This is a genomic window from Jatrophihabitans cynanchi (assembly GCF_027247405.1).
Taxonomy (GTDB): Bacteria; Actinomycetota; Actinomycetes; order Mycobacteriales; family Jatrophihabitantaceae; genus Jatrophihabitans_B; species Jatrophihabitans_B cynanchi.
In genome coordinates, this window is record NZ_CP097463.1 from 2,777,926 (window position 1) to 2,891,921 (window position 113,996).

Sequence of the window (113,996 nt, forward strand, 5' to 3'; positions counted from 1 at the left end):
GTTCCGCGTCTCGGCCGCGGGCTGGTACGGCCTCGATCCGGTCGAGGCGGACCTGTTCACGTTCGGCAAGGTGATGAGCGGCGGGCTGCCCGCGGCGGCGTTCGGGGGGCGCGCCGACGTCATGGGTCAGCTCTCGCCGGCGGGGCCCGTCTACCAGGCCGGGACGCTGTCCGGGAACCCGGTGGCGGTGGCCGCCGGGCTGGCGTCGCTGCGTGCCGCGGACGCGTCGGTGTACGCCGCGCTGGACGCGAACGCGCACACGGTCGGGCGGCTGCTCGGCGCCGCGCTCGACGAGGCGGGTGTCGCGCACCAGGTGCAGTACGCGGGCAGCCTGTTCTCGGTGTTCTTCGCCGACGCGCCGGTGACCGACTTCGCCGGGGCGCAGGCCTGCGCGACATGGCGGTACAAGCCGTTCTTCCACGCGATGCTGGACGCGGGGGTGTACCTGCCGCCGAGCGCGTTCGAGGCGTGGTTCGTGAACGCGGCCATGGACGACGGCGCACTGGCCCGGATCGCCGACGCGCTTCCCGGCGCGGCGCGCGCCGCCGCGGCCGCGACTGCGAGCTGACGCGCCCGCGCTCGCCGCCCAGGTCAGTGCGGTCAACCCCGGCCCGCCTAAGCCCATGGGGAGACTGGTCCGGCGGCCGGCCCGCGGGCGGTTTGGCAGGATGGCGCGGGTGACCACGACCATCCACCTGTTGCGGCACGGCGAGGTGTTCAACCCCGGCCGGGTGCTCTACGGACGGCTGCCCGGCTTCGCGCTGTCTGACCTGGGCATCGCGCAGGCCAAGCTCGCGGCCGAGTACCTGGCGCGCCGGCCGGTCGGCTACCTCGTGTCGTCCCCGCTGGAGCGTGCGCAGCAGACGGCGCAGCCGCTCGCGGAGGCATTGGGGCTGACGATCGACACGGACGAGCGGCTGATCGAGGCGGACAACCACCTGCAGGGCAAACAGGTCGCCGGCGGCAAGGGGCTGTTCCGCGACCCGGCGCTGTTCAAGTACTACCGCAACCCGTTCACGCCCTCGTGGGGCGAGCCGTACGCGCAGATCGCGACCCGCGTGCTCGCCGCCGCCCGCGCTGCCTGCGACGCCGCGCAGCGGATCGGCCAAGACGCGGAGGCGGTCTGCGTCAGCCATCAGTTGCCGATCGTCATCGCCCGCCGTCGCGCCGAGGGCCGCCGGCTCTTCCACGACCCGCGCCGGCGCCGGTGCAGCCTCGCCTCGGTCACCTCGTTCACCTTCGCCGGCGACGCGATCGTGCGCATCGACTACGCCGAACCGGCGGCCACGCTGCCACCCGGTCACGGCGCCGGGGCCTGAGCCGGTTCCGCGTTCGCACCGTGCTCGTTCCATGCTCGTTCCGCGGCGGGTCACAGCAGGCTGAGCCGCTGTCGGCGCGCCGAACGCGGTACCGCACACTGGACGGCGATGAACCGCCGCCTGCTCCCCGTGCTGGTGCTCGCCGCCGCCCTCGCGCTGGCCGGCTGCACCGGCAAGGACGCCGTCGACCAGACCGCCGGCGGGCAGTTCCGCTTCGTCAGCGGCACCCAGCTGGGCAAGACGTACGCCCCTGGCGATCGCAAGAAGCCGGGCGATTTCACCGTCGACAAGCTGGACGGCGGGACGATGACGCTCTCGCAGACAGCGGGCAAGGTCGTCGTGCTGAACTTCTGGGCAACCTGGTGCGGGCCGTGCACGACCGAGACGCCACAGTTCGACAACGTCTACCGGCAGTACAAGGGCAAGGGCGTCGCCTTCGTCGGCATCGACACCAAGGACACCCGCAGCAAGGCGCAGGCCTTCGTGCAGGACAACGACATCAGCTACCCGATGGTGTTCGACGAGCAGGGTGAGGTCGCGGTGCGCCTCGGCAAGATCCCGGCGCTCGGCCTGCCGTTCACCGTGCTGCTCGACAAGAAGGGACGCGTCGCCGCGGTCTACCTCAAGCAACTCGCGCCGAAGGACCTCGAGCCGGTGCTCGACAAACTGCTCGCGGAGTCCTAGTGCTGCTCGCCGACGCCGGGTTCACTCAAGCGGTCACCGATGGCCCTCTGCTGGTGGCTGCCGGCGTCGCCGCGCTCGTCGGGCTGGTCGGCTTCCTCTCACCGTGCGTGCTTCCGCTCGTGCCCGGCTACCTGTCGTACGTCGCCGGCCTGAGCGGGTCGGACGAGCGGCCCAGCCAGCGGCGGATGTTCTCCGGCGCGCTGCTGTTCGTACTCGGCTTCAGCGTGATCTTCGTCCTCGAGGGCGTGCTGTTCGGCAGCCTCGGCTCCGCGATCCGCGATCATGCGCTGACGATCGAACGCCTGTTGGGCGTGGTCACGATCGTCATGGGCGTGGTGTTCCTCGGCGGCATCGGCTTCCTGCAGCGTGAGGTGAAGATCCACAAGCTGCCCGCGCCGGGACTGATCGGCGCGCCGCTGCTCGGTGCCGCGTTCGGGCTGGCCTGGGCGCCGTGCCTGACGCCGACGTTCGGTGCGGTGTACTCGCTCGCCTTCCAGGAGGGCACCGCGGGCCGGGGCGCGTTCCTCATGCTCTGTTACTGCCTGGGCCTGGGCGTCCCGTTCGTCCTGGTCGCGCTCGGGGTGGGCTGGATGTCCGGCGCGCTCGGCTTCGTGCGCCGGCACATGCGCACGGTGAGCCGGGTCGGTGGCGTGCTGCTGATCGTGATCGGTGTGCTGCTGGTGACCGGCGAGTGGAACCACTGGATGGACTCGCTGCGTTCGGGCGTCGGCCCCAACTCGGGCATCGGGTCGAACCTGTGAGTGTCTCGATGCGCACGATCGTGCGGCCGGTGCGGATGGCGTGGCGGCGACTGACCAGCATGCGGACGGCGCTGATCCTGCTGTTCCTGCTCGCCGTTGCCGCGGTGCCCGGCTCGATCCTGCCGCAACGGCCGCTGAACCCGGACAAGACGAACGCCTACATCGCCGCGCACGGCGGTTGGGGCCGGTTCCTCGACCGCATCGGCATGTACGACGTGTTCGGCTCGCCGTGGTTCTCGGCGATCTACGTCCTGCTGTTCGTCTCGCTGGTCGGCTGCCTGATCCCGCGCATCCGGCTGCACGCGCGCGCGGTGGTGCGCAAGCCGCTGCCCGCGCCGCGCAACCTGGATCGGCTGCCCGAGCACGGTGCCTTCGAGACGGCGGACGACGGCGCGGACTACGCCGCAGCCGCGCGCGCGACGCTCGGCCGGCGGTGGCGGGTGACCCGCCGCGTCGAACCCAGTGGCGCGATCACGCTCTCCGCCGAGAAGGGCTACAGCCGCGAGACGGGCAACCTGCTGTTCCACGTCGCCCTGCTCAGCGCGCTGATCCTGATCGCGGTCGGCCGGTTGTACAGCTACCAGGGCACCCGCATCGTGCTGCAGGGCGCCGACCAGGGCTTCTGCAACACGGTCTCGCAGTACGACTCGTGGAAACCGGGCCGGTTCGCCGCGCAGGGCAAGGTGCACCCGGCGCCGTTCTGCATCGACGAGCTGACCAAGTTCACCGCGACCTACACCGCCAGTGGCGAACCGTCCGAGTTCACCGCGCACGTCCGGTACCGACCGACCCTCGACTCGTCCCCGAAGCAGACCGACATCAGCGTCAACCACCCGCTTCGCCTCGAGGGCGATCGCGTCTACCTGATCGGGCACGGGTTCGCGCCGCGCGTCACGATCACCATGCCGGACGGGCGGGTCGTCCAGGACACCCAGGCGTTCGTCCCGACCGACGCCACCACGCTGCTGTCCGAAGGCGCGTTCAAGGAGTCCGGCAAGCCGGGCAAGAACCAGGACGTCGGCATCTCCGGGCTGTTCGCCCCGACCCCGGTCGACAGCGGCAACGGGGTGATCACCTCGGTCTCGCCGCAGGTGAAGAACCCGGTGCTGGCGATCTTCGTCTACGTCGGCGACCTGAACTACAACGGACTGCCCCAGTCGGTGTACTCGCTGGACACGTCCAAGCTCACCAAGATCGGGGCGGTCAACCTCACCGAGGGGCAGTCCAAGAGCTTCAGCAACGGCGTCACCGTGCGCTTCGACGGCTGGGTGCCGTGGGCGAGCATCCAGGTCAGCCACGACCCGACGCAGGGTCTGCTGCTGATCGCCGCGATCGCCATGGTGGTCGGCCTGCTCGGCTCGCTGGGCATCCGGCGGCGTCGGGTGTGGCTGCGGATCACCCCTGCGTCCGAGGCGCCGGACGGGGCGCCTACCGTTGTCAGCGTCGGCGGCCTCGCGCGCAGCGACTCGGGTAACTTCAGCACCGAGTTCGCGGCACTGCTGGGGCGGTTGCGGACAGCGGCGACACCGACGCGCGAGAGCGCCGTCGCAGCAGGAAGGGAGTGACGGTGGCCGGTATCGACGGGTCGATGGCGCACCTGTCCGACGGGTTGTTCACGACCTCGATCGCGGTCTACGCGGTCGCCATGGTCGGGTACACCGCCGAGTACGCGTTCGGCCGCAAGGGCCGGGTCGCGGCGACCATGCCGGTGCGCGAGCGCGAACTGGTCGGCGGAGGAGGTCCCCCCGCGATCGAGACGATTCCCAGCACCGTCTTGCCACCACCGGCCGAGCGCTCCTTCGCCGACCGCGTCGGGCGCTTCTCGTTCGCGATCACCGTGCTCGGTGCGCTGTTCCACACCACGTCCATCGCCGTCCGCGCGATCGCCGTGGACGCGGTGCCGTGGAGCAACATGTACGAGTTCGCCTCGGTGTCCGGTCTCGTCGGGGTGATCGCGTTCATCGCGCTGTTGTGGCGGGCGCCGCAGATCCGGCATCTGGGCGGGCTGATCCTGCTGCCGGTGATCCTGGTGATGTTCCTGGCCGGGACGGTGCTGTATTCCAAGGCGCAGCCCCTGGTGCCCGCGCTGCAGTCGTACTGGCTGGCGATCCACGTGACGCTGGTGGCGATCGCCGAGGGCGCGTTCATGACCAGCGCCGTGCTCAGCCTGCTGTACCTGGCCAAGCAGCGCTACGACCGGGTGAGCGTGCAGCCGGGGTTCCGGCGCGGCGCGTTCGCGAACCTCGCCGCGCGGCTGCCCGACGCCACGTCGATGGACAAGGCGGCGTACCGCATCGTCGCGTTCTCGTTCCCGCTGTACACGGTCGCGATCATCTGCGGCGCGATCTGGGCCGAGGCGGCGTGGGGACGGTACTGGGGCTGGGATCCCAAGGAGACCTGGGCGTTCGTCGTCTGGGTCATCTACGCCTGCTACCTGCACGCGCGCGCGACCGCGGGCTGGAAGGGCCGCGCAGCCGCCTGGGTGAACCTGGCCGCGTTCGGCTCGATCATCTTCAACTTCCTGATCGTCAACATGGTGATCTCCGGGCTGCACTCCTACGCCGGCCTGAGCTGAGCCCTCGAGCAGGCTTTGATCGGGCCTGGCTCAACGGGCGGCGCCGAGGTCCAGGATCACGCGTGCGCCCCCGTGCGGCGAGCTTCCGACGGCCATCTCGCCGCCGCTGAGTTCGGCGCAGCGCCGGGCGATCGACAGGCCCAGGCCGGTCGAGCCGCGATCGCTGCGGCCGCGGACCAGCGCGTGGGCGGGAAGTCCCGGTCCCGCGTCGGACACCTCGAGCCGGGCACCGCGCGCCGTCTCGGCCAGCCGCACGTCGAATGCGGTGCCTTCGGGCGTGTGCGCGATGACGTTCTCCAGCAACGCGTCCACGGCTGCGCCGAGATCCTCGGCTGATGCCCTTACCGGCAAAGGGGAACCGGCCAGCTCGATGGTGGCCGGCCGATTCTGCTCCTCGGTGAGCGCGGACCAGAACGCGACGCGGCCGGCGACTACGGCGGCGGCGTCGCAGGAGGGCATGCGCCCCTCACGCTGGGGGCGGCGCGCGGTGCGGATGACCGCGGTGAGCATCCGCTCCAAGGAGCTGACGTGCGTGCTGACCCGATCGGCCTCGACCGGGTCGCGCAGCGCTTCGGCGTCCAGCCGCAGCGCGGTGAGCGGTGTGCGGAGCCGGTGCGAGAGGTCGGCGACGGTCTCCCGCTCCTCTGCGATCAGCTGGTCGATGCGGTCGCCGAGCTGGTTCAGCGCGGCGCCGACCTCCGCGATCTCGCGCGGCCCGTCGGTCGGGGCCCGCGCGCTGACGTCGCCGGCGCTGATCCGGTGCGCCGTCTCGGCGGTGCGCTCGAGCGGACGGACCAGGCGCCGGGTGAGCAGCTCGGCGGCGACCGCCGCGAGCAACAGCAGGCCCACCGCGCTGCCGGCGAGCAGCAGCCACCACCTCGTCTCGCCCGCGTGCAGCTGCGCGTCGGATGCGAACACCCGCACGATGTCGATGCTCGGCTGCTGCGGGTCGCTCAGGATGGGCAGCTGCGCCAGCTTGCCGCCACGGAAGTCGACCGCGCTTTGCAGCGGGCCGGCGCGTCGCGAGGTCGGGTCGTCGCGGCGGAAGGTGCGGACCTCTGGGAGGTCCGCGGGGTCGCCCGGCGGCTGCCGGCCGACCACGGTGCCGTCGGGAAGCTGGACGCTCGCCGCGCTGTCGCCGCCCAGGTGCCCCAGGAACTCCTCCAGCTGCACGGTCGTCGGTGCCGGGAAGCTGCCGCGCACGTAGTTCGCGATCCGGTTCGCCTTGTCCTGTACGGATTTCGCAGCGTCCTGGTAGACGACGTGACGCACCAGCAAGGCAAGCGGGATGACGAACGCGAGCAGCACGACCGTGGTCACGCCGACCACGAGCAGCATGATGCGCTTTCTCATGGACCGGGTTTCATGTCGGTGGTGTCGCAAGGCGCACGCCGACACCGCGCACGCTGTACAGGTAGTGCGGCGCCGCTGCGGTCTCGCCGAGTTTGCGGCGCAGCCAGGACAGGTGCACATCGACGGTGCGGTCCGATCCGCCCCAGGCCAGTTGCCACACCTCGGCCAGCAGGTCGCGCTTGCTGACCACCTCACCGGCGCGCCGGGCCAGCGCGACGAGCAGCTCGAACTCCTTGCGGGCCAGCTCGACCGGGCGGCCGTCGACCTGCACCTCGTAGCTGCGGGTGTCGATCCGCAGCCCGCCGACGGTGATCACCGGATCTTCCTCGGTGCGGCCGGATCGGCGCAGCACCGCCCTGATTCGCGCGTTCAGCTGCAGCGCGGTGAACGGCTTGATCACGTAGTCGTCAGCGCCCAGTTCGAGCAGGCGCACCATCTCTGACTCCTCGTCACGAGCGGTCGCCACGATCACCGGGATGTCGCTGACGGCGCGCAGCATCGACAGCACATCCGCGCCGTCCACGTCCGGTAGGCCTAGGTCGAGCAGCACCACGTCCGGTCGGTTCTCCACGGCCGCCGACAGCGCCGGCAGCCCGGAACCGACCGACGCGACACCGTGCCCGTGATCGCGGAGCGCACGGGTCAACGCCGAGCGGATCGCGGCGTCGTCTTCGACCAGAAGCACCTGCGCCATGCGCCGCACGGTACGCGGCCTGTGCAGCCGGCGGGGGGCGCACATGTGTTTCTCACGGCGGCTTAGGACGGGCTTATCACTGCACTGAGGCCGGCCTGACGCTCGCGTCCGGACCATCCATATCGGCGCTGCCCTGGCGTTCTCGTCGTACGGCTGCGCAGGGGGTTGTCGCAGACAAGTCCCAGCATTCTCCGGCGAGCTGGTCGAGTGCGGATTCAGGAACTGGAGCGATCGCGGTGAGGCTGATCAGAGCGGCGGGTCGACGAGTGCGGGCTCATCCGTGGTGGTCCACCGCGATCGCGGTGCTGGTGGTGGGCGGTGCCGCAACGGGCACGGTGTTCGGACTCGGCGGCGGCGGCGATCCGGCCGTGGCCGCCGCCACGACGACCCAGACGGTGAGCACCGGGACGATCCGGCAGAGCGTGTCGGCGAGCGGGACGCTGGCTCCCGCTCAGCAGAGCAACCTGAACTTCTCCTCCTCGGGCGTGGTGACCACGGTGCGGGTCAGTGAAGGGCAGACGGTGCGCAAGGGGCAGATCCTGGCCACCATCGATTCGGCGGCACTGGCCGCCACGGTCGCGCAGGCGAAGGCCGGCGTCGCGTCGAACAAGGCGAAGGTCGATGACGACGAGGTCAACGACGTCTCCGACACCCAACTGGCCGCTGACAAGGCGGCGCTGACGGCGTCGCAGAATCAGCTGACCTCGGCGCGCAAGGCGCTCGCCGGCGCGACCATGACCTCGCCGATCGCCGGCGTGGTGGCCGGCGTCAACCTGACCGTCGGCGAGTCGGTGTCCGGATCCGGTTCCGGGACCGGTGGTTCGTCGAGCGGCGGCGGCGGCGCGAACGGTGCCACCAGCAACGCCTCGTCCACGTCGAGTGCGCAGATCCAGGTGATCAGCACGAACGCGTGGGTCGTGAACGCGACGGTGGACGCCAGTTCGGTAGGACTGATCAAGGTCGGCAACCAGGCCCAGCTGCGGGTGACCGGTGCCGGCGACACCGTGTACGGCACGATCTCCTCCATCGCGGTGACGTCCTCGTCCTCGAGCGGCACGGCCAGCTACCCGGTGGTGATCGGGGTGACCGGCTCGCCGTCCGGGATGCACGACGGCGCCGGCGTGACCGCGACGCTGATCTACAAGCAGCTCTCTGACGTCGTGGCGATCTCCTCCATCGCGCTGCACCGAACAGCGGGCGGATCGCAGTACGTCGAGAAGGTGGTCAACGGCAAGACGGTCCGGACGCCCGTTCAGGTCGGCATCAGCTCCGGCCTGCAGACCCAGATCACCTCCGGTCTGTCGGCCGGCGACAAGATCCTGGTGCCGCAACTGCAGCGCAGCGGCACCGGTTCCACCACGCGCAGCGGAACCTCGAACCGCGGCGGTCGCGGCGGCGGATTCGGCGGCGGCACCGGCGGCGGCTTCCCGGGCGGCGGCTTCCCCGGAGGCGGAGGCGCGGGCGGCGGTGGCTTCGGTGGCTAGGCGTCACCAGCCACAGCTCGGATCGGGCCACCGCGCCCCGGGCGGCCCGGCGCCGGTGATCAAGCTGGAGCGGGTCCGCAAGGTGTACGGCACCGGCACGGTCGAGGTGGAGGCCCTGCGCGGCGTCAGTCTGTCGATCGCGCAAGGCGAATACGTGGCGATCATGGGCCCGTCCGGGTCGGGCAAGTCCACGTTGATGCACATTCTGGGCTGCCTGGACGTGCCGACCTCGGGCCGCTACGAGCTGGCCGGCGAGGACGTGTCGACGATGGACGAGCTCGACCTGGCCGTCGCGCGTAACCGGCAGATCGGGTTCGTGTTCCAGCAGTTCAACCTGCTGCCCTCGTTGACCGCGCTGCGCAACGTGGAACTGCCGCTGTCCTACGCCGGGATGAGCCGCGCGGACCGCCTGCAGCGCGCCCAGGATGCCCTGGAGCGGGTGGGGCTCGGCGACCGGCTCGATCACCGGCCGGGCGAGCTGTCCGGCGGGCAGCAGCAGCGGGTCGCGGTCGCGCGTGCGCTGGCCACCGACCCGGCGCTGCTGTTGGCCGACGAGCCGACCGGCAACCTGGACTCGACCGCCAGCGCGGAAGTGCTGAGCCTGTTCGGCGAGCTGCATCGGCAGGGCCGCACGGTCGTGCTGATCACCCATGAGGCGGAGGTCGCCAACGCGGCTGCCCGGGTGATCCGGATCCGCGACGGCCTGATCGCCTCCGACGAGACGGTCGACGTCGCGGGGGCATCGGCATGAACTGGCCGGACACGCTGCGCAACGCCTGGGACGCGATCCGCACCCACAAACTGCGCTCGACGTTGACCTCGCTGGGCATCCTGATCGGCATCGCCGCCGTGGTGCTCACCGTCGGGCTCGGGCAGGGCGCGCAGCAACAGGTGTCCAAGCAGTTGGCCGCGTTGGGCGGGAACCTGCTGATCGTGTCGCCGGGCAGCTCGACCACGAGCGGCGTCCGTGGCGGCTTCGGCTCGGCGTCCTCGCTGACGACCGCCGACGGCACGGCGTTGAGTTCCAAGCAGGCCGCGCCGGACATCGCCGCGGTCGCACCCGTCCTGCAGTCCAGCTCGCGGGAGCTGGACAACGGCTCGACGAACTGGACCACCACCGTCGTCGGCACCACGCCGGACTGGGCGTCGGTTCGCGGCCGCACGCTCTCGTCCGGACGCTTCATCAGCGCCACGGACGAGAAGAACGCTGCGGCGGTCGTGGTGCTCGCGTCCGACACCGCGAGCGAACTGTTCGGGCCGCTGAACCCGGTCGGCCAGAACGTGACCGTCAACAGTGTCCCGTACCAGGTGATCGGGGTGCTGGCCTCGGCCGGTTCGGACTCCACCAGCAACCTGGACGACCAGGCGATCATGCCGATCAGCACGGCCGCGCAGCGCGTCGTCGGCGGCAGGAACCGCACCTCGGTGCAGACCATCTACATCAAGGCGACCAGCGAGGGCCGGTTGTCCGCGGCGTACCAGGAGGCCGATGCGCTGCTGGCCTACCGGCATGCGACCACGTCCGGGTCCAGCACCGATTTCACGATCACCACGCAGCAGTCGGTGCTGTCCACGACGTCCTCGGTCAACAGCACGCTCACCGACCTGCTCATCGGGGTCGCGGCGCTGTCGCTGATCGTGGGCGGTATCGGGGTCATGAACATCATGCTGGTTTCGGTCAAGGAGCGCACCCGTGAGATCGGGCTGCGCAAGGCACTAGGCGGCACCCCGGCGCTGATCCGCAGGCAGTTCCTCTCCGAGGCGTCGATGCTCGGCCTCACCGGCGGTCTGCTCGGGGTCGCGGCCGGTGTCGGTGCGGCGCTGACGTTGCCGCACTTCATCAGCAACCCGGTCGCGATCTCGGTGCCGTGGATCCTGCTCGCCATCGCGGTTGCGATCGCGATCGGCGTCGGCTTCGGCGTCTATCCCGCGTCCCGGGCCGCTCGGTTGTCCCCGATCGACGCGTTGCGTAGCGAATGAAAGGCAGATCGATGCAGATTCGTCCGCCCCGGCGACTGCTCGCCGGCGTGGCGGGACTGGCCGCGGTCGCGACCGTGGCCGCCTGCGGCGGCGGCTCCTCGCCGTCGGACCCGGCCACGCCCACCGGGGGCGCCACCTCGAGTTCGCCGGCCGCTGCCGGGCGGGGCTTCGGACGCGGTGCGCCGCCGGCTGCTTCGGGCACGATCGCCGCGGTCACCGGCACCACGATGCAGGTGCAGAGCCGGCAGAACGGGCAGGTGGCCGTGCACTGGACCGCCACCACGAAGTTCACGCAGCAGGTGAAAGTGGCGGCCAGTTCCATCGAGGCCGGCGACTGTGTCACGGCGACGGCCGGTCCCGGCACCTCGCCCACCGCCACCAGCTTCGCGGCCAGCACGCTCTCGGTGAGCGCGCCGACCGACGGTTCGTGCACTGGGCGGGACGGTCAGTTCGGCGGAGGCGGCGCACGTCCGTCCGGTTTCCCCACCGGCGCGCGTCCATCGGGCTTTCCCACCGGCGGACCTCCCTCCGGCTTCCCCACCGGTGCCGCGCGGAACCGGGGCCGCGCGGGTTTCGGGGCCATCGCCCGCGGCTCGGTGACGTCGGTGTCCGGTAACACCCTGGTGATCGCGGCCCGGGAGTTCGGCTCCGGATCCAGCAGCCCGGCCACGTCCACCACGACGGTGACCCTCAGCTCGGCCACCACGATCACCTCGGAGAAGTCAGCCACCGCGAGCGCGATCAAGGTAGGCCGCTGCGCGACCGCCCGGGGCAGCGCCGACTCCAGCGGCACGGTCACCGCGACCGCCTTGGTCATCACCGATCCGGCAAACGGGCAGTGTGGCGCCTTCGGCAGCTTCGGCAGCTTCGGTGGCGGAGACGGGGGCAACGGTGGCTGAGGTCGCCTCGGCTCGACGGCGGCGCGCTCGACGGCGCCGGGTAAGCGCACTGGGCGTCGGGCTGGTCGTGCTCGTCGGTGGCGGGTCGGCCGCGCTGGCCGCGACCGGCGAGGATCCCGCCCAGCCGGTCACTGCCACCGCGGTGACCGGCTCGGTGACCCAGGTCGTGGAAGCGTCCGGCACCGTCGGCTCGTCCTCGCAAGCCAGCGCGTCGTTCGCAACCAACGGCACGGTCAGCACGGTCAAGGTCAAGGCGGGCCAGCAGGTCAGTAAGGGGCAGGTGCTGGCCAAGCTGGATACCAGTTCGTTGGACAGCGACGTCGACTCCGCCGGCGCCACCGTCGCGACCGCCAAGCAGAAGCTCGCGGCCGACAAGGCCGGCCAGACCAGCGCCGCCGGCTCGGGCATCGGTACTGCGTCCGGTACTGCCTCCGGTACTGCCGACAGCCTGGCGGCAACCGACTCGGCCTTCCAGACGCTGCTGCCCTCGCCGAGTTCTCCCGGCACCGGCACGAACGGCACCGGCACGAGCGGTACCGGCAAGAACGGCACGCCCGGCGGCAGCACCCTCAGCCGGCTGCTGGCGCAGATCGCCGCCGGGCAGCAGCAGGTGCTGGCCGCGCAGCAGGCCGTCGACGCCGGCCAGCAGGACGTGGACGCAACCCAGCAGGTCGTCGACCAGGACGTCGTCCAGAACACGAAACTGCGTGACGCGCAGAAGAGCACCTGCGCCGGCGGCTCGAGCGATCCGGCGTGTACCAGCGCGCAAGCGGACTACGAGGCGTTCGCGGACACCCTCAGCACCGACATGGCCGCCCTGGACAAGGCGGTCACCGCTCAGGACGGCAAGATCAGCAGCCTGGATGGCGCCGTCAAGGCACTGGACGGGCTGCTGAGCATGCTGCCCGCAGCGATCGAAGCGGCCAGCAACGGCACCGGGTTGACCGGCTCGCCCGGCTCGTCCGGCACGGGGTCGTCCGGCACCGGGTCGTCCGGTACCGGGTCGTCCGGCACCGGGTCGTCCGGCACCGGCGGTACCACCCGACAGAGCGGCAGTCCCCAGAACTCGCAGACCGGCGGAAGCGCCCCTCAGCAGAGCAGCAGCGAGCCCGCCAGCGCCAGCCGGCTCGCCGCCGACCAGGCCTCGATCGACGCCGCCGAGGCGCAACTCAAGCTCGCCCGGCAGAACCTCAGGGCCGCGACGCTGACCAGCCCGATCAGCGGCACTGTCGCGACCGTCGGCTTCACGGTGGGATCCGGATCAAACGGGCAGAGCATCACCATCCTCGGCACCGGCAACCAGATCGTGCAGATCAACGTGCCGCTCAGCCAGATCGAGCAGGTGAAGCTCGGCCAGTCGGCGAGCCTGGCGGTGGACGGGCAGACCAGTGCGCTGCACGGGACGGTCACCAAGATCGGCCTGCTGAGCAGCACGTCCGCAGGCACGACGACGTTCCCGGTCACGGTGACCCTGGCCGCGAACTCGCCGAAGCTGTTCGACGGCGTCGGTGCGGACGCCACCGTCACGACCGGGACGGTCAGCAACGCCGTGACCGTCCCCAACTCCGCGATCACCACGGTCGGCAGCCGGCACCTCGTGACCGTCGTCCGTGGCGGCAGGAGCACCACCACGCAGGTGACGCTCGGGCTGGCGGGCGCCGCGACCAGCCAGGTCACGGCCGGCGTCAAAGCCGGGGACAAGGTCCAGCTCGCGCTACCGGGCAAGGCGTTGCCGAGCAGCGCCACCAGCAACTCCACGTCCATCCGGCGCTTCGGCGGTACCTTTCCCGGCGGCTTCACCGGGCGGCTCGCCACCTTCGGCGGCGGGGGTTGACCGGCTGACCACTCGGAGCGGGGACGGGTCGGCGGCCAGGGATACTGTCGGACGTGGCGTTCTCCGATCTGCAGGACTTCGTGGCCGCGCTGGAGCGCGACGGCGACCTGGCCAGGGTGTCCGCGCCCGTCGATCCGCACCTGGAGGTGACCGGGATCGTGCAGCGGGTGCTGCGCGAACACGGCCCGGCGCTGCTGTTCGAGAACCCGACCCGCGGACGGATGCCGTTGCTGATCAACGCGTTCGGCACGCCGCGGCGGATGGCGCGGGCCCTCGGCGTCGACGACCTGGACGAGATCGGCGCGCGCCTCGGCGAGCTGCTCAGGCCGGAACTGCCGCGCGGCGTGGGCGGGTTCAAGGATGCACTGGGCAAGGTGTCCCAGCTGCGCGCCGCGCCGCCGCGGCGGGTGAAGGGCGCGCCGTGCCAGCAGGTCGTGCTCCAGGGTGAGGACATCGACCTGGTCGACCTGCTGCCCGGCGTGCAGTCGTGGCCGGACGACGGCGGGGTGTTCCTGAACCTCGGGCTGACCCACACCAAGCACCCGGACACCGGGGCGCGCAACCTGGGCATGTACCGGCTGCAACTGCAGGACGAGCGCACCGTCAGCCTGCACTGGCAGATCCACAAGGACTCCACCTCGCACGCGGCGATCGCCGAGCGGCGCGGCGAGCGGCTGCCGGTGGCGATCGGGTTCGGCTGCCCGCCGGCGGTGACCTACGCGGCCAGCGCGCCGCTGCCGGCCGACATCGACGAGTACCTGTTCGCCGGGTTCCTGCAGCGCGAGCGCGTCGATCTCGTCGACTGCGTGAGCGTTCCGCTGCAGGTACCGGCGGCGGCGCAGGTCGTCCTGGAGGGCTGGGTCGAGCCGGGCGCACGGCTACCGGAAGGACCGTTCGGCGACCACACCGGCTTCTACACGCCGGTCGAGCCGTTCCCGTACCTGCGCGTCGACACGCTGACGATGCGCACCGACCCGATCTACCAGTCGATCGTCGTCGGACGGCCGCCGCAGGAGGACGGGCCGATGGGCAAGGCCACCGAGCGGATCTTCCTGCCGCTGATCAAGCTGACAGTGCCCGAGATCGTCGACTACGACCTGCCCGAGGCGGGCGTGTTCCACAACTGCTGCATCGTCTCGATCGACAAGCGCTACCCGAAGCACGCGCAGAAGGTGATGAACGCGATCTGGGGAGCCGGGTTGCTGTCGCTGTCGAAGCTGATCGTGGTCGTCGACGCCGACTGCGACGTGCACGATTACGCCGAGGTCGCGTGGCGCGCGTTCGGGAACGTCGACTACGCCCGCGACGTGCTGCACAGCGTGGGGCCGGTCGACCACCTCGATCACGCGTCGTACGAGCAGTTCTACGGCGGCAAGCTCGGGGTCGACGCGACCCGCAAGCTGCCCACCGAGGGGTACCGGCGCGAGGGTGGCTGGCCGGCCGAATGCGTGCTGGACGCATCGACGCTCGAGCTGGTCGGTCGCCGCTGGCGCGAGTACGGGATCGGCCGATGACCGCACTGGCCGAGCGGGGCCGCGTCCGCAAGTTCCTGTCGCTGGTGATGATCGAGCACTCGGTGTTCGCGCTGCCGTTCGCCTACCTCGCCGCGCTCACCGCGATGTGGACGCAGACCCGGTCGGTGCACTGGGTGCAGCTGGCGCTGATCACGGTGGCGATGGTGTCGGCGCGGACCGTCGCGATGTCGGCGAACCGGATCCTGGACCGCGACTTCGACGCGCTGAACCCGCGCACCGCGCGCCGCGAGCTGGTGACCGGAGAGCTGTCGGTGCGCTCGGCCTGGGTGGGCACGCTGATCGCGCTCGCGGTGTTCCTCGCCGCGGCGGCCGCGCTGTCGTGGCTGTGCCTGCTGCTCGCGCCGGTCGCCGTGTTCGCGCTCGTCCTCTACTCGTACGGCAAGCGGTTCACCGACTACCCCCAGGTGCTGCTCGCGCTCGCCCAGTTCGTCGCGCCGGTCGGCGCGTGGCTCGCCGTCACAGACGGCGTGCCCGGCGCGGCCGTGGCGCTGGGCATCGCGGTCGGCACCTGGATCGGCGGCTTCGACCTGATCTACTCGTGCCAGGACGCCGAGGTCGACCGCCGGATCGGCTCGCGCTCCGTCCCGGCCCGCTTCGGCATCGCGACGGCACTGCGGGCCTCGTCGGCGGTGCACGTCGTGACGGTGGCCGCGTTCGCCTGGTTCGGCGCCGCGGCCGGGCTGGGCTGGCTGTGGTGGGCCGGCGTGCTGCTCACCGGTGCGGTGCTGGTGTACGAGCACCTGATCGTCCGCGCGCACGACCTGTCCCGGGTGAACCGCGCCTTCTTCACCGCGAACGGCGTGATCGGCATCGGCCTGTTCGCGTTCGCCCTCGCCGACCTGCTGCGCCTCGGCCTGCGCGCATGACTACCCCCACAACCACACCCCGGGGTGGCTCCGCGGGCAGTCATGCGCGCACCCCGTGGGTCGTCGGCGTCTCGGGGGCGTCCGGCACGCCGTACGCGCGCGCCGTGCTCACCGGCCTGCTGGATGCCGGGCTGCCCGTCGACCTGGTCGTCTCGCGCGCGGCGCGGCTGACGATCCTGGACGAGACCGGCCTGGCCTTCCGCGATGCGCACTGGCGCGCGGACCTCGCCGGCTGGCTGGAACGCGAGGAGCGTGAGCTGGGCGACGTCCGGCACTGGGCGGCCGGCGACCTGGCCGCCGGCCCGTCGTCCGGCTCGTACCCCACGCGCGGCATGCTGGTCGTGCCCGCCTCGACCGCGGCCGTCGCCGGCATCGCCGTCGGGCTGTCCAAGGACCTGTTGCAGCGCGCCGCCGACGTCACGCTCAAGGAGTGCCGCCCGCTCGTCGTGGTGCCGCGCGAGACGCCGTACACCCGGGCGACGCTGCAGCACCTGCTCGCGCTGCACGACGCCGGCGCGGTCGTGCTGCCCGCCAGCCCGGGCTTCTACGCGGCGCCCAAGAGCGTCCAGCAGTTGGTGGACTTCGTCGCGGCGAAGGCCCTGGACGCGATCGGGGTCGAGCACGACCTGATCACCCGCTGGCGCGGCGAGCTGGGCGGCGCGAGGTAGCGTCGGCGCCGTGGACTCCGTCGACCGCCAACTGCTCGACGCCCTGCGCGCCAATGCCCGGGCGACCTACGCCGAGCTGGCCCGCGTCGTCGGGTTGAGCGCGCCGGCCGTTCACGAGCGGGTCGCCAAGCTCGAGGCGAACGGCGTGATCACCGGCTACCACGCGGCCGTCGCCCCGGAGTCGCTCGGCTACGCGATGAACGCCCTCGTCGGGATCTTCATCTCCGACAGCGCGGACACCGACGACGTCGCCGCGCAGCTCGCCGCCGTCCCGGCCGTCGAGCACTGCTGGTTCGTCGCCGGCGAGGAGACGTTCGTGGTGAAGGTGCGGGTGCCGGACGTCAGCGGCATGGAGGCCACGATCCGCAACCTCAACGCCATCCGCGGTGTGGCGCGAACCCGCACCACCGTCGTGCTGTCGACGAAGTTCGAAGACCGCGTGCAGGTGCTGCAGGCACCGGGACAGCGCTGAGCACGCCGGGCTGCCGCCCGGCTCAGTTCAGTTGCGCGGCGACGGCGTAGAGCGACTTCTCGCTCGGCCGGCCACCCGTCGCGTAGCGAGCCACCAGCTCGGCCGCCCCGGCCACGTCGACCGCAGCGAACCCGTGCCGATCGAGGAAGCCGGGTGCGGCGTCCGGGGCGAGGCTGAAGGTGACCGGCTCGCCGAACAGCCGGATGGCCTGCGCGGCCGCGCGGCGAGCCTGGTCGTACCGACCCCGCCCGGTCGGCTCGTGCCAGAAGTCCATCGCCAGCCGGGAGCCCACACCGCAGATCTCGCGGAGCGCGCCGAGCGTCGCACTCACCGCGAGCCGGGTCAGGTACATGCTCACGCCCTCCCAGATCACGACGGTGCGCACGCCCACCGCGAATCCCGAATCGAGCAGCCGGTCGGTGAGCGACTCGGTGCGAAAGTCGATCTCCACCCGCCGGATCGTGTTCGCCGCGAACAGCTCCGGGTGCCCGGCCACGACCTCGGCCTTGCGACGCGACAGCGGGGCGAGGTCGACCTCGTGCAGCGGCCGGCCGCGCAGCTCGTCGGCGAACCGGTAGGCGCGGCTGTCGTAGCCGGCGCCGAGCACGACCACCTGCTCGGCGCCGTCGGCCAGGGCGTCCCGCAGTTGATCGTCGATGAACCGGTGGCGCAGCAGCACGAAGGCCGACACCCCGGCCAGCTCGTGCCGTTCGGCCCGCCGCACGAGCGGCGAGCCCAGCCGCAGCGACTCCAGCACGGCGCGGGACGTGGCGGTCAGGAACACCGGCGCGAACTCGTCGCTGACGATCCGCTCGGGCTCGGGACGGTCCAGCTCCAGGGCGCGCACGACGGCAGTCCACTGGGCGGTGATGCTGGGTCGCTCGGTGGTGTGCAGCTCGCTGGGCAGCAACGGGATCTGCATGGCGTTGTCGAGCGTAGGGGAATCCGCCGCTTTGCGCCTCTTGTCGTTGAGTGGCGGGTTATGGACTCAGTGGCGGCCTATACACCGCCACTCACGACGAAAGCCGCCACTCAACGGGACGAGGACGAGGTCCACAGGACGCTGCTGAGCAGCGCGACCGCGGCCGCGTGCACGGCGGTGCACCACAGGCAGATCGCCTCGACGCGGAACAGCTCCACCCAGATCAGGTACAGCGCCATCAGCACCCCGGCCGCCGCGCCCGAGATCCGCACCGTGTTCAGCCGAGGCAGCCGCCACGCGGGCGGCGCGGTCAGCGCGGTCATCACCAGGAAGTACCCCAGCCCGAGCACCGCGACAGGCAACGGGCCGATCTGCGACCAGGAACTGGTGGTCACCTTGGCGCAGTTGACGACCGCAGACTCCGGACAGGCGAGCAACGCGGGCGCCGCGGCGTAGTGCTCGACGGTGAGATAGCCGGAGACCGCGAGCCCGAAGAGCGCGACGGCGAACGGGGCCAGCCCGCGGCGCGCGAGCTCAGCCGGCATGGGCTGAGTCGGCCAGAGCTGCCGCCCCGGCTCGCACGCCGGCAGAGGTGCACACCGCGGCCGGCTGGCCGCCGGTCAACTCGCACAACGCGGCGCTGATCACGTTCGCGGCGCCGTTCACGCCGCGGGCGATGGCCGAGGCCGGATCGGCGAGCGCCGCGGCGATCTGCGCGTGCGTCTTGCCGGCGAGCACCGCCGGCGAGTAGCTCGCCCCAGTGGTGGCCCGCCGGCCGCCGAGGTCCACGAACGGGATGCCGCCGGACGGATCGTGCGCGCGCAGCACGGCGGCGTCCGCGGCAGAGAGCGTGTCGAGCGGGGCGTACCGCCCGTCGACGACCTGGTTCGACTCGGTCTCGACACCGGTGAACGACAGCAGTTCGCTGCGGTACGTCGCGCCGTGGAAGGTGAGCGTTGCGGTGTCCGGGTACACCTCAGGGGCGCCGGCGGAGGTGGTCTGCCCCAGCCCCTGCCAGGTGCCGAAACGGGACAGCGCCACGATCATCGGCCACCGCTGCGCGGCGCAGAACGGGCAGTACTCGGCGCCGACGTACAGCACCCGCGGCTTGCCGTCCGCGGTCAGCGCCGGTCCGGCGATCGCCGCCGGCAGTTGTGTGCTGGTCCCGACGCCGACCGCGTCCAGAACGCCGGCCGGCACACCCGTCACGGCCTGCACGACGGCGGCGGCAGCCGTCTCGGCGCGGGTGCCCGACTTGGGGCCGGAACCGGTGCCCAGCTTGACCCCGACCAGCACGCTGACCGCGATGATCACGACGCCGATCGGGGCGCCCGCGACCAACCACCGGTTCCGCCGGTGGGGGTGCAGCGGGGGTGCGGGCGGCCGGCGGGCGGACGTCTTCGGGGCAGGCATGATCACCACCGTCCCGGACCGGACTGGGCCCCGCCGCGGGCGATGGTCCCGAAACGGGCCGGACCAAGGGCCCCCCGTACCCTGTGGGCATGGCGTTGACCGAGGCCCGCAAGGCGGAGCTGACCGAGAAGATCCAGGCGCGCGAGCGGCTCAGCCGCCAGGACGGCGAGGACCTGTACGCGGCCGACGACCTCGCCTGGCTGGGCGGCCTGGCCCACGGCGTGCGCACCGAGAAGAACGGCGGCACCGTCTTCTTCAACGTGAACCGGCACCTGAACCTGACCAACGTGTGCACGGCGTCCTGCGCGTACTGCAGCTTCCAGCGCAAACCCGGGCAGAAGGACGCGTACACGATGCGCGTCGAGGAGGCCGTCGCGCTCGCGTCCGCGATGAAGGGCGACGGGCTGACCGAGCTGCACATCGTCAACGGGCTGCACCCCACGCTGCCGTGGAAGTACTACCCGCGGGTGCTGCGGGAGTTGAAGGCCGAACTGCCCGGTGTGGCGCTCAAGGCGTTCACCGCCACCGAGGTGCACTTCTTCGAGGAGATCAGCGGGCTGAGCGCCGACGAGATCCTGGACGAACTGATCGACGCCGGTCTGGAGTCGCTCACCGGCGGCGGCGCGGAGATCTTCGACTGGGACGTGCGCAAGCAGATCGTCGACCACAACACGCACTGGGAGGACTGGTCGCGCATCCACCGGCTCGCGCACCGCAAGGGGCTGCGCACGCCAGCGACCATGCTGTACGGGCACATCGAGGAGCCGCGGCACCGCGTCGACCACGTGCTGCGCCTGCGCGAACTGCAGGATGAGTCACTGGAAGCGGCTTCCGGCAATTTCAGTGTCTTCATCCCGCTGCGGTTCCACAACGACAACAACCGGCTCTCGCACCTGCCGATGGCCCAGCCCGCGGACGTGCTGCGCACCTTCGCCGTCTCGCGGCTGATGCTCGACAACTTCGACCACGTCAAGGTGTTCTGGGTGATGCACGGCCTGTCGACGAGCCAGTTGGCGCTCAACCACGGCGCCGACGACATGGACGGCTCGGTGGTCGAGTACAAGATCACGCACGACGCCGACCACTACGGGACGCCGGACAAGCTCACCCGCGAGGACCTGCTCGAGCTGATCCGCGACGCCGGGTTCCGCCCGGTCGAGCGCAACACGCGGTACGAGATCGTGCGCGAGTACGACGCGCCCGTCCCGCTGGCGGAGCGACGCGCCGAGCCGCAGGCGGTCTGGGCGTAGTGACCGTGGCCGAGAAGCACCCGCAGGGCAGCTCGTCGTTCGGTCGGTGGATGGGGTCGATGTGGCTCTACACGATCTTGCGGTTCGCGCTGTTCTTCGCGCTGTGGGGGCTGATGGTGCTGATCGGGCTGCACGGCCTGGTCGCCGCGTTCGTCGCGCTGTTGCTGTCGGTGCCGCTGTCGTTCGTGCTGCTCGCGGTGCCGCGGGCCAGGTTCGCCGCCAGCGTCGAGGACCGGCTCAACGCGCGCCGCGAGGATCGCCAGCAACTGGACGACAAGCTCGAGCCCGGCGAGGGCGAGCAGAACTGACTGCGCCGAAAGGTGGAGGGCGAGGTTCATCCGCGGGACGGATGTGGCGGTGACGACGTCCGCCTAGCCTGATAGTCGTGATCGAAGCTGTCGGGTTGACCAAGCGCTACGGCGAAACCGTTGCCGTGGACGGGCTGTCGTTCGTGGTGCAGCCGGGGGTGGTCACCGGATTCCTCGGCCCGAACGGTGCCGGTAAGTCCACGACGATGCGCATGTTGCTCGGGCTGGACCGGCCGACCACGGGAACGGCGAGCATCAACGGCAGGCCGTACACCCGGTTGACGGCGCCGCTGTGCGAGGTGGGCGCGCTGCTCGAGGCGCGGGCGATTCACACCGGCCGGTCCGCGCGCAATCATCTGCTCGCCTTGGCCGCGACGCACGGCATCGGTCGGCGCCGGGTGGATCAGGTGCTCGAGCTCGTCGGACTGACCCAGGTCGCCGGCAAGCGGGCGGGCGGGTTCTCACTCGGCATGGGGCAGCGGCTCGGTATCGCGTCGGCGCTGCTCGGCGACCCGCACACGCTGATCCTGGACGAGCCGGTGAACGGGCTGGATCCGGAAGGGATCCTGTGGATCCGTACCCTGCTGCGCTCGCTGGCGGCCGAGGGCCGGACGGTGTTCGTCTCCTCGCACCTGATGAGCGAGATGTCGATGACCGCGACACATCTGATCGTCGTCGGTCAGGGCCGGCTGATCGCCGACTGCAGCGTGGCGGAGCTGACCAACGCCTCGGGCCGCTCGGTGGTCCGGGTGCGGGCGGAGGAGGCACCGCGCCTGCGCGACCTGCTGGCGGCAGACGGCGTCAGCATCACCAGCACCGAGCGCGATCTGCTCACGGTGAGCGGGCTGTCCAGTACCGAGATCGGCAAGGTCGCGGCCGAGGCCCGGGTGGCCCTGATCGAACTGACCCCGCAGCAGGCCTCGCTCGAGGAGGCGTTCATGGAGCTGACTCGCGATGCCGTCGAGTTCGGCACGCCGATGCAGGCGGCCCGCCTGTGACCGCGACGGCGGTGGAGCCCGCGGTGCACCTCGGCGTAACCCAGCGGCGGGCCATGGTGTCCGAATGGATCAAGTTCCGCTCGCTGCGCTCGACCTGGTGGAGCATCGGCGTCGCGCTGCTGATCTCGATCGGACTGGGCGTGCTGTTCTCCGCCCTGCGTGGCAACGACATCGCCACGCACGGCGGCTTCGAACCCGACCCGACCGCGCTGAGCCTGCGCGGCTTCTACCTGGCGCAGCTCGCCGTTGCGGTGCTCGGGGTCCTGTTCGTCACGGGTGAGTACAGCACCGGCATGATCCGCGCGACGCTGTCCGCCGTGCCGCGCCGGGTGCCGGTCTGGGCCGCCAAGATCGCGATCTTCGCGGCCGTGATCTTCGTGATCACCCTGGTGGCCGCCTTCATCGCGTTCCTCGGTGGTCAGGCGGTGCTCGCCGGGTATCACGTCAAGAGCGGGTTCATCGTCGGCCCGCGGGGCGGCATCGCGTTCCGGCCCGGGGCGAGCGCCGGGGCGCTGCACAGCCTCGGGGTGCCGATCACTCACCCGGGGGCGCTGCGTGCGATCTTCGGTGCCGCGCTGTACATGGTCGGCGTGGGGCTGCTCGGGCTGGGTTGCGGGTTCGCCATCCGCAACGCCGGCGGCGCGATCGCGACGCTGTTCGGCCTGCTTCTGGTGCTGCCGCTGCTGGCCCAGGCGCTGCCGAGCTCGCTGCAGCAGCACGTGAGCAAGTACCTGCCGCTGCTCGCCGGCACCGCGGGCATGAACAACGGGAAAGACAAGGACCTGCTGGCTCCGTGGACGGGCCTCGGCGTCTTCGCGATCTACGTCGTGGTCGCCCTCGGCATCGGGTTGTACGTGCTGCGCCGTCGCGATGCGTGAGCGGTTCGCGCGACACTGAGGGCATGTCGTGGGTACATCGACGTCCCGTGTCCCGCCGCCGCCGGCGCGGCGGTGGCAGTGACCCGGCTGCCGAACAGGACCGCGCCCGACTCACCGAGATCGCAGTGTCCGCCGAACGCAACCGCATCGCGCGGGAGATGCACGACATCGTGGCGCACAACCTCTCGGTGATGATCGCGCTCACCGACGGTGCCGCGCTGACCGTGGAGCGTGACCCGGCCCGTGCCCGCGAGGCGATCAACCAGGCCGCTGCCACCGGACGCGCTGCTCTGGCGGAGATGCGCAACACCTTCGCGCTGCTTCGGTCCGGCCCGGAGGACAGCGATCCCGCGCTGCACCCGGAGCCCGGGCTGGCCGACCTGGACCTGCTGCTGGAGACGGCGCGCAGCACCGGTCTGCAGGTCACGTACCAGACCAGCGGGTCGACCGAGAGCCTGCCCATCGGCCTGCAGCTGGCCGTCTTCCGGCTGGTCCAGGAAGGGATCACCAACACCCTCAAGCACGCACCGCGCGCGACCCGGTTGCAGATCTCCATCCGGCGCGGGCAGGAGGATCTGCGGCTCGTCGTCGACGACAACGGCGGCGCCGGGGCGCCCCCGGCGGGGTTGGGGCAGGGGCTGATCGGGATGCGCGAGCGGGCCGCCCTGCACGACGGCCGGCTGTTCGCCGGTCCGACCAGCAGTGGCTGGCGGGTCAGCGTGTGGCTGCCGCTTCACGAACGTGCCGCGCGGGCATGACGGTCCGGGTGGTCCTGGCCGACGACGAACAGCTGCTGCGCGTCGGTTTCCGCATGATCCTCGACGCCCACGCGGACTTCGAGGTGGTCGCCGAGGCGGCCGACGGACGCGCGGCCGTCGCTGCCGCCGCCGCGCACCGGCCCGATGTGGTCGTCATGGACGTGCGCATGCCCGAGCTGGACGGCATCGGGGCAACCGAGATCATCGCCCGCGAGTACCCGGACGTCCGGGTGCTGATCCTCACCACCTTCGACCTGGACGAGTACGCGTTCGCCGGGTTGCGCGCCGGCGCCAGCGGCTTCCTTCTCAAGAACGCGCCGCCGGACGAACTGGTTGCCGCGATCCGCACCGTGGCCGCCGGTGACGCGGTCGTGGCGCCGCGGGTGACCCGCCGGTTGCTGGACACCTTCGCCCGGCGCATGCCGACCGCCACGCCGGCCGCACGAGATCGACGGCTGGCCCAGCTCACCGACCGGGAGCGTGAGGTGCTGCAGGCGCTCGCGGTCGGCCAGAGCAACCAGGAGATCGCGGCCTCGCTGGTGCTGTCCGAAGCGACCGTGAAGAGCCACATCAGCCGGATCCTGGCCAAGCTCGAGCTGCGTGACCGCGTCCAGGCGGTGATCTTCGCCTACGAGACCAAGCTGGTCGAACCGTCGTGACCGCGCGACGTCAGGGGCTCACCCGGATCAGGTGTTCGCGGGTGAGGAATGCCTCGGCCAGTTCGTCCGGCAACCCCGCGTAGGGCGAGGTCTGGGACGCGTGCGCTGCCAGCGCCGCATCAGGTGGTTCGGCAGACACCACTCGTACAGCGGCAGCCCGCTCGCAGCGGTCGCGGCACGGATCGCCGCCGCAAGATGCAGGTGGTCGGGGTGACCGTCGTCGTCGGCAATCGTGAGCACGACATCCGGACGGGTGGCGACGATGAGCTTGCCGATGCGCGCGGCAAGGTCGGGTAGCGGCAGGGCGCACAGCGTGCCCGCCGCGATCGGTCCGTCGAACCCGGAGTCCAGCAGCCCCAGCGGAGGCAGACAGGTGGCACCGAGTGCCGCCGCGGCGGCGTGTAGCTCGGCGTGGCGGACCTCAGCCAGCGTGCGATCGCCGAGGTCGTACCCCGGTGCGAGTTCGCCGGCTTCGCCCAGCGTCGCGCAGCACACGCTCACCCGGCTGCCGGCCGCGACCGCATGCGCGATGGTCGAGCCGCAGCCGAACGACTCGTCGGGATGAGCGACGACAACCAGTAGCTGCCCGACGGGCAGCGAGGTCTCCGGCATCAAGGGACCGTAGCCGATCGGCGCCGATACGACACGGCTGCTTGATCACCTCGCAGGACTCCTCATGTCCAGTCGACGGCGTCGTAGGCGGCGCGCAGCCGCGCGCCGAACGCGGGGTCCAGGCCGCCGGCCCAGCTGATCCGGCCGAGCACGTACTCCGGGAAGTTCTCGCGCCCGCGTGCCTGCGTCCGCCAGCCCCGCACGGCACAGTTGTGCAGCAGCGCGCGCAATGCGTCACGCTCGGGACGCGGCAGCGCCGGGTGATCGTTGACGACCGCGCCGAGCACCTGCTGCCGTCCGGCCGATCCGAGCACGACCGTCTTGCGCTCGTTGGGCCGGAACCCCTCGGCTCGCACGACCTCCGCGACCAGCGCGACGAAGCGGCTGCGTGCCGCGCGCAGCGACGGCCCCCCGCTGAAGGTCAGGTCGTCGACATACCGGGTGTACTGCGCGCCGAACCGCGCGGCCAGACCGGCCAGCCGCCGGTCGAGCGTGAACGCCACCAGGTTCGCGGCGGCCGGTGACGTCGGTGCCCCCTGTGCCAGGTGGGGCGCGGCCAGCCGCTGCCCCAATCGCCAGTGCGCATCGGGGATTCCGCGCATCGGGACCTGCCGCCACACCGGCCGGGGGACGACCGTGGTCAGCAGCCCGGTCAGGGTGTGCGCGACAGCCTCGGGTAGGCCCGCGGCGCGCAGCACGCCCCAGATCCGGGCCGCGGTGATCGAGGCGAAGAACGCCTCCAGGTCCATGCGCACCACCACGTCGGCCCCGGTGTGCGGCCCGACCGCGGTGCGCACCGAGCGTGCACGCACGCAGCCGTGCGCGGCCGGATGCAACGCGATCGGATCCAGGACGTGGTGCAGCAGCCGGCGCTGGATCTCCTTCAACCGCGGCTTGGGTGCCGCGACCAGCCGCACCCCGTCGCGCTTGGGCAGCGTGCGCCACCGGTAGTGCCGCAACGGCTCGCTCACGCGCCGCTCGAGGGACCGGACGTCGGCGAACCAGGCCAGCTCGCCGGCGTCCACAGCGAGCAGCGCGCACAGCGCGGCCAGGTCGGGCAGCGGCGTGATCGGCCACGGTGCCCGCCCCATCGCCGTCGGCGTCGGCTCCCAGTGCACGACGCGCGGCGGCCGGCGATGCTGCCACGCCAGCTGCCAGGCGGGCCGGGTCTGCAGGTAGGCGGCGAGCTCGCGCGGCCGGTCGGCCGGCGGGTCGCGGTACGCGTCGAGCACCTGGTCGACGAGCGCAACCACCCACTTCGGCGGCGTCCGGCGGCCGAGCGCGGCGGTCACCTGGGCGCGCATCGCGGGTGGCTGCCACGCGCCGGCCAGCAGCACCGTCGCCAGGCCCGAGGCGACCTGCTCGCGGCGACTCATCGCGGCGCCGGCGTGCGGGACGGCGGCAGCCAACCTCTGCCGTGCGCGCCGGTTCCTTCGCGCAGTGAAGAGCTCGGCGTGCGACGCGATGGTCTGCGTCGAGTGATGCCCCCGGGGTTGCCCCGGAGCGATCGGGAGGTCCCGACCGTCCTGCCGCCGTCCCGCACGCGCACACCCTAGCCGCGAACGCGGCGCCGCGAAACGATCTAGAGCGGAACCGACCAGGTGAGCCGCGCGCCGAGCGGATCGTTCGGCTCGATGCCGAACGATCCCCCGCGCGCCTCGGCGCGAGCCTGCATGTCGGCCAGGCCGCGGCCGCTGGTCGGCTCGTCGTTCGGACCGACCCCGTCATCGGTGACCCGCAGGGTGAGGACGCCACCGTCGGTCCTCACCGTCACCGCGAGCGTGCCCGCGTACGCGTGCTTGATCACGTTCGCCAGGGCCTCGCCGAGTACCGCCGCGAGATCCTCGGCCAGCAGCTCGGGCAGCTCGTCGAGCTCGTCGCCCGCGTCGAAGCGCGGGCTGCAGCCGAGCCGCTGCCCGGCGTCCAGCACCAGCTCGCGCAGCCGCGAGCGCACCCCCGCGCTGGCGCCGCGCTGCAGCTCGCGCAGCTGGCCGCGCAGCGTCGCCGCGATCCGCTCCAGCTCGGCCGCCGCCTCACCGACGCGCCGTTGTACCTGCGCATCCCGCGTCAATGCCATCACCGAGTCCAGCCGCGCGGCGACCGCCGACAGCGGGGTGAGCACGCCCTCTTGCAGTTGCTGCGCGATCGCTTCGTGCTCGCTCACGACCTCGTTCACAGTGCAGCCGGCTCGTTCACAGTGCAGCCTGCACCAGCTCGGCGAGTTCGGCGACGGCCTGCGCGTTTCCCGCGATGTGCCAGCGGTGCCCGTGCGCCTCGAAGACCGCGGTCGCGCCGCCGGCGGCGTGCACCAGGGCGGCGCCGGGAAACCAGTCCCAGTCCAGCGAGTCCAGTTGCACCGAGGCGCCGAGCCGGCCGCCCGCGATCGAGGCCAGCTCGACCGACCCGGAGCCGAGCATGCGCACCGTGGCGGCCGCCTGCATCGCGCGCAGCAGCGGGATGCGGGCGCCGTCGTCGGGCAACGTGGTCGGGTGCAGGTAGCTCGCCAGCGACAGTTCGGCGACGGGGCGGTCGGCCAGCTTGTCGACCGGACGGCCGTTGCAGGACGTCTGCAGGTCGCGGCCACCGAGCCACAGCTCGTCCGAGGTCGCCTGAAAGACCGCGCCCAGCACCGGCGTCGTGTCCTCGGCGAGGGCCAGGGCCGAGCACCATGTCGGCAGGCCGGACAGGAAGTTGTAGGTGCCGTCCACCGGGTCGATGAACCAGGTTCGGACGCCGGGTTCGTCGGTACCCTCCTCGCCGACGACGCCGTCGCCGGGGCGCGCCGCGCGCAGCCGGTCGACGACCAGCCGTTCGGCCGCGTGGTCGGCCGCGGACACCACGTCCGAGACGGATGTCTTGCGGTGCGTGGTCAGCCCGTCGGCCAGCATCCGTGCGGCCAGCGTGCCCGCCTCGCGCACGAGCGAGGCGGCCAGCTCGAGATCGTCCTGCACACGGCTGACCCTACGTGGTCGACGTGTAGTGGGCGGCGTGCTGCTCGCGCACCACGTTCTTCTGCACCTTGCCGGTCGAGGTCCGCGGCAGCTCGTCGACGACGATCACCGCCTTGGGAGCCTTGAACCCCGCGATGTGCCCCTTGACCGCGTCCAGCAGGCTCGCCTCGTCGACCCGCTCGCCGGGCTTGGCGGTGACCACGGCGGTGATCGCCTCCGTCCACCGAGGGTGCGGCAGGCCGACCACCACCGCCTCGGCGACCCGCGGGTCGGCGGCGTAGATCGCCTTCTCGACCTCGATCGACGCGACGTTCTCACCGCCGGACTTGATCACGTCCTTGTACCGGTCGCTGAACCACAGCATGCCGTCCGGGTCGAGCCGGCCGACGTCGCCGGAGTGGAACCAGCCGTCGGCGAATGCCTCCGCGGTGGCCTGCGGGTTCTTCAGGTACCCGTTGAGCGCTTGCGGTCCGCGATAGACGATCTCGCCCTCCTGCCCGCGTGGCAGCAGCTCGCCGTCCGGCCCCATGATCTCGATCTGCACGTTGACGACCTGCGTGCCGACCGCGCCGGGATGGCTGAGTTGATGTTCGGGACGGAACAGCGTGGTCACCGGGCTCATCTCGGTCTGCCCGAACGCCAGGTAGAACTCGCAGCCGAACGTGTCCAGGCACGCGCGCAGTAGGGCGTCCGGCATGGGCGCCATCGCGTACGCCGCCCGCTTCAGGCTGGACAGGTCGCGCTCACCGATGCCCGGGAACTCCAGCAACGCGCGGTACATCATCGGCAGCGCGAAGATGCGGGTGATGCGCTCGCGCTCGATCAGGTCCAGCAGCGCACCCGGGTCGAAGCCGCGCTGCAGGTACACGGTCGCGCCCATCATCACCGCGGGCGTGCCGAAGCCGTTCAGCTGAGCGGTGTGGAACAGCGGCATCAGCGCGGCGATCCGCTCGTCCTTGTCCAGGCCGCTCTCCGCCGCGACCATCAGCGCCTCGAGGTAGATCGCGGTGTGGCTGCCGACGACGCCCTTCGGGAAGGACGTGGTGCCGCTGGTGTACAGGTAGCTGAGCGCGTCGCGGTCGTCCACGAAGAACTCCGGCTCGCGCGTGTCCCCTGTGTGCAGGTCCGCGAAGGTGCGCCAGTCGCGATCCGGCAGGCCCTGCTCGTACCGGCCGTCGGTTCCGTAGGCGACGATCACGTCGCGTACCGCGGGCACCTTCTCCAGCGCGGGCACCACGAGCGCCACCAGCTGCGCCTCCACGACGAGGCCGCGCGCCTCGGAGTGGTCCAGCACGTAGGCGATCTCGTCGGCCCGCCAGCCCAGGTTCATCGGCACGCACACCACGCCGAGCTTGGCGCAGGCCAAGTAGGTGACCATGAACTCGCAGCTGTTTCCCGACGCCAGCGCCAGCGTGTTACCGCGCGAATACCCTTGCGCGGCAAGGGCATTGGCGACATCGTTGACGCGGGCGTTCAGCTGCGCGTACGTCCAGCGTCGCTCGCCGTCGACGATCGCGAGCTGGTCCGGCATGCGGGCCGCCGTCCGGGTGAGGGCGTCGCCGACATTGACGCGGGTGATCAGGTTGGCGGCGAGTGCGGCGTCCATGACCGGACTCTGCCACCGATGCGCGCCGCGCGTAAGGTCGATCCGGTGACAGCGTTGTCGCGCCCCAGGGTCGGGCACATCCAGTTCCTCAACTGCCTGCCGATCTACTGGGGCCTGGTCCGCACCGGCGCGCTGTTGGACGTCGAGCTGACCAAGGACACCCCGGACCGGCTCAACGAGCTGCTCGTGGCCGGCGAGCTGGACATCGGCCCGATCTCGCTGGTGGAGTACCTGCGGCACGCCGACGAGTTGTTGCTGCTGCCCGGGCTGGCCGTCGGTTCGGACGGCCCGGTGCTGTCGGTGAACCTGGTCGCACAGGCACCGCTGGACACGCTGGACGGCAAACGGGTCGCGCTCGGGTCCACGTCGCGAACCTCGGTGCTGCTGGCCCGGATGTGGCTGGCCCAGGTCCATGGGGTGCACCCGGACTACTTCGTCTGCCCGCCGAACCTCACCGCGATGCTGCTGGAGGCCGACGCCGCTGTGCTGATCGGCGACGCCGCGCTGCGCGCCACCTACGAAGCGCCGGGACTGGGCCTGCAGGTGTTCGACCTGGGCCAGGTGTGGCGCGACTGGACCGGGCTGCCGATGGTGTTCGCGGTGTGGGCGGTACGTCGCGAGTACGCGGCCGCGCACCCGGGGCTGGTGAAGGACGTGCACTCGGCGTTCCTCGGCAGCCGCGACGACGCGCTGGCACACGTCGACGAGGTCGCCGCCCAGGCCGCGCGGTGGGAGCCGTTCGACGCCGCGACGCTCGCCACCTACTTCCGCACGCTCGACTTCAGCCTGGGTGAGCGGCAGGTCGACGGGCTGGTCGAGTTCGCCCGGCGGGCCGCCCTCGCCGGCGCGATCGACGCGCCGGTGGTACCGCGCTTCGCCGAGCTCTGAGCCGAGCTCTGAGCCGAGCTCTGAGCCGAACTCTGAGCCGAACTCTGAGCCGAACTCTGAGCCGAACTCTGAGCCGAACTCTGCGCCGAGGTCGCCGCCGACCGTGACGTCCCGGTGACCGCCGCGTCAGCGCCCGCTCAGCGCAGGCCGGGGTGGCTGCGCGCGACCACCGGCAGCAGCAGCGAACGAGGCGTGAGCTGGGCAAGCACCGATGTGGCGCGGTTGGCCAGGCCGGGAATGGCCACCAGCCGGCCCTTGTCCATGGCGTCGACCGCGGTGCGCGCCACCTCGCGCACGTCCACCCAGAGGAAGCCCGGCAGCGACGACTCCGCCTCACCCGGCTCGAAGCCGGCCGCGGCGCCGAACCCGGTGCGCACCGGGCCCGGGCACAGTGCGGTCGCCGTGACGCCGCTGCCGCGCAACTCCCCGGCGATGCTCTGCGTGTACACCAGCACGAACGCCTTCGCGGCGCTGTAGGCGGCTTGACCCGGCAGCGGCTGGAACGCCGCGGTGGACGCGACGTTGAGCAGTGCGCCGCGGCCGCGCTCGAGCATGCCGGGCAGGAACCGGGTGCACAGGTCGGCCACTGCGGCGACGTCCAGCTCGATCAGCGCGAGCTCCCGATCCACGTCCGCGGCGTGCACCGGTCCCACCGTGGAGAAGCCGGCGTTGTTCACCAGCGCGACCGGTTCCAGGCCTAGCGCGGCGATCCGCCCGGGCAGCGCGGCGCGCTCCGCCGGTGACGTGAGGTCGGCCGGCAGCGCCTCGGCCCGCACGCCGGTCCCGACCAGCTCGGTCGCCAACGCGGCCAGCTTGTCCGCCGACCTGGCCACCAGCGCGACACCGTGGCCGCGACCGGCGAGCTCGCGGGCGATGGCCGCACCGATCCCGGACGACGCGCCGGTGACGACGGCGACCCGGTCCGGTGCAGGTGACGGCAGGCCCATGCCCTCAGCGTAGGTGCGCGCGCTCGAGTGCGCAGGGCGACCAACTAGCCTGTCCGGTATGACGCGCGCGATGGGCCGACTGCTGGACGACGCCGCCGAGGGCGGGCGCATCACCCCGGACGAGGCGCTGCTGCTGTATACCGACGCGCCGCTGCACGCGCTCGGGCAGGCCGCCGACGTCGTCCGGCGGCGCCGCTACCCGGACAACATCGCGACCTACATCATCGACCGCAACATCAACTACACCAACGTGTGCGTGACCGCGTGCAAGTTCTGCGCCTTCTACCGTGCGCCCGGTCACAAGGAGGGTTGGACGCACAGCGACGAGGAGATCCTGCGGCGCTGCGGCGAGGCGGTCGAGCTGGGCGCCACCCAGATCATGTTGCAGGGCGGGCACTCGCCCGAACTCGGCATCGAGTGGTACGAGCGGATCTTCGCGGCGATCAAGGCGTCCTACCCGCAGTTGACGCTGCACAGCCTGGGCGCGTCCGAGGTCGTGCACATCGGCCGCACCTCGAACCTGGACCACGCCACGGTGATCGCGCGGCTGCACGCGGCCGGGCTGGACTCGTTCGCCGGCGCCGGCGCGGAGATCCTCGTCGAGCGGCCGCGTACCGCGATCGCGCCGCTGAAGGAGAAGGGCGAGGTCTGGCTGGACGTCATGGCGACCGCGCACGGCCTCGGCGTCGAGTCGACCGCGACGTTCATGATGGGCACCGGCGAGACGAACGCCGAGCGCATCGAGCACCTGCGGATGATCCGCGACGTGCAGGACCGCACCGGCGGGTTCCGCTCGTTCATCCCGTGGACGTACCAGCCGGAGAACAACCACCTCAAGGGGCGCACCCAGGCGACCAGCCTGGAGTACCTGCGCATGGTGGCCGTGGCCCGGCTGTTCTTCGACAACGTCAACCACCTGCAGGGTTCGTGGCTGACGACGGGCAAGGACATCGGCCAGCTGACCCTGCACTACGGCGCGGACGATCTCGGTTCGGTGATGCTGGAGGAGAACGTGGTGTCCTCGGCGGGCGCCCGGCATCGGTCCAACCGCACCGAGCTGATCGAGCTGATCCGCGGCGCCGGCCGGATCCCGGCCCAGCGCGACACGCTGTACCGGCACCTCGCGGTGCACCGCGACCCGGCCGAGGACCCGGTCGACGATCGCGTTCACTCGCACGTCAGCTCGACGGCGCTCAACCTGGTGCCGGTGGCTGCCGCGGGCTGAGCGCCTCCGGCGGTTACGCTCGCGTTCGTGTCGTCCATCCCGCTCGCCATCGGTCTCGGGGTCGCGTCGGCGGTGGTGTACGGCACGTCCATCGTGGTGCAGCACGGGGCCATGCACGTCGGCGAGGAGGATGCGCGCGGGCTGCTGCGCGCGATGCGCAACCCGCGCTGGCTGATGGCGGTGGGCGGCGACTTGATCGGCTTCCTGCTGCAGATCGGCGCGCTGACGGCGGGACCGGTGGTGCTGGTCCAGCCTCTCGTCGTGCTCATGCTGCCGGTGTCGCTGATCGTCACCTTCCTGATGGGTGGCCCCCGGCCGCGTCCGGGCGACTACCTCGGCAGCGCCGGCGTGGTGGGTGGCCTCGCGGTGTTCCTGATGCTGATCGGGACGCCGGGCGAAGGTCACGTGCCCCGCCCGGAACGGGTGGGCTTCTTCGTCGCCCTCGTGCTGCTCTTCGGCCTGGCCTGCTGCATGTCGGTGCTGGGGAAGCGGGCGATGATCCGTGGCGCGGTCTACGGCGCGATCGCGGGGATGTACTTCGGCACGCTCGGCGTGCTGGTCGACGCCTCGTCGGCCCGGGTCTCGGACGCCGGCTGGCACGGCCTGGTGGCCACGCCACGCGGGCTCGTCCTGCTCATCGGCATCGCGCTGCTCGGCATCGGGGGTATCACGCTGACCCAGGTCTCCTTCCAGGTCGGTGCGCTGTCGGCGACGCTGCCGGCGAACCTGTCCGCGGACCCGCTGACGGCGGTGCTGCTCGGCGCCGTGCTGCTGCGCGAGCACATCCCGATCGGGCCGTGGCACCTGCTCGGCTACTCGCTGTGCCTGGTCGCGGTGGTCGCGGGCGCGATCCGGCTGGCGGAACCGGCGACCGTGGTCGCGCCGGACACCCGGGCGGGCGCGGCACCGGCCTAGCCTTGCGGGCGTCCCGCTTCCCCCCTCCAGTTACCAGAATCCGGCCCCGGATTTCGTAATCCGGTGGGGGAAGCGGGTGCGGTTTCGTCGCCGGGTGGGGGAAGCGGGCGACTGCAGCGAGCAACGCTGGCCGCGGGCAGGCCGGGGGACGTTCCGGATCGACGACCGGGGCGGACCTCGGCAGATCGGCGCGGACGCCGCATCGCGAACCAGTCCGCCCGTCCTGGTCGCCTGCTTCGGTGCCGCGAACGCATTGGCGCACCCGGCGCGTTCCGGGTCCGGCACAATGGCCCACAGAGGACACGGTTACGGAGCGACGAGTTGAGCAGAGCCACCCTGGACAAGGACCCGCACGAGGTCGCGGCCATGTTCGACGGTGTCGCGTGCCGCTATGACCTGGCCAACACGGTCCTCTCGCTGGGGCTGGATCGCCGGTGGCGCAAGCGCACCCGGCAATGCCTGGAACTGCAGCCGGGGCAGCGGGTGCTCGACCTGGCCGCGGGAACCGGCGTGTCGACGGCCGAACTGCAGCGCTCAGGAGCAGACGCCGTCGCCTGTGACTTCTCCCTCGGTATGCTGCGCGCCGGCCGCGTCCACAAGCAGCGGCGTCACGTGCAGTTCGTGGCCGGTGACGCCACGCGGTTGCCGTTCGCCGACGGCGCCTTCGATGCGGCGACGATCAGCTTCGGGCTGCGCAACATCGTCGACGTCGGCTCCGCGCTGCTGGAGATGGCGCGTGTCGTACGCCCCGGCGGGCGGCTGGTGGTGTGCGAGTTCAGCCGGCCGGTGTGGCGCCCGCTGCGTGTGGTGTACCTGAACTACCTGATGCGCCTGCTGCCGTGGATCGCCCGCAAGGTCGCGTCCAATCCCGACGCCTACGTGTACCTGGCCGAGTCGATCCGGGCCTGGCCCGGGCAGGCCGAACTGGCGCGCACGATCGCGGCTGCGGGCTGGACCGACGTCCGGTACCGGAACCTCACCTTCGGCGTCGTCGCGCTACACCTGGCCGAACGTGGCTGACGGGTGTTGCGCGCATCGGACATCTCACTAGCGTGAGAGGTGCGGCCGACCGGACGCGCGAAGGCGATCTCGAGGGAGCAACGATGAGCACGGACGACGAGACGATCACGGGCGACGGCGGTGCGGACGGCGCGGCCGACAGCGGCGCCGACGGCGGTGGCGCCGACAGCGGGGACAGCGGCGCGGACGGCGGCGCCGACAGTGGCGCCGACAGCGGGGACAGCGGCGCGGACGGCGGCGCCGACGGCGGTGCCGACAGTGGCGCCGATAGTGGCGCCGACAGTGGGGACAGCGGCGCGGACGGCGGCGCCGACGGCGGATCGGACTCGAACGCGTAACCCGTGAGCTCAGCTGTGGCCGCGGGCGGTGCGGCGCTGCGGCGCTGCATCGCCTGCGCTCCGGCCGTCTTCGCCGCCGAGCACTGGGGGCGAAACCCGCTGCTCACGCGGGCGGCGGAGCTGAGCGGTCCGTTCACCGACCTGCTCGACGCGGCGGCCGTCGACGAACTGGTGTCGGCACGCGGGTTGCGTACGCCGTTCCTGCGCATGGCGAAGGACGGCACGGTGCTGCCCGGGTCGGCGTTCACCCGCGGCGGCGGCGCCGGTGCCGCGATCGGCGATCAGGCCGCCGACGACCGGGTGCTCGCCGCGATCGACGACGGCGCGACGCTCGTGCTGCAGGCGCTGCACCGCACCTGGCCGCCGCTGGTCGACTTCGGCACGCGGCTGGCTGCCGAGCTGGGCCACCCCGTGCAGATCAACGCCTACATCACCCCGCCGCAGAACACCGGGTTCGCGCCGCACTATGACGTGCACGACGTCTTCGTGCTGCAGGTGTCCGGCGGCAAGCGCTGGGTCATCCACGAACCGGTGATCGTCGACCCGCTGGCCGACCAGCCGTGGGAGAAGCGGCGGCCGGCCGTCGCCGCGCGCGCCGCCGAGCCGCCGCTGATCGACACCGTGCTCGCGCCCGGCGACGCCCTGTACCTGCCGCGCGGCACGGTGCATGCGGCCGCGGCGACCGGGCAGACGTCGATCCATCTGACGGTGGGCATCCACCCGGTCACGCGCTATCACCTCGTTCGCCAGTTGCTCGAGGGCGCGCAGCACGATCCGGCGCTGCGCGCGTCGCTCCCGATCGCGAGCGACCTCGCCGACCCGGCGGTGCTCGCGCCGCACCTCGCCGACACCGTCGCGGCCCTGCACGCGTACCTCGATCGCGCCGATGCGGGCGAGCTCGCCGCGGGGATCGGCCGCTTGCTCATGCGCCAGACCCGTCCGGAGCCGCTCGGCCCGCTCGCCCAGCTCGCAGCCGTGGAAACGCTCACCGCAACGACCTCGCTGCGATTGCGCACCGGGGTCCGCGTCCAGCTGGTCGCGGGTGCCGACGAGCTGGCGCTGCGGCTGCTCGACCGGACGATCGAGCTGGCCGCCACCGACGATCGCGCGGTGAAGACGCTGCTCGCCGGGGCGCCGTTCGTCCCCGCCGACCTGCCCGGGCTCGATGCGGAGGGACAGTTGGCGCTCGCGCGGCAACTGCTGCGTGCCGGGGTCATCGTCCCGGTGTGAGCCAGGGACGCCGGTGTGAGCCAGGGACGCCGGTGTGAGCCAGGGACGCCGTCCCGCGTGAGAAGGTGCTGCGGTGACCGAACCGCAGGCGCCGCACCAGTCCCACCCGCATCCGCGGGAGTCGCTCGCCCGCTGCGCGCTTCGTGCGCAGCTGCGCGGGGACACCATGCTGGGCACCGCGTTCCCGGCGGCGCGGCTGCTGCTCATCGAGCAGCCCGGACCCTGGGGGCGCGACGGGCTGCGCACCTCGCACTTCGACGGGGACACCGCGCTGGCACTGGAGCGGCGCGCGTCGGCCGCGGGGATCCGCGTGCAGGCGATCCGCGGCCCCGGACGCACGGCGCGCGGTGCGCGGCGGCGGTGGGCGCTGGTCGACACCAGGATCGGTCGCGAGTCGTTGCGCTGGGGCAGCTTCGACCGGGACGCTGACCTGCTGGAGCTGCCGCTGGACGGCTCGACCGGCATTGCCGACGAGGCGCCGTTGTACCTGGTGTGCGCGCACAGCAAGCACGACACCTGTTGCGCGCTGCGCGGCCGGCCGGTCGCCGCGGCGATCGAGAGCGTGCGGCCGGGGCGGGTGTTCGAGTGCAGCCACCTGGGCGGGGACCGGTTCGCCGCCAACGTCCTGGTGCTGCCTGCCGGCCTGCTGTACGGCCGGGTGCTGCCCTTCGCGGCGGCCGAGTTCGTCGCGGCGGCCGAGGCGGACGAAGTGGTCGGTGCGCTGCTGCGCGGCCGTGTCGGGCTGCCGTCGGCCGCGCAGGCAGCGCTCGCCTTCGCCTACGAGCACCTCGCGCTGCGCCGGCGTACCGACCTGCAGGTGCGCTCGACGTCCCCGGTGAACGGCGGGGTGTCGGTGGTGCGCATTGCCGGGCCGCACGGCCTGCTGGACGTGTCGGTGCGGGTGGACACGGTCGCCGCGACCGGGCTCACCTGCGCGAACCCGCGACCGAACCAGTACCTCAGCTACCGGCCGCTGTCCGTCGTCCCGGTCGAGGAGTGAACCCGCCGCATCGGGGCGGTGCGGTGTGCACGGCTGCGCGTCAGCGGGCGCGGTCGGTCCGGATCCGCAAGGTGGCGATGAACGTGGCCAGCAGCTCGTAGTGCCCGACCAGGAGCACGAACTCGATCGCCTGTTGCCCGTCGAGGTGCGTCCGCATCGCCTGCCACGACGCGTCGTCCAGATCCTGCCGCGCCGAACTTGCTCGCGCTGCAGGCCGCGTGCCACGGCAGGGCGACGAGCGCCGCGGCGGACGCCACGTTCACCAGGTGACCGCCCCGGCCGGCCGCGATCATCGGCGGCACGAACGCCTCGATCACCTGGATCGGTCCCATCAGGTTGACGTCCACCATCGCCTGCCAGTGCGCGTGCTCCAGGTTCTCGACCGTGCCCCACGCGGACACGCCGGCGATGTTCATGACCACGTCGAGCGCGTCGACCTGCGCGTGTACCGAGGCGCCGAGTGCTCGTACCTGTTCCAGGTCGCTGATGTCGGCGGGCTCGGCCAGCCGCACCGCGCACCCGGCCCGCCGGAGTTCGTTCGCCGCCCGAGCCAGTGCGCCGGAGGCGACGTCGGTGAGGAACAGTTCGGCACCGTGCCAGCCGGCGAGCGCCGCGGTCGCGCGGCCGATCCCGCTCGCCGCGCCGGTGATCAGGGACACTCGAGCCGCGTCCGGCTGCCCAGCCCCGCCGAGTGGCGACCCAGGGCGCCCAGTGGCGAGGAAATGCCCGCCACTGGGCGGTCCAGGTCGCCACTCGGCGCCTTCTCAGTGCGCGATGACGCCCGGGTTGTCGATCAGCCGCTGGCGCGACGCGACGATCTCGGCCTCGGCCTCGGTGCGCCCGACCCAGGCCGCGCCCTCGACGCTCTTGCCCGGCTCGAGGTCCTTGTAGACCTCGAAGAAGTGCTGGATCTCCAGCCGGTCGAACTCGGGCACGTGATGGATGTCGCGCAGGTGCTCCAGCCGCGGGTCGGTCGACGGGACGGCAAGGATCTTGTCGTCGCCGCCCTTCTCGTCCGTCATCCGGAACATGCCGATGGCCCGGCACCGCACCAGCACGCCCGGGTAGAGCGGGTCGCCGTGCAGGATCACCAGCGAGTCCAGCGGGTCCCCGTCCGCTCCGAGGGTCTCCTCGATGTAGCCGTAGTCCGCGGGGTACTGGGTGGACGTGAACAGCGTGCGGTCCAGGCGCATACGACCGGTCGCGTGGTCCACCTCATACTTGTTGCGGCTGCCGCGGGGGATCTCGATGAGGACGTCGAATTCCACTTCGCTCAGGTTCCTCTCGCCGATGACGGGCACGCACGGCGCCGGCCGGACTCGGCCGGCCACGGCGCGCCGAGCATTAGTGTGGCCCATCATGAGCCGTCCGGGTGTGCGCACCGCCTCGCTCGTGGCGCTCGTCATCGTGCTGGCGGCCGGCGCCGGAACCGCGGGGTTCTTCGAGACCCGGGCCCTACGCAGCCATCGGGACCCCGCGCCGAGCGCGTCCGCAGCCCCGACCGCCTGGCCCGCCGCGCTGTCGGCCGCCACCGCGGCGCCGGCTCCGGTCGTGACCGCGGGCGCCGGGCAGGTGCCCGCGGCCGCCGCGGTCGCCCGGGCGCTGGCCGCACCGGTCCGCGACCCGGCGCTGGGCTCGCGTCTGCTCGCGCAGGTGATCGACGTCGACTCGGGCACGTCGCTGTTCGCCGACCGGCCGGGCACTCCCGCGGCGCCCGCCTCGACGGCGAAGCTGCTGACCGCGGCGGCCGTGCTCGCCGCCTACCCCGGCACGCACCGGTTCACCACCTCGGTCGCCACGGGCGCCGGCGGCGCGCTCGTGCTGGTCGGCGGCGGCGACCCGACGCTGACGGCGGCCGCCGCGGGCAAGGCCGCCGACTACCCGGGCGCCGCGCGCATCAGCGATCTCGCGGCGCAACTGCACGGCGTGCCGGTCACCCGCATCGTCGTCGACGACTCGCTGTTCGCCGGGCCGTCGGTCTCGCCGGACTGGGCCGCCGAGGACGTGCCGAGCAGCTACGCGTCGGCGATCACCGCGGTGCTGGCCGACGGGGGCCGGGCCCGGCCCGGGGACGCGATCCGCAGCGCGGCGCCGGATCTGGCCGCCGGCCATGCGCTGGCCGCCGCGCTCGGTCACGCGGACCTGCCGGTGACGCGTGGGGCCGCGCCGTCAGGTGCCCGCACCCTGGCCACGGTGCGCTCGGCGCCGCTGCGCGAACTGGTCGAGCAGATGTTGCAGCAGTCCGACAACGTGATCGCCGAGGTGCTGGCGCGGCAGGTCGCGGTGGCCCGGCACCTGCCCGCCTCGTTCACCGGCGCGGCGGCCGCGGTTCGCGCCGAGCTCGCCGGCCTCGGCGTGCAGGTCGGCGCCGGGCTGCGCGACGGCAGCGGGCTCGCCGCCGCGGACCGGGTCAGCCCGGCCGCGCTGGCCGCGGTGCTGCGGCTGGCCGCGACGGGACCGGCCGGCCCCCGCGCGCTGCTGGCCGGCCTGCCCGTCGCGGCCTGGTCGGGGACGCTGGCCGACCGCTACCTCGGCGGCCGGGCGGTCGCCGCCGGCGCGGGGGCGGTGCGCGCCAAGACCGGCACGCTGACCGGCGTGTCCTCGCTCGCCGGCGTCGTGCACACCCGGGACGGGCGGCTGCTCGCGTTCGCGCTGATCGCCGACCGCGTCGCCCCCGGCGCTGCGGCGACCGACGCCGCCGACGCCGCGCTGGACGCCATCGCGGCCGCGCTGGCGCGGTGCGGCTGTTCCTGAGCGGGCCGGCGAAAACTCCCCCTTGGCGGCAGATGAGTTCCGCGTTAGTATCTTCCTCGGAAGGTATCGCCACGGGACGGTCCCCGCTTGGGGGAGCACGGGCCCGGCCCGTGGCCACCGGGCGCCGCGTCGAGCGGCGCGCTGGGCTCGCGTCGGGGGGCGCGATAAGGGCCGCTCATGCCCGCGGTAGGTACTGTGCGGGCATGAGCGGTCTCATCGACTGGGACGTCGCGGCCCGAGTGGCCAGACGGCTCAGTCCAGCCCCGCCGGCCGTCAGCCGGGACATCGCCGAGGACGCGGTGGGCGAGCTGTACCGCTGCGCCTCGCGCGCTGCCGACCACGTCGCCGAGCTCACCGGGCTGCACGAGCCGCCGGTCACCGCCGCGACCCGGGTGGTCGACCGGCACGCCTGGATCGACGTGAACGCCGGCGGGATGCGTGCCGTGCTCACCCCGCTGATCGACAAGCTCGCCGCTGACAATCCGGTCGGCCGGGTGGGCGAGCGGATCGGCGGCCGGGTCACCGGCGCCCAGGCCGGCGCGGTCCTCGGCTTCCTGTCCGGGAAGGTCCTCGGCCAGTTCGAGTTCTTCGACCGCCCGGGCGGGCAGTTGCTGCTCGTGGCGCCCAACCTGGTCGCGGTCGAACGCCAGCTCAAGGTCGACCCGTCCGACTTCCGGCTCTGGGTCTGCCTGCACGAGGTGACCCACCGGGTCCAGTTCACCGCGGTCCCCTGGCTGCGCCGGCACATGCTGGACGAGGTCAGCGCGCTCACCGAGTCGATGGACACCGATCCGGCCGCGCTCCGCCAGCGGCTCGCCGGCGCGGCGAGCGAGCTGGTCAAGGTGATCCGCGGCAGGGACGACGGCGCGGGGCTGATGGCCGCGCTCGCCACGCCGCAGCAGCGCGAGATCCTCGATCGCGTCGGCGCGTTCATGTCGCTCGTCGAGGGGCACGCCGAGTACGTGATGAACGCCGTCGACCCGGCGGTCATCCCGAGCCAGCCGCAGATCGAGCAGCGGTTCGCGGTGCGCCGGCGGCGCGGCGCGAACCCGCTTGACCGGTTGCTGCGCCGGCTGCTCGGCATGGACGCCAAGACCCGGCAGTACGTCGACGGCGCGACGTTCGTGCGCACCGTGATCGACCGGGTCGGGCTGGCGGACTTCAACGCGGTCTGGGCGTCTCGCCAGACGCTGCCGAGCAAGGCCGAGATCGCGAACCCGGTGCAGTGGATCGCGCGCGTCCACGCCTGATCCGGGGCTGAGGCCGATGGCCCCGCACCCGGCGGTCGCCGAGGTCCGCCGCGCCGTGCGCGAGCACCTGCGGCGGCTCGGCCAGGGGCGCGCCCTGGTCGCCTGTTCCGGCGGCGCCGACTCGCTCGCGCTCGCCGCGGCGACGGCGTTCGTGGCGCCGCGGCTCGGCATCGCGGCCGGGCTCGTCACGGTCGATCACGGGCTGCAGCCGGGCTCGGCCACGCAGGCGCAGCGGGTCGCGGCGGTCGGCGCCGAACTCGGGCTGGACCCGGTCGAGATCGTCCCGGTAGCCGTCGGGACGGCGGGCGGGCCGGAGGCGGCGGCGCGCACCGCGCGGTACGCCGCGCTCGACGCGGTCGCCGCGGCGCTCGACGCACAGGTGCTGCTGGGGCACACGCTGGACGACCAGGCCGAGACGGTGCTCCTCGGGCTGGGTCGCGGCTCGGGCCCGCGTTCGATCGCGGGCATGCGGGCGCGGCAGGGGCGATGGAGCCGGCCGTTGCTCGGGGTGCGGCGCAGCACGACCGCCGCGGCCTGCGCCGCGCTGGGGCTGGAGTCCTGGACGGACCCGCACAACGCCGACCCGGCCTATCAGCGGGTGCGGCTGCGCACCGAGGTGCTGCCACTGCTCGAGGAGGTGTTGCGCGGCGGCGTCGCCGAGGCGCTCGCCCGCACCGCGGCGCTGCTGCAGGACGACCTGGACGCCGTCGACGCCCTCGCCGACGGCTTCGGCATGCCTCAGCGGTGCCCGGACCCCACGATCGCATGCCAGAGCCTGGACGCGGGCGAGCTGGCCGGCACGCCCCGCGCGATCCGCACCAGGCTGCTGCGTGCCTGGGCCCGCTCGAACGGCGCCGGCCCGCTGAGTGCCGAGCGCACCGCCGCGCTGGACGCGCTGATCACCGACTGGCACGGCCAGGGGCCGGTCGACCTGCCGGGCGGCGTCCGGGTGATCCGCGCGTCTGGGAAACTGGTGGTGTCCCCGAGCGTCTTTGACCAGGAGTGATCGCCGTGTCCGAACTCGACGCCGACATCGACGAGGTCGTGATCACGGCCGAGCAGATCAACGGCAAGATCACCGAGCTGGCCAAGGAGATCGACGCCGAGTACGCAGACCGCGAACCGTTGCTGGTCGGTGTGCTCAAGGGCGCCGTCATGTTCATGTCCGACCTGGCGCGCCAGCTGGAGCGCCCGTCGACGATGGAGTTCATGGCGGTCAGCTCCTACGGCAGCGCCACCACGTCGTCCGGAGTGGTGCGCATCCTCAAGGACCTGGACCGCGACATCGCCGGCCAGCACGTGCTGATCGTCGAGGACATCATCGACTCCGGACTGACCCTCTCGTGGTTGCTCAAGAACCTCGCCGCGCGCCACCCGGCGTCCATCGAGATCGTCACCTTGCTGCGCAAACCGGACGCCGTGAAGGTCGAGGTTCCGGTCAAATATGTGGGCTTCGACATCGCGAACGAGTTCGTCGTCGGCTACGGCCTGGACTACGCCGAGCGGTACCGCGACCTGCCGTACATCGGGCGCTTGCGGCCCTCGGTGTACGGGGGCTGACGTGTACCGTCGCTAGTTAATTGCCGCGAAACCGAGCAGGAGGAACGCGGACGGCCCCCCGTTCGTGAATACGCATATGAACCGCAAGCGCATTCTGAGGTCGTGGTGGCTGTGGGCGGCCGTGATCCTGTTCGGCTTGTTCGTCCTGCCGTCCCTGCTCGGCGGTGGCAGCGACTACCACGGTGTGTCCACCCAGCAGGCGCTGGCGCAGATCGAATCGGGCAACGCCAAGAAGGTCACCGTCAAGGACAAGGAGCAGGAGCTCCAGGTCGACCTGAACACCAAGTTCGACGGCAAGTACACCAAGATCAGCACCCAGTACCCGTCCGGCAGCTCGGACGAGATCCTGACGACCTTGGAGAAGGCCAAGAGCGGCGATCAGCCGCTGAACTTCAACACCAAGGTGACGCACGACAACACCTGGCTCTCGCTGCTGGTCAGCCTGTTGCCGATCCTGTTGATCGTCGGCGTGCTGTTCTTCGTGATGAGCCAGGTGCAGGGCGGCGGCAGCCGGGTGATGAGCTTCGGCCGCAGCAAGGCCAAACTGGTGACCAAGGACACCCCGAAGACGACGTTCGCCGACGTCGCGGGCGCGGACGAGGCGATCGAGGAACTCGAGGAGATCAAGGAGTTCCTGGCCAACCCGGCGAAGTTCCAGGCGATCGGCGCCAAGATCCCCAAGGGCGTGTTGCTGTACGGCCCACCGGGCACCGGCAAGACGCTGCTCGCGCGCGCGGTCGCCGGCGAGGCGGGCGTGCCGTTCTACTCGATCTCCGGCTCGGACTTCGTGGAGATGTTCGTCGGTGTCGGTGCCTCCCGCGTTCGTGACCTGTTCACGCAGGCCAAGGAGAACGCGCCGTCGATCATCTTCGTCGACGAGATCGACGCCGTGGGCCGGCACCGTGGCGCCGGCATGGGCGGCGGTCACGACGAACGCGAGCAGACCCTGAACCAGCTGCTGGTCGAGATGGACGGCTTCGACGTCAAGGGCGGCGTGATCCTGATCGCCGCGACCAACCGTCCCGACATCCTGGACCCGGCGCTGCTGCGCCCTGGTCGCTTCGACCGGCAGATCGCGGTCGGGCCGCCGGACGTCCTGGGTCGCGAGGCCGTGCTGCGCGTGCACGCCAAGGGCAAGCCGTTCGCCGCCGACGTCGACCTCGGCGTGATCGCGCGCCGCACGCCCGGCTTCACCGGCGCCGACCTGGCGAACGTGATCAACGAGGCCGCCCTGCTCACCGCGCGCAACAACGGCCGGCTGATCACCACCTCGGCGCTGGAGGAGTCGATCGACCGTGTCCTCGCCGGCCCGGAGCGCAAGACCCGGGCGATGAGCGACAAGGAGAAGCGGGTCACCGCCTATCACGAGGCCGGGCACGCGCTCACGGCGTGGGCGATGCCGAACCTCGACCCGGTGCACAAGGTGACGATCCTGCCGCGCGGCCGGTCACTGGGGCACACCCTGGTGCTGCCGCTGGAGGACCGCTACACGCAGACCCGCTCGGAGATCCTCGACCAGCTCGTGTACGCACTGGGCGGGCGCGCCGCCGAGGAACTCGTCTTCCACGAGCCGACGACCGGCGCGTCCAACGACATCGAGAAGGCCAGCGGCCTGGCCCGCGCGATGATCACCGAGTACGGCATGAGCGCCAAGCTCGGTGCGGTCAAGTACGGCACCGGCGACGCCGAACCGTTCATGGGGCGCGACTACGGCCACCAGCGCGACTACTCCGAGGCCGTCGCCGCGGACATCGACGCCGAGGTGCGCGGCCTGATCGAGGGCGCGCACGACGAGGCCTGGGAGATCCTGGTCCAGTACCGCGACACGCTCGACGCGATGGTGCTGGAGCTGGTCGAGAAGGAGACGCTGGCCAAGGACGATCTGGAGCGGATCCTCGCGCCGGTGCGCAAGCGGCCGCCGCACAACAGCTTCGCCGGGTTCGGCAAGCGCACGCCGAGTGACCGTCCGCCGATCGAGATCCCGCCGTCGCTGCGCAAGGCACCGGCCCCGACGAACGGCGCGCACGCCCAGCCCGGGGTGCAGCCCGATCCGACACCGCCGGCGCCGGCGCCTACGCCCGGCGCCTTCGGTCCGTCCGACCGCCCGGGCACGCCCTACGGCGGATACCCTCCCCCGCCGCCTACGGCCCCACTGGCGGGGGGACCCCCATCGCCGCCTACGGCCCCACTGGCGGGGGGACCTCCCCCGCCGCCTACGGCCCCACTGGCGGGGGGACCCCCATCGCCGCCCTCGGCCCCGGTCCCGGGAGGGCCTCCTCCGCCACCGCCTACGGCGCCGTACCACCAGTGAGCGAGCTTGCGAGCTCACCGTCGGGTGCAGCTGCGTCTTCGCGGCCGACGAAGCAGGCCGAGCCGAGCGAGCTTGCGAGCTCACCGTCGGGTGCAGCTGCGTCTTCGCGGCCGACGAAGGAGGCCGAGCCGAGCGAGCTTGCGAGCTCACCGTCGGGTGCAGCTGCGTCTTCGCGGCCGACGAAGGAGGCCGAGCCGAGCGAGCTTGCGAGCTCACCGTCGGGCAGTGTCGATGTGGCGCGCGCCGAGGCTGCGGTGCGCGAGCTACTGCTGGCGGTCGGCGAGGACCCGGACCGCGAGGGGCTCAAGGCCACCCCGAGTCGGGTGGCGCGCTCCTACGCCGAGATCTTCGGCGGCCTGTTCGTCGATCCGGAGGAGGTGCTGCAGACGACGTTCGACGAGAACCACGACGAACTGGTGCTCGTCAAGGACATCGCGCTGTACTCGACCTGCGAGCATCACCTCGTCCCGTTCCACGGCTCGGCCGCGGTCGGCTACATCCCCGGCGACGACGGCCGGATCACCGGGCTGTCCAAGCTGGCCCGGCTGGTCGACCTGTACGCGCGCCGGCCGCAGGTGCAGGAACGGCTGACCTCGCAGATCGCCGACGCGGTGATGCGCCGGCTCGAGCCACGCGGCGTGATCGTGGTGGTCGAGGCCGAGCACCTGTGCATGGCGATGCGCGGCGTGCGCAAGCCGGGCGCGATGACGATGACCTCCGCGGTGCGCGGCATCTTCAAGGCCGATCCGCGCACCCGAGCCGAAGCCCTGAGCCTGATCCTGGGGAAGTGATGTCGCTTCCGGTGCGTACCGACCGCATCGTCGTCGTCGGGGTACTGAACGTCACGCCGGACTCGTTCTCCGACGGCGGGCGCTACACGACGCTCGACGACGCGATCGCGCACGCGCACGAGATGCGCGCCGAGGGCGCCGACCTGATCGACGTGGGTGGCGAGTCGACCCGGCCCGGCGCGCAGCGGGTGGACGCCGAGGAGGAGACGCGCCGGGTCGTCCCGGTGATCGAAGCGCTGGCCGGCGCCGGTTTCGCGCTGAGCGTGGACACGTACCGCGCCGAGGTCGCCGAGGCCGCCCTGAAGGCCGGCGCGCACGTCGTCAACGACGTGTCCGGCGGGCTGGGCGACCCGGACATGGGCCGGGTGGTGCGGGACGCCCGCTGCCCGTGGATCCTCATGCACTGGCGCGGGCACAGCGCGCGCATGCAGCAACTCGCCGTGTACGACGACGTCGTCGCGGACGTGCGGCGCGAGCTGTCCGAGCGGGTGGACGCCGCGCTCGCGGTCGGGGTGGACCGCACCGCGCTCGTGCTCGATCCGGGGCTGGGCTTCGCCAAGACCGCCGCGCACAACTGGCAGCTGCTCGCCCGGCTCGATGCGCTCACCGAAGTCGGCCTGCCGGTGCTCGTGGGCTCCTCGCGCAAGTCGTTCCTCGGTTCGTTGCTTGCGGACGCCGGCGGTGCGGCGCGTCCGGTCGGCGAGCGCGAGGACGCGACCACCGCGCTGACGGCGTACGCCGCCACGCAGGGCGTCTGGGGGGTGCGGGTGCACGAGGTGCGGCCGTCGGTCGACGCCGCGCTGGCCATGGCCGCCGTCCGGAGCGCACGATGACGCCCGACCTGATCTCGCTGACCGGGCTGCGGGTGCGCGGCAATCACGGCGTGTTCGACTTCGAGCGTGCCGACGGGCAGGACTTCGTCGTCGACGTCGCGCTCGAGACGGACACCCGCGCAGCCGCTACCTCCGACCGGCTCACGGACACGATCGACTACGGCGCGCTCGCCCAGCAACTGGCCGCGGTGATCGGGGGCGAACCGGTCAACCTGCTCGAGACGCTCGCCGCCCGGCTGGCCGACAGCTGCCTCGCGGACGCCCGCGTGCACGCGGCCACGGTGACCGTGCACAAGCCGCAGGCGCCGATCCCGCTCGCCTTCGCCGACGTGGCCGTCACCGTCCGCCGCGACAGGGTTGTCCCCGGGCGTGACCAGCCGTGAGCATCGCGGTGCTGTCGATCGGGTCGAACCTGGGGGACCGGCTCGCGCTGCTGCAGGCGGCGGCCGACGCCTTCCGGCCGTGGTTGCGCGAGCTCTCGCCGGTCTACCGGACGCCGCCGTGGGGGCCGGTGCCGCAGGGTGACTACCTCAACGCGGTGCTGATCGTCGAGGACCGGGCCGCCGGCCCGGCGACCTGGCTGCAGCGCGCGCACGCCTCGGAACAGGCGGCCGGTCGCACCCGCGACGTGCGGTGGGGACCGCGCACGCTGGATGTGGACGTGATCGACGTCGACGGCATCGACAGCGCCGATCCGGTGCTGACCCTGCCGCACCCGCGTGCTGCCGAGCGGGCCTTCGTGCTGGTCCCCTGGCTGGCGGTCCAGCCCGGCGCGGCCCTGTCCGGGCGTGCGGTTGCAGACCTGCTCGCGGCGCTGCCGGCGGACGAGGTCGCCGCCGTGCGTCCGTGCCCGGACCTGGTGCTGCGGTGAGCCGGCCCGGATGAGCACCCCGCCGCGGCTGCGCCGAACCGGTCCGCTCGACCTGGCCATCCCGTTGCTGGTCGTCGGCGTGCTCGCGTATGCGCTGTTGCGCGCGAACTACGACTCGCTGCCACCGCTCGGCTGGCTGGTGCCGGCGCCGATGCTGGCGCTCGCCGTCGCCGAGTTCGTCGCTGCACGCCGGGTGCGTGCGGCGGTGCGGCACGACCCGAACGGCCGGCCGATGGCTGCGCTGGTGATCGCCCGTTGCGTCGCACTGGGCAAGGCCTCCTCGATCGTCGGCGCAGCGGTCGTCGGCGCCGCGATCGCGCTGCTGGCACGCGTGCTGCCCGAGTCGTCCACGGTGACGGCCGCCGATCACGACTCGCGGGTCGGTGCCCTGCTGCTCGCGTCGGCCGTGCTGATGGCGGCAGCGGGGTTGCTGCTGGAGCGCGCCGGCATCGACCCCGGAAGTGATGATCACCGGTCCGCTGACCGGCGCGAGTAGCGCGCCCGCGGCGCGCCGACGGCCCCTCGACTCCTCGCGCCCGTTGACTAAGCTGGTGCGATGCCACGCTCCACCGACGGCGCCGGACTGCGCCGCGACCGCCGGGTCGCGGTGGTCCGGGGCATCGGTTTCGGCATCGCGGTCGCCCTGGGAGCCGTGGCTGTCTGGCTGATCGTCACGAGCAGTTCGCTCAAGAGCATGCGGATCGGCGCGCTCGCCGGATTCTGGGGCCTGCTGCTCGGCGCGTATTCGGTGTTCGGCAGTCGGCACGCGCATCCGGCCGCGGCGGAACAGCAGTCCGGCCAGCAGCTCGCCGTGCGGGAGAACGCCGCGCTGGAGCGCGCCGAGGAGGCCGCTGCGCGCCGTCAGTTCGAGTTGCGGCTCGAGCACATGCTGCGCCGTGAGATCCAGGCGGCGGTGGCCCGCGAGGTGTCCACGGTCCGCGCCGAGCTCGCCTCGCTGCGTGGTGAGCTGCTGGAGAAGGTCGGCGGCCAGTTGCGGCTCGAGCGGATCGAGACGACCCGGGTGATCGGCTCGGACATCGAGGCTCTGCAGCGCGAGGTCAACCAGCTCAAGACGATGCGCCAGCTCAACGAGCGGGCCGCGGCGTCGCTGGCGCGCCTCGGCGGCCCGGGACGTGTCGTGGACGCCGAGATCTCCGCACCTGGTCGCGGCGAGCAGCACGAGCCGGTGGACCAGCGCCAGCCCGCGCAGCAGCCGCACATCCGACTCGCGCCGGCGCCCCCGGCCGATGCCGCTCCGCCGCCCGCCGCAGCGCCCGGCCCGCTGCGCCCGCCCGCGCCCGCCGCGCCACCGCCGACAACACCACCGCCGACAACACCACCGCGGGCGCCGGCCGCGCCCGCAGCGTCGGCCACGCCGGCTGCGTCAGCCACGGCCGCCGCGTCCGTCACGGCGGCCGCAGCAGCTTCGGCGGCCGCACGGCAGGGGATGCCGCAGCAGCACGCGGAAACGCAACAGGCGCAAGCACAGCAGGCGCAAGCACCGCAGCAGGCGGACCCACCGTCAGAGACGGACGCACAGCCGAAGGCGGACACCCAGCAGCCCGCCCAGCAGCCGTTGTCGGGTGTGAGCCTGCCTGCCGACGAGTTCGCCGGGCTGCCGCGGCTGCGCCCGTTCACCGACTTCGAGCTCGACCCGATCGAGCCGCCTGCGCCGTCCTACTCGGGACGCCGCCGGGCCGACGAGCCCGTCGGCCGGCACGGCGCGCGCGACGACGAGCCCGGCGGCAGGCGCCGAGGCGACGCCGGCCACGACGTGTTGGCCCAGATCCTGCAGCGCGAAGCGGCGCGCTGACGCGCATCGGCCCGGGTGCGGCCCCGTTCCAGGCCTGAGCGGGCCTGCCTGAGGGTCAGCGGCGGTCCGGCCGCGGCCGCGACAGGCGCAGCCGGCTGCGCAGCCGGCGGTGCGCGCTGACCGGTTCACCCGGCAGCTCGGCGGCAGCGGCGTCGAGCAGCTCCCGGGCCTCCCGCAGCGCCGCGCGTGCCGTGCTCACGTCGGCGGCGGCCAACCCGGTACCGCCGGAGCCGACGAGTTGCGCCTCCACCAGGCGCATCGCGCAGGACGCCAGGGCCATCGCCTCGCCCGGGCTGGGCGTGGTGCCCCCGCGTGCGCCGCCCGGCTCGGCCGTCGCGGAGCGCAGCAGCCCGCGCAGGTCCGTCCGGTGCTCTACCGGGCCGGTCCACGGTGCCGCGGACCCGCCGGGCACTGTCGGCACTGTCGGCACTGTCGGCACTGTCGGCACCGTCGGCACCGTGGGCACTGCAGCGAAGTCCTCGCTCGTCCCCGATTCGCGTGCAGCGTCGTCCATGCCCCGGCCTTGGTGATCTTCACGGAGATCTCATTCTGACAGACGTGCGCAAGGCCCCGGGGGTCTCAGGTGCGCGCTACCCGCCGCCGCTCGGGTACCGCCGTGCTGGGCGGCGACGCGGCGCCGGCGCGCGCCGGGGTGGTCTCGTGCGGTACGTCGGCGTGCTCGTCCAGGGCGCGCAGCCCGTCGGCGACCGTCCCGAGTTGCGCCGGGGTGAGGGTCTGCAACAGCTGTTCGCGCAGCGCCGCCCGGTAGCGACGTTCGGCGTCGCGGGCGACCTGGACGCCCTCGCTGGTCAGCGAGGCATACACGACCCGGCGGTCACCCTCGGAACCGCGCCGGTCGATCAACCCGGCGCGGCCGAGCCGGTCGGCGAGTTTGGTGAACCCGCCGGAGGTCATCAACAGCTCGCGGGCCAGGTGGCTCATCGGCAGCCGCTTGTCCGGTGCATGCAGCAGCGCGTGCAGCACCCCGAAGGACTGCTCGGGCAGCTCCGGGCCGGCGACCTGGGACAGGATCCGCTGGTCGGCGCGCGCGACCACGCGCCGGATCAGCTCCCAGTCCAGGGCTGCCTGATCGTCGACTGCGTCGCGTGCTGCCACGCGCACACGGTAGCTTCCCGCGAGCAGCGATGTCGGCAGCCACGCTGCCGCCGGCCGTAGCGGTGAGCACGCACCGGGACTTAACATGCGGTAGTGATCCCGCAGGCAAGACAAACCGTCTCGTTCCGGACGGTGTTGCAGGTCCGCGAGTTCCGCTGGGTGTGGCTGGCTGGGCTGCAGTCGCTGCTCGGTGACCAGCTGGCCCGGGTCGCGCTGTCCGTGCTCGTCTTCGACCGGACGCACTCCGGCGCCCTCACCGCCACCGTCTACGCGCTCACCTTCTTGCCGGCGCTGCTGGGCACGCCGCTGGGCGTCCTCGCCGACCGCCTGCCGCGGCGCAGCCTGCTGGTCGGCGGCGACCTGACCCGGGCCGCGCTGCTCGCCGCGATGGCGCTGCCGGGGATGCCGCTGGGCGCGCTGATCTGCCTGCTCGTGGCGGTGGTGCTCGTCGGCTGCCCCTGGAAGGCGGCCGAGTCGGCGCTGGTCGCCGACATGCTGGCCGGCGAGGGCTACGCGCTGGGCACCAGCCTGCGACTCGCGACCGGCCAAGGCGCCCAGCTGATCGGATTCGCGGTCGGCGGCGTGGCCGTCGCCGCGATCGGTGCGCGCAGCGCGCTCGCCGTGAACGCGCTCACCTTCGCGCTGTCGGCGCTCGTGCTGCGGATCGCGCTCAGCTACCGCCCCGCGGTCCAGGGACGCGAGGTCGCCGCGAGCGAGCGGGACGACTGGCGGGCCGGGTTCCGGGTGGTGCTGCACGATCCCCGGCTGCGGCTGATGGTCGGCTACGCGTGGCTGGCCGGGGCGTTCGTCGCGCCGGAGGGCCTTGCCGCGCCGTACGCGCAGGAGCTGGGCGGCGGCGCGCAGGCGGTCGGGCTCCTGCTGGCCGCCGCGCCCACCGGGGCGTTGATCGGGGCGCTTCTTTTCGTCCGCTTGGTGCCGGTCGGCACCCGGATGCGGGTGACCCCGCTGCTCGCGGTGGGCTGCGGGCTACCGCTGATCGCGTGTGCCGCCCACCCCGGCCTGACGGTCAGCCTGGTGCTGTGGGGGCTGTCCGGCCTCGGCATGACCTATCAGGTGCAGGTGATGACCGAGTTCGTGACGGCGGCGCCGGTCCGGCTGCGCGGGCAGGCCATCGCGTTCGCCTCGTCCGGCCTGCTCGCGGCCCAGGGGGTTGGGCTGATCCTTGCCGGCCTGGTGGCCAAGCTCAGCTCGACGACCATCGCGGTGGCCACGGCCGGCCTGTTCGGCTCGGCGTGCGCGCTCGCCCTGGCGGTGTCGTCCGCCCGACGCCGGGGTCCGGTCGAACCGGACACCCGGACGGTCGGGGACGTGGCCGAAGCGGGGATCGGTCGCCGCTGACCGGTTCGCCGCTCGCGGTGCAAGGTCAGCTCCACTCGACGTGCTGCTGCATGACGCGACCTCCTTCGGCGCGATGGTGGCGGGGGGAAACGCTTCGACCGATCAGCTCCACTCGACATGTGCGAACACGGCGGTACTCCTCTCGTTCGTCTTCGGCCGGGCACCGGCTGTCCCGGCTGGAACCAGGCGGACCTAAGAATGCGTGCCGACTGACCGTCGCGGGTCTACCGCGTGTCGGTGACCTCCTGTACGTTCAGCTCACTCGGGGGCAAGTGCTTCGCCATCTTCCAGTCGTGCCTGGCCAGTCGTGCCTGGTGCGACGCTTTCGGTGGCCGGAGCGCTTGTGGGTGATGCGCGCCAGCGGAGGGGTACCCCCATGATGGACCGGGAATCGGGTCTTGACCAGGTTCCGTGGTTTGCGCTGCGTTCGATTCGATCCTGGGCGCTGTGGAAGGTCCGGCCGCTCGGGCTCGTCTTCATCCTCACCGTCGAGCTGTTCGCCCCCGTCCTGACCGCCGTCGCGCTCAGCCGTGACGACCTGTCGGCGACCTACCTGATCCGGGTCGGTGTGCTGCTGGCCGCGGCGATCGCCTACGGCGAGGCGTGCGACCGGATCGAGCGGTTCCGGCGCTTCCTGGGTGACGGCAGCGTGCGCACGAACCACCTGTCGGTGTGGACGGTCGCCGCGATCCTGGTCGTGCCCGCCGGGCTGGCCGCGGCGCTGGTGATGGCGATCTACGCGCACGTCCTGCTGGTCGGCCGGCGCGGCCGCACGCTGCGTCCGCATCGCATGCTGTTCACCGCCGCGGCCGCCACCGTCGCCACCTGGGCGGCGGCCGAGGGCGCCGAATTCGTGGCCGGGCGCGTGGTGCCCGGCGTCGCCGCGCACTCGGCGTTGCCCACCGTCGTGGCGCTGCTGCTGTTCCTGCCGCTCGATGCTCTGATCGTGTCCACCGGCGCGTTCCTGGCGACCCGTCCGGCCAGGTTCCGGGCGGTGCTGCCCAACCGCGAGGCGCTCGGCTTCGAGGGCGCCACCGAGGTGATCGGTGTCGTCACGGCGCAGTTGCTGCTGCGCACACCGTGGCTGTTGCCGGTCAGCTTCGGGTTCATGGTGGTGCTGCATCGCGCCTCGCTGGTCAAGCAGCTGCAACTCGCGGCGTGCACCGATGCGAAGACCGCGCTGCTGAACGCCTCGGCCTGGCGGGAGCGGGCCAGCGCCGCCGTCGCTTCCGCCGCGCGCGAGGGCCGCCGGGTCGCCGTCATGGTCATCGACCTGGACTACTTCAAGCGGGTCAATGACACGCACGGCCACCTGGTCGGTGACCTGGTGCTGCGCGAGGTCGGCCGCACCCTCAAGCGCGAGACGCGGGCGAGCGATCTGGTCGGCCGGTTCGGTGGCGAGGAGTTCGTCGTGCTGGTCGACGGCCGGGCCTCCGTCGCGCACGCCCTGGACATGGCGACCCGGATTCGGGAGCGCATCTCGACGATGGACCTGCCCGCGCAGCTGCGGGTGACCGCGACCATCGGCCTCGCGCACTGCGTGCCCGCGTCGGCCGACGGGCTGGACCAGGTGCTCGAGGTGGCCGACGCGGCGCTGTACGGCGGCAAGCAGGCCGGCCGCGACCGCGTGCACGCCGCCGCCGTCTGAGAGCCGCGCGGCGTCCCTGTTCGCCACCCGGGGCGCAGCGACGGCCCGGCTCAGCCGAGCGTGGTGTCCAGGATCCGCGCCCACTGTCGGGCGATCTGAGCGCGGCGGCGGCTGTCGTCGGTGAGCAGGTTCGCCAGCCCGAGCCCGCGCGCCAGGTCGAGGGTGGCCTGCACGGTCTCGCGCACCCCGGCCGCGGACTCGTCGGCGCCGAGCATCGCGACGACGGCGCGGTGCGTCTCGCGCCCGATGCGAGCTTCGAGGCCGATGATCTGCTCGCGCAGCGCCGGCTCGCCCGCCGCGGCGAGCCAGAGCGCGAGGGCGGCGCGGAACACGATGCCGGTGAACAGGCTGAACACGGCGTCCACGATCGCGGCGGTGTCCGGGCGGCCGCCGGGCAGCGCGGCGAACTGCCGGGTCATCTCGGCGGCGCGCACCGCGGTCATGTGTTCCAGCGCGGCGGTGAACAGCGCCTCGCGGGTCGGGAAGTGGTGCTGCGCGGCGCCCCGCGAGACGCCGGCCCGTTCGGCGACGACGGCGACCGTGCTGGCCTGGTAGCCGAGCTCGGCCAGGCAGGTGATGGCCGCCTCCAGCAACCGGCCGCGGGTCGCACGGCTGCGGTCCTGCTGCGGCTGCCGGGCCGGCGCACCGGTCACAGCGGGCCGATCATGACGTCGTGGGCGGCGCCCAGCTCGGCGGCCGCTTCTGCAGGAACGCCAGGATGCCCTCGCGGGCTTCGTCCGACTCGAAGAGCCGCTGCGAGAGCGCCTGCAGGCCGGCGGCGTCGGCCGCGAACCGCGCGACGGTCGCTGCCGTGGTCAACGGCTTGGTCTCGGCCAGTCCCTGCGGCGAGCAGGCCCGCAGCGCCTCGCACACCGCCGCCAGGCTCGCGTCGAGATCGTCCGCCGCTTCGGTGATCAGGCCGCTGCGGGCGGCGGCGGCCGCGTCGAACGTCTCGCCGGTGAGGTAGTAGCGGCTCGCGGCGCGCTCGTCCATCCGGCCCAGCGTGGTCAGCGAGATGATCGCGGGCGCGAGGCCGAGCCGTACCTCGGTGAACGCGAACGTGGCGTCGGCGCTCGCGAACGCGAGATCGCAGGCGCCGAGGATGCCGAGACCCCCGGCGCGCACGTGCCCGTCGACGCGGGCCAGTACCGGCTTGGGCAGCTCGACGATCGCTCGCAGCAGGGCGAGCATCCGCTTGGTGCCCTGCTCGGGGCCGCCCTCCGCCGCCTGCTCCTTGAGGTCGGCGCCGGCGCAGAACGTCCGGCCGGCGTGCGTGATCACGGCGGCACGCACGTCCGGGTCGGCGGCCGCGCGCTGCAGGCCCTCGCTCAGCTCGCCGACCAGTCGGGCCGACAGCGCGTTGCGGTTCGCCGGGGAATCCAGGGTGAGCGTGGCGATCGCCCGGTCGACGGCGTACGGCACGACTGGCATGGCGCTGCTCCTCAATACGATTTCGGCAGGCCCAGGCTGAACTGGGCGACGAAGTTCAGGATCATCTCGCGGCTGACCGGGGCGATGCGCGCGACCCGCGCGGCGATGAGCAGCGAGCCGACGCCGTACTCGTGGGCCAGCCCGTTGCCGCCCATCGTCTGCACGGCCTGGTCGGCGCACGCGATGCTCGCCTCGGCCGCCGCGTACTTCGCCATGTTCGCGGCCTCGCCGACCGCTGCCCCGTTGGCCTCGTCGCCGCCATCGAGCAGGCTGGCCGCCTTCTGCATCATCAGCTTGGCCAGCTCCAGCTCGACCTTCGCCTTCGCCAGCGGGTGCGCCAGCCCCTGGTGCGTGCCGATCGGCTTGCCCCACACGACGCGCTCGTTCGCGTAGCCGACCGCCCGGTCCAGCGCGTAACGGCCCATGCCCACCGAGTTGGCCGCAGCCATGATCCGCTCCGGGTTCAGCCCGGCGAACAGCTGCGCCAAGGCGGCGTCCTCCTCGCCGATCAGCGCGTCGGCCGGCAGCCGGACGTCGTCCAGGTAGAGCAGGAACTGCTTGTCCGGCATCTGCACGTCCATGTCGATCGGCGTGTACTCGAAGCCGGCGGTGTCGGTCGGGACGACGTAGAGCGCCGGCTTGAGCCGGCCGGTTCGGGCGTCCTCGGTGCGCCCGACGATCAGGACGGCGTCGGCGGAGTCGACCCCGGACACGAAGACCTTGCGGCCGTTGAGCACCCAGTCGGCGCCGTCTCGGCGCGCGGTCGTGGTGATGTTGTGCGAGTTGGAGCCGGCGTCCGGCTCGGTGATGCCGAAGGCCATGATCGCCTCACCCGAAGCCAGGCCGGGCAGCCAGCGCCGCTTCTGCTCGTCGGTGCCGAACCGGCTGATGATCGTGCCGCAGATCGCGGGGGAGACCACCAGCATCAGCAGGCCGCTGCCGGCCGCGCTCAGCTCCTCGCCGACGATCGCCAGCTCGTACATGCCGGCGCCGCCACCGCCGTACTGCTCGGGCAGGTTCACGCCGATGAACCCGCTCTTGCCGGCCTCGGCCCACAGTTCGGACAGCGGCTCGCGGGCGCGTGCCCGCGGTGCGGTGTACGCCTGGCCGTAGCGCTTGCCGAGTTCGGCCACCGCGCTGCGCAGCGCCTGCTGTTCGGGCGATTCGGTGAAGTTCACACCGGCTCCTGTCCGTGACTGGCTGGGTCCTGGTCGGCTGGGTCCACGTCGGCTGCGTCCACGTCGGCTGGGTCCACTACGGCGAGCACTGCGCCGACGTCGACCTGTTGCCCTTGCTGCACCGGCAACTCGGTGACCGTGCCGTCGGCGGGTGCGTTGATCTGGTGCTGCATCTTCATCGCCTCCAGCCACAGGATGGGTTCCCCGGCGCGCACGGTGTCACCGGTCGTGACCGCGACGCGGGTGACGGTGCCCGGCATCGGCGCGAGCAGCGATCCGGCCGCAACCTGTGCTGCGGGATCGGTGAACCGGGCGGGGGCGCCGAAGGTGACGGCGCCGAGCGCCGAGTCGACGTACACCTGCGCGCCGGCGGTGCGCACCGCGAACGCCCGGCGCACCCCGGCGTCGGTGAGCACCACTTCGTCCGCGGCGACGCTGAGCAGCCCCACCGCCTCGAGCTCGCAGGTGAGGCCGTCACGGCCCAGCCGGTACGTCACGTGGTGCGCACCGTGCGGGCCGTCCAGGTCGCGCCACTGTGGCCGGCTGACCACGTTGCGCCATCCGGTGGGGACGGTACGCAGTACGGGTGCGTTCTCGCGCGCCGCGGCGTCCAGGGCGAGAGCGGCGGCGAGCGCGGACAACGCCTCGGCGCGCTCACCGGCCAGCGGCGCCGCGAGCTGCGCCAGCCCGTGCCGCTCGAAGAATGCCGTGTCGGTGTCGCCGTCGAGGAATGCCTTGTGACGTAGGACGTTCACCAGCAGGTCGCGATTGGTACGCACGCCGTGGATCGTGCTGCGCGCGAGCGCGTGGCTCAGGGCGCGCGCCGCCTGGCCGCGGTCGGGCGCCCAGCTGATCACCTTCGCCAGCATCGGGTCGTAATGCACGCCCACGGCCGTCCCGTCCTGCACCCCGCTGTCCAGCCGGATGCCGGCCGGCCGCGTTCCGGCGGCGAACTCGGCGCTGACGCCCGGGACGGCGAAGCGGTTCAGGGTGCCGCTCTGCGGACGCCAACCGGCCTGCGCGTCCTCGGCGTACAGCCGCACCTCGATCGCGTGTCCGCGCGTGGCCGGCGGTTCGGCGCCGAGTCGGTGACCGTCGGCGACCGCGAGCTGCAGCGCGACCAGGTCCAGTCCGGTGGTGCACTCGGTGACCGGGTGCTCGACCTGCAGCCGGGTGTTCATCTCCAGGAAGTAGAAGCGGCCGTGCTCGTCGGCGAGGAACTCGACGGTGCCCGCGCCGGTGTAGGCGATCGCCTCGGTGGCGGCGCGCGCGGCGTCGAACAGCTGCGCCCGCAGGCCGCTGACGCGTTCGGCGAGCGGTGACGGCGCCTCCTCGACGACCTTCTGATGCCGCCGCTGGATCGAGCACTCGCGCTCGCCGATCGTCCAGATCGTGCCGTGCTCGTCGGCCAACACCTGCACCTCGATGTGCCGGCCGGTAGGCAGGTACGGCTCGCAGAACACCGTCGGGTCACCGAACGCGGACGCCGCCTCGGCCCGGGCCGCGTCGAGCTCGCGCGGCAGGTCGGCGAGGCGGTGGACGGCCCGCATGCCGCGCCCGCCGCCGCCGGCCGAAGCCTTGATCAGCACCGGTAGGTCGGCCTCGGTGATCGAGTCCGGGGCGAGCTCGGCCAGCACAGGCACGCCCGCGGCGGACATCAGCGCCTTGGCGGCGACCTTCGAGCCCATTGCCGCGATCGCCTCCACCGGCGGTCCGATCCAGCTCAGCCCGGCGTCCTGCACGGCGCGCGCGAAGGCTGGGTTCTCGGACAGGAAGCCGTACCCGGGGTGGATCGCGTCGGCGCCCGCGCGGATCGCCGCGGCGACCAGCAGGTCCGCGCGCAGGTAGGTGTCGGCCGGGGCGATACCCGGCAGCCGGACCGCGGCGTCCGCCTCGCGCACATGCGGGGACTCGGCGTCGGCGTCGGCGTACACCGCCACGGTCGACAGGCCCAGCTCGCGGCAGGTGCGGAACACCCGGCGGGCGATCTCGCCGCGGTTGGCCACCAGGACCGACGTGATCACAGCCGGAACACCCCGTAGCCGGTGGCGCCCTCGACGGGCGCGGAGTGCGCGGCGGACAGCGCGATGCCGAGGACGGTGCGGGTGTCACGCGGGTCGATCACCCCGTCGTCGTAGAGCATTCCGGACAGGAAGGGCGCGAGTGACTGCTCCTCGATCTGGGCCTCGACGTACGCGCGCAGCTGCGTGTCGCCGGCCTCGTCGTAGGCCTGCCCGCGCGCCTCCGCCGCCTGCCGCGCGACGATCGACAGCACTCCGGCCAGCTGCGCCGGACCCATCACCGCCGACTTCGCGCTCGGCCAGGTGAACAGGAATCGCGGCCCGTACGCGCGCCCGCACATGCCGTAGTTGCCGGCCCCGTACGAGGCGCCCATCGTCACGGTGAAGTGCGGCACCGTCGAGTTCGACACCGCGTTGATCATCAGCGCACCGTGCTTGATGATCCCGGCCCGCTCGTACTGGCTGCCGACCATGTAGCCGGTGGTGTTCTGCAGGAACAGCAAGGGCGTCCGGGCCCGGTTCGCGAGCTGGATGAAGTGTGCCGCCTTCTGGGCCTCCTCGCTGAACAGCACGCCACGCGCATTGGCCAGGATGCCGATCGGGTAGCCGTGCAGCGCCGCCCACCCGGTGACCAGCGACGAGCCGTACAGGGGTTTGAACTCGTCGAACTCGCTGCCGTCGACGATGCGCGCGATCACCTCGTGCGGGTCGAACGGGTTCTTCAGGTCGGTGGGGACGATGCCGAGCAGTTCGTCCTCCTCGAACCGTGGCGGGGCCGGGTCGGCCTGCGGCGCCGGACCCTGCTTGCGCCAGTTGAGGCTTGCGACGATCTGCCGGCCGATGCGGATCGCGTCCTGCTCGTCGAGCGCGAGGTAGTCGGCCAGGCCGGACTGCCGCGCATGCAGCTCGGCGCCGCCGAGTGACTCGTCGTCGGACTCCTCGCCGGTGGCCATCTTCACCAGCGGCGGACCGGCGAGGAACACCTTGGCGCGCTCCTTGACCATCACCACGAAGTCGCTCATGCCCGGGACGTATGCGCCGCCTGCGGTGGAGTTTCCGAAGACCAGCGCGACCGTCGGGATGCCCGCGGCCGACAGCCGGGTGAGGTCGCGGAAGATCTGCCCGCCAGGGATGAAGATCTCCTTCTGGGTGGGCAGGTCGGCGCCGCCGGACTCCACCAGCCCGATGACCGGCAGCCGGTTCTGCAGCGCGATCTCGTGCGCGCGCAACGTCTTCTTCAGCGTCCACGGATTCGACGCTCCGCCGCGCACCGTCGGGTCGCTCGCGCTGATCACGCATTCGACCCCGCTGACCACGCCGATGCCGGTGACCACGCTCGCGCCGACGGCGAAGTCAGTGCCCCAGGCGGCCAGCGGCGACAGTTCGAGAAACGGCGCACCCGGGTCGAGCAGCAGTTCGATGCGTTCGCGAGCGAGCAGCTTGCCGCGCTCGTGGTGCCGGGCGACGTACTTCGCCCCGCCGCCCGCGACCGCCTTCGCGTGCTCGGCATCCAGCTCGGCGATCTTGCCGAGCAGCGCCTCCCGGTTCGCCTGGTACTCCGGCGTGGCCGGGTCGATCGCCGTCTTCAGCACGCTCATGAGCCGTACCCCAGCAACTTGGCGGACAGGCCGGTCAGGATCTCGGTGGCGCCGCCGCCGATGCCGATGATGCGCATGTCCCGGTACTGCCGCTCGACCTCGGACTCGCGCAGGTAGCCGGCGCCGCCGTGCAGTTGGACGGCCTGGCTGACCACCCACTCGCCCGCCTCGACCGCGGTGTTCTTCGCGAAGCAGGCCTCGAGCACGAGGTCCGACTCGCCGCCCGCGGCGCGTTCGGCGACGCCGCGCGTATAGCTGCGGGCGACCTCCACTCGGCGTGCCATCTCGGCGAGGGTGTGCCGCACCGCCTGCCGGCTGATCAGCGGCCGGCCGAACGTCTCGCGCAGCCGGCACCACTCGACGGTGAGATCGAGTGCGCGCTGCGCGCTCGCGTAGGCCTGCGCCGCCAGCCCGATCCGCTCGCTCACGAAGTGCTGCGCCAGCTGGGCGAAACCGCTGTTCTCGGCGCCGACCAGGTTCGTGGCCGGCACCCTCACGTCGACGTACGACAGCTCGGCGGTGTCGGAGCAGAGCCAGCCCATCTTCTCCAGGCGCCGCGTGACCGTGAATCCCGGCGTCCCCTTCTCCACGACGAGCAGTGAGAGCCCTGACCCGCCGGCGTCTCCCCCGGCGGCTACTCCCCCGGCGGCTACGCCTTCGCTTCCGAGGGGACCCCCACCTTCGCTGCCGGGGGGACCCCCACCGGTGCGGACCACGGTCACGACGAAGTCCGCGCGCGCCCCTGAGGTGATGTACGTCTTGGTGCCGTTGACGACGAAGTCCGCGCCGTCCCGCCTGGCGGTGGTGCGCAGTGCGGCCACGTCCGAGCCGGCGTCCGGTTCGGTGACCGCGAGCGAGCCGATCAGCCGGCCCTCGAGCGTCGGTCGTACCCACCGTTCGAGCTGGTCCGGATCGCCGGCCGCGACCAGATGCGGCAGCGCGATCCCGGAGGTGAACAGCGCGGCGAACACGCCACCGGCCGCGCCCGCGTAGTGCAGCTCCTCGGCCAGGATCAGCGCCTCGATCGGGCCGCCCCCGCCACCGCCGACCGCATCCGGGTAGGCGAGCCCGAGCAGCCCCGCTCGCGCGGCGCGGGCGTGCAGGTCGCGCGGCACCTCGCCGGCGCGCTCCCACGCGTCCTGGTGCGGCAACACCTCGGCCTGGACGAAGCGGCGCACCGTCTCGCGCAGCGCGCGCCGTTCCGCCGTCTCGAACGCGCTCACTGTTGGCCTCCCTGCAGGCGGACACGCCGCGCCGGACCCTGCTCCGGGGCCAACAGTGCCTCCGGGACGTCGACGAGGCGCGAGCGCAGCCACTCGCCGAGCGCCTTGGCCTGTGGGTCGTGCCGCGCGTTGAACGCCACCCCGGCACCGAGGATGCCCTCCACCACGAAGTTGACCGCGCGCAGGTTCGGCAACGCGTGTCGCGTCACGGGCAGCGTTGCGGTCTCCGGCAGCAGCCGCTGGAACTCGGCGACCGTGAGCGACGCGGCCAGCCAGCGGTACGCCTCGTCCGTGCGCACCCAGACCCCGACGTTCGCCGAGCCACCCTTGTCGCCGCTGCGCGCGCCCGCGATCGTGCCCAACGGCACGCGGCGGGTCGGGCCGGCGACCGGCGTCCCGGCTGGCGACTCGGGAACGCCCTGCAGTGCAAGGGTGTTCTCGGCAGGAGCGATGTCGATCCGGGTGCCGTCGGCGAGCACCGCGACGTGCGGCACGAGCGCCGCGTCCACGTACGCGGAGGTGAACACCCCGTACGGCGTGGCGTCACCGGGCGGGGCGGTGACGTGGAAGCCCGGGTAGGAGGCGAGCGCGAGCTCGATCGCGGCGCCGGAGAACGCCCGGCCGATCGCCTTCGGGTCCGGACCGCGCACGACGCAGTGCAGCAGCGCGCTCGCGGCCTCCTGGCTGTCAGCGTCGGCGTGGTCGGTGCGGGCCAGCGTCCAGTTCGCGTCCAGCCCGGCGAGCTGGCGCTGCACGAGGGCAGCCTTGGCCTCGATGTCCAGTCCGGTCAGCACGAAGGTGACCTCGTTGCGGAAGCCGCCGAGCGCGTTGAGCCCGACCTTCAGCACCGGTGGTGGTGGCTCGCCGCGCACGCCGTCGATGCGCACGCGATCAGGCCCGTCCTGCGCCAGCTGCACGGTGTCGAAGCGGGCCGTGACGTCCGGCCCGGCGTACCGAGCGCCGCCGATCTCGTACAGCAGTTGCGCGGTGACCGTGCCGATGCTGACTGCGCCACCGGTGCCGGGATGCTTGGTGATCACGGCCGTGCCGTCGGCGTGCACCTCGGCGATGGGGAAGCCCGGACGGGTCAGGTCGGCGATCTCGGTGAAGAACGCGTAGTTGCCGCCGGTTGCCTGCGGGCCGCACTCGATCACGTGCCCGGCGACGACCGCACCGGCGAGCGTGTCCCAGTCGGTGCGCGCCCAGCCGAAGTGCGCCGCCGCCGGGCCGACCACCAGCGAGGCGTCCGTGACGCGGCCGGTCACCACCACGTCCGCGCCCGAGCGCAGGCACTGGGCAATGCCCCAGGCCCCGAGGTACGCGTTCGCCGCGAGAGCGCTGCCGAGGCCGAGTTCGCTCGCCCGCTCGCGCAGGTCGTCGCCCTCGACGTGCGCGACGTTGACCTGCAGCCCCAGCCGGTCGGCCAGCGCGCGCACCGCAGCCGCCAGGCCGGCCGGGTTGAGGCCGCCCGCGTTCGTGACGATGCGTACCCCGTTGTCGAGTGCGGTACCCAGCGACGTCTCCAGCTGGCGCACGAAGGTCTTCGCGTACCCCAGCGACGGGTCCTTGAGCCGGTCGCGGCCGAGGATGAGCATGGTCAGCTCGGCCAGGTAGTCGCCGGTCAGCACGTCCAGTTCGCCGCCGCCCAGCAGCTCGGCCATCGCGTCGAACCGGTCCCCGTAGAAGCCGGACGCGTTGCCGACCCGCAGCGGCTTCATCCGGCGGCACCGTTCATCCGGCGGCACCGTTCATCGGGCGGCACCGTTCATCGGGCGACACCGTTCATCGGGCGACACCGGCGGCGCGCCCGTTTCCGGGCGGCCCGGCGAAGGCCTGCGCGATGGCGAGCCACTCCTCCGCGTCGGCGCCGACGGCGGTGAGGTCGAGCTCGGACCGGGCGCGGCGCTGCGTGACGAGCAGGCAGAAGTCCAGGGCGCTGCCGGTGACCCGTTGTCGCGCGCCGTCCGGTCCCCAGGTCCAGGTCTGCCCGGACGGGCCGGTCAGCTCGACGCGGAACTCCTCACCCGGTGCCGGGCGGTCGTTGACCAGGTAGGCGAAGTCGCGAGTGCGGACGCCCAGGTGCGCGACGTGGCGGATCCGGTCGGTGGGCTCGCGCGTCACGCCGACGGCGTCGTAGACGTCCTGCCCGTGCGCCCAGGTCTCCATCAGCCGTGCGGTCGCCATCGACGGCGCGCTCATCGGGGGGCCGAACCACGGCAGCTTCGCACCGGGCGGCACCGTGGCCAGCGCCTGCTGCAGCCGGGCCCGCCCGGCTCGCCAGCGGGCGAGCAGTGCGCTGGGCTCCGCGGTCGCGCCTTGCGCTGCCGCTGCGTCGACGAACGTGGCGAGGCGGGGCAGCGCGTCCTGCAGGTCGGCAAGGAAGCGCGCCTCGTCGGTGGCGGCCGTCGTCGCCACCTCGTCGGTCCAGGCCAGGTGCGCGATCTGGTGCGCGATCGTCCAGCCTTCGGCCGGCGTGGCACGTGACCAAGCGGCGTCGGGGAGCGCGGCGACGACCGCGTCGAGCGCATCGGACTCTGCATGCAGGTCCGCCAGCAGCGCGTCCAGCTCGGCCACGCCCTGACCTTGGCATGCCGCGCAAGACAAAGCAAGCCCGCTTGCTTTTTTCCTGGGTGCGCGGACCGGCCCCGCCAGGCGTCTCGTACCGGATGATCGATGTACCGGATGATCGATGTACCGGATGATCGATGTACCGGATGATCGATGTACCGGATGATGGATGTACCGGACGATCGATCCGCTGTCGCGAGGACCTAGCTGGCGTCGCACTCCGGCTCGACGATCCGTCCGGCTGGCCGCTCGTCGACTGAACCGGCAAGCGCGCTTGCTCAGTGCGTCGGCCAGATCAGGGCCTGGGCAACGATGACGTCCGTGCCGTTGAAGGTGACCGCAGGACCTTCGTGCAGCTGGTATCCGAGAGCCAGTGCTTCGCTCACCCGACGGCAGAACGCGTCGTCGTCGGGACCGGTCAGCACGCGATAGGCGGGCAATCCATCAGGCGGTGCGTTCACCGGCAAAGCATCCCACCCCGGTCAGCGGCCACGCCGCCCGCCGACGTCGCGATGCGCGCAGGGGTGTCGAGACCGCTTCCCCCACCGGCTGACGGAAATCGGGCGCCGAATCTCGTCACCGGATGGGGGAAGCGGCGCAGAGTTGGTAACTGGAGGGGGGAAGCGGCGCAGCGTTGCTAACTGGCGGGCGGAAGCGGCGCAGAGTTCGTCACTGGATGGGGGAAGCGGCGCAGCGTTGGGGGAAGCGGCGCCAGCGGGGGCGGTAAGAGCGGCTCAGTGCGGGTCGAACGGCCAGCCGGCCTCGCTGCTCGCCTGCACCTGTTGCCCCTGCCGGTTCAGGTTGGCCGCGGTCGCGATGACCGCTTGCGCCACGTCGACTCCGGTCTGGTCGGCGAGCAGGTAGACGCCGTACGCGAGCTCGCCGAGCCGCGCCGGCCAGTCCGCCGACGGCCGGAACGGGCGACGGCCGCGATCGGTCGCAGCGGTCACCGTCGCGGTCAGCGAACCGAGCAACGACTGCAGTTCGAGCAGCAGCGTGGGTACCGGCGCGTGCAGGTCGGCGACGTCCGCACTGTGCGCCACCACGTCGTTCAAGTCGGTCACGACAGTCAACCTACTTGCCCCAAGTAGGCTGCGGCGAACGAGTGACGGCCGACGGTGACGGAGCAGGTGACGTGAGTACAGCCCGGCCCGCACGGCTGCGGGTGGGCGTGATCAGCGCCGGGCGCGTGGGCAGCGTCCTCGGCGCCGCGCTGGCGCGCGCCGGGCACCAGGTCGTCGCGGTGTCAGCGGTGTCCGCGGCCTCGCGCGATCGGGCCGAGCGGCTGCTGCCCGGTGCCGAAGTCCGCGCGCCGGACGACGTGGTCGCCGAGTCGGACCTGGTGCTGCTCGCCGTGCCGGACGACGAGTTGCGCCCGCTGGTCGCGGGGCTGGCCGAGACCGGGGCGTGGCGGCCCGGTCAGCTCGTCGCGCACACCTCCGGCGCACTCGGCATCGGCGCGCTCGACCCGGCCGCGGCGCGCGGCGTGCTGCCGCTCGCGCTACACCCGGTGATGACCTTCGTGGGCCGTCCCGAGGACATCGACCGGCTGGACGGCGCCCTGTTCGGCGTCACCGCCGACGACGAACTGCGCCCGGTCGCCGAGTCGCTGGTGCTGGAGATGGGCGGCGAGCCGGTCTGGGTGCCCGAGACGGCCCGCGGGCTGTACCACGCGGCGTTGAGCATCGGCTCGAACCATCTCGTCACGATCGTCGCCGACGCGCTGGGCCTGCTCGGCGACGCCGGCGTCGAGACGCCCTCGCGCCTGCTCGCCCCGCTGGTCAGCGCCTCGCTCGACAACGCGCTGCGCCTCGGCGACGGCGCGCTGACCGGGCCGGTGTCGCGCGGTGACGTCGCCACCGTCGCCACCCACCTGCGGACGTTGGCCGAGCGCGCGCCACAGGTGCTGCCGGCGTACCGCGCGATGGCACTGCGCACCGCCGAGCGTGCCCGGGACAGCGACCGGATCACCGCGGCGCAGTTCGCCGACCTCGCCGACACCCTGGAGCGCGGCTGATGCAGGTGGTCCACTCCCGCGCCGACTTCTTCGCCGCCCGCGAGCAGCTCACCGGCCCGGTCGGCCTGGTGCCGACCATGGGCGCGCTGCACGCCGGGCACGCGGCGCTGATCGAAACGGCGGCGCGCACCGCGGAGTCGACCGTCGTCACCGTCTTCGTCAACCCGCTGCAGTTCGGCCCGGACGAGGACTTCGGCCGCTACCCTCGGGCGCTCCCGGCCGACCTGGAGCGGTGCGCGGCGGCCGGCGCCGACCTGGTGTGGGCGCCCGCCGTCGAAGACGTCTACCCCGGCGGCCCGTCCCGGGTGCGCGTCGATCCCGGCTCGCTCGGTGCCGAACTCGAGGGCGCGGCCCGGCCGGGACACTTCGCCGGGATGCTCACCGTCGTCGCCAAGTTCCTGGGCCTGGTGCGCCCGGCGGTCGGCTTCTTCGGCGAGAAGGACTACCAGCAGCTGACCCTGATCCGCCGGATGGCCGCCGACCTGGAGCTGATGGTCGGCGTCGCCGGCGTCCCGACCGTGCGCGAGCCGGACGGCCTGGCGCTGTCCAGCCGCAACATCTACCTGTCCGCGGACGAGCGGCAGCGGGCGACGGCGCTCTCGCGCGCCCTGTTCGCCGGTCAGGACGCCGCCGCCGGCGGTGCGGCGAAGGCGGTCGCGGCCGCGCGTGAGGTGCTGGAATCGACCGGCGGCATCGACGTCGACTACCTCGAACTGCGCGATGCCGAACTCGGGCCCGCCCCCGATCACGGCAGCGGGCGGCTGCTCGTCGCCGCGCGCCTGGGCCGCACCCGGCTCATCGACAACGTCCCGGTCAGCCTGTGACCAGCGTCGCCGCGCCCGCACCGGGCTGGAGTGCCGAGACCGACGTCGTGATCGTCGGTTCCGGCATCGCCGGGCTGACGACCGCGCTGCACATCGCCCGGCACTCCACGCTGCGGATCATGCTCGTGACCAAGGACGTGCTGGCCGCGGGCTCGACCCGCTGGGCGCAGGGCGGCATCGCCGCGGCCCTCGGCGCAGGTGACTCGCCGGAGCAGCACTTCGACGACACGATCGTGGCAGGCGCCGGCGTGTGCGACGAGGCGGCGGTTCGCGTGCTGGTGCGCGAGGGGCCCGCGGCGGTGCGCGAGCTGGCGCAGATCGGGGCACGGTTCGACCGCACGCACGACGGATCGCTCTCGCTCACCCGCGAGGGCGGCCACCACCGCGACCGCATCGCCCACGCCGGCGGCGACGCGACGGGCGCCGAGATCGAGCGCGCGCTGGTCACCCGCGTGCTGGACGCCACGTCCGTCGAGGTGCTCGAACACGCGCTCGTCCTGGACCTGCTGCGCACCGCGGACGGGCAGATCGCCGGCCTCACCCTGCACGTGATGGGCGAGGGGCAGCGCGACGGTGTCGGCGCAGTGCGCGCACGGGCGGTGGTGCTGGCCACCGGCGGCATCGGCCAGATCTACGCCTCGACCACCAACCCGTCGGTGTCGACCGGCGACGGTGTCGCGGTGGCGCTGCGGGCCGGGGCGGTCGTCCGCGACCTGGAGTTCGTGCAGTTCCACCCGACCGTCACCTGGCTCGGCGCGCGGGCGCGCGGGCAGCAGCCGCTGGTCAGCGAGGCGGTGCGTGGTGAGGGCGCGTTCCTCGTCGACGACGCGGGCGTGCGGTTCATGCAGGGCCAGCACGAGCTCGCCGACCTCGCGCCGCGTGACATCGTGGCCAAGGCGATCCTGCGGCGGATGCGCGAGACGGGGGCCGAGCACCTGTGGCTGGACGCGCGCGCGTTCGGCGCCGAGAAGTGGCGGGTCCGCTTCCCGACGATCCACGAAACCCTGCTGTCACTGGGCATTGACCCGGTGCACGAGCTGATCCCGATCGTGCCCGCGTGCCACTACGCGAGCGGCGGGGTGCGCACCGACCTGCACGGCGAGACGTCGGTACCCGGCCTGTTCGCGTGCGGCGAGACGGCCTGTACCGGCGTGCACGGCGCCAACCGGCTGGCGTCCAACTCACTGCTCGAGGGGCTGGTCTACGGCCGCCGGATCGCCGAGTCGATCCGCACGCGGCTGGACGCCCCGGGCGCGCCGCCCGAGCCCGAACCGAGCACTACCGAGCCCGCCGCGCTGATCGGCGACAAGGCCCGGCCGGCGCTGCAGCAACTGATGTCCGAGCACGTCGGCGTGCTGCGTGACGCCGCCGGGCTGGCCGCCGCCGAGCGCGGCCTGGCTGAGTTGCGCGCCGAGGCGGGCGCGGAGCCGGCGACCGAGAATTGGGAGGCGACCAACCTGCTCACCGTAGCCGAGGTGCTGGTGCGCGCCGCCCGCCGGCGCGAGGAGACCCGCGGCTCGCACTGGCGCGAGGACTTCCCGGACCGCGACGACGGCAGCTGGCGCGGGCACCTCGACACCGTGCGCACACCCGACGGCACGCTGACCACGACCTACCGGAGTAGCAGTGACTGATGAGCTAGCCCCCGGCCTGCCCCGCCACCTCGTCGCCGAGGTGGTGGCCCGCGCGCTGGAGGAGGACCTCGGCGCCGCCGGCGACGTCACCACCTCGGCCACCATCGCCGCCACCGCGCTGGCCGCCGCCGACCTCGTGCCGCGGCAGGAGGGCGTGGTGGCCGGCCTGCCCGTCGCCGCGTACGTCTTCGAGACCGTCGGACAGGGCCGGCTGCGCGTCGAGTTCGGTGCCGCCGACGGCGCGCGGGTGAGCGCGGGCGAGGTGCTGGCGACCGTCCGCGGGCCGGTCCGCGACCTCCTCACCGCCGAGCGCACCGCGCTGAACCTGCTCGGCCACCTCTCCGGCATCGCCACGCTGACCCGCCGCTGGGTGGACGCCGTTGACGGCACGGGTGCGCAGATCCGCGACACCCGCAAGACGCTGCCGGGCCTGCGGGCGCTGGAGAAGTACGCGGTGCGCTGCGGCGGAGGTGTGAATCACCGGATGTCTCTGTCCGACGCCGCGCTGGTGAAGGACAACCACGTGGCCGCGGCCGGCGGTGTGGTCGCCGCGTTCGACCTGGTGCGCGCGGCGTATCCGGACCTTCCGCTGGAGATCGAGGTCGACACCGTGGCGCAGGCGCGCGAGGTGATCGAGGCCGGCGCGCAACTCGTGCTGCTCGACAACATGAGCCCGGCCGACATGCGTACGGTCGTCGCGCTCGCGCGTGGCCGGGCCCGGCTGGAGGCCTCCGGCGGACTGCAACTGGACAACGCCCGCGCGGTGGCCGAGACCGGCGTCGACTACCTTTCGGTCGGTGCGCTGACGCACTCCGCGCCGCAGTTGGACATCGGCCTGGACATCACCGCCATCGAGACGGACTAGACATGCTGCTCGCGATCGACATCGGCAACACCAACACCGTCCTCGGCGTGTTCGACGGCGATCGGCTCGAGCGTTCGTGGCGGATCAAGACCGACGCGCGCAGCACCGCGGACGAGCTCGCGCTCACCTTCCGCGGCCTGCTCGCCGACCACAAGATCACTGGAACCGCTGCGTGCTCGACCGTGCCCGCCGCGCTTCGCGAGCTGCGCACCATGTTGGCCGGCTACTACCCGGACGTGCCCACCGTGCTGGTCGAACCGGGCGTGCGCACCGGCGTCAGCCTGCAGTACGAGAACCCGAAGGAGGTCGGCGCCGACCGGATCGTCAACACGCTCGCCGCGCACCATCTCGTGCAGGGGCGTCCCGCGATCGTCGTCGACTTCGGCACCACCACGAACTTCGACGTGGTGAGCGAGCGCGGCGACTTCCTCGGCGGCGCGCTCGCGCCGGGCATCGAGATCAGCCTGGACGCGCTGGCCGCCCGGGCCGCCCAGTTGCGCAAGGTCGAGCTGATCGCGCCGCGGCACCCGATCGGCAAGAGCACCGTGGAGGCGCTGCAGTCCGGCGTCGTGTACGGCTTCGCCGGGCAGGTCGACGGCCTGGTGCGCCGGCTGTCGGCGGCGCTGCACCCGGAAGACCCCGACGCGGTGCAGGTGATCGCCACCGGCGGCCTGGCGACTCTCGTGATCGAGCACTGCGAGACGGTCGACCGCTACGAGCCGGACCTGACGCTGCTCGGCCTGCGGCTGATCTACGACCGCAACACCTGACCCGATCGTGCAACCGGCTGCGCCCTGGGGCCGCAGCCGGTTGCTCAATCGGGTCAGACGATAGGTTTCCGGCTATGGACCTGCGTATCTTCACCGAGCCCCAGCAGGGTGCGTCGTACGACGACCTGCTCCGTGTCGCGCAGAAGACCGAGGAGTGCGGCTTCGACGCGTTCTTCCGCTCCGACCACTACCTGTCGATGGGCGACGCCGACGGGTTGCCCGGCCCGACCGACGCCTGGCTGACGCTGGCCGCGCTGGCCCGTGACACATCACGGGTTCGCCTCGGCACGCTGGTCAGCCCGGCGACGTTCCGGCTGCCCGGCCCGCTCGCCATCAGCGTCGCGCAGGTCGACCAGATGAGCGGCGGCCGCGTCGAGCTCGGCCTGGGTGCCGGCTGGTTCGAGACCGAGCACACCGCGTACGGCATCGAGTTCCCGCCGGTGGGCGAGCGGTTCAACCGCTTCGCCGAGCAGGTCGAGATCGTCGACGGGTTGCTCAGCACCCCGGCCGGCCAGACCTACTCGTTCGCCGGCAAGCATTACCAGGTCACCGATTCGCCGGCGCTGCCCAAGCCGGTGCAGTCACCACGTCCGCCGCTCATCCTGGGTGGTGCCGCGAAGCCGCGCGGCCTCGCGCTCGCGGCGCGCTACGCCGACGAGTACAACGTCTCCTTCGACAAGGCCGGCACGCCCGAGAAGTTCGAGAAGGTGCGCGGCGCCGTGGCCCAGACCGGCCGCGCGATGAAGTACTCCGCGGCGCAGATCGTCTGCCTGGGTCGCGACGACGCCGAGGTCGCCCGCCGCGCCGCCGTGCTCGGCCGCGACGTGGCCGAGCTGAAGGAGAACGGGATCGCCGGCACGCCCGCCGAGGTCGTCGACGAGATCGGCAGGTTCACCGGCTGGGGCGCCGACCGCTTGTACCTGCAGGTGCTCGACCTCACCGACCTGGACCACCTCGAGCTGCTCGCGTCCGAGGTCCTGCCCCAGCTCTGACGCTTGTCCCCGTAGCAGGGCGACACGCCGGTGAACACCCTGCTACGGGGCCAAGACGGTCAGAGCCAGCCGCGCTCGTCGGCGACGCGGATCGCCTCCACGCGGTTGCGCACGCCGGTCTTGGCGATCGCCGCGGACAGGTAGTTGCGCACGGTCCCCTCGGACAGGAACAGCTTGGCGGCGACGTCGGCGACCGTGGCACCGTCACGCGCCGCGACCAGCACATCGCGCTCGCGCCCGGTGAGCGGCGACGCGCCACCGGCAAGGGTCGCCGCGGCCAGCGCCGGGTCGACCACCCGCTCGCCGCGAGCGACCCGGCGCACCGCGTCGGCCAGCTGCTCGGCGGGCGCGTCCTTGACAACGAAGCCGAGCGCGCCCGACTCCATCGCGCGGCGCAGGTACCCGGTGCGGCCGAACGCGGTCAGCATCAGCACCCGGCAGGACGGCAGCTCGTGCGCGAGCGCGGCCGCGGCGGCCAGCCCGTCGACGCCCGGCATCTCGATGTCCAGCAACGCGACGTCCGGACGGCTCGCCAGCGCCGCGGCCACCACCTCGTCGCCCCGGCCGACCTGCGCCACGACCTCGAAGTCCTCCTCGAGCTCGAGCAGTGTCGCGAGGGCGGTGCGGATCAGGGTCTGGTCGTCCGCAAGCAGCAGTCTGATCATGTCGTGCTGATCGCCGGCGTCTCGGCCGCGCCAGTGGCGCCCGGCAGCGGCAGCGGCACGTCGACGCGCACCGTCCAGCCGCGGTTCGTGCCGCTCACCTCGACGGTGCCGCCGTCGGCCGCCACGCGCTCGCGCAGCCCGGTCAGCCCGTTCCCGGCGCCGACAGTGCCGCCGCGCCCGTCGTCGCGTACCTCGATCCAGTTCGGCCCCAGCGTCACGATGCAGTGCGCCGCGTGCGCGTGCCGGACGACGTTGGTGACCGCCTCGCGCAGCACCCAGCCGAACAGTTCGGACAACTCGGCCGGCACATCGGCAACCGATGCCGGCAGTTCGGCGATGACGCCGGCCGCGCGCAACACCTCGCGGGACGTCGCCAGCTCACCGGCCAGCGTCACATCGCGGTGTCCGGCCACTGCGGCGCGCACGTCGCTCAGCGTGCTGCGCGAGAGCGTCTCGACCTCGGCGATCTCCTTCGCGGCGCGCTCGAACTCCGCGCGCTCGGCGAGCCGGCGGGCCAGCCCGGCCTTGACCGTGATCGTGGTCAGCGAGTGGCCGAGCAGGTCGTGCAGGTCGCGCGCGATGCGGGTGCGTTCGTTCTCCGCCGCCAGCCGGGCGACCTCCGCACGCGCCGCCGCCAGCTCGATGTTCGACCGGATGATGGCGAAGAAGCCGAACATCGCCATGCCGACGAGCACGATGGACACCGCGGTGCCGAAGCCGGAGTCGGCGTTCCATCCGGGCACGACGGCGGGGACCACCGCGGAGGCGAGCGCCATGGCGCCCACCATCGCGACGCCCCAGCGGGCGCGCGAGGCGACCGTCAGCACGGTGACGTACACGCAGAACACGAACGCGTCCTCGTGCGCGATCAACAACTCCACGCCGGTGAGCAGGAGCGTCACGACGTACAACGACCAGAACGTCTTGTGCGCGTTCTCCCAGCCGGCCGGGATCGCGGCCAGGTAGATGATCGCGAACACGCCGATGATCGCGTAGCCGGCAATCTCGACGGCACCGCTCGCGTGCTTGGCCACGCCGCCGACGACCTGGGCGAGATAGATGAGCCAGATGCCCGGGAACGCCCACCGCCGCCAGCCGCCGCCCCACAGTGACGTGTTCGCGCCGAAGACGGCGCGAACACGTCCTTGCTGGGTCATCGGATCGCAGCTCATGGTGCTTTCCAGGCTAGGTGGTCTGACGGCCGGGTGCTCAGACGCGCTGGGTGTCGCGACGGTACGTCCACATCGCGAAGCCCGCCATCGCCGCCGACCAGGCCGCCATCACGATCCAGCCCTTGGCACCCCACGGGTCGCCGGACCCGCCGAGCCCGATCTGCCCGGCCTTGACCAGCCAGTACGACGGGAGCAGCTGGCACAGGTGGACGAACAGGCCGTCGCCGACCAGCGGGAACCAGGTTCCGCCGAGGAACGCGAACAGCGCCGTGCCGCCGCCCATCGCCGGGCCCATCGAGTCGACCGTCAGCAGGTGGCCCAGCGCGATGCCCATGGCGGCGAAGGGGATCAGCGCGAGCAGCACCAGCCAGGTCATGTGCACCCACTGGCCGAACGGCATGCGCACCCCCAGGACGGAGCCGGACGCGTACAGCAGCACGATCGCGCAGCCGGCCATCAGGTAGCTGGTCAGCACCTTGGTGCGGAAGTACGCCCGCGGTGACAGCGGCGTCAGCCGAAGCTGGCGGTTCCAACCGACCGACCGCTCGGCCGCGATCCGCGCGCCGCCGGCCAGCGCCGCGATCATCGCGCCGAACGCGAGCAGCCCGACCATGTAGTACTGCGGTGCGAACAGGCCGGTGTGCACCGTGTCCGAGCCACCGAAGTTGTGGTCGTGCTTGTTCGGCGCGGCCAGCAGGAAGTACATGATCACCGGGAAGCCGAGCGAGAAGATGAAGAACCGCTTGTTGCGGAACGAGCGCAGCAGCTCGTACTTGAGATAGGTGGCGCTGCTCATCGCGCGTCCTCCATGTCGCTCGTGTCGTCGTCGACGGCGATGTCGCCGTTGTCCGCGGTCAGTTGCAGGAATGCCTCCTCCAGCCCGGCGCCGCTGACCTCGATGTCGCGTGCCTGCGGGTAGGCCGGCAGCAGCGCGCGCAGTGCGGTGTCGGAGTCCGAGCAGTTCAGGATCACGGCCTCGCCGCGCGTGTCGGCGTTGGTCACTCCCGGCAGTGCGGCGAGAGCCGTCAGGTCGGCGTCCGGCAGGGTCGCGCGGATCGTCCGTAGCCCGACGGTCGCCTTGATCTCGGTCGCCGGCCCGTCGGCGACGACGGTGCCCCGTGCCATCAGGATGATCCGGTCGGCGTACGCGTCCGCCTCCTCCAGGTAGTGCGTTGCGAACACGATCGTCTTGCCGCGCGAGGCGAATTCGCGCATCGTCGCCCAGAACTCGCGGCGTGCCTCGACGTCCATCGCGACGGTGGGCTCGTCCAGCACGAGCAGGTCGGGGTTGCTGACCAGCGCGATCGCGAACCGCAGCCGCTGGGTCTGCCCGCCGGAGAGCCGGTTGGTCCTGCGGCCGACCAGGTCCTGGATCCGGGTGAGCTCGATCGCCTCGTCGACGCCGAGCGGGTTCGGGTACAGGCTGGCCATCATCGTGATCAGCTCGCGCACGCTCAGGTCCTGGATCACCGCTCCGACCTGCAGCATCGCGCCGACCGCGCCGGACGCGATCGCGCGATCCGGCGTCATGCCGAACACGCTCACCGTGCCGGCGTCCGGGGGCAGCAGGCCCAGCAGCATGTCGATCGTGGTCGACTTGCCGGCGCCGTTCGGGCCGAGCAGCGCGACGGTCTCGCCGGGCGTGATCGCGATGTCGATGCCGCGTACCGCGTGCACGGGTCCCTGGGGCGATTTGAAGCTCTTGCGAAGGCCGGCGAGCGAGATTCCCGTCGCCGGCCCGGTGTCGGGGTGCGTCGTCATGGTGATCACTGTGCCGTCGGCCGCTGGTGCCGCACAGTGCGGCGAGCACGTGAGTTCGCGGTGACATTCGTCAGGTGGATTTCGCCGATCGTGCTGTCGATACGCTGACGTGGTGAATGAGGACGATCTGCCTGAGCAATTGCGCATCCGCCGCGAGAAATACGACCGGTTGACGGCGGCTGCGGACGGATCGTTGTTCCCGGTCGGCGTGCCGCGGACGCACTCCCTCGGCGAGGTGCGCGAGCAGTTCCCCGAACTGCCGGCGGGAACCGAGACCGGACGGCAGGTCGGCGTCACCGGCCGGGTTATCTTCGTCCGCAACACCGGAAAGCTGTGCTTCGCCACGCTGCGCGAGGACGGTGTCGAGCTGCAGGTGATGCTCTCGCAGGACCGCGTCGGGGCCGAGTCGCTGGCGGCGTGGAAGGCGGACGTCGACCTGGGCGATCTGGTGTTCGTGCAGGGCGAGGTGATCGCGTCCAAGCGTGGCGAACTGTCGGTGCTCGCGCAGTCGTGGCAGATCACCGCGAAGTCGCTGCGTCCGCTTCCGGTCGCGCACAAGCCGCTGTCCGAGGAGACCCGGGTCCGGCAGCGCTACGTCGACCTGATCGTCCGACCGGAAGCGCGGGAGATGGTCCGCACCCGCGCCGATGTGCTGCGCGCGATCCGCGAAACGCTCCACGACCGCCGCTACGTCGAGGTGGAGACGCCGATCCTGCAGGTCGTGCACGGCGGTGCCGCGGCCCGCCCGTTCCACACGCACCTGAACGCGTTCGACCTGGATATGTCACTGCGCATCGCCACCGAGTTGTATCTCAAGCGGTGCATCGTCGGTGGCGTGGAAAAGGTGTTCGAGATCGGCCGCACGTTCCGCAACGAAGGGGTCGACTCGTCACATTCCCCGGAGTTCACGATGTTGGAGGCCTACGAGGCGTATGCCGATTACGACTCGATGGCGCAGCTCACCCGATCGCTCGTCACCGCGGCCGCCGAGCGCACCGGATTGCGCGAACCGGTGACCGCGGACGGCGTGCCGATCGCGCTGTTCGACCAATGGCGCTCGGTGACCATTCATGATCTCGTTTCCGGGGCCGTGGGTGACCGGGTCACCGTGGACACCCCGGTCGAGCAGCTGCGCACCCACGCCGACCGGCTCGGTGTCGGGCTGCGCGACGGGTGGGACGCCGGCGAGATCGTTCTGGAGCTGTACGAAAAGCTCGTCGAGCACACCCTGATCCAGCCGACCTTCGTGCGCGACTACCCGGTGTCGGTACGCCCGCTCGCCCGCCCGCATCGGGACGACCCGCGGCTGGCCGAGGCGTGGGACCTGATCATCGGCGGCTTCGAGGTCGGCGTCGCGTATTCGGAATTGGCCGATCCGGTCGAACAGCGCCGCCGCCTCGTCGAGCAGTCGTTGGCCGCCGCAAAGGGCGATCCGGAAGCGATGCAGCTGGATGAAGACTTTCTCACCGCCCTCGAATACGGCATGCCCCCGACCGGCGGAATGGGACTCGGCGTGGACCGGCTGATCATGCTGCTTACCGGTCGTGGTATTAGGGAAACGATTCTGTTCCCATTACTCAAGCCGCTTTGAGTTCGGCGTCGCCGAGTGGAAATGTGCGCCCGCGTGTGATTTGCTTTACGGACATTTTCCAGGCGGAGAGGAATCACCCGATGGTGCAGAAGCACATCGTGCAACTCGAGGACGACATCGACGGCGGAGCCGCGGTCGAAACCGTCAGATTCGCACTCGACGGATCGGACTACGAGATCGATCTGTCCGCCAAGAATGCGGGCAAGCTGCGTGACGCGCTCGCCGTCTATGTGGCGCACGGCCGCCGCGCCCGCGGCGGTGCGCGCATCGCGACACCCGGCCGCCGCGGTGGCCGGCCGGCCCGCGCCGACCGCGAGCAGACCCAGGCGATCCGGGCCTGGGCGCGCAAGAACGGCTTCCAGGTAGGGGACAAGGGCCGGATCCCGGCGCAGGTGCTGGAGGCTTACCAGGCCAAGGCCGCCAAGCGCTGAGCCAGCCAGCCGCAGAGCCCGCCCGCGACCGACCCGTCGCCGGCGGGCTCTGTCGCTGTGGCGCTGCTCACCGACGGTGCGACGCAGGGCCGCGCGGAACCTACCCTGACCGCTATGAGTGGCATGTACCGCACGATGTTCAAGAGCAAGATCCATCGCGCGACCGTGACCCAGGCCGATCTGCACTACGTCGGTTCGGTGACGATCGATCCGGAGCTGATGGAGGCGGCCGACCTGCTCGCCGGCGAGCAGGTGGCGATCGTCGACGTCACGAACGGCGCCCGGCTGGAGACCTACGTCATCGAGGGCGAGCGCGGCACCGGGGTCATCGGGATCAACGGCGCCGCAGCGCACCTGGTGCACGTCGGTGACACCGTGATCCTGATCAGCTACGCCACCATGCCGGACACCGAGGCCAAGGCGTACCTGCCCAGGGTGGTGTTCGTCGACGGGGCGAACCGGATCGTGCACACCGGCAACGATCCGGCGTACCCGGGCATCCTGCCCAGCTGAGGCGTACGCCGCCGTTCGCTGTCAGCGCAAGCGGCACGGGCATCACCGCGCGTCAGGCATCGTTGGACAGGTAAGCCGCCAGCGCTCGCGCCCGGGCGGCTCGGCCTCGAAACGGGTACGAACGGTTCGAGGGACGTTTCTCGTCGGCTGCCAGGACTAGAGTCGACTGAAGCGGTAGACGAAGGCGCGGAAGGAGCTGGCCACATGTTCGAGAGGTTTACTGACCGCGCGCGTCGCGTTGTCGTCCTGGCCCAGGAAGAGGCCCGGATGCTCAACCACAACTACATCGGCACCGAGCACATCCTGCTCGGGCTGATCCACGAGGGCGAAGGTGTCGCTGCCAAGGCGCTCGAGTCGCTCGGCATCTCGCTCGACGCGGTGCGCCAGCAGGTGGAGGAGATCATCGGCCAGGGCCAGCAGGCCCCGTCCGGTCACATCCCGTTCACGCCGCGGGCCAAGAAGGTCCTGGAGCTGTCGCTGCGCGAGGCGCTGCAGCTCGGCCACAACTACATCGGCACCGAGCACATCCTGCTCGGCCTCATCCGCGAGGGCGAGGGTGTCGCGGCCCAGGTGCTGGTCAAGCTCGGCGCCGACCTGAACAAGGTCCGCCAGCAGGTCATCCAGCTGCTCAACGGCTACAGCCAGGGCAAGGAGCCGGCGGGCACCGCGTCCGAGGCGACGCCGTCCACCTCGCTGGTCCTGGACCAGTTCGGCCGCAACCTGACCCAGTCGGCCCGCGAGGGCAAGCTCGACCCGGTCATCGGCCGCGAGAAGGAGATCGAGCGCCTCATGCAGGTGCTCAGCCGGCGCACCAAGAACAACCCGGTGCTGATCGGCGAGCCGGGCGTCGGGAAGACGGCGGTCGTCGAGGGGCTGGCGCAGGCGATCGTCAAGGGCGAGGTGCCCGAGACGCTCAAGGACAAGCAGCTCTACACGCTCGACCTGGGCTCGCTGGTGGCCGGCAGCCGCTACCGCGGTGACTTCGAGGAGCGCCTGAAGAAGGTGCTCAAGGAGATCCGCACTCGCGGTGACATCGTCATGTTCATCGACGAGATCCACACCCTCGTCGGGGCGGGCGCGGCCGAAGGTGCGATCGACGCCGCGAGCATCCTCAAGCCGATGCTCGCGCGCGGCGAACTGCAGACGATCGGCGCGACCACGCTGGACGAGTACCGCAAGCACCTGGAGAAGGACGCCGCGCTCGAGCGCCGGTTCCAGCCGGTGCAGGTGGGTGAGCCGACCGTCGCGCACACCATCGAGATCCTCAAGGGCCTGCGTGACCGGTACGAGTCGCACCACCGGGTCTCGATCACCGACAGCGCGCTCGTGGCCGCGGCCGGCCTGGCCGATCGCTACATCAGCGACCGGTTCCTTCCGGACAAGGCGATCGACCTCATCGACGAGGCGGGCGCGCGGATGCGCATCCGCCGGATGACCGCACCGCCGGACCTTCGCGAGTTCGACGAGCGGATCGCCGAGGTGCGTCGCGAGAAGGAGTCCTCGATCGACGCGCAGGACTTCGAGAAGGCCGCCTCGCTTCGCGACCGGGAGAAGACCCTGCAGGCCGACAAGGCCAAGCGCGAGCAGGAGTGGAAGGCCGGCGACATGGACGTCGTGGCCGAGGTCGACGACGAGCAGATCGCCGAGGTGCTGGCCACCTGGACCGGCATCCCGGTGTTCAAGCTGACCGAGGAGGAGACGGCCCGGCTGCTGCGCATGGAGGACGAGCTGCACAAGCGGGTCGTCGGCCAGGAGCAGGCGATCAAGGCGGTCTCGCAGGCCATCCGGCGCACCAGGGCCGGCCTGAAGGACCCGAAGCGCCCCGGTGGTTCGTTCATCTTCGCCGGCCCGTCCGGCGTCGGAAAGACCGAGCTGTCCAAGGCGCTCGCCGAGTTCTTGTTCGGCGACGACGACGCGCTGATCCAGCTGGACATGTCCGAGTTCCACGACCGGTACACCGTGTCGCGGCTCGTCGGTGCCCCTCCCGGCTATGTCGGCTACGACGAGGGCGGCCAGCTCACCGAGAAGGTGCGCCGCAAGCCCTTCAGCGTGGTGCTGTTCGACGAGGTCGAGAAGGCGCACCCGGACGTGTTCAACACGCTGCTGCAGGTGCTCGAAGACGGCCGGCTCACCGACGGCCAGGGCCGCATCGTGGACTTCAAGAACACGGTGCTGATCCTGACCACCAACCTCGGCACGCGCGACGTGTCCAAGGCGGTCGGCCTCGGGTTCGCCTCGTCCAACGACGACGCGAGCAACTACGAGCGGATGAAGCTGAAGGTCAACGACGAGCTCAAGCAGCACTTCCGGCCGGAGTTCCTCAACCGCATCGACGACATCATCGTGTTCCACCAGCTCTCGCAGGAGGAGATCGTCTCCATCGTCGATCTGATGGTGGCGCGACTGGACGGCCAGATGCGCAACAAGGACATGGGTCTGGAACTCACCGACGCGGCGAAGAACCTGCTCGCCAAGAAGGGGTACGACCCGGTGCTGGGTGCCCGGCCGCTGCGCCGCACCATCCAGCGGGAGATCGAGGACTCGCTGAGCGAGAAGATCCTGTTCGGCGAGCTCGAGCCGGGTCAGATCGTGGTGGTGGACACCACTCCCGAGGACCCGATGAAGAAGGACGGGCCGGAGAAGTTCAGCTTCCGTGGCGAGCCCAAGCCGGCGCTGGTGCCGGACGCCCCGCCGGTGAACCTCACCGCCGAGTAACTCAACGAAGAGCAGGGCCGGGCGAATTCGCCCGGCCCTGTTTCGTGCGTCCGGGCTGTGCGTCCGGGATGGGCGTCCGGGCTGGGCATCCGGGCGCTCAGCGAGGGAGCGCGTAGCGCCCGTCCGGGAGGCGGTGGATCAGACCGTCGGCGAGCAGCGCGCCGAGTGCCCGCTCCCGCTGGACCGGTTCGGACCACACGGCGTCCAGGGCTGTCCTGGTCACCGGCCCGGGGCCCTCGCGCAGCACGTCCAGCAGCAGGCCGCGGACCTGGCGGTCGGTGCCGGCGAAGCGCTGCGGCCGCACTCGCGGTCCGGAGTATTCCGGCCGGCCGGCCCGGTTCCAGGCGCACCGCGCAATCAGCGGGCACTCGCCACAGCGCGGCCCGCGTGCCGTGCACACCAGCGCGCCGAGTTCCATCACCGCGACGCTGAAGCGGACCGCTTCGCCGGTGTCGGCGGGGAGCAGGGCCGTCACCTCGGCCAGGTCCCGCGCGGTCGCGGGCGGCCCGGCCTCGCCGCGGCCGTGCACCGCGCGGGCCACGACGCGCCGAACGTTAGTGTCCACCACCGGGTGCCGCAGCCCGAAGGCGAACGCGGCGACGGCGCGGGCGGTGTAACTGCCCACGCCGGGCAGCGCCAGCAGCTCGTCGAGCTCGCGCGGAACCGTGCCGCCGTGTTCGGCGACGATGGCGCGGGCGCAGGCGTGCAGCCGCAGCGCCCGTCGCGGGTAACCCAGCTTGCCCCAGGCGCGCACCGCGTCACCGGGCTCGTCCGCCGCGAGCGCGGCCGGGGTCGGCCAGCGGCGCAGCCACGCTTGGTAGGCGGGCAGGACGCGCCGTACCGGCGTCTGCTGCAGCATCACCTCGCTGACCAGCACCGCCCACGGCCCGGCGTCCGGCGCGCGCCAGGGCAGGTCGCGAGCGGCGCGGGCGTACCAGGCGGTGACGTCGGCGGCGAGGGTGGTCGGCATGTGGCCGACATCGTCGCATGCGGGGCCGGTCCGGCGCCCGCGAGTCGAGCCAGGGGCTCCTCCGGACGGGCGCTAGCGTGTTGGGGTCATGTTGCATCCCGTCGGCTCGCGGCCGCCCTCCGTCTACTGGCGGCGCCGGCTGCTGCTGCTCGCCTCGCTGGTCCTGTTGGTGCTGCTCGTCGTGCTGACGGTGAAGGCGGTCTTCAGCGACGGCGGCGGATCCCCGGCTGCGCAGGGCGGCGGGGCGACGCACCCGGTGACGAGTCCGCGGACCACGCCGAGCAGCACGCCCACCGGTACCCGCCCGAGCACGTCGGGCCGCCCGTCGACGTCCACCGCCCGCTCCAGCACGGTGGTGCCGGCGCAGTGCAAGGCGTCGCAGCTGAGCGTTCAGGCCGTCGTCGGCAAGTCGCAGTACAAGATCGGCGACAACCCGGTGCTGACGCTGCAGGTCACGAACACCGGCCCGGCGCCGTGCGTGCAGAACGTGGCTGACAGCCAGATCGAGTTGCGCGTCTACAACGGGGCGTCGCGCGTCTGGGGCAGCCATGACTGCAAGATCGAGCCGGGCGTGGACGAGCGCACGCTCGCCGTCGGGCACCCGGCCGGGTTCAGCATCAAATGGAGCGGGCTGACCGCCCAGCCCGGCTGCGCCGGAACCCGGCAGCGGGTGGGCGCGGGCACCTACACGCTGTACGCGGCCCTGTCCGGGCACGACGGCAAGGTCGCCCAGTTCAGCATCTCGTGAGCGCGCCGTCGCTGATTCCCGCCACGGCCACACCCCGATGCGGTGAAAGGGGTGCCCACGGCCCCGCCGCGGGCAGCTACGAGTAGCGCTCGATGATGGACACCTCGGCCATCCGCGAGATCGCCTCGCGGACGGCGCGGGCGCGCGCTTCGCCGACCCCCTCGACCGCCTGCAGGTCCTCGACCGATGCGGCGAGCAGCTTCTGCAGGCTGCCGAAGTGCTCGACGACCCGGTCCAGCACCGCCCCGGGCATCCGCGGCACCTTGGCGAGCAGGCGGTAGCCGCGCGGGCTGGTCGCCGAGTCCAGCCCTTCCGGCGTGCTGGGCAGGCCCATCGCCCGCGCTACCGGCACCAGGTCGAGCAGCTCGGTCGCGGACAGCTCGGCGAGGTCGGTCAGCACCCCGACGGTGGTGCGGGCCCGGCGACCGGAGGGCAGGTAGTCGCGCACGATCAGCTCGCGGTCGGACTCGACGCCGGCCATCAGCTCGTCCAGCTGCAGCGCGAGCAGCCGGCCGTCGGTGCCCAGCTCGACGACCTGGCCGGTCACCTCGTCGGCGATGCGGCGCACCATCTCCAGGCGCTGCGAGACGATCGCGGCGTCGCGCACCGTCACCAGGTCCTCGATCTCCAGCGCCGACAGCGAATTGGAGACCTCGTCCAGCCGCGCCTTGTAGCGCTCCAGGGTCGCGATCGCCTGGTTCGCGCGGGACAGCAGCTCGCCGCTGCTCTCCAGCACGTAGCGGCGATCGCCCACGTACAGGCTGATGATCCGCATCGACTGGGACACCGAGATCACCGGATGGCCGGTCTGCCGCGCGACGCGCTGGGCGGTGCGGTGCCGCGTGCCGGACTCGTCCGTCGCGATCGCCGGATCGGGCATCAGGTGGGTGGCCGCGTACACGATCTTGTCGCCTGCGGTGCTGAGCACCACCGCGCCGTCCATCTTGCACAGCTCGCGCAGCCGGGTCGCGGAGAACTCGACGTCCAGCGGGAAGCCGCCGGTACACAGCGACTCGACGATCCGGTCCCAGCCGAGCACGATCAGGGCACCGGTGTTGCCGCGCAGGATGCGCTCGAGGCCGTCGCGCAGCCAGGTGCCGGGAGCGACGGTGGCGAGGACGCTGCGCAGCGCCTCGTCACGATCGGAAGTGATCACGGTTCCCCTCTGACGGTGTGGGCACCGGTCAGTGTAGGGCCGCGCAGGGTCGAGGCGTACGCGATTGCGGCCGGGCGGGGCTCAGCCCGAGCCGGTGATCGCGTGCAGCCGGGCCCGCCGCGCGCCCCTGGACCGCTCCCGCAGGTTGGCCGCCGCCGACATCGCCTCGCGCAGCGTCGCGACGGGCAGGGTCTCCAGGCCGTCACAGGCGACCCGCTCCCCGGCGTGCGCGGCGGGAACCAGCGCGGTGGTGAAGCCGAGCCGGGCGGCCTCGGCGAGCCTGCGTTCCAGCGCGGGAACGCGGCGGATGTCGCCGGACAGCGACACCTCACCGATCGCGCACAGCGTCGCCGGCATCGGCGCGTCGTGCCCGGCCGAGGCCAGCGCGATCGCGATCGCGAGGTCGGCGGCGGGCTCCTGCGCGGCCATCCCGCCGACCGTCGAGGCGTACACCTCGTGCTCGCCGAGCGCGGTGCCGCCGTGCCGGGCCAGGACGGCGATCAGCATGGCGACCCGCGCCCCGTCCAGCGCGCTGACCGCGCGCCGGGGCGAGCCGCCGCCGGTGGCCCGGTTGACCAGCGCCTGCACCTCGGTGACGAGCGGCCGGCGGCCCTCCATGGTCACGGTGACGCAGGTGCCGGGCACCGCGACGGCCCGGTCCGACAGGAACAGCCCGGACGGGTCGGGCAGCCCGGTGATGCCGTCCTCGCGCATCTCGAAGCAGCCCACCTCGTCGGCCGCACCGAAGCGGTTCTTGGTGGCCCGCACCAGCCGCAGCGACGAGTGCCGATCGCCCTCGAAGTGCAGCACGACGTCGACCAGGTGCTCCAGCACGCGCGGCCCGGCGACCGAGCCGTCCTTGGTCACGTGCCCGACCAGGACGGCGGCGATGCCGCGTTGCTTGGCGACCGCGATCACCGCCGAGGCGACGGCGCGGATCTGCGGCACGCTGCCCGCGCCCGACTCGACGGTCTCGGTGGAGATCGTCTGCACCGAGTCGACCACCACCAGCCCGGGCTCGACCTGGTCGATATGGGTGAGCAGCGCGGCCAGGTCGTTCTCGGCGGCGAGGTACAGGGTGGGCGCGAGGTTGCCGGTGCGCTCGGCACGCAGCCGCACCTGCGAGGTGGACTCCTCGCCGGTGACGACCAGCGCCCGCTGGCCACCCTCACTCCCTGTGGCCGCAGCGAAGCGGTGCGCGACCTCGAGCAGCAGCGTCGACTTTCCGACGCCCGGTTCGCCGGCCAGCAGCACCACCGAGCCGGGGACCAGCCCGCCGCCGAGCACCCGGTCCAGCTCGCCGACCCCGGTCGGGCGGGCCCGGGCGGCCGCGATGTCGAGTTCGGCGATCGGCTGGGCGGCGCGGGTGACCGGGCCGGGCGCGATCGCGCGGCGTGGCGTAGCACCGGCCTCGGCGACCGTGCCCCAGGCCTGGCACTCCGGGCAGCGGCCCACCCAGCGCAGCGACGTGGCGCCGCACTCCGCGCAGCGGAAGGCGGGGGTGCGGGCGGTGCTCGGTTTGGTCACGCACGCCACGCTAGCCGCGGCGCCTGACAGTTCCGGCTACTCGATCGGCGTTTCGGTGGCGTTCGGCACCGACGGGATCACCGAGTTGTTCGGAGCGGCCGACAGCTGGACGGGAACCTGCAGCGTGATCTTGCCGGCGGTGGCGAAGCTGAAGGTCACCGGCACGGACTCGCCGGGGTGCAGCGGGCCGCCGGTGAGGCCGTCGAGCACCACGATCGGCGCGGTCGGGACGCCGGGGTCGGTGGTACCGGTGTTCTTCAGGCCCAGCTGCAGCGACTTGCCTGCGGCGACGGTCTGTGGCGCGGCCGCCGGCGCCGCGGACGACGAGCTGCCCGTCGCCGGCGCGCCCGATGCGGCAGCGCTGCCGCTGGCCGCGGCAGCGCAGCTACCCGAGCCGGTTGCCGGGTTGAGGTCGTCGGCGGTCTTGGCGACGGTGTAGGAGGAGAAGCGCGGCGACGTGACGGACGTCAGCGTGTCGGAGTCCCGGCCGTTGTTGACCAGGACGAGAGACAGCGGGGCGTCGCTGCCGGGCAGGTAGCACTTTCCGCTCGGCGTGGTGATCGCGACGGTGCGCAGCAGCATCGAGCCGACCTTGGCGTTGGCCCCGTCGATACTCGGGCTCTCGTTGGCGCTGGCCGCGTGCTGACCGGCCGCGCACGAGGCGGTGAGCAGAACCGCTCCGGCAGCCGCGACGCCGATGACGATGCGCCGCGCGATGCTCGGCTGTGCTTTCACGTCGACTCCTCGAAAATAAGGCTCGTCACTGGCGGGTCGGTGCGTACGGTCGTCGCATCGCGCGGGTGCGGCAACCGACACCACAGCCTAGCGAGCCGGGTCCGCCGCGCTGGCTCGGGTAGCCCGGCCCGGCAGTGCCGCGGCACCGCTACCGCGCGGCAGCGCCCGACGTGCGGGAGAAATCGCATTCGTGTCCGGATTGGCCGACTGTGCTCCGTGTTACCCTTGAGGTAGTGGAAAGGGGCTCTAACACATGACTTTCAAGGTCGGTGAGACCGTTGTCTACCCACATCACGGCGCTGCTCTGATCGAGGCGATCGAGGAGCGGCTGCTGCAGGGAGTGAGCAAGACCTACCTGCGGCTGAAGGTGGCTCAGGGTGACCTGACGGTCCTCGTGCCGGCCGAGAACGCCGAGATCGTGGGCGTTCGCGACGTCGTGGGCCAGGAGGGTCTGGACCGGGTGTTCGAGGTGTTGCGGGCGCCGCACACCGAGGAGCCCACCAACTGGTCGCGGCGGTACAAGGCCAACGGTGAGAAGCTCGCCTCGGGTGACGTGAACAAGGTCGCCGAGGTCGTCCGCGACCTGTGGCGCCGCGACCGCGACCGCGGCCTGTCCGCCGGTGAGAAGCGGATGCTGGCGAAGGCCCGGCAGATCCTCGTCAGTGAGCTCGCCCTGGCCGAGGGCACCAACGAGGACAAGGCCGAGATCGTGCTCGACGAGGTGCTCGCCGAGGCCGTGGCCTGAACGCAGCAGTGCCGAACGCGGCAATGTCGTCCGACGGCGGCGACGGTCTCACGACCGTCGCCGCCGTTCTCGTTGCCGGGGGTTCGGGCACCCGGCTGGGCGCCGACGTCCCGAAGGCGTTCGTCCGGGTGGCGGGCCGGACGCTGTTGGAGTACGCCGTCGCGCGGTTCCTCGGCCACGACGCAGTGCGGGACGTGGTGGTGGCCGCGCCGGCAGCGCTCACCGGGGCCGCGGCCGAACTGGCACCCGGCGCCACGGTCGTCGCCGGCGGGCGCACCCGCCAGGAGTCGGTCGCGCGGGCGCTCGCGGTGCTCGCCGCGGACGTCGAGGTCGTGCTGGTGCACGACGTCGCGCGCGCCTTCGTCCCCGCCGCGTTGATCGACCGAGTGCTGGACGGGGTGCGCCTGCGCGGCGCTGACGGCGCCGTGCCGTTCCTGGGCGTCACGGACACCGTCCGGCGCGTCACGCCGGCCGGCGATCTGGGCGAACTCGTCGACCGGACGGCGCTGCTGGCGATGCAGACGCCGCAGGGCTTCCGGCGAGCCGTGCTGGATCGCGCACACGCCGCGGCGACCACTGCCGACGCCACCGACGACGCCGCGCTGGTTCAGGCGCTCGGCGGGCGGGTCGTCGCGGTGCGCGGCGACGAGCGCGCGTTCAAGGTCACCGTGCCGCTGGACCTGATGCTCGCGGAGGCGCTGGTGCAGCGCTTCGGCGCCGACCTCGAGTCCACGTGGTGGGATGTCGAGCATGGTTGAGCCGGCGGGATTGCGCACCGGGATCGGGGTCGACGTCCACCCGATCGAGGCCGGCCGGCCGTGCCGGCTCGCCCTGCTCGACTGGCCTGACGTGCCCGGGTGCGCCGGGCACTCGGACGCCGACGTCGCCGCGCACGCGGCCTGCAACGCGCTGCTCTCGGCGGCCGGTCTGGGCGATCTGGGTCAGGTGTTCGGCACCGCCGACCCACAGTGGGCCGGCGCGTCCGGGGCGGAACTGCTTGCCGAGGTGGTGCGCCGCGTGGCCGCCGCCGGCTGGACGGTGGCCAACGTCGCGGTGCAGGTGATCGGCAACTCGCCGCGAATCGGGCCGCGCCGGGTCGCCGCGGAGGCGGCGATGTCCGCGGTCGTCGGCGCGCCGGTGTCGCTGGCCGCGGCAACGACCGACGGGCTCGGCTTCCTGGGCAACGACGAGGGCCGCGCAGCTGTCGCGAGTTGCCTGCTCTTGCGCGCCTGATCGAATCTTCGACCGCCCCAAAGCACCGGCCGGGGACCTCCCGCTTGCGGGGAGCTCATTGCTTCGTGGTCAAGGCGCCGTCCAGATCCGTCCAGAGGTCCTCGACGTGCTCGATGCCGACCGAGAAGCGCAACAGCGTCGGCGGCGTGCCGTGCTCCGCGTCGATGGCGTGCCGCGCGCGCCGCTCGATGAGGGACTCCACGCCGCCCAGGCTGGTCGCGTGGTTGATCAGCTGCAGCGAGGTGCAGACGCGCTCGGCGTCCTCGGCCGTCCCGGCGACGTCGAAGGAGATCATCGCGCCGTAGCCGTCGTGCAGCCGGCTCGCCACCTCGTGCCCCGGATCCGACGGCAGGCCCGGGAACCGCACGCGGGTGACCCGCGGGTGGGCGGCCAGCCGCTCGGCCAGTTCCTGGGCGTTCGCCTGCGCCCGCTCCCAGCGCACGGCGAGCGTGCGCAGCCCGCGCAGCGCGAGGTAACACTCCAGCGCGCCGGGGATGCATCCGGCCAGCGCGCGCCCTTCGCGCAGCTCCTGCGCACGCTCGGCGGTGCGCGCCACCAGCACGCCCATCAGCAGGTCGGAGTGGCCGGCCAGGTACTTGGTCGCCGAGTGCATGACCAGGTCCGCGCCGTGCTCCAGCGGACGGAATCCCAGCGGCGTCGAGAACGTCGAGTCGACGTAGGTCCGGACGCCGTTGCGGCGAGCCGCGGCCGCCAGCGCCGGGACGTCGGCCACGCCCAGCAGCGGATTCGTTACCGACTCCAGCCACAGCAGCCCGGCGCCGGGCAGCGCCGCGATCACCTCGTCCGTGACGGTGATGTCGACCGGCCGCACCTGCAGATGGCCGAGCGCCTGCTGCTCGCCGAAGATCGCCAACGTCCCGGAGTACGCGGCCGAGGGCACCACGGCGACGGTGCCGGCCGGCTGCGCCTGGGCGATCGCCGCCACCGCACCCATCCCGCTGCTGTAGGCGACCGCGTGCCCGCCCTCCAGCGCGCCGACGGCCTCCTCGAACGCCCGCACCGTGTCGGTGGTCTCGTGCCGTGAGTAGTGGTTGTCGTCCGGGCCGTGCTGGTACGGCGCGGTGAGCACGACGGGTGTGCTCAGCGGGGCGCGCGGTGTACGCGGCGGCCGCCCGGCCGCGACGACGATCGATTCGGGGTGCAGCGGAACATCAACCATGGCACGGACGTTAGCCGCTGACGTGAGCGCTCAATTGCCAGACATCGCCAAGAAGCTTCTCGACCAGCAGGTGTTCGTGACCGTCGCGACCCTCAACCCCGACGGCTGGCCGCAGACGTCCGTGCTGTGGGCGACCTACGAGGGCGAGGACATCGTGCTCTCGACGGTCGTGGGTCGCGCCAAGGAACGGAACTGGCGCCGCGACCCGCGGGTCAGCGTGATGATCTTCGACCCGGCGACGCCGTACAACTACATCGAGGTGCGCGGCCGGGTCGAGCTGACCACAGACGGCGGCCCCGAGCTCATCGAGCGGCTCTCGCAGCTGTACGTAGGCGCGTCGTACACCGGCGACGAGGGCACCGACAACGTCCGCGTGGTGGCGCGGGTGAAGGCGGAGCGGGTCATCACCCGCTGAGCGGCTCGGCCGGGCGGCACCGCGACCGCCCGTAGGATGGCGGCCGTGGCGCTTCACCTCTATGACTCGGCGCGCCGTTCGCAGACCGAGTTCGTCCCGCTCGAGCCCGGCAAGGCGTCGATCTACCTGTGTGGCGCGACCGTGCAGGCGCCGCCGCACATCGGGCACGTGCGCAGTGGCGTCAACTTCGACATCCTGCGCCGCTGGCTGCGGCACAGCGGCTACGACGTCACGTTCGTCCGCAACGTCACCGACATCGACGACAAGATCCTGTCGAAGTCGGCCGAGAGCGGGCGGGCGTGGTGGGCCTGGGGCTACACGAACGAGCTGAGCTTCGACGCCGCGTACAACGTTCTCGGCTGCCTGCCGCCGACCTACGAACCGCGCGCCACCGGGCACATCACCGAGATGATCGAGCTCATCCAGCGGCTGATCGACGCCGGTCACGCGTACGCGGCCGGTGGTGACGTGTTCTTCGACGTGGCCTCGTACCCGGAGTACGGGGCGTTGTCCGGGCAGAAGGTGGACGAGATGCAGCCGGCCGGCGACAGCGCCGCCGATGCCCGCAAACGCGACCCGCGCGACTTCGCGTTGTGGAAGGGGCACAAGGCCGGCGAGCCGATGAGCGCGTCGTGGCCGACGCCGTGGGGCGGCGGCCGGCCGGGCTGGCACCTGGAGTGCTCGGCCATGGCCACCCGCTACCTCGGACCCGCCTTCGACATCCACGGCGGCGGCCTGGATCTGCTCTTCCCGCACCACGAGAACGAGCTGGCCCAGTCGCGTGCGGCCGGCGACGGCTTCGCGCGGTACTGGATGCACAACGGCATGCTCAACCTGTCCGGCCAGAAGATGTCCAAGTCGGTCGGTAACACGCTGCTGGTCAGTGAGGTCGTGAAGCAGTGGCGTCCGGTCGAGGTGCGCTACTACCTCGGCGCGGCGCATTACCGGTCCGGCGTCGACTTCTCACCCGGCGCGCTGGACGAGGCAGCGACGGCGTACCGGCGGATCGAAAACTTCGTCGAGCGCGCCGACGAGGCGGTCGGCCCGGTGGACGGCGGGCCCGTTTGCGCGGACTTCGCCGCGGCGATGGACGACGACCTCGGTGTGCCGGCCGCGCTCGCCGCGATCCACGCCGTGGTCGGCGAAGGTAACTCCGCACTCGCCGTGGGCGACCTGGCCGCGGTGCGCGGGACGCTCGCCTCGGTGCTGACCATGACCGGCGTGCTCGGGATCGATCCGCACGCGTGGCGTGATGCCGGCGCGGCGGACCTGACGCCCGTGGTCGACTCGCTCGTGCAGGTTGCGATCGGGCAGCGCACGGCCGCGCGCGAGCGCAAGGACTACGCGGCGGCCGACGCCATCCGCGACCAGTTGGCAGCGGCGGGCATCCTCGTCGAGGACACCCCGTCCGGGCCACGCTGGACCCTCAAGAGCTGAACGGGCTGATATGGCAGGCAATTCGCAACGCAAGGGCGCGATCCGAAAGTCGAAGAAGGGGGCCCAGACCGGCTCCGGCGGGCAGGCCCGCCGGGCGCTCAAGGGCAAGGGCCCGACGCCGCCGGCGGAGGCCCGCAAAGGTCACCCGGCAGCGCGCCGCGCCGCGTCGGCAGGGCGCCGCGATCAGCGTGGCCAGCAGCGCAGTGGCGATCGTCCCGAGCTGCTCGTCGGCCGCAACCCGGTCGTCGAGGCGCTGCGCGAGAAGATCCCGGCGACCGCCCTGTACGTCGCGGTCGGCATCGACACCGACGAGCGGGTCACCGAGTCCATCCGCATTGCCGGTAACCGCGGCCTGGCGCTGCTGGAGATCAGCCGCGCGGAGTTGGACCGCAAGACCGGCGGCATCCTGCACCAGGGGATCGCGCTGCAGGTGCCGCCGTTCGCCTACCGCGAGCTGGCCGACGTCCTGGCCGCGGCAGCCGAGTCGAGCACGGCGCCGCTGCTCGTGGCGCTCGACGGCGTGACCGACCCGCGCAACCTCGGCGCGGTGATCCGCTCGGCGGTCGCGTTCGGCGCGCACGGCGTGATCGTGCCCGAGCGGCGCGCGGCCGGCATCACCGCGACCGCGTGGCGCACCTCGGCGGGCACGGCTGCACGCATCCCGGTGGCGCAGGTGACGAACCTGGTGCGGGCGCTGAAGGAATGCCAGCAGGCCGGCCTGCTCGTGGTCGGCCTGGACGCGGACGGGACGACGACGGTCGATGACCTCGAGCTGGCCGGCGACCCGGTCGTGGTGGTCGTCGGGTCGGAGGGCCGCGGCCTGTCGCGGCTGGTCGGCGAGACGTGCGACCTGACCGTCTCGATCCCGATGGCCGGCCCGGCCGAGTCGCTCAACGCCTCAGTGGCCGCAGCCGTCACGCTCGCCGAGATCGCCCGCCGCCGCCGCGCCACGTCATAACGGCTCCCCAACTACTCACGCGAGTGGCGACTCGGGGCGCCGAGTGGCGGGTTTCCAGTCGCCACTCGGCGCGCAAGGTCGCCACTCGCGCGGGCAGTTCAGCGGTTCGATCAGCGCAGGCCTCAGCCGAGGCGCTCGCCGGACTCCGGGTTGAACGCGTGCTCCTCCGCGGTGCGCACCGCGACCTTGACCGTTTCGCCGATGCGCGGCGGCACGCGGCCGTCGAAGCGCACCACGAACGGCTTGGCGCCGTCCTCGTCGCCCTGCAGCCCGCCGTAGACGTACGCGTCGGCGCCGAGCTCCTCGACGAGCTGCACCTCGACGGCGAGGCTGTCCTCGGTGCCCGCGTCGGCGACGGTGAAGGACTCGGGGCGCACACCGAGGGTGACCGCCTGCAGCCCGGCCGCGTGGGCTGCGTCGGTGACCGCGCTGCTGAGCGGCAGCACGATGTTGCCCAGCTGCGCGCCGCCGGGCACCAGCCGGGCCGAGCGCAGGTTCATCGCCGGCGAGCCGATGAAGCCGGCGACGAACGCGTTGGCGGGGCGGTCGTACAGGTTGCGCGGGCTGTCGACCTGCTGCAGCACGCCGTCCTTGAGCAGCGCCACCCGGTGCCCCATCGTCATCGCCTCGACCTGATCGTGCGTGACGTACACGGTGGTGGTGCCGAGGCGGGCCTGCAGCTGCGCGATGTTGGAGCGGGTCTCCACGCGCAGCTTCGCGTCCAGGTTCGACAGCGGCTCGTCCATGAGGAACACGGCCGGCTCGCGCACGATCGCGCGGCCCATCGCCACGCGCTGGCGCTGGCCGCCGGAGAGGGCCTTGGGCTTGCGGTCCAGGTACTTCTCCAGGTCCAGCAGCCGGGCGGCCTCCTGCACCTTGGCCATCCGCTGCTCCTTGGGTACGCCCTTGAGCTTGAGCGCGAAGCCCATGTTCTCGGCGACGCTCATGTGCGGGTACAGCGCGTAGTTCTGGAAGACCATCGCGATGTCGCGGTCTTTCGGCGGCTTGCGCGAGACGTCGACGCCGTTGATCTGGATCTCGCCGTGGCTGACGTTCTCCAGCCCGGCGAGCATGCGCAGTGCGGTGGACTTTCCCGAACCGGACGGCCCGACGAGCACCATGAACTCGCCGTCCTTGACGTCCAGGTTCAAGCCGTTGACCGCCGGGATCGGGTTGCCCGGGTACAGGCAGGTGGCGTCGACGTAGCTGACTTCGGCCATGGGTACATCTCCCCAGATCGGTGTGTCTCTACCGCACCGGGTACGGGCGGGGACGGCGTGCGCCGGCCAGGGCGCCGCCGACTCGCCTCACGGATTTCCGGCCGGCCGATGTCGTTCTGCCCCACCGATGTCGAAGGCAGCATCCGCCGACCGGCGTAGCGGTCGGGCAGTGACATGGAACACGTTCGCACGCCCTCAGGTCAACTCTGCGGCAGCGCGCCGGGTCGATCCACGTAGTTGCGGGTCGGTCTGAAGAACTCGCGCGGGGCCGCTTCCCCCCGTAGTTCGGCCACTTCGTCGCGAATGGCCGCCATGATCGTGTCGGTCATCTCACGCAGCGTGTCGGCGCTCGGTTCGGCGCTGCGGAACCGGCCCAGCTCGACGGGCTTGCCCACGGACACCGACGACGTCGGCCGCCTGATCAGGCGCAGCGGGCTGAACGGGCGCTGCTGGGCCCCCCACTGGCCGATCGGGATCACCGGGACGTCCGGGCACAGCAGCGCCAGTCGGGCGATCCCGGTCTTGCCCAGCATCGGCCACTTCGCCGGGTCGCGGGTGATCGTGCCCTCGGGATAGATCACGACCGCCTCGCCACGCTCCAATGCGGTGACGGCCTCGCGCAGCGACCGGGCGGCGTCGCCGGTACCGCGGTAGACGGGGATCTGCTTGCTGCCACGGAAGATCGGCCCGGTGACCGGCTTGTGGAACAGACTCGCCTTGATCATGAAGCGGGGCACGCGGCCGCTCTGCCAGATCATGCGCGCCATCAGCAGCGTGTCGATGTGCGAGATGTGGTTGAGGGCGAGGATCACCCCTCCTGCGGCGGGGACGCGATCCAGGCCGCGCCAGCGGATCCGGTACAGCAGGCCGGCGAGCGGATAGATCAGGACCACGCAGAGCCGGATCCAGAAGCCGGCCTTCGGCTTGTGCAGACGGCTCACAGGCGACTCCCGGTGCGGTTACGGCGGCGTAGGTAAGTGTGCCCGCTCGACGGGGCCGCGGACCGACCAGGGTCCGGTAATCTCGACGCCGCTGCCGCCTTAGCTCAGTTGGCCAGAGCAATCGCCTTGTAAGCGATAGGTCGTCGGTTCGAACCCGACAGGCGGCTCTGACCCGCGACTCGGCCTGCCACGCGGTGAGCGGCGCGGCGACGTCGGCCTTGATCCCACGATCGTCAGCACGATCGTGCTGGCAGGGCTTGGGTCGTCCTTCTCCGGCGGAACGCTCGGTTTCAGCGCTGCCGCCCGCTGCGAGGGCACGATCGCCGCCGGGTGGTACGCCCTCGCCAGCCTCCGGAAGTCGCCGGGGCCCGGCAACGCCTCGAGTGTCACGGCAGATCCTCGGCCGGCTTCACATTGTGGTTCAGCGCGAAGCGGTTGTCCGGGTCATAGCCGCGTTTGATCGCGGCCAGCCTCGCCAACGTCGTCGGTGGGTAGGCGGCGGCCACGTCCGCCGCGGTCGCCGAGCCCTGGAAGTTGACGTACACGCCGGTACCGCGGGCCGCCACAGCGCGCCAAGGGACGAGGGCGCGCTCGACGTCGGCGTCGCCGACCGTGCCGGGCAGGATCAGTGCGGCGACCACCATCGCCTCCGCACTGCGATGCGCGAACGCCGTTGCCGACGCCGGCACCCGGCCGAACGCTCCGCCCAGGCTGCGCAACGCGATAGCGGCGGGGATAGCGGCCGCGTGCAGGTGGGCCAGTGCCGTGATCAGGTCGTCGTCCAGGGCGGGCACCAGAGTGTTGCGCGTGACGAAGCGAATGCCGGCGGGCAACTGTTCGGCATCCTCGAGGATCTCGCGGTACCGGCGCTCACCGATCCTCGCTTCGGTCACGGCACCAAGACCGAGGAGCGGCTCGAGCGCCGCGTCGGCGTCCTGCACTCCGGTGCCGGGCGCGCCGGCGTAGCAGAGCAGCACGCGCGCCGACTGCGGGACTTCCGGCAGCCGCGGCGGCAGTACCAGGGTGCTGGACAGTTCGTCGGGCGCCGCCCGCATCGCCTCGCGCCAACGACGGATCAGCGCCGCCGAGTCGTCGAGCCGGTAGGTCACCGACCCGAAGTGCACGGTGCTGACCGGCTGTGCGACGAAGTCGAAGTCGACCACCACGCCGAAGTTGCCGCCTCCGCCGCGTAACGCCCAGAACAGCGCCGGGTGCTCGTCCGTCGACGCAGTCAGCAGCCGGCCGTCCGACGTCACCACTCGCGCGCCCACCAGGTTGTCGATCGCCAAGCCGAACCGGCGCACCAACCAGCCGAAGCCGCCGCCGAGGGTGAGCCCGCCGACGCCGACGTCGCCCGTGTCGCCCGAGGTGATCGCCCAGCCGCGTGCGTCGAGCGCTGAGCTCACCCGTCCCCAGGTCGCACCGCCGCCGACGCGTACCAACCGCCGTTCGGTGTCGAGGACCTCGACGTCGTTCAGCCGCGCCAGGTCGATCACCATCCCGCCGCTGTTCGTGCCGTGAGCCAGCACGCTGTGCCCGCCGGAACGCACCGATACGGCCAGGCCCAGGCGGGCGGCGTGCGCGAGGGCAGCCGCGACCTCGTCCGGGTCACGGGGCCGCACGACGAGCGCCGGCGCGCCGGTCCGGAAGAACACCCGCGCGGCATCGCCGTATCCGGCGTCGCCCGGCCGCAGCGCCTCGACGGCGAGCTCACTCGATTGCACTGTCATCGTCTCTCCTCGTTCGTGGCTTGCGGGCCGATCCGGTTCTCCGGCACCGGGATGCCGGTGCGTCGATCCTTCGCCGCAACGGCACCCCGGCGCGTCGCCCGAGCGGCGTCACTTCCCGCTACCGAGCGGACGGGCCGACACCCCGATCGGGTACTGCGCCCGGAGTAGCCGGGGTGTACTCCTGCGGCGGGACGCGCGGCACGGCCCGCGGTTCTACGATCGATGTCCATGCGGATCGATCCGAGATGGCAACGGTTCCGCGCCACCGGCTGGCTGGTGTCGGCGGTGACCGGCGTCGTGGCGACCGTCCAGTGGTACGGGCACCTGCGCGAGGCACAGCGGCGCGCCGAGGAGGCCGAGCGCACCCGCGACGAGATGGCCCGGCGCCGCGCGGTGGAGGAGCGGCTGCGGATCGCCCGCGAGTTGCACGATTCGCTGACGCACAGCATCTCGGTGATCAAGGTGCAGGCCGGCGTCGCCGCGCACCTGGCGAGGAAGAACGGCGAGGAACCCGCCGAGGCGCTGCTCGCCATCCAGGAAGCAAGCAGCGACGCGGTGCGCGAACTGCGGGCGACGCTCGACGTGCTGCGGCGTGACGACGAGCCGGACGGAAACGGTGTGGAACTGCTGCCCGCACTGGTGGAGCGGGCGCGTTCGTCCGGGCTGCCGACGACCTACACGGTCAGCGGGGACCGGCGTCCGCTGCCGCCGGAGGTGGACAAGGCGGCGTACCGCGTCGTCCAGGAGGCGCTGACGAACGTCACCCGGCACGCGGGCCGGGCGAGCGCCTCGGTGCAGATCACGTACGGAACCGGCGCGCTCACGGTCCGCGTCGACGACGACGGCGCCGGATCGCGGCGGCAGCCGGTCCCCGGTTACGGGCTGGTCGGGATGCGCGAGCGGGTCACCGCCCTGGGGGGCAGCCTGCGCGCCGAACCCGGCGCGTCCCGTGGATTCACCGTGCTCGCGGAACTGCCGCTGAACGGCGTGTCGTGATCCGGGTGGTGCTGGTCGACGACCAACCGTTGATCCGCAGCGGCATTCGCGCACTGCTCGACGCCGAGGACGACATCGAGGTGGTGGCAGAGGGCGCGGACGGGCGGGAGGGAGTCGCGCTCGCGGCCGCGCACCTGCCTGACATCGTGCTGATGGACGTGCAGATGCCCGAGATGGACGGCATCGAGGCGACCCGACGGATCGCGAACGACGACCGGCTGGCCGGCGTGCACGTGGTGATGCTGACGAACTACGGGCTGGACGAGTACGTGTTCAATGCCCTGCGGGCCGGGGCTTCCGGGTTCGTCGTGAAGGACACCGAGCCGGCAGACCTGCTGCAGGCGCTGCGGGTCACGATGCGCGGCGACGCCCTGCTCTCCCCGGCCGTCACCCGGCGGTTGATCAGCGAGTTCGTGGCCCGTCCGGCCGATGTGCTCGCCGGTGCCGACCTGTCCCGGCTCACGAACCGCGAGCGCGAGGTCGTCGCACTCGTGGCCCATGGGCTGAGCAACGACGAGATCGCCGAACGCATGGTGCTCAGCCCGATGACCGCGAAGACGCACGTCAGCCGGGCGATGACCAAGCTCGGTGCGCGCGATCGGGCGCAGCTCGTGGTGTTCGCCTATCAGTGTGGTCTGGTGGCAGCTCGCACCGCATGAGTCCCGCTTCCGCCACACCACGGTGTGGCGGAAGCGGGACTCATCGAGACGCGGTCAAGCCTGTGCGGGCCGGATGTTCTGGTTGGTGCGGAACAGGTTGCCCGGATCGTAGGTCTGCTTGGCGGCGCTGAGCCGGTCGTAGTTCGCGCCGTAGGTGGCGCGCACGCGCTCTTGCCCCTCGTCCATCATGAAGTTGAGGTACCCGCTGCCGGCCGAGTACGGGTGCAGCGCGTCGTGGTAGTCCTTCGCCCAGCTGCTGATGGCAGCGGCGTTCGCGGGGTCCGGGTCCACGCCGACGATCACCTGCGAGAACGTCACGTCGCGCTGGGCCCACGCGGTGGCGTCCGCGCCCACCCGGTGCACGGCGCCGTCGACCGGGTACAGGTGCATCTGCGACAGCGGCGTCGGCGCGGCCTCGGCGAACCGGGCGTGCTCGGCGACGGCCTGGTCCGGGATGGTCCGGAAGAAGTCGCCGCGCCAGTACCACTGCAGCCCCTTGGGGAACAGCCCGTCGAACGACGCCTGCAGCGCCGGGTAGGGCACCTCGCCGGTGCCGTCCCAGGCCGGCTGCATCGCGCGGACCGGGGCGAACGCGTCGGCAGCGTCGGCCGGATCGCCGGTGTAGCACCACACGATCGCGCACGCCTTGTGCAGGTGGAACGGCTCGGGGAACGGCGCCACCGGCGGCACCGTCATGGTCGCGAAGAAGCCGTACAGGTCCTCGTGCTGGGCGGGCAGGAAGTCGCGGTACCAGCTCAGGATGTCGCCGGTGGCCGCACCCGGCCACGCAGTCGGGCCGCCGATCACGGTCGCGACGGGGTGCAGCCGCAGCGTGAACGAGGTGACGACGCCGAAGTTGCCGCCGCCACCGCGGATCGCCCAGAACAGCTCGGGATTCTCGTCCTCGGACGCGGTGACCACCCGCCCGTCCGCAAGCACGATCTGCGCGGAGATCAGGTTGTCGATGGTGAGCCCGTACTTGCGGGACAGGTAGCCGTGCCCGCCGCCGAGGGTGAGGCCGCCGACACCGGTCGAGCCGACGACGCCCGCCGGCGTGGCCAGGCCGTGCGCGTGGGTCGCGGCGTCGAGCGCCGACAGGGTGGCTCCGCCCTGCACCCGAGCGGTGCGGGCGTCGGCGTCGACCTCGATCGCCGACATGGGTGAGAGGTCGATGACCAGGCCGTCGTCGATCGTGCCGAAGCCGGGCCCGGAATGCCCGCCACCGCGTACCGCCACCGGTAGACCGGTGCGGCGCGCTGCGGCAAGCACGTCCTGCACGTCGGTCACCGTGCGGCAGCGGGCGATCGCCGCGGGACGGCGGTCGATCATCGCGTTGTAGACGGCGCGGGCCTCGTCGTAGCCGGGGTCGCCCGGCGTGACGACGCCGCCGGTGGTGCGCAGGTCGATGGTCGCGGTCATGAGCATGCTCCTGTCGTAGTACGTCCGGTTCGGCTCCACGATGGGCTCGCGGCGCACCGGTGTCATGACCGGAACGCGCCAACTCGCGCCGCGACCGCGGATAGTCAGATCTGACCATCGAGCCGGTGCCGCCGGCGGCGGTACGGTTTGCAGATGGGGACGGCGCGCCCGGTGCCGCTGCCGCGCCGCTTCGTCGCGGCCCGCCGGTCGCGGCTGGTCGGCCGTCGCTATGAGCTGGAGTCCCTGGAGCGGATCTGGACCCGGGTCGAGGCGGGCGATGGGCAGGTCGTGCTGCTCGGCGGCGAGCCCGGCGCGGGCAAGACGCGGCTCGCGGCAGAGGTGGCCGGCGCGCTGCACGAGCACGGCGTGACGGTCCTGGTGGGCGCCGTCACGAAGGACGCGGGCACTCCCTACCAGCCGTTCGTCGAGATCCTCGACCACCTCTTCGCGCACGCGCCCTGCTGTTCGCAAGCCCACGCGCCCGGCTCGGTGGAGCAGCACTGCCCGCTGCTCAGCGGCGCGCCGTTCGACCTCGGTCGCGTCTCGGCGCGGGCCGCGCAGCACCTGCCGCCGGCCACCGTGCACGACACCGCCGGCGACGAACGGCGCGACCTGTTCGACGCCGTCGCCCTGCTGCTGCGCAAGCTGTCCGAAGCGGTGCCGGTCGCAGTCGTACTCGATGATCTGCACTGGGCGACGCTCGACACCATCGCGCTGCTCGAACACGTGGCCGACACCAACGTCGACACCCGGACGCTGCTCGTGGCCACCTTCCGCACGACCGCCCCCGATCGGTCCGAAGAGCTGAGCGTGCGGCTGGCCGAACTGCACCGCCTCGACGGCGTGCACCGGCTCGACCTTGGCGGCCTCGATACCGACGCGATCACCGAGTTCGTCAGCGAACACGGCGGGATCCCGAAGCCCGGAGCCAGGGCACCCGCGGCGATCCTGCGCGATCGCACCGGCGGCAACCCGTTCTTCCTGCGCGAGCTGTGGGACGACCTCGAGCGCCGTGGCGGCCTCGTCGCGCTGCGCGGCCGCCAGCGCATCCCGGCGTCGATCGGGGACACCATCGCCGCCCGGTTGGCCGGCCTCGGGCCGGCGGTTCGCCAGACCGTCGAGCTGGCCGCGGTGCTGGGCGAGACCTTCGACCTCGCGACGGTGGTGCGCGCGGGGGGCCTGGAACGCGGCCAGAGCATGGACGCGGTCGATGCGGCCACCGCCGTCGGGCTGATCGAGGCGCTGGACGAGCCGCCGGGCTGGTACGGGTTCGTGCACGCACTCACCCGGCAGGTGGTGCTCGACCGGCTGGCCGCGGCGCGGCTGCGGCTGCTGCACGCACGCGCCGCGGAGGCGCTCGATCGCGGGCCGGCGAACGTGCCCGCCCTGTTTCCGCGGCTCGCACACCACTACCTGCAGGCGCACGTACTCGGCTACCACGAGCAGGCGCTGCGCTACGCCACGCTGGCGGCCCGGCACGCCGCGAGCAGCCTGGCGTACGAGGAGGCCGCCCAGTGGTTCGAGCGGGCGGCCGAGCTGCCCGAGTGCGGACCCGACGAGGTGACCGACGCCCTGTTCGGTGCGGCCGACAACCACGTGCGAGCGGGGAACTTCGCACGCGCTCGCGACCTCTACGAGCGGTTGACGCAGCTGCCCGGCGCGCTGGTCCGGCTGCGCGCAGCGATGGGCTTCGAGGCGGCGAGCTGGCGCCCGGGGCTGGCGGACACCCGCGCCACCGACATGCTGTCCGCGGCCATCGCCGAGTGCGGTCTGGACCACGACGACCTGCGGTACGTGTGCGCCACAGGCTCGCTGGCGCGTGCGCTCGCGTTCGCCGGCCAGCCGGAGCGCGCCGAGGTCGTCGGCGAGCGGGCGATCGCGCTGGCCCGCCGCAGCGGCGACCGGTCGGCGATCGTGCACACCTTGCGGACCAGCCTGTGGCGCGGGCTCACCCCGGACGTCGTCGACCGGGAGTTCGATCGGGTGGGCGAGCTCTCCGCACTGGCGGTGGAGCTCGGCGACTACGAGGCGTTGATCGAGGCGGCGCACTTCGGTGCGGTGTCCAGCTACATCCTGGGCCGGCCCGCCGACCTGCAGCGGTACGCCCGGCACGAGCAGGCCGCGGCGCTGGCCGGCAGGCAGCCGTTCATGCACTACACCGCGGCCTGCATGCGCCAGGGCTTCGCCTATCTGCGCGGCGACTTCGCTGCCGCCGAGCAGTTGGCCGGTACCGCGCTGGAGGTCGGCGAGTTCGACGTCGATTCGACCGAGGGGCCGCACGGCGTGCAGATGTTCATGGCCCGCCGGGAGACCGGCGGGCTGGACGCCGTGCGTGGGCTGATCACCGGCCAGGAGTCCTTCGCCGGGCGTTGGCTGCCCGGGATGCTCGCGCTGTACACCGAGCTCGGCGCCACCGACGGGGTGCGCCGCGCACTGCGTGCCCTGCTCAACCGCGACCTGCACTCGCGGGTCGATGACGCGCAGTGGCCGATCGAGCTGGCCTTCATGGCCGACGCCGCCGCCGATCTCGAGGAGGCCGACGCGGTCCGGGCGCTGACCCCGTTCCTCGCCCGCTACGCCGGCAAGAACATCGTTGCCGGCCAGTTCGTCGCCGTGTTCGGCAGTGCCGACCGGTATCTGGCCCGCCTGGCCGAATGCTCGGGCGACCGCGCGGGTGCCGACCTGCTGTTCGGCACCGCCTTGGAGCTGGACCGGCGGATGAACTCGGACGTGCACGTCGCCGAGACGCTCGCCCGGCACGCTGTCGCGGTACACCGCCGCGGCGACGACCCGCCGCGGGCGGCACGGCTCGCCGAACGGGCGCGCGAGGTCGCCGAGCCGATCGGCCAGGTGCGCGTGCTGCGCTGGCTGCGGCCACTGATCGTCACCGCCGGACCGGACCGGCTCACCGATCGCGAGGTCGAGGTGCTGCGCCTGCTGGCCGGTGGGCTGAGCAACCGCGAGATCGGCGCCCGCCTGTTCATCAGCGCGAACACGGCCGCCAACCACGTCCGCAGCATCCTGATGAAGACCGGGGCGGCCAACCGCACCCAGGCCGCCCGGTACGCGACCGAGCACGACCTGGTCTGAGCCCCGGGCTCAGATCGGGGACAGGCTCGCGTCGGGCAGCAACCGGTCAGTGACCTCGACGACGATGTCGGCCGGCAGCCCGGCGCGGACCGCCGCCCGGCGGATCGCCTCGGGTGAGGGCGCCTCGTACAGGCAGTAGGTCTTGCGCTTGTCCGCGGACAGGAACGAGTACAGCCACCGCACGTTCTCGTCCGCATTGATGCGGTTCACGCCGTCGGCACCGGCGGCATCGAGATCGAGCTCGTCGGCAAACTGTCGCTCGACCATGAAGATCGGCATAGCGGCCCCCCGGGGTCGTCGTGCCCGTAAGGCTAGCTCGCCGGCACGACCGGGGACCAGGCACGGCAAGGTCTTGTCACGGCATGGCCGCCTTGCGCCCGGCCATAATGGACCGATGAGCCAGAGCGCGGCCGACCCGGTACGCACCGCCGCGCCGCTGCCGCGGCGCCGGTACGCGCTCGTCGGCACCGCGGTCGTGGTCATGGCACTCGCGCTGCTCAACGTCGCCGACCATCTCATCCCGCACGGCAGCCTGTGGCTGGGTCCGGTCGGAGCCGTCGCGCTGCTGAGTTTCGCCCGCGCGTCCGGGCTGAGCTGGGCGCAGCTGGGGCTGGCCCGCGACCGCGCGCGGTCCGGCCTGCTGTGGGCCGCCGGGGCGATCCTGACGGTCGGGCTGATCTATCTCGCCGGGGTGCTGCTGCCCATGACGCGCACGGCATTCCTGGACGTCCGTTACCACCTGCCCGTGCCCGGTGCACTGCTGACCGCGTTCGTGATCATCCCGGTGGGGACGATCGTGCTGGAGGAGGTCGCGTTCCGCTCGGTGTTGTGGGGGATGCTCGCCCGGCACGCGCGCATGTGGGTGGTGGTGCTGGTCTCCTCGCTGCTGTTCGGGCTGTGGCACGTGCTGCCGTCGCTGCACCTGGCCGCCTCGAACTCCGGCGTCGGGGACGCCGCCCGCGGGCTCGGCGCGGCCGCCGGCGTTGCGGTGATCGTCGGCACGGTGCTGTTCACCGCCGCGGGTGGCGCGGTCGCCGGCGAGCTGCGGCGGCGCAGCGGCAGCGTGCTCGCAAGTGTCGGCATGCACTGGGCGACGAACGCGCTGGGCGTGCTGTTCGGGCTGCTCGCCTGGCAGCTGGCCTGATCCGTGCGGCCTGCCCTACGGCGTTATCTGCGCAGCCTCGATCACGTCGGCGTCATCGTCGCGCTCGGGTTCTTCATCCTCTCGCTCACGCCGTCGCTGCTGCCGCGCGCCTGGCCGGTGCAGGGCCTGGTGTCCGGCTTCACGGTGGCCGCGGGGTACGGCGTCGGGGTGGCCGTCGCCTGGATCGCCCGCCGCATCGGCGTCCCGCAGCCGAGCGAGCTGGCTCGGCTGCGCGCCTGGTTCGTGATCACCGGTCTCGCCGTCGTCACCGTCCCCGGGATCTTGTGGCTCAGCTCCGGCTGGCAGCGCGAGATCAGGCACGCCGTCGGCATCCACAGCGACAGCCGGTCGCTCTATCTCGGCGTGTTCGTGATCGCGGCCGCGCTGGCCGGGGCACTCGTCGGCCTCGTCCGGCTGCTGCGCGATCTGTCCGGCTGGCTCGCGCGCCGGCTGCACCGCTTCCTGCCCGCGCTCGTGGCCCGCATCGTCGCGGTGTGCGTGGTGGCAACCCTCGCGATCGGGATCGCCAACGGCGTCGTGTACGACGGGCTGATCGCGCTGGCCAACTCGACGTTCTCGGTGTCGGACAACGGCAACTACCAGGGCGTCGAGCAACCGGACTCGCCCGAGCGCTCGGGCGGCCCGGACTCGCTCGTGCCGTGGGGAACGCTCGGACGGGAGGGGCGGGCGTTCGTCGCGGGCGGCCCCGCCGCCACCGAGATCGCGCAGTTCACCGGGCGGCCGGCCGCGGTGCCGATCCGGGTCTTCGCCGGACTGGACTCGGCCGCCACCCTGGCCGACGAGGCGCACCTCGTCCTGGCCGAACTGCGCCGCACCGGCGCCTTCGACCGTGCGGTGCTCGCCGTCGCGACGAGCACCGGGACGGGCTGGATCGATCCGGCGCTGGCCGACCCACTCGAGTACATGTTCGGCGGCAACACCGCGATCGCCTCGCTGCAGTATTCGTTCCTGCCGAGCTGGATCTCGTTCCTGGTCGACGCGGGCAAGGCGCGGCAGGCGGGCCGGCTGCTGTTCAACACGGTCTACGACTACTGGCGGCAGTTGCTGCCGGAGCATCGGCCACGCCTGGTCGTCTTCGGCGAGAGCCTGGGCTCCTACGGCGCCGCCGCGGCGTTCTCCGGGCCGGACGATCTCGCGGCGCGCACCAGTGGCGCGCTGTTCGTGGGCACGCCCAACAGCACGCAGAGCTGGCGCGAGCTCACCGACCAGCGCAAGCGCGGCAGCGCGGAGCGGCTTCCGGTGTACGGCGACGGGCAGACGGTGCGGTTCGCCGCCGGCGCGAAGGACCTGCGCGAGCCGGACGGTTCGCTCAGCTCGCCGACCGTCGTGTACCTGCAGCACGCGTCCGATCCCATCATCTGGTGGTCGACCAGCCTGCTCTGGCACAAGCCGGACTGGCTCGGCGAGCCGCGCGGCCCGGACGTCATCGGCGCCATGCACTGGTACCCGATCGTGACGTTCTGGCAGGTGACGTCCGACCTGATCGCCAGCACCGCGGTGCCGGCCGGCCACGGGCACAACTACGGGCCGGAGGCGATCACCGCCTGGCAGGCGATCTTGCACCCGCCGGGCTGGACGGACGCGGACACCGCCGCCCTCGCCCAGCGCTGATTTCGACGGCCGGCGCGTCGTCGGTTACGGGCAGGCGGCGAGGGCAGCGAAGATGTCGATCATGTTGTACGCAGTGGGGAAGTCGGGGGCGCGGAAGCTCAGCGGGCAGGTACCGGGCCACACTAGCGATTCCTCGGTCTGCGCCCCGGCACATGGGTAGGCACCCGGTCAGCCCGCGGTGTGCTTCAGGGCGAGCGCGGCCACCGCGACGAGTTCGTGCGTGACGTCGGCCCCTGACCTGGGCACGATGCTGACCGCCACCGTCCGCTGTCCCGACGCGAGCACCAGGGTCGGTACGTCATAACCGTCGCCCTCGCCGCCGGTCAACACGGTGGCGGGCAGCGCGCCGACCGTCGTGGGCGACTCGCCCGCGCCGTGGTTCTCGAAGTCGTCGACGGTGACCGGGATCCGCTTCGCCGCGGCGGCCGCCGAGCCGTACAAGCTGACGCCGATCTCGATCGCCGGCGTGGCCGTCCGCGCCGCCGGGCCGCCGGGCAGGCCGTACCGGCAATTGAGGTAGCCGAGCCGGTCGATGTCCGCCTCGGCAGCGCCGACGACGAACGAGGTGTTGCCCGGCACGTCCCGTCCGATCGCGTTCTCGACCGACGCCACCGGCAGCGACGACGTGCAGTTGCCGGGCAGCCGGCTCTGGCGGTGCGTCGGCGCCGGACCCGGGGTCGTGGCGGCCGGGGTCGGACTCGATCCGGACGGCGTCGCCGGCGCCGGTCGGGTGACGGTGACGGTGCGGCTGCCGCCCGGCTCGGCCGACGTAGCGCACCCGGCGCTGCCCAGCAGCGCCGCGCAGATGAGGACAACCGGTACATGTCGGTCCAGTCCCCTCACCCTGTCGACCATAACCCCGCTCGCGGCCAACACACGCGCGTGCCGAACCGCGACACAAGCCGGACGTGACGATCACCGCACCGGAACACCCGGGCCGGACCGTCGATGACATGACAGCACTGATGCCGGATGCCGAGCAGACCCTGACCCCGATGACGGCCGACGAGCGCGCCCGGTTCGAGCGCGACGGCTTCCTGATCGTGCGTGGCGCGCTGGATCGTGACGACCTCGCACACGCGCGCAAGGCGATCCTGCGCGCCTACCGCACCGCCGAGGCCGGCGGCCGCCTCGGTGCGGACCGTGCGTTGCACCAGCTGTCCGCGGTGACCGGCTGCCCGGAACTGGTCTTCCTGCTCGATCACCCCGCGACGTTCCGGTATGCGTGGTCGCTGCTCGGGTGGAACGTGCACGTGCATCACTCGCACTTCGACGTGCACCCGCCGGTCACCGGTCACCGCCCGTTCCACTGGCAGTGGCACCAGGACGGTGGGCGGCAGAACCGCGAGCTGGAGACCGATCCGCGCCCGCGGCTGTCGGTCAAGGTCGGGTTCTGGCTCTCGGACGTCTCGGCGCCCGGCCGCGGCAACCTGCTGGTGATCCCGGGCAGCCACCGCACGAACTGGCTGCCCGGACCGCGCCGCCGCGACCTGGTGTTCCCGCGGCCGGCCGGCGCCGTCGAGGTGCTCGCCGAGCCGGGCGACGCGATCGTGTTCGACCGGCGGCTGTGGCACGCGCGCTCGGACAACCGGTCGCCGCTCACCCGGCTGGCCACGTTCATCGGGTACAGCTACCGGTGGGTGCAGATCCGCGACAACGTGGGCGGCCTGCCGCAGCGGCTGTGGTGGGACGGGTTGACGCCGGTGCAGCGGCAGCTACTCGGTCACTGCGGTGACGGCTCCGGTGACCAGGCGTGGGGCCACGCGCCGGACACCGTCCCGCTGTACCGGGAGTTGGCCGAGCGCGGCCTGCTGGACGAGCGCCATCCGCCGCTCAAGCCCTGAGCCGGTCCAGCGCGGCGCGGATCTGTAGCGGCACGGGCACCGGCCGGCGCCCGGCGCGGTCGACGTAGACGTGCACGAACCGGCCGACCGCCGCCGGAGCATCGCCCGCGCCGAACAGCGCCAGCCGGTAGATGACGCTGGACGTGCCCAGCCGCTCGAGCCCGATCCCGGCCGTCACCACCTCGGGAAAGCGCAGCTCGGCCAGGTAGCGGCAGGACGTCTGCACCACCAGCCCGATCGCCGGCAGGGCGCGGATGTCGCAGCCGGACGCCTCGATCAGCCAGCCGTTCACGGCAGTGTCGAACAGCGAGTAGTGCACGACGTTGTTCACGTGGCCGTAGGTGTCGTCGTCGGACCAGCGTGTGGGCAGCGAGCGCAGCACCGGGAAGTCGGCGCGGCGCACCAGCGCCGGATCGGGTTCGCTCACGCCTGCGATGCTGCCAGTTCGTCGTCGACGAAGCGTGGCACTGCTGCCCGCCAGCCGGTGCCGAAGGCGAGCGCCAGCGCGATGAACAGCAGCGCGAGCGGGAGCGCCCACGCGTGCGTGAGGCCGTTGAGCACGCCGAACAGCAGCGGGCCCGTTCCGGCCACCACGTAGCCGATCGACTGCACGAACGCCGACAGCGCCGCGGTGGTGTCCGAGGTCCGCGAGCGCAACCCGATCATCGTCAGGGCAAGCGGGAACTGGCCGCTGCCGATGCCGACGAGCACCATCCACACCCAGGCGCCGCCCACCGGCGCGAGCGCGAGCCCGACATAGGCGATCAGGTAGCAGGCGGTGAGCCCGATGAGCAGCGCTCGATGCCGCGACGCGGCCATCGAGGGCACCACCATCGAGACGGGGATCGTCAGTGCCGACAGCACGGCGACCATCGCGCCGGCCGTCCCGGACGTGACGCCGTGCGCGTGCATGAACTTGGCGAACCAGCCGAACGCGATGTAGGCCTGGAAGGACTGGAAGGCGAAGAACCCGGTCAGCGCCCACGCCGTCGGGCTGCGCAGCAGCGCGTTCGCGGACAGGCCGCGAACAGCGCCGGGTTCGGGTCGGTCGTGCCGGAGTGTCGGCAGCCACGGCAGCACCGCCACCGCGCTGAACAGCGCCCACGAGCCGAGGCCGGTGCGCCAGCCGTTCCCGATCGAGCCGAACGGCACGGTGAGGCCGGCGGCGGCGGTGGTGCCGACCGCGAGCGCCGTCGTGTAGACCGCGGTCATCCGCCCGATCCGGTCCGGGAAGTGCCGCTTCACCAGGGTGGGCATCAGGACGTTCGCGATCGCCCCGCCGCTGAGCGCGAGCACGCTCAACAGCACGAACGCCCAGATGCTGCCGACCGCCGCACGCGCGAGCAGCCCGGCCGTCATCGCCACCAGCGACACGACGAGCAGCAGGTGGCCGCCGTAGCGGTGCGCCAGCCTCGGGGTGGCCGCCCCGATCAGCGCGAAGCAGATGACCGGCAGCGTGGTGACGACACCGCTGACGCCGCTGGACATGTGCAGCCCGGCCTGCAGGTCGTCCAGCACCGCGCCGACGCTGGTGACCGCGGTCCGCATCGACAGGCCGGTCAGCAGCAGCGCGGCGACGAGCAGCCAGCCGTGCCGCCGGTCCGTTTCGGACGCAGTCAGGACGTGCTGCTGCGACGCCACAGGTCGATGCCGCCTTCCACCGCGTGTGCGTCGATCTCGGCGAGCTCGTCCGTGCTGAACTCCAGGTTGCCCAACGCGCCGAGGCTGTCCTCGAGCTGCCGCACGCTGGACGCGCCGATGACCAGCGAGGTCACCCGCTCGTCGCGCAGCGCCCAGGCGAGCGCCAGCTGGGCGAGCGACTGACCACGTCCGCGCGCAAGCTCGTTCAGCGCGCGGATGTGCGTGAGGTTCTGCTCGGTGAGGTGATCCCGGGACAGCGAGGAACCCTCCGCCATCCGCGAGTCGGCCGGCACGCCGTCGAGGTACTTGTCGGTCAGCATGCCCTGTGCGAGTGGGGAGAACGCGATCGCGCCGGCGCCGACCTCGGCGAGGACGTCCAGCAGGCCACCTTCGATCCAGCGGTTCAGCATCGAGTAGGACGGCTGGTGGATGAACAGTGGCGTGCCCAGCTCACGCAGGATCTCGGCCGCCTGTGCCGTGCGCTCCGGCGAGTACGAGGAGATCCCGGCGTACAGGGCGCGGCCGGAGCGGACCGCGGTGTCCAGCGCGCCCATCGTCTCCTCGAGCGGGGTGTTCGGGTCGAACCGGTGCGAGTAGAAGACGTCGACGTAGTCCAGCCCCATCCGTTTCAGCGACTGGTCCAGCGAGGCGAGCAGGTACTTGCGCGAGCCCCACTCGCCGTACGGCCCGGGCCACATGTCGTACCCGGCCTTCGTCGAGATGAACAGCTCGTCGCGGTAGGGCTTGAAGTCGGTGGCCAAGATGAGGCCGAAGTTGCTCTCGGCGGACCCGTAGGGCGGCCCGTAGTTGTTGGCCAGGTCGAAGTGCGTGACGCCCAGGTCGAAGGCGCGGCGCACGATGGCGCGCTGGGTCTGCAGCGGGCGATCGCCGCCGAAGTTGTGCCAGAGCCCCAGCGAGATCAGCGGTAGCGAGATCCCGCTGCGTCCACAGCGGCGGTAGGGCATCGCGTCATAGCGGTCGGGTGCGGCGGAGTAGGTCACAGCCAGCTATCTTGCCCCTGCCCGGTCAGGAGCTGAGCGCGATGGGGTCGACGGTGACCGTGCAGGCGCGCATCTGCAGCTGGGGGCGGTGTGCGCGCAGGGCCTGTAGCGGCGCCGGGGCGGTGACCTCGACGCTGTCCGACAGCGGCGCCTGGCACGTCGAGTGATCGCGGATCTGCGCCTCGGCCTGGGCGCCGGGGGCGAGATGGACCAGTCGCGCGGTCGTGCCCGGCGCGGGCTTGGAGGTGGACAGCACCGTCCCGTCCGCGCGCAGCAGTCGCGCCGTCGGGAAGCCGGACAACGAGCACTCGGTGGTCGAGGTGTTGGTGTAGGTGACCCCGGCGATCTCGTAGTTCTGGTACGCGCCGCCCGGCAGTACCCGGACGGTGAGTTGCTGCACGGTGCAGAGGTCGGCCGGCGCGGCGGGCGGGCCCGCATGGGTCGGCGCCGCCGTGGAGTGGCTCGCGCTCGGCGTCGTCGTCGGTGCCGTAGAGGTGCTGCTCGCCGCAACCGTCGTGGGTGGTGCGACCGGCGTGCTCAGCGGGGCCGCGGCGGACGTGGCCGGCGCCGCGGGCTTGCCGGTGCTGCAGGCCACGAGGGCGAGCGCGCAGCCGACGAGCAGCCCCGGCGCGGCGGCACCGCGCCACCTCACCTGTCGATCCGCAGGTCGGTCGAGTACGGCAGGCTGCCGACCGCCAGGTGCGTGGACGACTGCAGCTGGCGCCACAGCTCGGACCACGCCTCGCGGCCGGTCATCGAGTAGCAGCTGTTCGCCTGGTCGCAGGCGGTCCACTCGGTCAGCGCGCCGCCGAAGTTGATCCGCGGCTGGCTCGCGTTCACACCGGTCAGCGAGATGTACTTCCACTGCGCGGCCATCGTGGTGTTGTACACCTGCGGCAGGTTGATCGTGCGGGTCGGCGCGGCGCCCGCCGCGAGGTTGTACAGCCCGGCCATCGTCCAGCCGTTGTTGCAACCGCGGTTGGTGGCGGTCCAGGAGCAGCCGTCGGCCGAACCGTTGAACACGAACGGCGCGCTGGTCGCGTTCAGGTAGCCGTTGAGCCACGACCGCGTGCTGGTGTACGAACCGCGGAACCCGGGCTCGATGTCGTTCGCGCCGGCCACCGTGATGCCGGTGAAGCCGCGGGCGTAAGCCACGATCGGGTCGACGACCCGGTCCGCCCAGCCCGCGCCCGCGGCGGCGGTGACGTCCATGTCGTTGTTCGTGCCGATCGCGATCATCACCGGCGCACTGGGCTTCTGCGCGCTCGCGTAGCCGGCGATGTACGACTTCACGTTGCTGACCAGGTCGGCGTAGGAGATGAACCGGGTGGTCGCGCTGAGCACCACGCCGCCGTCGTAGTGGTCCTGGCCGCCGATGTCGAGCAGCACCAGGTAGCCGTGTCCGGACGGGTTGGCCGTGGCGTCGGCGATGCCCTCGGCGCGCATGACCGCCAGGTCGGTGCTGCTCGCGCCGCGGATGTTGCGGATGTAGCGGCTCGTCGAGACCGGGGCCGGCGAGGTCTGCGGTGGCGGCGCGGTCTGGGTCACGACCGCCGCTGACGTGGCGTACGGCGACAGGCCGGCGGCGTTGCGGGCCGAGACGCGGAACGTGTAGCTGGTCTTCGAGCGCAACCCGATGACCGTCGCCGACGTCGTGGTGCCGCCGACATTCACGCTGACGCCGTCCGGCACCGACGTGACGACGTAACCGGTCGGCGGGGCGCCGCCGTCGTTCGCGGGCTTCTGCCAGGTCACGGTGGCGCCGCCGAAGCCGCCCTGTGCGAGCACCGCCTGCGGCACCGAGGTGACCTTGGGGTGCACGGCGATGATCAGGTGACAGCCCAGTGACGTGTCCTTGCCGGTACCCACGTTCAGCGCGGTGATGCACACGGTGTGCTCGCCGGCGTCGGCCGGGATGGTGAAGGCGAAGCCGTGCGCCTCGCCCCAGCCGGGGTGCGCGGACGCGACGTCGGGACGTGTGTACGCGGCGGGCTTGTCGGCGTACGGCTTGCCGTCGATGGTGGCGCGCACCGAGATCGACGCCGTACTGCCCTGGTCGATCGCCCAGCCGAGCACGCGCACGTTGGGGGTGTCGGACGTGCGGCGGTAGAGCCGCTCGAACGCACCGAGCGGGTCGAAGTTGAGGGTGATGCTCGCGCACGCCTGACGGGGGCTGCCGGTGCCGTAGCTGACGTTGACGCCGACGGCGCACACGGTGTGCCGTCCCGGCCCCGCGGCCAGGCTCTGGGCGAACGAGTGCCCGCTTCCGCCCCCGGCGAGCACCGTTCCGGCGGGAGCGCCGTCGAGGGTGAGCTGGACGGTGAGCTTGGCGCCGGCCACGTCCGGATCGGTTGCCACGCCCGTCACGCGCAGCCCGTTGGCGGTCTGCTTGATCGAGCTGACGGTGGTGCGCGGGTTGTAGTCGAGCGCGATGTTCGCACACGCGACCCAGCTGTCGGCGCCGAAGCGCACGTTGTAGCCGCGCACGCACACCCGATGCGTGCCCGACGGAGCCGGGTAGGTTGCGGTGAAGCCGTGGTTGCCGTGGCCGGCTGCCGCCCGGGATGCGGTCGTCCTGCCCAGCAACGTCGCGTCCAGGTAGATCCCGGTGCTGATCGCCGAGCCGCTGTCCGGGTCGGCGGCCCAGCCGGACACCGAGAACCCGCCGGGCGTCTGCGCCAGCCGGGTGATCGCCCCGGCCGGATCGAAGTCGACGGTGATGCTGCGGCAGCCCAATCCGGAGTTCAGCCCCCAGCGGACGTTCACCGCGGTGACGCAGATCGAGTAGCGGCCGGCGGCCAGCGCGAACGACGGGCGGAAGCCGTGCCCGGCGTAGGTGCGGTAGTTCGCCGTCACCCGGCCAAGGGGGCGGCCGTTCGCGGTGACGTCGACGCTGATCGGCCCGCGGCTGTTGGGATCGCTCGCGCCGCCGAACACCTTGATGCCGCCGGGCACCTGCTGCACGGCGCTGAACCGGCCGGTCGGGTTGTTGTTCAGGGTGATGGTGCGGCAGTAGAAGCGGTTGTTGTGGCCCGGGCCGCGGTCGACCGCGGTGAGGCAGACGCGGTTGTAGCCGTAGCGCAGGCGCACGTTCAGGGCGAAGCCGTGCTGCGATCCGTGCCAGCCGTACGCGGCGGGGACCGCGGGACGCCGGTCGTTCGCGCGCACCGTACCGGCGGCGTGGCCGTTGACCGTGGCGCGCACGAGTAGCGCAGAACGGGTGTCGTAGTCGAACGCCCAGCCGGTCAGCCGGTAGTAGTGGGCGGAGATCTGCGTGGCCGTGACTGTCCGGCCGGACGGCGAGTGCCGCGTCGCCGCAGTGGCTGCCTGGCTGACGACGGTGGCCAGGCCCAGGGTGAGAACCGTGACGAGGAGGATGACCCAGCCACGACGGCGCAGGGTGCGAGGTCCGCTCATGTGCAACTTTCCCGATACGAGGCGACGTACGTGCTCGCTGCCTGTCTCGGGCGCAACAGCCCCTCGCTGTACTTCCGTGCGCGCCCACCCCCGAGTGGTCCGGGGGCGACAAGATCAAACCATTAATGGTACCGAAGTGACAACTGTGGCTCATGGGACGACACGCCGGTCTCGACGGAACGCCTCACACCGGCAGCACGTGCTCGGCGAACCGGTCCCGCAGCGTCTTCTTGGAGAACTTGCCGACACTTGTCTTGGGGACCTCGTCGATGAAGACAACATCGTCCGGTAGCTGCCAGGAGTTGAGCCGTTCGCGCAGAAAGTCCAGCACCTCGTCCCGCTCCAGCCGCTCGCCGTCGCGGACCACCACACAGGCCAGCGGGCGCTCGCCCCACTTCGGGTGCGGCAGCGCGATGACCGCCGCCTCGGCCACCTTGGGATGCGCCATGATCTGGTTCTCCAGCTCGACCGAGCTGATCCACTCCCCGCCGGACTTGACCAGATCCTTGGTCCGGTCGACCAGCCGCAGGTAGCCGAGCGGGGAGATCGCGGCCACGTCGCCGGTGCGCAGCCAGCCGTCCGGCGAGAACTGCTCGCCCGGCTCGTCGGTGCGGTAGTACTGGCTCGCCAGCCACGGGCCGCGGCACTCCAGTTCGCCGGTGGCCGTGTCGTCCCAGGGCAGCTCCTCGCGGGTCGCGGAGTCGACGATGCGCAGGTCGACACCGGGCGGGGCGATGCCGGCCGTCGCGCGGATGTCGGCCTGCTCGTCCTCGGACGCGTCGGCGTACTCGGCCCGCAGGTAGCACACCGAGCCGAGCGGCGACATCTCGGTCATCCCCCACGCCTGGGTGATCGGCAGGCCCACCTTCGCCCGCCAGGCCTCGGACAGGGAACGCGGCACTGCCGAACCACCGCAGATGATCGTGCGCAGGCTGGACAGGTCGTGCTGGTCCAACAGCGGCACCATGCCCATCCAGATCGTCGGCACGCCCGCCGCGACGGTCACCCGCTCGGACTCCATCAGCGCCAGCAGCCCGGCCGGGCTCAGGTCCGGACCCGGCATCACGAGCGAGGACCCGCCGAGGAACGCCGCGTACGGCAGCCCCCACGCGTTGGCGTGGAACATCGGCACGACCGGCAGGATCGTGTCCGCGTCGGTCATCCCGAAGACGCCGCTGGTCAGCGAGGCGTTCGAGTGCAGCCAGGTGGAGCGGTGCGAGTACAGCACTCCCTTCGGGTGTCCGGTCGTCCCGCTGGTGTAGCAGATCGCGGCCGCCTGCCGCTCGTCCGTGACCCGGCCACCGAGGTCGGCCTCCTCGACGCCGGCGAGCAGGTCCTCGTACCGCACGACCCGCGGATCGTCCGGCAGTTCGGCGGGCGCCCCGTCGTCCATCACGATCACGTGCTTGAGCGTGCGCAGTTCGGGCAGGTACTTCGCGAACAGCGGCAGCAGCGACCGGTCGACGAACACCGCCTCGTCCTCGGCGTGCTCGAACGTGTAGATCAACTGCTCGGGGAAGTAGCGGATGTTGCCGGTGTGGATCACGCGGCCGGTGCCCGGGATCGCGAAGTAGAGGCCGAGGTGCCGCGCGGTGTTCCACGCGAACGTGGCGACCCGCCCGCCCGGGCTGATGCCGAGGCTGTCGATCGCGGCGGCCTGCCGGCGGGTCTCGCCGCCGATCTCGGCGAAGGTCCGGCGCTCCAGCCCGGTGGCCGTCCTGGTGGTGACGGTCCGGGTGCCGAAGAACCGCTCGCCCCGTTCGAGGATCCAGGTCGTGGTGAGCGGAATGTCCTGCATCAGTCCCAACATGCAGTGATCGTGGTCCAACCCCTCGGCCGCGGCAAGGGTCATCGATAGGTGCGCGTGATGAGGAACGTCTTGGATCGCACGCTGCTCGCGCCGAAGAAGCCGGCCGCGCTGTGCAGGTAGCGGCGGATCGCGAAGTCGTCGCTCGCGTCGGCCCGGGCTGCGCCGTACCGGTAGGACGTGTCGATGCCGTGCGCGTCGCCGATGCTGTCGCGCGCGCCGTCGAACCGCACCGTCGTCACGTTGGCGCGGTCCGGGTTGCCATGACCGTCCAGGTGCGGGATCAGGTCGTGCCGGTTCTCCAGGGCGAGCACCGCGACGCCCTTCGGCACCTCGCCGGCGAAGCCGCCGACCGGCGAGCCGGCGGTCACCACGTGGGTGATCTTGAACGCGCCGGTGCGCACCGCGTCGCGCGCCGCTGCCAGCGCGACCATGCCGCCGAGGCTGTGGCCGACCAGCATGACGTCATCGCTCGGGCGGACGCCGGCCTGCCTCATCGCCGCGAGCACCCCCGCCTCGTAGGTGGTCGGCAGGCCGTCGATCGCGCGCAGGTTGGTGGCCACGCCGACGACGTCGGCTGTCTGGTGCGCCGGCGTCCAGTCCTTGGTGCCCGGGATGTCGACGAGCACGTGCCGCACCCCGTTGGCGCCGGTGAGGATCTTGACGTCGATCTCGCCGGCGGCACCGGCGTTGCGCAACTGCAGCCCGGCCATCAGGTCGGCGAGCCCGCGGGGCGGCCGTGCGGCGCCGGGGCGGGAGTCCTCGCCGGTCGTCGTCACGACGGGCGAGCCGTCGGCGCAGTACGCGCGCAGCATCAGCAACGTCTCGGACAGCGACGTCCCGGGCAGCAGGCCGGGCAGGACGGGTGCGAGGTCGACGGTGAGGTCGGCCAGCGCCGGGTCGTGCAGCGCGGCCTGCTGCAGGGCGCTGCCCGGGCCGCCGGCGACGAACGCGGTGCTTCCGGCGAACACGGCGCCGGGCAGCGCGACGGTGGCGTCCCAGGCGGTGCCGGCCAGTTCGGTCAGGCCGTGCCA

At 72.2% G+C, this 113,996-nt stretch carries 110 protein-coding genes, 1 tRNA gene and 1 pseudogene (2 of these 112 only partly in view); 65 read left to right on the forward strand and 47 right to left on the reverse strand.

Annotated features, from left to right (window positions below; all coding sequences use genetic code 11):
- The 6 genes from hemL to ccsB form a co-directional block, all read left to right on the forward strand.
- Positions 1–568, forward strand: the 3' end of a protein-coding gene (gene hemL / locus M6B22_RS13565; protein ID WP_269442091.1) for a glutamate-1-semialdehyde 2,1-aminomutase. The gene continues 740 nt to the left of window position 1, outside the view; the window shows 568 of its 1,308 coding nt (coding positions 741–1,308); its start codon lies off the left edge, out of view; it ends in the stop codon at positions 566–568.
- A 100-nt stretch (positions 569–668) separates the two neighbouring features.
- Positions 669–1,319: a histidine phosphatase family protein gene (locus M6B22_RS13570; RefSeq protein ID WP_407935524.1), complete on the forward strand. Its 651-nt coding sequence runs from the start codon at positions 669–671 to the stop codon at positions 1,317–1,319.
- Between the two features lie 108 nt (positions 1,320–1,427).
- Positions 1,428–2,003 carry a TlpA family protein disulfide reductase gene (locus M6B22_RS13575; protein ID WP_269442093.1) on the forward strand — a complete coding sequence of 192 codons (576 nt, stop codon included), beginning with the start codon at positions 1,428–1,430 and terminating at the stop codon, positions 2,001–2,003.
- Positions 2,003–2,764: a cytochrome c biogenesis CcdA family protein gene (locus tag M6B22_RS13580; RefSeq protein WP_269442094.1), complete on the forward strand. Its 762-nt coding sequence runs from the start codon at positions 2,003–2,005 to the stop codon at positions 2,762–2,764. The genes M6B22_RS13575 and M6B22_RS13580 overlap by 1 nt, the downstream gene beginning before the upstream one ends.
- Positions 2,761–4,329: a cytochrome c biogenesis protein ResB gene (resB, locus tag M6B22_RS13585; protein WP_269442095.1), complete on the forward strand. Its 1,569-nt coding sequence runs from the start codon at positions 2,761–2,763 to the stop codon at positions 4,327–4,329. The genes M6B22_RS13580 and resB overlap by 4 nt, the downstream gene beginning before the upstream one ends.
- A gap of 2 nt (positions 4,330–4,331) precedes the next feature.
- Positions 4,332–5,339 carry a c-type cytochrome biogenesis protein CcsB gene (ccsB, locus tag M6B22_RS13590; protein WP_269442096.1) on the forward strand — a complete coding sequence of 336 codons (1,008 nt, stop codon included), beginning with the start codon at positions 4,332–4,334 and terminating at the stop codon, positions 5,337–5,339.
- A gap of 30 nt (positions 5,340–5,369) precedes the next feature.
- Here the strand turns inward: ccsB and M6B22_RS13595 are convergent, their stop codons facing one another.
- Together M6B22_RS13595 and M6B22_RS13600 are read right to left on the reverse strand one after the other, a co-directional pair.
- Positions 5,370–6,692: a HAMP domain-containing sensor histidine kinase gene (locus M6B22_RS13595; protein ID WP_269442097.1), complete on the reverse strand. Its 1,323-nt coding sequence runs from the start codon at positions 6,690–6,692 to the stop codon at positions 5,370–5,372.
- A 10-nt stretch (positions 6,693–6,702) separates the two neighbouring features.
- Positions 6,703–7,386, reverse strand: a complete 684-nt coding sequence (locus M6B22_RS13600) for a response regulator transcription factor (protein WP_269442098.1) — start codon at positions 7,384–7,386, stop codon at positions 6,703–6,705.
- A gap of 266 nt (positions 7,387–7,652) precedes the next feature.
- On the opposite strand from M6B22_RS13600, the gene M6B22_RS13605 reads away from it, so the two are divergent.
- The 9 genes from M6B22_RS13605 to M6B22_RS13645 are packed head-to-tail and all read left to right on the forward strand — an operon-like array spanning position 7,653 to position 17,124.
- Positions 7,653–8,870, forward strand: a complete 1,218-nt coding sequence (locus M6B22_RS13605; RefSeq protein ID WP_269442099.1) for an efflux RND transporter periplasmic adaptor subunit — start codon at positions 7,653–7,655, stop codon at positions 8,868–8,870.
- Positions 8,863–9,621, forward strand: coding sequence for an ABC transporter ATP-binding protein (locus M6B22_RS13610; protein WP_269442100.1), 759 nt, complete (start codon positions 8,863–8,865; stop codon positions 9,619–9,621). The genes M6B22_RS13605 and M6B22_RS13610 overlap by 8 nt, the downstream gene beginning before the upstream one ends.
- Complete coding sequence (locus M6B22_RS13615; RefSeq protein ID WP_269442101.1) at positions 9,618–10,850, forward strand: ABC transporter permease; 1,233 nt, start codon at positions 9,618–9,620, stop codon at positions 10,848–10,850. Before M6B22_RS13610 ends, M6B22_RS13615 begins: the two co-directional genes overlap by 4 nt.
- Positions 10,851–10,861: 11 nt before the next feature.
- Positions 10,862–11,749: a DUF5666 domain-containing protein gene (locus M6B22_RS13620; protein WP_269442102.1), complete on the forward strand. Its 888-nt coding sequence runs from the start codon at positions 10,862–10,864 to the stop codon at positions 11,747–11,749.
- Positions 11,742–13,583, forward strand: coding sequence for an HlyD family efflux transporter periplasmic adaptor subunit (locus M6B22_RS13625; RefSeq protein ID WP_269442103.1), 1,842 nt, complete (start codon positions 11,742–11,744; stop codon positions 13,581–13,583). Before M6B22_RS13620 ends, M6B22_RS13625 begins: the two co-directional genes overlap by 8 nt.
- A gap of 53 nt (positions 13,584–13,636) precedes the next feature.
- Entirely contained in the window at positions 13,637–15,097 is a 1,461-nt protein-coding gene (locus tag M6B22_RS13630) for a menaquinone biosynthesis decarboxylase (protein WP_269442104.1), read from the forward strand.
- Positions 15,094–15,984 (forward strand): menaquinone biosynthesis prenyltransferase MqnP, encoded by an 891-nt coding sequence (mqnP, locus tag M6B22_RS13635; protein ID WP_269442105.1) that lies wholly within the window; start codon positions 15,094–15,096, stop codon positions 15,982–15,984. Before M6B22_RS13630 ends, mqnP begins: the two co-directional genes overlap by 4 nt.
- Positions 15,981–16,652, forward strand: a complete 672-nt coding sequence (locus tag M6B22_RS13640; RefSeq protein ID WP_269442106.1) for a UbiX family flavin prenyltransferase — start codon at positions 15,981–15,983, stop codon at positions 16,650–16,652. Before mqnP ends, M6B22_RS13640 begins: the two co-directional genes overlap by 4 nt.
- 10 nt (positions 16,653–16,662) lie before the next feature.
- A complete protein-coding gene (locus M6B22_RS13645; protein ID WP_269442107.1) occupies positions 16,663–17,124 on the forward strand; it encodes an Lrp/AsnC family transcriptional regulator in 462 nt (153 codons plus the stop codon).
- Between the two features lie 22 nt (positions 17,125–17,146).
- On the opposite strand, the gene M6B22_RS13650 is transcribed toward M6B22_RS13645, so the two are convergent.
- The 3 genes from M6B22_RS13650 to M6B22_RS13660 form a co-directional block, all read right to left on the reverse strand.
- A complete protein-coding gene (locus M6B22_RS13650) occupies positions 17,147–18,046 on the reverse strand; it encodes an SAM-dependent methyltransferase (protein ID WP_269442108.1) in 900 nt (299 codons plus the stop codon).
- Between the two features lie 110 nt (positions 18,047–18,156).
- Positions 18,157–18,591: a vitamin K epoxide reductase family protein gene (locus M6B22_RS13655; RefSeq protein WP_269442109.1), complete on the reverse strand. Its 435-nt coding sequence runs from the start codon at positions 18,589–18,591 to the stop codon at positions 18,157–18,159.
- Entirely contained in the window at positions 18,581–19,459 is an 879-nt protein-coding gene (locus M6B22_RS13660) for a DUF929 family protein (RefSeq protein ID WP_269442110.1), read from the reverse strand. The genes M6B22_RS13655 and M6B22_RS13660 overlap by 11 nt, the downstream gene beginning before the upstream one ends.
- An 89-nt stretch (positions 19,460–19,548) precedes the next feature.
- Here M6B22_RS13660 and mqnE point away from each other — a divergent pair, with 89 nt between their 5' ends.
- From mqnE to M6B22_RS13690, 6 genes are all read left to right on the forward strand, one after another.
- Positions 19,549–20,709 carry an aminofutalosine synthase MqnE gene (mqnE, locus tag M6B22_RS13665; protein WP_269442111.1) on the forward strand — a complete coding sequence of 387 codons (1,161 nt, stop codon included), beginning with the start codon at positions 19,549–19,551 and terminating at the stop codon, positions 20,707–20,709.
- Positions 20,709–21,017: a DUF4229 domain-containing protein gene (locus M6B22_RS13670; RefSeq protein WP_269442112.1), complete on the forward strand. Its 309-nt coding sequence runs from the start codon at positions 20,709–20,711 to the stop codon at positions 21,015–21,017. The genes mqnE and M6B22_RS13670 overlap by 1 nt, the downstream gene beginning before the upstream one ends.
- A gap of 77 nt (positions 21,018–21,094) precedes the next feature.
- Positions 21,095–22,015: an ABC transporter ATP-binding protein gene (locus tag M6B22_RS13675; RefSeq protein WP_269442113.1), complete on the forward strand. Its 921-nt coding sequence runs from the start codon at positions 21,095–21,097 to the stop codon at positions 22,013–22,015.
- Positions 22,012–22,893, forward strand: coding sequence for a hypothetical protein (locus M6B22_RS13680; protein ID WP_269442114.1), 882 nt, complete (start codon positions 22,012–22,014; stop codon positions 22,891–22,893). The genes M6B22_RS13675 and M6B22_RS13680 overlap by 4 nt, the downstream gene beginning before the upstream one ends.
- 23 nt (positions 22,894–22,916) lie before the next feature.
- Entirely contained in the window at positions 22,917–23,651 is a 735-nt protein-coding gene (locus M6B22_RS13685; RefSeq protein WP_269442115.1) for a sensor histidine kinase, read from the forward strand.
- Entirely contained in the window at positions 23,648–24,310 is a 663-nt protein-coding gene (locus M6B22_RS13690; RefSeq protein ID WP_269442116.1) for a response regulator transcription factor, read from the forward strand. Before M6B22_RS13685 ends, M6B22_RS13690 begins: the two co-directional genes overlap by 4 nt.
- Positions 24,311–24,337: 27 nt before the next feature.
- Here the strand turns inward: M6B22_RS13690 and M6B22_RS13695 are convergent, their stop codons facing one another.
- From M6B22_RS13695 to M6B22_RS13715, 5 genes are all read right to left on the reverse strand, one after another.
- Positions 24,338–24,922: a PIG-L deacetylase family protein gene (locus M6B22_RS13695; RefSeq protein ID WP_269442117.1), complete on the reverse strand. Its 585-nt coding sequence runs from the start codon at positions 24,920–24,922 to the stop codon at positions 24,338–24,340.
- Between the two features lie 62 nt (positions 24,923–24,984).
- Positions 24,985–26,298, reverse strand: coding sequence for a reverse transcriptase family protein (locus tag M6B22_RS13700; RefSeq protein ID WP_269442118.1), 1,314 nt, complete (start codon positions 26,296–26,298; stop codon positions 24,985–24,987).
- Positions 26,299–26,504: 206 nt separating this feature from the next.
- Positions 26,505–27,086 carry a sensor histidine kinase gene (locus M6B22_RS13705; RefSeq protein ID WP_269442119.1) on the reverse strand — a complete coding sequence of 194 codons (582 nt, stop codon included), beginning with the start codon at positions 27,084–27,086 and terminating at the stop codon, positions 26,505–26,507.
- Between the two features lie 28 nt (positions 27,087–27,114).
- Complete coding sequence (locus M6B22_RS13710) at positions 27,115–27,873, reverse strand: inositol monophosphatase family protein (protein ID WP_269442120.1); 759 nt, start codon at positions 27,871–27,873, stop codon at positions 27,115–27,117.
- A gap of 10 nt (positions 27,874–27,883) precedes the next feature.
- Positions 27,884–29,479 carry a long-chain-fatty-acid--CoA ligase gene (locus M6B22_RS13715; protein ID WP_269442121.1) on the reverse strand — a complete coding sequence of 532 codons (1,596 nt, stop codon included), beginning with the start codon at positions 29,477–29,479 and terminating at the stop codon, positions 27,884–27,886.
- A gap of 18 nt (positions 29,480–29,497) precedes the next feature.
- Between M6B22_RS13715 and M6B22_RS13720 the strand changes: the two genes are divergently transcribed.
- Entirely contained in the window at positions 29,498–30,367 is an 870-nt protein-coding gene (locus tag M6B22_RS13720) for a menaquinone biosynthetic enzyme MqnA/MqnD family protein (protein WP_407935525.1), read from the forward strand.
- Positions 30,368–30,504: 137 nt separating this feature from the next.
- Here M6B22_RS13720 and M6B22_RS13725 read toward each other — a convergent pair whose 3' ends face one another.
- Complete coding sequence (locus tag M6B22_RS13725; RefSeq protein ID WP_269442123.1) at positions 30,505–31,314, reverse strand: SDR family NAD(P)-dependent oxidoreductase; 810 nt, start codon at positions 31,312–31,314, stop codon at positions 30,505–30,507.
- A gap of 58 nt (positions 31,315–31,372) precedes the next feature.
- Here M6B22_RS13725 and mqnC point away from each other — a divergent pair, with 58 nt between their 5' ends.
- From mqnC to M6B22_RS13755, 6 genes are all read left to right on the forward strand, one after another.
- Entirely contained in the window at positions 31,373–32,539 is a 1,167-nt protein-coding gene (gene mqnC / locus M6B22_RS13730) for a cyclic dehypoxanthinyl futalosine synthase (RefSeq protein WP_269442124.1), read from the forward strand.
- 27 nt (positions 32,540–32,566) lie between these two features.
- The gene (locus M6B22_RS13735; RefSeq protein WP_269442125.1) at positions 32,567–33,454 is read left to right on the forward strand and encodes a DMT family transporter; all 888 of its coding nucleotides are present in this window, start codon (positions 32,567–32,569) and stop codon (positions 33,452–33,454) included.
- Between the two features lie 321 nt (positions 33,455–33,775).
- The gene (locus M6B22_RS13740; protein ID WP_269442126.1) at positions 33,776–34,474 is read left to right on the forward strand and encodes a demethylmenaquinone methyltransferase; all 699 of its coding nucleotides are present in this window, start codon (positions 33,776–33,778) and stop codon (positions 34,472–34,474) included.
- 83 nt (positions 34,475–34,557) lie between these two features.
- Positions 34,558–34,812: a hypothetical protein gene (locus M6B22_RS13745; protein ID WP_269442127.1), complete on the forward strand. Its 255-nt coding sequence runs from the start codon at positions 34,558–34,560 to the stop codon at positions 34,810–34,812.
- Positions 34,813–34,815: 3 nt separating this feature from the next.
- Positions 34,816–36,042 carry a cupin domain-containing protein gene (locus M6B22_RS13750; RefSeq protein WP_269442128.1) on the forward strand — a complete coding sequence of 409 codons (1,227 nt, stop codon included), beginning with the start codon at positions 34,816–34,818 and terminating at the stop codon, positions 36,040–36,042.
- Positions 36,043–36,115: 73 nt separating this feature from the next.
- Positions 36,116–37,042: a sucrase ferredoxin gene (locus M6B22_RS13755; protein ID WP_269442129.1), complete on the forward strand. Its 927-nt coding sequence runs from the start codon at positions 36,116–36,118 to the stop codon at positions 37,040–37,042.
- Here M6B22_RS13755 and M6B22_RS13760 read toward each other — a convergent pair.
- Both M6B22_RS13760 and M6B22_RS13765 read right to left on the reverse strand, forming a co-directional pair.
- A complete protein-coding gene (locus M6B22_RS13760; protein WP_269442130.1) occupies positions 37,006–37,701 on the reverse strand; it encodes an SDR family NAD(P)-dependent oxidoreductase in 696 nt (231 codons plus the stop codon). The genes M6B22_RS13755 and M6B22_RS13760 overlap by 37 nt on opposite strands.
- Before the next feature lie 105 nt (positions 37,702–37,806).
- Positions 37,807–38,310, reverse strand: coding sequence for an inorganic diphosphatase (locus M6B22_RS13765; protein WP_269442131.1), 504 nt, complete (start codon positions 38,308–38,310; stop codon positions 37,807–37,809).
- A 91-nt stretch (positions 38,311–38,401) separates the two neighbouring features.
- Here M6B22_RS13765 and dacB point away from each other — a divergent pair, with 91 nt between their 5' ends.
- The 11 genes from dacB to M6B22_RS13820 all read left to right on the forward strand — a co-directional run bounded on the left by dacB (position 38,402) and on the right by M6B22_RS13820 (position 49,225).
- Positions 38,402–39,796, forward strand: a complete 1,395-nt coding sequence (gene dacB, locus M6B22_RS13770) for a D-alanyl-D-alanine carboxypeptidase/D-alanyl-D-alanine endopeptidase (protein ID WP_269442132.1) — start codon at positions 38,402–38,404, stop codon at positions 39,794–39,796.
- Positions 39,797–39,999: 203 nt separating this feature from the next.
- The gene (locus tag M6B22_RS13775; protein WP_269442133.1) at positions 40,000–41,046 is read left to right on the forward strand and encodes a zinc-dependent metalloprotease; all 1,047 of its coding nucleotides are present in this window, start codon (positions 40,000–40,002) and stop codon (positions 41,044–41,046) included.
- Between the two features lie 16 nt (positions 41,047–41,062).
- Positions 41,063–42,052, forward strand: a complete 990-nt coding sequence (gene tilS / locus M6B22_RS13780) for a tRNA lysidine(34) synthetase TilS (protein WP_269442134.1) — start codon at positions 41,063–41,065, stop codon at positions 42,050–42,052.
- A 5-nt stretch (positions 42,053–42,057) separates the two neighbouring features.
- Positions 42,058–42,606 carry a hypoxanthine phosphoribosyltransferase gene (gene hpt, locus M6B22_RS13785; protein ID WP_407935526.1) on the forward strand — a complete coding sequence of 183 codons (549 nt, stop codon included), beginning with the start codon at positions 42,058–42,060 and terminating at the stop codon, positions 42,604–42,606.
- Positions 42,607–42,682: 76 nt separating this feature from the next.
- Positions 42,683–44,917 carry an ATP-dependent zinc metalloprotease FtsH gene (gene ftsH, locus M6B22_RS13790; RefSeq protein WP_269442135.1) on the forward strand — a complete coding sequence of 745 codons (2,235 nt, stop codon included), beginning with the start codon at positions 42,683–42,685 and terminating at the stop codon, positions 44,915–44,917.
- A gap of 233 nt (positions 44,918–45,150) precedes the next feature.
- Entirely contained in the window at positions 45,151–45,708 is a 558-nt protein-coding gene (gene folE / locus M6B22_RS13795; RefSeq protein WP_269442136.1) for a GTP cyclohydrolase I FolE, read from the forward strand.
- Positions 45,708–46,541, forward strand: a complete 834-nt coding sequence (folP, locus tag M6B22_RS13800; protein ID WP_269445832.1) for a dihydropteroate synthase — start codon at positions 45,708–45,710, stop codon at positions 46,539–46,541. The genes folE and folP overlap by 1 nt, the downstream gene beginning before the upstream one ends.
- Positions 46,538–46,924 carry a dihydroneopterin aldolase gene (folB, locus tag M6B22_RS13805; RefSeq protein WP_269442137.1) on the forward strand — a complete coding sequence of 129 codons (387 nt, stop codon included), beginning with the start codon at positions 46,538–46,540 and terminating at the stop codon, positions 46,922–46,924. Before folP ends, folB begins: the two co-directional genes overlap by 4 nt.
- Positions 46,921–47,412, forward strand: coding sequence for a 2-amino-4-hydroxy-6-hydroxymethyldihydropteridine diphosphokinase (gene folK, locus M6B22_RS13810; protein ID WP_269442138.1), 492 nt, complete (start codon positions 46,921–46,923; stop codon positions 47,410–47,412). The genes folB and folK overlap by 4 nt, the downstream gene beginning before the upstream one ends.
- A 10-nt stretch (positions 47,413–47,422) precedes the next feature.
- Positions 47,423–47,908, forward strand: a complete 486-nt coding sequence (locus M6B22_RS13815) for a DUF3180 domain-containing protein (RefSeq protein WP_269442139.1) — start codon at positions 47,423–47,425, stop codon at positions 47,906–47,908.
- Positions 47,909–47,968: 60 nt separating this feature from the next.
- Complete coding sequence (locus tag M6B22_RS13820; RefSeq protein ID WP_269442140.1) at positions 47,969–49,225, forward strand: DUF6779 domain-containing protein; 1,257 nt, start codon at positions 47,969–47,971, stop codon at positions 49,223–49,225.
- Between the two features lie 55 nt (positions 49,226–49,280).
- On the opposite strand, the gene M6B22_RS13825 is transcribed toward M6B22_RS13820, so the two are convergent.
- Positions 49,281–49,739: a hypothetical protein gene (locus M6B22_RS13825; protein WP_269442141.1), complete on the reverse strand. Its 459-nt coding sequence runs from the start codon at positions 49,737–49,739 to the stop codon at positions 49,281–49,283.
- 65 nt (positions 49,740–49,804) lie between these two features.
- Complete coding sequence (locus M6B22_RS13830) at positions 49,805–50,341, reverse strand: MarR family winged helix-turn-helix transcriptional regulator (RefSeq protein ID WP_269442142.1); 537 nt, start codon at positions 50,339–50,341, stop codon at positions 49,805–49,807.
- A 93-nt stretch (positions 50,342–50,434) separates the two neighbouring features.
- On the opposite strand from M6B22_RS13830, the gene M6B22_RS13835 reads away from it, so the two are divergent.
- Complete coding sequence (locus M6B22_RS13835) at positions 50,435–51,700, forward strand: MFS transporter (RefSeq protein ID WP_269442143.1); 1,266 nt, start codon at positions 50,435–50,437, stop codon at positions 51,698–51,700.
- Between the two features lie 376 nt (positions 51,701–52,076).
- Positions 52,077–53,348, forward strand: coding sequence for a GGDEF domain-containing protein (locus tag M6B22_RS13840; RefSeq protein WP_269442144.1), 1,272 nt, complete (start codon positions 52,077–52,079; stop codon positions 53,346–53,348).
- A gap of 50 nt (positions 53,349–53,398) precedes the next feature.
- Here the strand turns inward: M6B22_RS13840 and M6B22_RS13845 are convergent, their stop codons facing one another.
- The 10 genes from M6B22_RS13845 to M6B22_RS13890 all read right to left on the reverse strand — a co-directional run bounded on the left by M6B22_RS13845 (position 53,399) and on the right by M6B22_RS13890 (position 64,431).
- On the reverse strand, positions 53,399–54,001 hold the full coding sequence (locus M6B22_RS13845) for a TetR/AcrR family transcriptional regulator (RefSeq protein ID WP_269442145.1): 603 nt from the start codon (positions 53,999–54,001) through the stop codon (positions 53,399–53,401).
- Positions 54,002–54,011: 10 nt separating this feature from the next.
- Positions 54,012–54,779, reverse strand: a complete 768-nt coding sequence (locus M6B22_RS13850; protein WP_269442146.1) for an enoyl-CoA hydratase family protein — start codon at positions 54,777–54,779, stop codon at positions 54,012–54,014.
- A gap of 11 nt (positions 54,780–54,790) precedes the next feature.
- Positions 54,791–55,957: an acyl-CoA dehydrogenase family protein gene (locus M6B22_RS13855; protein ID WP_269442147.1), complete on the reverse strand. Its 1,167-nt coding sequence runs from the start codon at positions 55,955–55,957 to the stop codon at positions 54,791–54,793.
- Positions 55,954–57,981, reverse strand: coding sequence for an ATP-binding protein (locus M6B22_RS13860; RefSeq protein WP_269442148.1), 2,028 nt, complete (start codon positions 57,979–57,981; stop codon positions 55,954–55,956). Before M6B22_RS13860 ends, M6B22_RS13855 begins: the two co-directional genes overlap by 4 nt.
- Positions 57,978–59,576, reverse strand: a complete 1,599-nt coding sequence (locus M6B22_RS13865; RefSeq protein WP_269442149.1) for an acyl-CoA carboxylase subunit beta — start codon at positions 59,574–59,576, stop codon at positions 57,978–57,980. Before M6B22_RS13865 ends, M6B22_RS13860 begins: the two co-directional genes overlap by 4 nt.
- A complete protein-coding gene (locus tag M6B22_RS13870) occupies positions 59,573–60,799 on the reverse strand; it encodes an acyl-CoA dehydrogenase family protein (protein WP_269442150.1) in 1,227 nt (408 codons plus the stop codon). Before M6B22_RS13870 ends, M6B22_RS13865 begins: the two co-directional genes overlap by 4 nt.
- Complete coding sequence (locus M6B22_RS13875) at positions 60,796–62,517, reverse strand: acyclic terpene utilization AtuA family protein (protein ID WP_269442151.1); 1,722 nt, start codon at positions 62,515–62,517, stop codon at positions 60,796–60,798. Before M6B22_RS13875 ends, M6B22_RS13870 begins: the two co-directional genes overlap by 4 nt.
- A 64-nt stretch (positions 62,518–62,581) precedes the next feature.
- Positions 62,582–63,373, reverse strand: coding sequence for a TIGR03084 family metal-binding protein (locus M6B22_RS13880; protein ID WP_269442152.1), 792 nt, complete (start codon positions 63,371–63,373; stop codon positions 62,582–62,584).
- A 272-nt stretch (positions 63,374–63,645) separates the two neighbouring features.
- Positions 63,646–63,828 (reverse strand): DUF1737 domain-containing protein, encoded by a 183-nt coding sequence (locus tag M6B22_RS13885; protein WP_269442153.1) that lies wholly within the window; start codon positions 63,826–63,828, stop codon positions 63,646–63,648.
- Positions 63,829–64,101: 273 nt separating this feature from the next.
- A complete protein-coding gene (locus M6B22_RS13890; protein WP_269442154.1) occupies positions 64,102–64,431 on the reverse strand; it encodes a hypothetical protein in 330 nt (109 codons plus the stop codon).
- A gap of 71 nt (positions 64,432–64,502) precedes the next feature.
- Here M6B22_RS13890 and M6B22_RS13895 point away from each other — a divergent pair, with 71 nt between their 5' ends.
- From M6B22_RS13895 to M6B22_RS13920, 6 genes are all read left to right on the forward strand, one after another.
- Positions 64,503–65,384, forward strand: a complete 882-nt coding sequence (locus tag M6B22_RS13895; protein WP_269442155.1) for a Rossmann-like and DUF2520 domain-containing protein — start codon at positions 64,503–64,505, stop codon at positions 65,382–65,384.
- Positions 65,381–66,208 carry a pantoate--beta-alanine ligase gene (gene panC, locus M6B22_RS13900; RefSeq protein WP_407935705.1) on the forward strand — a complete coding sequence of 276 codons (828 nt, stop codon included), beginning with the start codon at positions 65,381–65,383 and terminating at the stop codon, positions 66,206–66,208. The genes M6B22_RS13895 and panC overlap by 4 nt, the downstream gene beginning before the upstream one ends.
- Positions 66,205–67,842 (forward strand): L-aspartate oxidase, encoded by a 1,638-nt coding sequence (locus M6B22_RS13905; protein ID WP_269442157.1) that lies wholly within the window; start codon positions 66,205–66,207, stop codon positions 67,840–67,842. Before panC ends, M6B22_RS13905 begins: the two co-directional genes overlap by 4 nt.
- Positions 67,835–68,707, forward strand: coding sequence for a carboxylating nicotinate-nucleotide diphosphorylase (nadC, locus tag M6B22_RS13910; protein ID WP_269442158.1), 873 nt, complete (start codon positions 67,835–67,837; stop codon positions 68,705–68,707). The genes M6B22_RS13905 and nadC overlap by 8 nt, the downstream gene beginning before the upstream one ends.
- A 2-nt stretch (positions 68,708–68,709) precedes the next feature.
- Positions 68,710–69,477 carry a type III pantothenate kinase gene (locus M6B22_RS13915; RefSeq protein ID WP_269442159.1) on the forward strand — a complete coding sequence of 256 codons (768 nt, stop codon included), beginning with the start codon at positions 68,710–68,712 and terminating at the stop codon, positions 69,475–69,477.
- A 74-nt stretch (positions 69,478–69,551) separates the two neighbouring features.
- A complete protein-coding gene (locus M6B22_RS13920) occupies positions 69,552–70,469 on the forward strand; it encodes an LLM class F420-dependent oxidoreductase (protein WP_269442160.1) in 918 nt (305 codons plus the stop codon).
- A 59-nt stretch (positions 70,470–70,528) separates the two neighbouring features.
- Here M6B22_RS13920 and M6B22_RS13925 read toward each other — a convergent pair whose 3' ends face one another.
- Genes M6B22_RS13925 through M6B22_RS13940 form a run of 4 tightly spaced genes read right to left on the reverse strand, consistent with a single transcriptional unit; the run spans position 70,529 to position 74,067 of the window.
- Positions 70,529–71,134 (reverse strand): response regulator transcription factor, encoded by a 606-nt coding sequence (locus M6B22_RS13925; RefSeq protein ID WP_269442161.1) that lies wholly within the window; start codon positions 71,132–71,134, stop codon positions 70,529–70,531.
- Positions 71,131–72,306: a sensor histidine kinase gene (locus M6B22_RS13930; protein WP_269442162.1), complete on the reverse strand. Its 1,176-nt coding sequence runs from the start codon at positions 72,304–72,306 to the stop codon at positions 71,131–71,133. Before M6B22_RS13930 ends, M6B22_RS13925 begins: the two co-directional genes overlap by 4 nt.
- Positions 72,307–72,343: 37 nt before the next feature.
- The gene (locus M6B22_RS13935) at positions 72,344–73,102 is read right to left on the reverse strand and encodes an ABC transporter permease (RefSeq protein ID WP_269442163.1); all 759 of its coding nucleotides are present in this window, start codon (positions 73,100–73,102) and stop codon (positions 72,344–72,346) included.
- Positions 73,099–74,067: an ABC transporter ATP-binding protein gene (locus M6B22_RS13940; protein WP_269442164.1), complete on the reverse strand. Its 969-nt coding sequence runs from the start codon at positions 74,065–74,067 to the stop codon at positions 73,099–73,101. Before M6B22_RS13940 ends, M6B22_RS13935 begins: the two co-directional genes overlap by 4 nt.
- Before the next feature lie 112 nt (positions 74,068–74,179).
- On the opposite strand from M6B22_RS13940, the gene lysS reads away from it, so the two are divergent.
- The 4 genes from lysS to M6B22_RS13960 all read left to right on the forward strand — a co-directional run bounded on the left by lysS (position 74,180) and on the right by M6B22_RS13960 (position 79,317).
- The gene (gene lysS, locus M6B22_RS13945) at positions 74,180–75,658 is read left to right on the forward strand and encodes a lysine--tRNA ligase (protein ID WP_269442165.1); all 1,479 of its coding nucleotides are present in this window, start codon (positions 74,180–74,182) and stop codon (positions 75,656–75,658) included.
- 80 nt (positions 75,659–75,738) lie between these two features.
- Positions 75,739–76,089 (forward strand): histone-like nucleoid-structuring protein Lsr2, encoded by a 351-nt coding sequence (locus M6B22_RS13950; RefSeq protein WP_269442166.1) that lies wholly within the window; start codon positions 75,739–75,741, stop codon positions 76,087–76,089.
- A 123-nt stretch (positions 76,090–76,212) separates the two neighbouring features.
- Positions 76,213–76,602 (forward strand): aspartate 1-decarboxylase, encoded by a 390-nt coding sequence (gene panD, locus M6B22_RS13955; protein WP_407935706.1) that lies wholly within the window; start codon positions 76,213–76,215, stop codon positions 76,600–76,602.
- 204 nt (positions 76,603–76,806) lie between these two features.
- Complete coding sequence (locus M6B22_RS13960) at positions 76,807–79,317, forward strand: ATP-dependent Clp protease ATP-binding subunit (RefSeq protein WP_269442168.1); 2,511 nt, start codon at positions 76,807–76,809, stop codon at positions 79,315–79,317.
- 97 nt (positions 79,318–79,414) lie between these two features.
- Here the strand turns inward: M6B22_RS13960 and M6B22_RS13965 are convergent, their stop codons facing one another.
- Positions 79,415–80,287: an HhH-GPD family protein gene (locus M6B22_RS13965; RefSeq protein ID WP_269442169.1), complete on the reverse strand. Its 873-nt coding sequence runs from the start codon at positions 80,285–80,287 to the stop codon at positions 79,415–79,417.
- Between the two features lie 88 nt (positions 80,288–80,375).
- Between M6B22_RS13965 and M6B22_RS13970 the strand changes: the two genes are divergently transcribed.
- Positions 80,376–81,035, forward strand: a complete 660-nt coding sequence (locus tag M6B22_RS13970) for a hypothetical protein (protein WP_269442170.1) — start codon at positions 80,376–80,378, stop codon at positions 81,033–81,035.
- A 76-nt stretch (positions 81,036–81,111) separates the two neighbouring features.
- Here the strand turns inward: M6B22_RS13970 and disA are convergent, their stop codons facing one another.
- The 3 genes from disA to M6B22_RS13985 all read right to left on the reverse strand — a co-directional run bounded on the left by disA (position 81,112) and on the right by M6B22_RS13985 (position 84,453).
- Entirely contained in the window at positions 81,112–82,191 is a 1,080-nt protein-coding gene (gene disA / locus M6B22_RS13975) for a DNA integrity scanning diadenylate cyclase DisA (protein WP_269442171.1), read from the reverse strand.
- 81 nt (positions 82,192–82,272) lie between these two features.
- Entirely contained in the window at positions 82,273–83,727 is a 1,455-nt protein-coding gene (gene radA, locus M6B22_RS13980) for a DNA repair protein RadA (protein WP_407935527.1), read from the reverse strand.
- 27 nt (positions 83,728–83,754) lie between these two features.
- Positions 83,755–84,453, reverse strand: a complete 699-nt coding sequence (locus M6B22_RS13985; RefSeq protein WP_269442173.1) for a copper chaperone PCu(A)C — start codon at positions 84,451–84,453, stop codon at positions 83,755–83,757.
- A 253-nt stretch (positions 84,454–84,706) separates the two neighbouring features.
- On the opposite strand from M6B22_RS13985, the gene M6B22_RS13990 reads away from it, so the two are divergent.
- The 3 genes from M6B22_RS13990 to ispF are packed head-to-tail and all read left to right on the forward strand — an operon-like array spanning position 84,707 to position 86,431.
- On the forward strand, positions 84,707–85,198 hold the full coding sequence (locus tag M6B22_RS13990; protein WP_269442174.1) for a CarD family transcriptional regulator: 492 nt from the start codon (positions 84,707–84,709) through the stop codon (positions 85,196–85,198).
- An 8-nt stretch (positions 85,199–85,206) separates the two neighbouring features.
- A complete protein-coding gene (gene ispD, locus M6B22_RS13995; protein ID WP_269442175.1) occupies positions 85,207–85,956 on the forward strand; it encodes a 2-C-methyl-D-erythritol 4-phosphate cytidylyltransferase in 750 nt (249 codons plus the stop codon).
- Positions 85,949–86,431: a 2-C-methyl-D-erythritol 2,4-cyclodiphosphate synthase gene (gene ispF, locus M6B22_RS14000; RefSeq protein WP_269442176.1), complete on the forward strand. Its 483-nt coding sequence runs from the start codon at positions 85,949–85,951 to the stop codon at positions 86,429–86,431. The genes ispD and ispF overlap by 8 nt, the downstream gene beginning before the upstream one ends.
- A 55-nt stretch (positions 86,432–86,486) precedes the next feature.
- Here the strand turns inward: ispF and M6B22_RS14005 are convergent, their stop codons facing one another.
- Complete coding sequence (locus M6B22_RS14005; protein ID WP_269442177.1) at positions 86,487–87,611, reverse strand: trans-sulfuration enzyme family protein; 1,125 nt, start codon at positions 87,609–87,611, stop codon at positions 86,487–86,489.
- Positions 87,612–87,633: 22 nt separating this feature from the next.
- On the opposite strand from M6B22_RS14005, the gene M6B22_RS14010 reads away from it, so the two are divergent.
- From M6B22_RS14010 to rlmB, 3 genes are read left to right on the forward strand one after another with little or no spacing between them, the layout of a single operon-like run.
- Positions 87,634–88,026: a PPOX class F420-dependent oxidoreductase gene (locus tag M6B22_RS14010; RefSeq protein ID WP_269442178.1), complete on the forward strand. Its 393-nt coding sequence runs from the start codon at positions 87,634–87,636 to the stop codon at positions 88,024–88,026.
- A 45-nt stretch (positions 88,027–88,071) separates the two neighbouring features.
- A complete protein-coding gene (gene cysS, locus M6B22_RS14015; protein ID WP_269442179.1) occupies positions 88,072–89,463 on the forward strand; it encodes a cysteine--tRNA ligase in 1,392 nt (463 codons plus the stop codon).
- 10 nt (positions 89,464–89,473) lie between these two features.
- Positions 89,474–90,421 (forward strand): 23S rRNA (guanosine(2251)-2'-O)-methyltransferase RlmB, encoded by a 948-nt coding sequence (gene rlmB / locus M6B22_RS14020; protein WP_269442180.1) that lies wholly within the window; start codon positions 89,474–89,476, stop codon positions 90,419–90,421.
- A gap of 122 nt (positions 90,422–90,543) precedes the next feature.
- On the opposite strand, the gene M6B22_RS14025 is transcribed toward rlmB, so the two are convergent.
- A complete protein-coding gene (locus tag M6B22_RS14025; RefSeq protein ID WP_269442181.1) occupies positions 90,544–91,641 on the reverse strand; it encodes an ABC transporter ATP-binding protein in 1,098 nt (365 codons plus the stop codon).
- Between the two features lie 200 nt (positions 91,642–91,841).
- Complete coding sequence (locus M6B22_RS14030) at positions 91,842–92,582, reverse strand: lysophospholipid acyltransferase family protein (RefSeq protein ID WP_269442182.1); 741 nt, start codon at positions 92,580–92,582, stop codon at positions 91,842–91,844.
- A 93-nt stretch (positions 92,583–92,675) separates the two neighbouring features.
- Between M6B22_RS14030 and M6B22_RS14035 the strand changes: the two genes are divergently transcribed.
- Positions 92,676–92,749: transfer RNA gene (locus M6B22_RS14035), tRNA-Thr, on the forward strand.
- Between the two features lie 219 nt (positions 92,750–92,968).
- Here M6B22_RS14035 and M6B22_RS14040 read toward each other — a convergent pair.
- A complete protein-coding gene (locus M6B22_RS14040) occupies positions 92,969–94,312 on the reverse strand; it encodes an FAD-binding oxidoreductase (RefSeq protein WP_269442183.1) in 1,344 nt (447 codons plus the stop codon).
- Between the two features lie 267 nt (positions 94,313–94,579).
- On the opposite strand from M6B22_RS14040, the pseudogene M6B22_RS14045 reads away from it, so the two are divergent.
- Together M6B22_RS14045 and M6B22_RS14050 are read left to right on the forward strand one after the other, a co-directional pair.
- Positions 94,580–95,308: pseudogene (locus M6B22_RS14045) on the forward strand (sensor histidine kinase); the annotation flags it as partial.
- The gene (locus M6B22_RS14050; RefSeq protein ID WP_269442185.1) at positions 95,305–95,967 is read left to right on the forward strand and encodes a response regulator; all 663 of its coding nucleotides are present in this window, start codon (positions 95,305–95,307) and stop codon (positions 95,965–95,967) included. The pseudogene M6B22_RS14045 and the gene M6B22_RS14050, both read left to right, overlap by 4 nt.
- A gap of 54 nt (positions 95,968–96,021) precedes the next feature.
- Here M6B22_RS14050 and M6B22_RS14055 read toward each other — a convergent pair whose 3' ends face one another.
- Positions 96,022–97,386, reverse strand: coding sequence for an FAD-binding oxidoreductase (locus tag M6B22_RS14055; RefSeq protein ID WP_269442186.1), 1,365 nt, complete (start codon positions 97,384–97,386; stop codon positions 96,022–96,024).
- Positions 97,387–97,539: 153 nt separating this feature from the next.
- On the opposite strand from M6B22_RS14055, the gene M6B22_RS14060 reads away from it, so the two are divergent.
- Positions 97,540–100,476, forward strand: a complete 2,937-nt coding sequence (locus tag M6B22_RS14060; RefSeq protein ID WP_269442187.1) for an ATP-binding protein — start codon at positions 97,540–97,542, stop codon at positions 100,474–100,476.
- A 9-nt stretch (positions 100,477–100,485) separates the two neighbouring features.
- Here M6B22_RS14060 and M6B22_RS14065 read toward each other — a convergent pair whose 3' ends face one another.
- Positions 100,486–100,755, reverse strand: coding sequence for a DUF4242 domain-containing protein (locus M6B22_RS14065; protein ID WP_407935528.1), 270 nt, complete (start codon positions 100,753–100,755; stop codon positions 100,486–100,488).
- Between the two features lie 115 nt (positions 100,756–100,870).
- Between M6B22_RS14065 and M6B22_RS14070 the strand changes: the two genes are divergently transcribed.
- On the forward strand, positions 100,871–101,620 hold the full coding sequence (locus M6B22_RS14070; RefSeq protein WP_269442189.1) for a CPBP family intramembrane glutamic endopeptidase: 750 nt from the start codon (positions 100,871–100,873) through the stop codon (positions 101,618–101,620).
- Positions 101,621–101,623: 3 nt separating this feature from the next.
- Entirely contained in the window at positions 101,624–103,252 is a 1,629-nt protein-coding gene (locus M6B22_RS14075) for an alpha/beta hydrolase (RefSeq protein ID WP_269442190.1), read from the forward strand.
- Between the two features lie 168 nt (positions 103,253–103,420).
- On the opposite strand, the gene M6B22_RS14080 is transcribed toward M6B22_RS14075, so the two are convergent.
- Positions 103,421–104,095, reverse strand: a complete 675-nt coding sequence (locus M6B22_RS14080) for a hypothetical protein (RefSeq protein WP_269442191.1) — start codon at positions 104,093–104,095, stop codon at positions 103,421–103,423.
- A gap of 110 nt (positions 104,096–104,205) precedes the next feature.
- Here M6B22_RS14080 and M6B22_RS14085 point away from each other — a divergent pair, with 110 nt between their 5' ends.
- On the forward strand, positions 104,206–105,096 hold the full coding sequence (locus M6B22_RS14085; RefSeq protein WP_269442192.1) for a phytanoyl-CoA dioxygenase family protein: 891 nt from the start codon (positions 104,206–104,208) through the stop codon (positions 105,094–105,096).
- Here the strand turns inward: M6B22_RS14085 and M6B22_RS14090 are convergent.
- The 7 genes from M6B22_RS14090 to M6B22_RS14120 all read right to left on the reverse strand — a co-directional run.
- A complete protein-coding gene (locus tag M6B22_RS14090) occupies positions 105,086–105,523 on the reverse strand; it encodes an acyl-CoA thioesterase (protein ID WP_269442193.1) in 438 nt (145 codons plus the stop codon). The two genes, M6B22_RS14085 and M6B22_RS14090, sit on opposite strands and share 11 nt — an antisense overlap.
- Positions 105,520–106,737, reverse strand: coding sequence for a CynX/NimT family MFS transporter (locus tag M6B22_RS14095; RefSeq protein WP_269442194.1), 1,218 nt, complete (start codon positions 106,735–106,737; stop codon positions 105,520–105,522). Before M6B22_RS14095 ends, M6B22_RS14090 begins: the two co-directional genes overlap by 4 nt.
- A complete protein-coding gene (gene mgrA, locus M6B22_RS14100; protein WP_269442195.1) occupies positions 106,713–107,738 on the reverse strand; it encodes an L-glyceraldehyde 3-phosphate reductase in 1,026 nt (341 codons plus the stop codon). The genes M6B22_RS14095 and mgrA overlap by 25 nt, the downstream gene beginning before the upstream one ends.
- 25 nt (positions 107,739–107,763) lie before the next feature.
- On the reverse strand, positions 107,764–108,390 hold the full coding sequence (locus M6B22_RS14105) for a DUF4232 domain-containing protein (RefSeq protein WP_269442196.1): 627 nt from the start codon (positions 108,388–108,390) through the stop codon (positions 107,764–107,766).
- Positions 108,387–111,155: a fibronectin type III domain-containing protein gene (locus M6B22_RS14110; RefSeq protein WP_269442197.1), complete on the reverse strand. Its 2,769-nt coding sequence runs from the start codon at positions 111,153–111,155 to the stop codon at positions 108,387–108,389. The genes M6B22_RS14105 and M6B22_RS14110 overlap by 4 nt, the downstream gene beginning before the upstream one ends.
- Before the next feature lie 184 nt (positions 111,156–111,339).
- Complete coding sequence (locus M6B22_RS14115) at positions 111,340–112,965, reverse strand: long-chain fatty acid--CoA ligase (protein ID WP_269442198.1); 1,626 nt, start codon at positions 112,963–112,965, stop codon at positions 111,340–111,342.
- Between the two features lie 38 nt (positions 112,966–113,003).
- A protein-coding gene (locus M6B22_RS14120; protein WP_269442199.1) for a lipase family protein crosses the window boundary here: on the reverse strand, positions 113,004–113,996 show its 3' portion. The gene runs 309 nt beyond the window's last position; only the last 993 of its 1,302 coding nucleotides appear in the window; the start codon falls outside the window, past its right edge; it ends in the stop codon at positions 113,004–113,006.

Bases quoted from the DNA above. Each gene is read 5' to 3' on its own strand.
- M6B22_RS13570 (WP_407935524.1), top strand. From the start codon at position 669: ATGGCGCGGGTGACCACGACCATCCACCTGTTGCGGCACGGCGAGGTG.
- M6B22_RS13575 (WP_269442093.1), top strand. From the start codon at position 1,428: ATGAACCGCCGCCTGCTCCCCGTGCTGGTGCTCGCCGCCGCCCTCGCG.
- M6B22_RS13595 (WP_269442097.1), bottom strand. From the start codon at position 6,692: ATGAGAAAGCGCATCATGCTGCTCGTGGTCGGCGTGACCACGGTCGTG.
- M6B22_RS13600 (WP_269442098.1), bottom strand. From the start codon at position 7,386: ATGGCGCAGGTGCTTCTGGTCGAAGACGACGCCGCGATCCGCTCGGCG.
- M6B22_RS13615 (WP_269442101.1), top strand. From the start codon at position 9,618: ATGAACTGGCCGGACACGCTGCGCAACGCCTGGGACGCGATCCGCACC.
- M6B22_RS13620 (WP_269442102.1), top strand. From the start codon at position 10,862: ATGCAGATTCGTCCGCCCCGGCGACTGCTCGCCGGCGTGGCGGGACTG.
- mqnP (WP_269442105.1), top strand. From the start codon at position 15,094: ATGACCGCACTGGCCGAGCGGGGCCGCGTCCGCAAGTTCCTGTCGCTG.
- M6B22_RS13640 (WP_269442106.1), top strand. From the start codon at position 15,981: ATGACTACCCCCACAACCACACCCCGGGGTGGCTCCGCGGGCAGTCAT.
- M6B22_RS13650 (WP_269442108.1), bottom strand. From the start codon at position 18,046: ATGCAGATCCCGTTGCTGCCCAGCGAGCTGCACACCACCGAGCGACCC.
- M6B22_RS13655 (WP_269442109.1), bottom strand. From the start codon at position 18,591: ATGCCGGCTGAGCTCGCGCGCCGCGGGCTGGCCCCGTTCGCCGTCGCG.
- M6B22_RS13660 (WP_269442110.1), bottom strand. From the start codon at position 19,459: ATGCCTGCCCCGAAGACGTCCGCCCGCCGGCCGCCCGCACCCCCGCTG.
- mqnE (WP_269442111.1), top strand. From the start codon at position 19,549: ATGGCGTTGACCGAGGCCCGCAAGGCGGAGCTGACCGAGAAGATCCAG.
- M6B22_RS13685 (WP_269442115.1), top strand. From the start codon at position 22,917: ATGTCGTGGGTACATCGACGTCCCGTGTCCCGCCGCCGCCGGCGCGGC.
- M6B22_RS13690 (WP_269442116.1), top strand. From the start codon at position 23,648: ATGACGGTCCGGGTGGTCCTGGCCGACGACGAACAGCTGCTGCGCGTC.
- M6B22_RS13695 (WP_269442117.1), bottom strand. From the start codon at position 24,922: ATGCCGGAGACCTCGCTGCCCGTCGGGCAGCTACTGGTTGTCGTCGCT.
- M6B22_RS13700 (WP_269442118.1), bottom strand. From the start codon at position 26,298: ATGAGTCGCCGCGAGCAGGTCGCCTCGGGCCTGGCGACGGTGCTGCTG.
- M6B22_RS13715 (WP_269442121.1), bottom strand. From the start codon at position 29,479: ATGGACGCCGCACTCGCCGCCAACCTGATCACCCGCGTCAATGTCGGC.
- M6B22_RS13720 (WP_407935525.1), top strand. From the start codon at position 29,498: ATGCGCGCCGCGCGTAAGGTCGATCCGGTGACAGCGTTGTCGCGCCCC.
- M6B22_RS13725 (WP_269442123.1), bottom strand. From the start codon at position 31,314: ATGGGCCTGCCGTCACCTGCACCGGACCGGGTCGCCGTCGTCACCGGC.
- mqnC (WP_269442124.1), top strand. From the start codon at position 31,373: ATGACGCGCGCGATGGGCCGACTGCTGGACGACGCCGCCGAGGGCGGG.
- M6B22_RS13745 (WP_269442127.1), top strand. From the start codon at position 34,558: ATGAGCACGGACGACGAGACGATCACGGGCGACGGCGGTGCGGACGGC.
- dacB (WP_269442132.1), top strand. From the start codon at position 38,402: ATGAGCCGTCCGGGTGTGCGCACCGCCTCGCTCGTGGCGCTCGTCATC.
- M6B22_RS13775 (WP_269442133.1), top strand. From the start codon at position 40,000: ATGAGCGGTCTCATCGACTGGGACGTCGCGGCCCGAGTGGCCAGACGG.
- tilS (WP_269442134.1), top strand. From the start codon at position 41,063: ATGGCCCCGCACCCGGCGGTCGCCGAGGTCCGCCGCGCCGTGCGCGAG.
- ftsH (WP_269442135.1), top strand. From the start codon at position 42,683: ATGAACCGCAAGCGCATTCTGAGGTCGTGGTGGCTGTGGGCGGCCGTG.
- folP (WP_269445832.1), top strand. From the start codon at position 45,708: ATGTCGCTTCCGGTGCGTACCGACCGCATCGTCGTCGTCGGGGTACTG.
- folB (WP_269442137.1), top strand. From the start codon at position 46,538: ATGACGCCCGACCTGATCTCGCTGACCGGGCTGCGGGTGCGCGGCAAT.
- M6B22_RS13815 (WP_269442139.1), top strand. From the start codon at position 47,423: ATGAGCACCCCGCCGCGGCTGCGCCGAACCGGTCCGCTCGACCTGGCC.
- M6B22_RS13820 (WP_269442140.1), top strand. From the start codon at position 47,969: ATGCCACGCTCCACCGACGGCGCCGGACTGCGCCGCGACCGCCGGGTC.
- M6B22_RS13825 (WP_269442141.1), bottom strand. From the start codon at position 49,739: ATGGACGACGCTGCACGCGAATCGGGGACGAGCGAGGACTTCGCTGCA.
- M6B22_RS13840 (WP_269442144.1), top strand. From the start codon at position 52,077: ATGATGGACCGGGAATCGGGTCTTGACCAGGTTCCGTGGTTTGCGCTG.
- M6B22_RS13850 (WP_269442146.1), bottom strand. From the start codon at position 54,779: ATGCCAGTCGTGCCGTACGCCGTCGACCGGGCGATCGCCACGCTCACC.
- M6B22_RS13865 (WP_269442149.1), bottom strand. From the start codon at position 59,576: ATGAGCGTGCTGAAGACGGCGATCGACCCGGCCACGCCGGAGTACCAG.
- M6B22_RS13875 (WP_269442151.1), bottom strand. From the start codon at position 62,517: ATGAAGCCGCTGCGGGTCGGCAACGCGTCCGGCTTCTACGGGGACCGG.
- M6B22_RS13915 (WP_269442159.1), top strand. From the start codon at position 68,710: ATGCTGCTCGCGATCGACATCGGCAACACCAACACCGTCCTCGGCGTG.
- M6B22_RS13920 (WP_269442160.1), top strand. From the start codon at position 69,552: ATGGACCTGCGTATCTTCACCGAGCCCCAGCAGGGTGCGTCGTACGAC.
- M6B22_RS13925 (WP_269442161.1), bottom strand. From the start codon at position 71,134: ATGATCAGACTGCTGCTTGCGGACGACCAGACCCTGATCCGCACCGCC.
- M6B22_RS13930 (WP_269442162.1), bottom strand. From the start codon at position 72,306: ATGAGCTGCGATCCGATGACCCAGCAAGGACGTGTTCGCGCCGTCTTC.
- M6B22_RS13935 (WP_269442163.1), bottom strand. From the start codon at position 73,102: ATGAGCAGCGCCACCTATCTCAAGTACGAGCTGCTGCGCTCGTTCCGC.
- M6B22_RS13940 (WP_269442164.1), bottom strand. From the start codon at position 74,067: ATGACGACGCACCCCGACACCGGGCCGGCGACGGGAATCTCGCTCGCC.
- M6B22_RS13950 (WP_269442166.1), top strand. From the start codon at position 75,739: ATGGTGCAGAAGCACATCGTGCAACTCGAGGACGACATCGACGGCGGA.
- panD (WP_407935706.1), top strand. From the start codon at position 76,213: ATGTACCGCACGATGTTCAAGAGCAAGATCCATCGCGCGACCGTGACC.
- M6B22_RS13960 (WP_269442168.1), top strand. From the start codon at position 76,807: ATGTTCGAGAGGTTTACTGACCGCGCGCGTCGCGTTGTCGTCCTGGCC.
- M6B22_RS13965 (WP_269442169.1), bottom strand. From the start codon at position 80,287: ATGCCGACCACCCTCGCCGCCGACGTCACCGCCTGGTACGCCCGCGCC.
- M6B22_RS13970 (WP_269442170.1), top strand. From the start codon at position 80,376: ATGTTGCATCCCGTCGGCTCGCGGCCGCCCTCCGTCTACTGGCGGCGC.
- M6B22_RS13990 (WP_269442174.1), top strand. From the start codon at position 84,707: ATGACTTTCAAGGTCGGTGAGACCGTTGTCTACCCACATCACGGCGCT.
- ispF (WP_269442176.1), top strand. From the start codon at position 85,949: ATGGTTGAGCCGGCGGGATTGCGCACCGGGATCGGGGTCGACGTCCAC.
- M6B22_RS14005 (WP_269442177.1), bottom strand. From the start codon at position 87,611: ATGGTTGATGTTCCGCTGCACCCCGAATCGATCGTCGTCGCGGCCGGG.
- rlmB (WP_269442180.1), top strand. From the start codon at position 89,474: ATGGCAGGCAATTCGCAACGCAAGGGCGCGATCCGAAAGTCGAAGAAG.
- M6B22_RS14025 (WP_269442181.1), bottom strand. From the start codon at position 91,641: ATGGCCGAAGTCAGCTACGTCGACGCCACCTGCCTGTACCCGGGCAAC.
- M6B22_RS14040 (WP_269442183.1), bottom strand. From the start codon at position 94,312: ATGACAGTGCAATCGAGTGAGCTCGCCGTCGAGGCGCTGCGGCCGGGC.
- M6B22_RS14055 (WP_269442186.1), bottom strand. From the start codon at position 97,386: ATGACCGCGACCATCGACCTGCGCACCACCGGCGGCGTCGTCACGCCG.
- M6B22_RS14060 (WP_269442187.1), top strand. From the start codon at position 97,540: ATGGGGACGGCGCGCCCGGTGCCGCTGCCGCGCCGCTTCGTCGCGGCC.
- M6B22_RS14065 (WP_407935528.1), bottom strand. From the start codon at position 100,755: ATGCCGATCTTCATGGTCGAGCGACAGTTTGCCGACGAGCTCGATCTC.
- M6B22_RS14070 (WP_269442189.1), top strand. From the start codon at position 100,871: ATGAGCCAGAGCGCGGCCGACCCGGTACGCACCGCCGCGCCGCTGCCG.
- M6B22_RS14085 (WP_269442192.1), top strand. From the start codon at position 104,206: ATGACAGCACTGATGCCGGATGCCGAGCAGACCCTGACCCCGATGACG.
- M6B22_RS14110 (WP_269442197.1), bottom strand. From the start codon at position 111,155: ATGAGCGGACCTCGCACCCTGCGCCGTCGTGGCTGGGTCATCCTCCTC.
- M6B22_RS14115 (WP_269442198.1), bottom strand. From the start codon at position 112,965: ATGTTGGGACTGATGCAGGACATTCCGCTCACCACGACCTGGATCCTC.